Here is a 115,343-nt window from a genome sequence, read left to right on the forward strand (position 1 = left end):
TGATGAAGCACCTATTTTTAGAATAACACCAAATGTTACACAAGTATCATGCTTTGGAGAAAACGATGCCCGCATTGTACTAAATTTAGAAGGTGGTATAGACCCTGTTTCTCTTATTTGGAATGATGATGCAACCGCTGGCGTTGAACGAAATAATATTGGTCCAGGCAGCTATACCGTTACCATTACCGACGGGACGCCTTGTGAAATAATAGAAACATTTATTATAACCCAACCCGACGCTTTAACACTATCGGCAAACACTACTGATGCTTTAGATTGTGACGATGTAAATACTGGAGCCATTAACCTTATTGTTACCGGAGGCACACTACCTCTAAGCTACTCTTGGTCTAACGGAAGTACAACCGAAGACCTCACAAATATTCCTCCTGGAGACTACTCAGTAACCATTACAGACGCTAATAATTGTGAGATTTCAGGAAGTTGGCCTGTAAACAGATTTGAACCACTAATACTCGATGTTGAAACCCAAACCGATTTTAATTGCGAAACTAGTTATGTTAATCAAACTTTTGAAGCCAAAGCAAACGGAGGTGTTCCTCCTTATCAATTTAATTGGTCTAGTGGAACAGTTTCTGGCAGTAACAATCAATTTATGAATACCACACAAAACGGTTTAATCACTTTAGAGGTTACTGATAGTTTGGGATGCTCAACAAACTATTCTTTTAATGTTGGAATTCCTATTTTAGGTTACCCTGGTTTCAACAACAATTCTGAAGCCTACAGCGTTTATGGTTTTTTCTCTAAACAAGACCCTATACAATTCACAAATACAGCTACAGGAGATTATGTTTCTATCGCTTGGGATTTTGGTGATGGTAATTTTTCTTCGGAAGAAAACCCTACTCACACTTATGTAACCGAAGGTAGCTATATTGTAACCCAAAAAGTCACCTTTCCTTTAGGTTGTATTTATACACATGAAATCACACTAATTATTGAAAAAGGATACACTTTAATAATACCAAACGCTTTTACTCCCAATGAAGATGGTTTTAATGATTATTTTGCACCGGAATCTATAGCTTTAAGTGAAATGACTTTCAATATTTATGATACATGGGGAAGTTTAATTTATTCTGAAACAGGCAACGATTTAATAGGATGGGATGGCAAAATAAAAGGCAATGAAGCAGAAAACGGAAATTATCATTACACCCTTATAGCAAAAACACTTTACGGAAAAACCATTACCAAAGAAGGAGCATTTGTTTCTATTAAGTAAAAGAATTAAGATGAAATTTAAAATCGCTATCATAATAATTATCAGCTGCTTTTCAATACATGCAAAAGGACAAGACCCTGTTTTTTCGCAATATTTTTTAGTTCCTGAAACCATAAATCCTGGGTTTTCTGGCTTTGAAGACGCTTCTTATTTTGGACTAATTCACCGAACTCAATGGCCTAGTCTCGATTTAAGAGTAGATACCGAATATGCTTTTTTTAACTCTTGGATAGAAAATGTAGGAGGCATTGGTTTTAGTATTTTAAACCAACACGAAAACAACACCAATTACAACCACTTACAAGGTAATGTAAACTTTGCATATCATGTAGAACTAGGTAACGATTGGTATTTTAGACCTGCTGTTGAGCTTGGTTTTGGTACTAAATCTTTTAATTTTAGCAATATATTATTATCAGATCAAATTAATATTAATTCAGGAACCATAAGCTCAAACACGTTAGACCCATACGCTTTAAATGCTAATAGAAATATTACTTTTATCGATTTTACAACAGGCTTTGTTTTCGATAAAAAAAACACCCGAAATAACACCGATCTATGGCTAGGCGCTTCAATAAAACACTTAAACAAGCCTAATATTTCATTTGTAGAAAACGGTCACGTACCATTAGATATATTTTACTCCTTACATGCTAATTACAAATTTCCTTATTTTGATTACAACGATATGCTTCTATCTGTAAATTACATGCAACAAGGCGCATATAATAGATTAGATATAGGTACAACCATAAAACTTGACAAATTAATGCTAGGTGCGATGGCAGTTACAAATCCATCAAAAAACGATAATAACAGCCATTTATTAACTTCTATAAATGCTTTTATAGGCTTAGAACTTGAGCAATTACGTTTTGGATTTTCTTACGATTTAAACACGACAGATATAGGAAGAACAGATGGTATTTACGAACTATCCATCACTTATTTGGCTGGTTGCCTAATTTGCAGAAATCCAACAAACTTAGAACGACGAAAATAAGTTATAGATTTTTCAACATCTCTTTTGCAAATTTTGAAAATTGCCAATTATGATGTTTCGCTGCTTGTTTTAAATTTTCTTTACAATCATCCGCGCAGGAACTTATCCATAATAAATATTGAAACGCATTCCGTCTTATAGCAAAATCGTATTTAGGGCTCGTATAATCGTTTAATTCCTTAAAATAAAGCTCTTTATTCGCTGGCTCAAAATCATCGGTTAATAAAGCTAATGTAAGCCATAGTATTCTAACATTTTTATCATTAAACCCAACAATGCCTTTTGTTTTATTTAAATACTTACTCTGTTTTTCTGGAAAATTATTCCATAAATTAAATAAAGCTGTTTCAATTGTGATATATGATTTATCATTAAGAAGTGATTCGTAGTCCTCTTTTAATTCTAAAGGAATTCTATTTAAAGATTTAGCAATGGCTTGACGTACCTTAAGAGTACCGCTAAAGGTTTTTCTTGTTATATTTTTCGGATCCTGGTCAATGATTTTTATTTTAACTTCATCTAAAACATTAGAGTTTACTAAGAAACTACAGTTAGAACCAATCTGCTTACAGTCAACATCTATATATTGACCAATCTTTTTTGATTCTTTTAGACTTTTTAAAGCCAATTCATAATAAAACCTATCATTCTCCAACCAAATTTCAACAAAATCACTCAAATCCTCCCCACTCGCTTTTTCTACTTCACTAATAAAATCATCTGTCTCTACATTTTCAAATTGGTACTTTTCTAAATAGTTTTTCACTCCTACTTTAAAAGCCTTATCTCCTACTTGTTCTCGCAGCATATGCAACACCCAGGCGCCTTTTTTATAAAAGGTCGTACTACTCGATTTCGGATTTAACAATGAAGTACTCCCTCCCGCTTTATCTTGATCTAAAAGCTCTTGTGCATACTCATACAACCTCCAATAGTAATAATCCTCACCAAAAACGTCGCGTTCGGCTAACAACGCATAATATGTTGCAAAGCCTTCTTGTAACCAATGATGCGTTCCAGAAGTTTCAGTTACCAAATCGCCAAACCATTGATGCGCCAACTCGTGCGCATTTACATTCACATAATTCTTATCTACAAAAGCAATTGAATCAACAACAAAAGCATCAGAAAAAATGGTTGTACTCGTATTTTCCATACCTGCATATAAAAAATCTTTAACAGGCACTTGTTTGTAATTTTGCCAAGGATACGGAACACCAATTTCTTCTTCTAGAAAATCAAACATTTGTTTGGTGTAACGATATGTGGGTTCAAACTTTAACAAATCCTCAGGATAATAATACATTTCTAAAGGAATACCGCTTTTAGAATACTTAATCTTTTTATCGTACTTACCAATAGCTAAAGCTACTAAATAACTTGACATGGGATTTTGCATGTCGTAATGCCATGTGGTTGTTGAGTCGTTTATTTCTTTATCTGTTAATTTTCCGTTAGCTATAACTTGATAATTCTTATCAAATTCAATACTTAAATCAAATTCAATTTTATCGTTCATATCATCAATATTCGGTAGCCAGTTGCTAGTGTACTTCCCTTGACCTTGTGTCCAGATTTGCTTATTTCCTTCTTCATAATCCCAATCAATAAAGTATAAAGATTTTTTAGGTCTAGTTTCCCAAACAATATCAACTTTATGTTTACTATTAGCCTTAAAAGGGTGTTTTATAATAAGTTGTTTTCCATTATATAAGCTACCTTCAAATTGTGCATCTAACTTATATTCGATTTCTACAAAGTTTTTGGCATCAATAAAAACAGAATCTACATCTTTCAGAATTTCAAATTCATAAGAAATTATTCCAGACACTTCTTTTTGGATTAAATCACCAAAAGAAACATCTGCTTTAGCAGTTTTAAAATCAACATACTCGGTTTGCTGAGAAAACCCCAAACATGTTATAAATAAAAAGAAAAGTGTTTGCTTAAATTTCATATTTCGAATATAGCAAACTTTAGACCAAATATTACAAACTAGAAACTATGAAACTCGATTAAATTAGCTTCATAATATTGATTACCCAATTTAGATAATAAATCTCTAATTACATTACTATCACCATCTGTAGCAATAGCTGAATATCCTGTATCATTCAGTTTTCCTAATCGTAAATCTATAATATTAATATGCTTTGAAGCTAAAGCCGACAATAATATCAACAGAACCCCAGGCGCATTATGATGCTTGGTTAAAATAACTTTTTCGCTTAACGCTAAATTTAATTTTACGCCATCCATTTCTAATAAATAAACACCTTCACTGTAGTAATTTGGCATTTTAGCGTTTTCTTGATAAGTCAACTTATTAAAAAGTCCTGCATCTGTACCATTTATAAAATCAATAGCACTTGCAACATTACCATTATCGTTTTCTATAGATAAAAATGCCATAGCTGTGCCATCGTTATTTGATTTCAATCGAGCAGTTTCAACATTTATACCTTCAGACGCCAATGTATTAAATAACGAAGAAATAACACCAGGCTCATCTAAATGCTCAGAAAACAACCCGTTTACTATTTTAGTAGTAAGCTTTGGTATTTCATTTGTAATCGTAATAGACTTCCCCCATTTTCTAATTCTAATAGCATTATAATCACCCATACCTGTTGAGTTTTTATAAATATCAATAAATTCAGAAAAATCGCCTCCAAAAGAAAAATCTGGAATAATTCTTCTTTGATCACTATCTAATCGTTGATTTAACAATTCAATACCCTTATTTAAAACGGTGTATTTCACTTTTAATTGATGGTCATCATAAATAGTACGATTTTCAGGAATTAGTTTAGAGTAACTTACATAGCTTTCATATCCAGCTTCCTGAATATACTCTAAGCTTTCTTTGTAATTCAATCCGTAATAGCGCACATGATGCGTATCTGTACCCACACACACAGGTATTTGAAGCTCATTAGCACGTCTTAAAATACTCTGAACAGGATACACACCAACACCTTTAAACTTACCAGCCATATTTACATCTAAAGACAAATTACGATCTGCAATAAGCTCTAAAAGTGTTCTAAACTTATTTGCTAGCGGGTGTGAGCTTGTTTCAAAATTTACCAAAGCTTCTGGCATATCCACATTCAGTTTTGGCAAATCTATATGACCAATAATTTGAATCATATCACCAAAACACTCAATCATTTGAATCATTTCATTGAAATAGCCATCCCAATAAGCTTCAAGACTTCCTCTAATTTTTAATAACTCAAGTGCCTCTTCTTTAGAACCATCATAGGGTAAGCCTTCTGGCGCAAAATGCACAGATCCAATTACATAATCGGCATCTTCTGCTTGAAATATTTTAGATCTACTCCACTGCAAACCTAGATCTGGTCCCATCCACTCTAACTCAATACCATATTTAATATTAATCTGTCCGTCATATTTTTCACGAAGATTAGCAATACGTTTAGGATAATTTAAGTACGATTTATTTCCTCTAATAAACTTAACGTTAGTATCTCTTTCTGCTATATAACGAAAACTCGTTAACCTAGGAGAATGAATTATAAACGTAATACTTGGGTTGCCAGCCTCAATAGCTTTATCAACTATATCCTCTAACCTATCAATACCATGCTTTACATGATCTTGTTCTGTACCTGCATGAATACCATGTGTTTCCCAAATAAACTCGTTAAGCTTTCTCATCAATCAATATGCTTTTGTTAAATTTTAAAGACCAAATTTAACCATTGAAATAGAATTATTCATTAAAAAGTAATGGTTTTCAATAATTTTTAAAAAGAAATCTTTATTAGCCATAAAAATATCCAAAATCTAAGCTGATATTATGAATTCAATAAAAATAAAAAGTAAAGCTTCTTATTAAATATTAAAATTTTAATGGAATTGCTTAAATTCGCCTCTATGTCTGTTAACCTTCAAACCCCCATAGATTATTTAAAAGGCGTCGGCCCTGGTAGAGCCGATTTACTTCGTAAAGAGTTAGGTATTCACACGTATCAAGACTTATTAAACTTATTTCCAAACAGATATATAGACAGAACACGTTATTTTAAAATAAATCAGCTACAACGCAACAATGCCGATGTACAAGTAATAGGAAAAATAACAGCCTTTAAAGAAGTAGCACAAAAACGTGGTAAACGTTTAGTAGCAACCTTTCAAGATGACACAGGAACTATGGAATTAGTTTGGTTTCGTGGACAAAAATGGATTCGAGAAAACTTAAAGCTTAACACACCTTACGTTGCCTTTGGAAAAACCAATTGGTTTAGCGGAAAGTTTAACATGGCGCATCCAGATTTAGAGCTTTTAAAGGAGCATGAAAAAAATTTGAGAGCTGGCATGCAACCTATTTATCCATCTACCGAAAAATTATCAAACAGAGGAATAAGTAATCGAGTAATGAGTAAAATTATGCAACAATTATTCATTGAAAGTAATGGTAAATTTGTTGAAACATTATCTGACAATTTACTTTCAGAACTAAAATTAATCAGCAAAAAAGAAGCGCTTTTAAATATTCATTTTCCGAAGAATTCAGAGCTACTTTCTCGTGCGCAATCCAGATTAAAATTTGAAGAATTATTCTATATTCAATTGCAATTAATTTTAAAAAATCTAATTCATAAATCAAAAATAAAAGGCTTTCCATTTGAAAAAGTAGACACCTATTTCAACACCTTTTTTTCAACCTATTTACCCTTCGAATTAACCAATGCACAGAAGCGTGTTTTAAAAGAAATTCGTGCCGATTTAGGAAGCAATGCGCAAATGAATCGGCTTTTACAAGGTGATGTAGGTTCTGGTAAAACCATAGTTGCATTCATGTCAATGCTCATAGCACTTGACAACGGTTTCCAAGCTTGTTTAATGGCGCCTACTGAAATTTTGTCAGTTCAACACTATAGTGGATTTATTGAATTATGTAAGAACCTAAATATCAGTATAGAAATACTCACAGGTTCAACAAAAACTTCAAAAAGAAAAATAATTCACGAAGCTTTAGAAAATGGTGAATTACAAATATTAATTGGCACTCATGCCCTACTTGAAGACAAGGTGAAATTCAAAAATTTAGGGCTTGCAATTATAGATGAACAACACCGATTTGGAGTTGCGCAAAGAAGCAAATTATGGAAGAAAGGCCCTCCTCAATCCTCCCATTGGGAGGAAGCAAAATCTATACGCAAAAAGTATATGACAGCACGTCCATCAACCTATAAATTATTAAAAGAACTTCAAGCTGAAAACAAAAAAAACAGCACAGAATCTGAATCTATTTTATGGGAGTGTTTAAGAAACAAAAAGCTAGATTTTAAGTTTAGAAGACAACATATTATTGATGAATTTATAGTTGACTTTGTCAACCTAGAAAAGAATGTAATAATTGAAATTGATGGAGGTTATCATAATACTATTGAACAAAAAGAAGCAGATGCATTACGTACTCAAATATTAAGCGAAATTGGTTTTAAAGTCATTCGTTTTACCAACGAACAAGTTATTGGAGATATAGATAATGTTCTAAACTATATTACGAATTGCTTGGAAAGTCTCCCCTCTGGGGAGATTAGTGGGGCTCCTATCCCCCCACATGTTTTAGTTATGACTGCAACACCAATTCCGAGAACCTTAGCCATGTCTGTTTATGGCGATTTAGATATCTCAATAATTGACGAATTACCACCAGGAAGAAAGTCTATAAAAACGGTTCATAGATTCGATAATAATCGTCTAAATGTTTTTAAATTTATTCGTGATGAAATCTCAAAAGGCAGACAAATTTATATTGTATATCCGTTAATTCAAGAAAGCTCTGCTATGGATTATAAAGATTTAATGGATGGCTACGAAAGTATCTCTAGAGACTTCCCCATGCCCGAATATCAAATCTCTATTGTTCATGGAAAAATGAAACCTACAGACAAAGATTTTGAAATGCAACGTTTTATTAAAGGTGAAACACAAATCATGGTAGCTACTACGGTTATTGAAGTTGGAGTAAACGTACCAAATGCATCTGTTATGATTATTGAAAGCGCAGAACGCTTCGGGTTATCGCAACTACACCAATTACGAGGACGTGTAGGTCGTGGTGCCGAACAGAGCTATTGCATTTTAATGACAAGCCACAAACTGAGTAGCGATAGTAAAACCCGTTTAGAAACCATGGTTAGAACCAATGATGGTTTTGAAATTGCCGAAGTAGACCTACGTTTACGAGGCCCTGGAGATATAATGGGAACACAACAAAGTGGCATTTTAAACCTAAAAATAGCCGATATTATTAAAGACAATGACGTACTACAAAGCGCCAGATATTATGCTAAAAAGATATTACAACACGACCCTAGCTTATCTTTAAAAGAAAACGAAGTTATACTTAACACTTACATATCCTTAGGAAAGTATAAAAATATCTGGAATTACATAAGCTAATATATTCACTCCATTGCAAAAACATGATATAAAAAAAATAAAATATTAACATTTTAACCAAGCAACCTTTAACAAAAACTTACATCTACAAACAAAAGTCTTTATTATGAAATTACTTTCCTTCTTAACTATGCTAACTATTTCTCTTTGCGGTGGCTTATGCTGTCCTCCCGAAGATGATTACACTACAATTAACATAGAAAATAATAATATTGTTAAAATTGAAAATAATCAAGATACTTTTAATTTAGGAGAAAAAATCTATATAACCACGATAATAAAAAATCAACAAACCTCTGTAGACAATCAAACATTACTACTAACAGATTACCTTGACACCACTAATAACGAAGCATACATATACAACTCATTTACACTTTACAAAGAAACAAATTTCAACACCTTATCTATAATACCAATTAATAATGATGTTTTAGAAATTATAACTGGAAACGCAACAGTAAACAATGAATATATTCAAGTAGAAAGCCCATATAATAGTAATACATTTACAAGTAAATTTAGTATCACCCTACTAGAATCTGGCACATTTTATTTATCTGGAAACGGCTACAACAACGCTGTATACTTTGATGTAAATACAAACGGAAAAGAATACATATCCATATCTTCAGAAATCATAAATTCAAACGATAACAACTACTATAAGTTTACTGTTAATTAATAATAATTACCTTTGCTTCTAAAAAAAAAGCACATGCTTGGATTAAAATTAGCAACCGACCCACGTTGGGTAAACATTGTAGAGTCAAATATTGAAGAAATTTTAACCGACCATGCATGGTGCGAGCAAAAAGCAGCAACAAATGCCATAACTATTATTACACTAAACTCCGAACATACCGATTTAGTGACAGATTTACTAGCACTTGCCAAAGAAGAATTAGAGCATTTTCAAATGGTGCACGATATTATTAAAGCACGTGGTTACAAACTAGGCAGAGAGCGTAAAGATAGTTATGTAAACGAGCTTTATAAATTCATGAATAAAGGCGGAAACCGCGTACAATGTATGGTTGACAGACTCTTATTCTCTGCCATGATTGAAGCGAGAAGCTGTGAACGTTTTAAACTTTTATCTAAAGAGATAAATGACCCAGAACTTTCTAAATTCTATCACGATTTAATGATTAGTGAAGCTGGACATTACACAACTTTTATAGGTTTTGCTAGAAAATATGGTCAAGAAGTTGATGTAGACAGACGCTGGCAAGAACTTATTGATTTTGAAGCTGAAGTGATTCAAAACTACGGAAAATCTGAAACTATACATGGTTAAAAAAAAAAGCCCAACCAAATGATTGAGCTTTAATAACCGATTGTTGTTTGATTGATAATCATTTGATTAGCAATATATAAACAAAAACCACCCAAAGCTGTTATTGTTTTGTTAAACAAATTTGTAAAACTGTTAATTAACATTTTACAAGAAGTACCTATCAGCTTCAACACTTCTCAAAGAGAATATGTAACTTTGCGTTTCTTATTTTAAGATTTCAAACAAAAGAATGATACACATTCACGAAAAAACATTACAAGATTTAGAATTTCCTACCGTTTTACAACAGGTAAGCGACCATTGCGTAACTCCACTAGGAAACGAAAAAGCATTACAAATTTTACCTTATAAAACTAAGGATGAATTGCTTTTTGCTCTAAAACTAACCAACGAATATTTATCGTCTTTTTATAATGACAATAGAATCCCAAATCACGGATTCGACAGTATTACCAAAGAATTAAAATTACTACGCATAGAAAACACTTATTTAGAGGTTCACAGCTTAAAAAAAATAGTTTCTATTTCACTAACATGTAATGAGATAGTCACCTATTTAAAAAAGTTTAAAGAATACTATCCAGGATTAAACGATCATGCGTTTTATATAGAAGTTACCAAAGTTATTATTGATAAGGTTGACAGCATAGTCGACCGTTTTGGAGACATAAAAGACAATGCTTCAAACTTACTTTTCGATTTACGTCAAGCTATAAACCAAATAAAAGGTAAAATTAATGCCAGTTTTTCGAGTGCATTAAACCAATATCATAGCTTAGAATATTTAGATGACATTCGCGAATCTGTAGTAGAAAACAAACGCGTACTCGCTGTAAAAGCCATGTACAGACGTAAAGTAAAAGGTTCTATTATGGGAAGTAGTAAAACAGGCAGCATTGTTTATATCGAGCCCGAAGCGACGCTTCAACACTCCAGAGAACTTAATAATCTAGAATTTGAAGAAAGCGAAGAAATTAACCGCATCTTAAAAGAAGTTACTAATTTTATTCGTCAGTTTTTACCATTACTAGAAAAGTACCAAGCCTTTTTAATAGATATTGATGTGATTTCCGCGAAAGCGAAATACGCACGTTCCATGAACGCAATTCTTCCTGAAATATCAGAAAGCAAAAGCATGTTTCTTCGCGACGCCTACCACCCTTTATTGTATTTAAACAATTTAGAAAAAAAAGAAACCACCTTTCCGCAAACCATAGAACTAAAAGACGATAGCCGAATTATAGTCATTTCAGGACCTAATGCCGGCGGGAAAAGTATCACCCTAAAAACTGTTGGCTTATTACAAACCATGATTCAAAGCGGGATGCTTATACCCGTACACGAGCGCAGTAAAGTCTGCTTGTTTGATAAGGTTTTAAGCGACATTGGAGACAACCAATCCATTGAAAACCATTTAAGCACATACAGCTACCGTTTAAAACAAATGAATTATTTCTTAAAAAAGTGTAATAAAAACACGCTTTTTTTAATTGATGAATTCGGAACAGGAAGTGATCCTGAATTAGGTGGTGCATTGGCTGAAACATTTTTAGAAGAGTTTTATCATCGTGAAGCATACGGTATTATTACCACGCACTACTCCAATTTAAAAATATTAGCCAACGAGTTACCATGCATGCTAAATGCTAACATGTTGTTTGATGAGCGTACTTTAGAACCCTTATTCAAACTCGTTATCGGTCAAGCCGGAAGTAGTTTTACTTTTGAAGTTGCTCAGAAAAACGGTATTCCATACAGCTTAATAAATCGCGCTAAAAAGAAGATAGAACGCAGTAAAGTGCGTTTTGATGCAACTATTGCCAAACTTCAAAAAGAGCGTTCTAAACTTGAAAAAACAGGACAATCGTTAAGGCAAAGTGAAAAGAAAAAAGGAGAAGAAGCCGATAAACTTGAAGAAATTAACACCAAAATTCAAAAAAAACTAGAAAGCTACCAAGAATTATACGATAGCAATCAACGCCTCATTTACTTAGGACAAAAAGTAAACGACATTGCCGAAAAATACTTCGAAAACAAGAAAAAACGCGAATTAATGGGCGAACTTTTCAAATTGGTTCAAATTGAAAATTCTAAACGTAAAAAAGTTTCCGCGAAAGCAAAAAAAGCTATTAAAGCTAAAGAAAATCAAGTTAAGCAAGAGGTTGAAAAGAAAGTTGAAGTTATTAGAGTCAAGAAAAAAGAAGCCAAGAAAAAAGCTATTGAACAACCTAAACCCAAAGCTATTATTAGAATTGGAGACCGCGTTAGAATGGAAGATGGTAGAGCGATTGGCACTATTGATAAAATAGAAAAAAACAAAGCCGTTGTTAATTATGGCATGTTTACAACAAATGTAAGTATTGACCAACTAGAATTGGTTGAGGCTATGAAGAAATAAGTAAAAACACCCGAAAGAAACTATTTAAGAATCACTTTTGCTGATAGAATGACAACTTTGAGATAAAAATAACAGCCAACACCAAGTTGTTGAATCTACAACTTTAGGTGCCGACTGTTTCCACTCTATCTTAACTAACTCATAATCTATTTACATTTAAGTCGGGTGAATGTTAAATCGAGCCCCCAAATATTAGTAGATGCCCTATAGCAGCGTTCCCAGTTACCTGATTCTTGATGTACATAACCATAAATGTTATGGTGATATGAATCCTTATAACCATTTTTCTCTTTTTCTTCAACCCAAATTTCAATATCATAAGCACCTTGAGGCACAATAATTTCGGTTATAGACCCCGAGGTCTCATTAGCAATCCAACCATAAACGTAGTCATTTTTGTTAATTGGTAACAACTGAGTTGGCAGGCTATTTTTTGTCTCACGTTGAGGCGCATCTGGTAAATTATTCTTAAAAGTAATCCCCACTCTAAAGTCTTTTTTAGTATCATTAATAAACTGCAACGTTGGATGTACACGCCCTGATGTATTACAATTCGTAGCCTTATAATCTGTAGCAAACCCCATTTTGGCAATGGTATTATCTTTTAAATATCGTACTGTATACGCAATAGGAACACCTGGATTAGTTCTACTGTAAATAGCATTTTCCTCTCCTTTTATTATTTTATCTAAATCACCAAAATTCCTAGCAGATACTAACTCTGCTGTATTAGCAGCATTACCTCCTATAGCAAATGTTTTTATACTCGCTTTTTCTAATATATTTTGAACTCTTAGCTTTGTTTCTAAATCTAACGAATTTTTACCCGCAGCATAACCAAAAGCCGCCTCTAAATCACTATCTGAAGCTTCTACAGAAGTCTCCATTCTAAACATTATAATACGACCATAACTAACGTTGTGAATATAAGCTGGCGGACTACTAGAATCAAGAATACCTTCAATTTCTGATAACGATACACTTTCATGAAACACATCAGAAGGTTTTAATGGTTGATCCATAGTAATATTATAGAACACTTGCTTATAAACCATCATAGCTACTCTTTTTTCGCTAGTAGATTCATAATCAAATTCGCTTGAAACTGTATTACCAGCCCAATCGGCGTTTAAACCTAATTCTAAACTCATTTGCTTTTTAGAGTACAACGTTGTTGCGTCTGATTTTGAACTTGACGGATTAACATAACCATCCTGATAGGCATTGGCGTTCCACCATTCTAAAGCCTTATCAATTTCGCTATTTACATTTGAGTTTTCAGCATCTACAACTACAAAAGTTCCGGCATCTCCAATCCCTGGCAGATCTACTCGCAAGGTTAATGGAGCTCTTTTAACTCTCAGCGATGTTGGAAGTCCATTCCGTAAAGAGGCATCTCCTTTTACTAATGCCCCAGGCCAGATAACGCCCTTATTAGGATCTAATACGGGAATATCCTGAAAATTTGTTTTTAAGTTATATTCCGTGGTTGTACAATTGGTTGATGTGTTTTTTCCATAAACATCTACATTTTCAGAGGTTTCTTCACCTTTTGTTTTTAGTACCGCTTCCCCTTGGGTATCCAAAGCACCCAACAGTTCATCAGCGTTATAATTTAAACTCTTTAAATAAGCATCTATATTTTCAGTTTTTTGAGGAGCCCCCTCAACCGATTCATCTTTACTACATCCATAAACCAATACAAATGCAAAAAGAAAGACATAAATAATTCTTTTTAATCTTAATAGCTTTGTTTTCATAATTTCTAATTTTTTGTGATTCAACAGTTCAAAACTAGATATGAATACAAGTGAAAACTAATTTTTGGCATGGACAAAGTATGGACAACCATACAAAGAAGTATCATTAACTAACATGGACTAGAATAAAAATCAGCAAAAACAAAACCACCCTAAAACACTACATATAAGTTATTTAAATAAATCTCAGTCTTTAAACTTCTCAAAAAAGGTATAGACTAATTATAGATAAATCAATTTTTAAGCAATTAACAGAATGCTATTTTAATTAATAAAAAATCTATCTTAGTAAAGCCAAAATATCCTTAACATGAAAAATTTATTAGGAATTATTTTTATTTTATTTTTAGTAAGCAATTTTACAACTGCTCAAAATCAAAAATATATTGACAGTTTAAAAAATGACTACAATACAATGCCTGATACTTATAAAAAAGTACAAACATCAGCAAGATTATTTTACGCAGAAATATATACTAACCCGAAAAAAGGAGCAGTTCACGCAAAGAACTGTATTAACTTATCAAAAAAGATTAAATATAAATCGGGCGAAACTGTTGGTCATTTCCACTTAGGAGTATATTACGATTTAATACATAATATTGACTCATCTGAATACCATTATAACAAAACCTCTGAGTTAGCTAAAAAATATAATGATAGTGTAATGCTTCCAAAAGCACTATCTGTTTTAGCAGGAATAGCCTTAGAAAAAGGTGATTTTAAAAAAGCTTTAGAATTACGTAATGAGTCTTCCAAAAAGTTTATAGCAAATAAAGATTATTTAAGTTATGGAGTTAATCTTGGCAATAAAGCAATAATATATACTGAAAAAGGAGACTATAAATCAGCTATAAATGAAAGTCTATTTGCCTTACGAGTTTTAGACACAATTGATAAAGAAACTTATAGAAAAGCAGATATAAACTCACAAATAGGAGATATAGAAATACGAAGAAAAAATTATAATGAAGCTTTAAGGTATTACAATAAAGCGTTAAAGGTTTATTTAGAATTAAATGACAACATTTACGTAAGTAATTCATATCTGAACATTGGAGATACCTACATTAAACTTGATAATGAAATTAAAGGTAAAGATTTTTTAGAAAAAGGGCTAAAAATCGCAAGAACCCATAATATAAAAGATAATATTTATAAATCACTAACAGCATTATCAACGATATACAGTAATGAAAATAAATTTAATAAAGCACTATCCTACCTAAAGGAGAGTGAAGAACTTAGCAAAACTGAAAGTAATTCAACAGACTATTTATATGTTATTACAGAAATAGGAACTGTTTTAAGCAAAAAAGGAAATCATAATCAATCCTTAAAATATTTAAACCTAGCAGTAAAAAAAGCAGATTCATTAGATTCTAAATACCAATTAAAAAATGCATATTCAGCGAGAGCGAATGCACAGGAAAGAGCAGGCAACTTAAAAAGCGCCTTAAAAGACACAAAAAGTTTTATTTCCGTATCAGATAAAATAGACAATAATTTAATATCAAAACAAATAGAAGAATTAAAAACAAAATATGAAACCGAAAAAAAAGAAGCCGAAATTGCTTTGAAAAATGAAGAAATAAAAACCCTCAACCAAGAAGTAGAAATTAGCAATTTACGCAAAGGACTTTATGCTGGAGGCATGTTTACATTTGTTGCTATTTCTGGACTATTATTCTTTAGCTTTAAACAACGTGAAAAAAAGAATAGAATTGCTCGTGAAAAACAAGAAGCCATATATCAACAAGAATTAGCTTTCAAAAAGAAAGAATTAGCTTCACAAACCTTACACCTAGTTCAAAAAAACACGTTTATTCAAGAGCTTAAAGAAAATTTAGAAAAGATTAAAAAATCGCCAGAATTGTTTAAAGTAGAATTTAGGCGTTTAGTTATGCTCCTAAAAAAAGAAAGTGCCGAAGATAAAGATTGGGAAGTATTTAAAAGCTATTTCTCTGAAGTGCATAATAACTTCGATCACAAACTAAAAGCAATCTACGAAGACATAAGCGAAAAAGAAATACGACTGGCTTCGTTTTTACGCATGAACCTTTCTACCAAAGAAATAGCCTCCATGTTAAACGTATTACCAGATAGCGTTTTAAAGTCTAAATATCGACTTAAAAAGAAACTTAATTTGGATAAGGAAACCGATTTAAATCAGTTTTTAAGTGATTTGTAAAATCGTATCTTTACACAATGAATTTTGGAGTTCCAAACCACAAAAAATTAATCCTGTTTGATGGTGTTTGCAACCTCTGTAACAGTAGTGTGCAGTATGTAATTAAGCACGACACAAAGAACCTGTTTCTTTTTACCGCTTTACAAAGCGATATTGGACAAGAAATTATTAAGAATCACAACATAGACACTCATAAAATAGACTCTATCCTAGTATACACACCAAAAAAAGGCATTGATTATAAATCTACAGCGGCTTTAAAAATAGCACACCAATTAGGGTTTCCACATAATTTAATGTCTGTGTTTTTTATTATTCCAGCTTTTATTAGAAATTGGGTTTACGATTATATAGCTAAAAACCGATACAAATGGTATGGCAAAAAGGATGCTTGTATGATTCCTACACCTGAATTGAAGAGTAGATTTTTAGAGTGATTTTAGGGCGCATCCCTATTGGGTCAGGCTTTACACTATATCTTTTTTATACTAAACTTGTTTCAGCACCTTATCTACTGCAGTACTCTGCATTATAAATAGTTTTTCTTTTCAATCTTATTACTTGTATAAAAAAGGATGCCGTTTCAATCCCTTGCGCACTTGCTCGCTGCAACAGTAAACATAACTAAAGGCATTTGTTAAACCTATCATCTATTCATCTTTAATAATTTGTAAATTATGTAATTTCTCCCTGCGTTCGAAATGACGCATAAATTATAATTAACACACGTTAGTCATGTCGAAATGAGGTACGATTGAGACATCGCAAAACCATATAATCTTGAGCACAAGAAAACCAAACTAACTCTAAAAGCCACTTTACGTTTAAAAGAGTACACTTTACTCATTATAAGTTTTACACTTAGTATTGATACGATAGTTTTATTAAAAATTAAAACCATCTATCATGAAAAATCTATTGTTTTTATTCCTATTAGCTACAACTATTAGCTTCTCAACAAACCAAAAACCAACAGCTACTTCTATTAATGAAGTTACAGTTTATGTTAACGGCGCTCAAATTACTAGAACAGCAAACGTTAAACTTCCTATTGGGACGACCACATTTAAATTCGATAAACTCTCTCCTAATATTCAAGAAAGTAGCATTCAAATTTCAGGATTAAAATCGGCTTCGGTTTTATCAATAAATTACGGCATTAACTACCTATCAAAGCAAAACAAATCAGAAGATATTGAAGCGCTACAAAACCAAATAAAACTATTAAACGACAACATTCAATTTGAAACAGATTTAATATCTGGTTACGAAGAAGAACTAAAAGTAATTCATGATAACAGGCATATAGGTAACGACAATCAAGCAGTAACTCTAGAAAAACTACAACAATTTGCCGATTATTACCGAAAACGCATAACTAAAATCAAAAATTTAATTTACGCATCCTCAAAAAAGAAACAAGAATTTAGCAAACAAATAACAGACATACAAAAGCAATTAGCAGAATTTAATATAGACGACAAAATACAAACTGGTGAGATTACAGTAAAACTCAACACCAATCAAGCAAGCGAGTTAAACTTAATTATAAAATATAATGTAGATAATGCTGGATGGTTCCCGATATACGATATTAAAGCAAACCAAATTAATGCTCCACTACAACTTAACTATAAAGCGCATGTATACCAAAGCACAGGAAACGACTGGAACAAAATAAAACTAACACTATCAACAAACGACCCAAACACGAATAACGAAAAACCAGAAGTAAACCCGAAATATTTAAATTTTATAAGTAAATACAGTAACTATAATAGCTCGAGAGCAACAAAAAACTATAATTACAAGTACAATCCGTTTATTCAAACAGTAAGTGGTATTGTTACAGATGAGTCAGGTTCTCCTTTACCAGGTGTTAATATTGTAATTAAAGGCACTAGTAAAGGAACACAAACCGATTTTAATGGCAAATACTCTATTCAAGTTAGCGGTGGTAAAGAACTAGTATATTCTTTTTTAGGTTTTAAAACTGAATCCCTACCGATTCATTCTAGTGTTATAAATCTCAGTTTACAAGAAGATGTTGCAATGTTAGAAGAAGTTGTAGTTGTTGGATACGGAACACAGAAAAGGGATGATTACACAAGTAGCGTATCTTCTATCAAAATGGAAACTAAATCCAATAATTACGGAAGCAAAAAAGAAAACTACACCTCCAATGGCGATATTATTGAAGAAGGTATTACCAACCAAAGGTTCGAAATTAAGAAACCATATACAATTCCAACAAACGGAGATATTACGGTTATTGAAATCGACAAATACTCTATTCCTGCAAGCTTCTCTTATTTTACAGCACCTATAATTAATGAAAATGTGTTTTTAACTGCTAAAATGGGCGATTGGGAACAATACAATTTACTACCAGGAGAAGCTAACATCTACTTTGAAGGCAGCTATTCTGGTAAAACCAATATTAATCCGCAAGCCACAACAGATAGCTTAACCATTTCTTTGGGAGTTGACCCAAATGTAGTTGTAAAACGAAATACCATCAATAACTTTAAGAAAAACAACTTTACAGGAAGTAATAAAATAATAAACAAAGCTTTTGAAATTGAATTAAAAAATAACAAACAATCGACTATAAGTTTAATATTGATGGATAGAGTTCCTGTGAGCCAAAACAAAGATATTAAAGTAGATGACATTGAAACTGGCACCGCCGAATACGATTCTAAAAAAGGATTGCTAGAATGGAAATTAAACCTCAAACCTAATCAATCTAATACATTCAAAATATCTTATACTTTAAAATACCCCAAATACAAACGGGTTAATTTATAAACTATAAAAGAAACCTCTAAGTTTTATTAAACACTTAGGGGTTTTATTTGATTTAACTATTAACCTTTAACAACTCAACTAGTTAATTATGAAATTTCTCCCTGCGTTCGAAATGACTTATAAATTATAATTATCACACGTAAGTCATGTCGAAATGAGGTACGATTGAGACATCTCATAAAACACATAATCTTTATTCTAAAAAAACCAATACATACCACCTTACTAATTATAAAAAATTTATATATAAATATTGTATTACATATTGATTTATAAAATTTAAAAACTCTAAATTCGTTTATCTGTAGATATAATTAACCTGTACTGAGTGAAGTCAAAGTATTGAAACAGATTCATAACTTAATCCTTACTCTCAATTAAAAAGAATGAATACTATAAAACTACAAATAGCTTTATTTATTACTGAATTACAACAAAATGATTATAGAACAAGAGCAAAAATTTAAAGAAGTACTTTTTAAATTAGAAGGAAAAATTAATGAACAAAGTTTTTTTAATAAGTTCTTAGAATTGTACCCAGAAGTTTGGAAAAAGCATAAAATTATGTTTTCAAATTTTAAGAAAAGCAAACAATTTGGACAAACAATTCCGTTACCAAGACCTGAAGTTTCTTTACGAAAAGAGATTAGGATATGGCTACAAAAACAATAAAACGTTTAGAAATTTTATTTTGCAATAAACTATACTACTTCAGAACCTTCTTCAAATGACTATAAATCATTTGCTCCATTGGGTCATAGTCACCATCTGCAAAAGCCATCATTTTTATATCAGCAAATAAATCTGCCAGATCATTACGATAATAATCATGTGCTTTTACTGCTTCAATAATTTTTTGAATACTTTGATAGTCATTATCTTTTTCAAATTGCTCACTTACGCGTTCGTAAACATCCTTATCAACCCTACTTAAAATATACGTTGTCTCTTTTTTTGATTCATTCAAATCTGAATTTGAAACATATATTAATATATAGGCTAACAATTCATCCTTTGTCCATGTTTTTGAATTTTCCATATTTCCTGTTGTTAAAGTTCCATATTCTGTCCACGAACCATCATACACGGAAATATTATTATAACCCGAAATTTCAGCTCCTAAAGCCAACACACAGGCAGTAAGACCAGATCCGCAAGAAAAAATAATAGGTTCATCTTTAGTCGCAAGCTCTTGAAAAATTTTTTCTAAATCTTCTTTAGATTTTAAAACACCATCTTCTAACAAATTAGTAAATGGTAAATTAACCGAATTTGGTATGGTTCCCATACGCAAACCTTCACGAGGTTCTGGTATTGTACAATTAAAGCGTCCTGCTGAGCGTGCATCAATAATGGTATATGTCTTATTTTTTGAAGCTATTTTAACATCTTCAAAAAACTTCATGGTTTCTGGTTTATGATTTAAAATAAAATCACCTGTTACACCTTCATAAGTTTTCATGGGTTCAACTTCATATTCAGCTTTTAACCATGCAGGGAATCCGCCATTCAAAACAGCGACGTTGTTGTACCCAAAAGCTTTAAACAACCACCAAACACGTGCGCTAGAATAAATACCTTTATCGTCGTAAACCACAATAGCACTATCGGTATTAACACCTAGTTCTCTTGCAGATTTTTGAAATTGTTCAGCCGAAGGAAACGCACTAGGAAACGGATTTGACACATCACTAAATTTCTTTTTTATATCGAAAAGACGTGTATTGGGTATTTGTTTTAATGAAGCATCAAATATTTTATTAATCGTGCCATCTAATACAACTAAATTTTCAGCATGTATGTTTGAATACAACCACTCTACGGTGACTATTGGCGATTCAATATTTATATTAGAATTCATAAAAAACTATTTTACAGCTTCATAATTATCATCCCATTCTTTAGGCTTTGGCTCATGTAATTTTCCTAACGACTTCGCAACTATCATAGAAACTGTAGCATCTCCTGTAACATTTACAACCGTCCTACACATATCTAAAGGTCTATCTACCGCAAAAATAAGTGCTAAACCTATTGGTAATAATTCAGATGGAAAGTCAATAGATTCTAAAACAATAACCAGCATTACCATACCTGCACTTGGCACAGCAGCACTTCCTATAGACGCTAATAATGCCGTTGCAACAATTACTAATTGATTTGTAAAAGTTAAACCTTCAGGCCAAATAACCTGCATAATAAACACAGCAGCAATACCTTGATACAAACTAGTTCCATCCATATTTACGGTAGCACCAACTGGCAATACAAAACCAGACACTTCTTTATCGACTCCTAAATGCTCTTCTACACGTTCCATAGTTACAGGCAATGTTGCTGCACTAGAACTTGTTGAAAATGCCAAAAGTTGCGCTGGACTTATTTGTTTTAAAAACCACATTGGTGATTTTTTGGTATACACACTCACTAAAAGTAAATAGAACCCTATCATAATAATTAAACCACCCACCACACAAAATGCGTAATAAAGTAACTTGATTAAAATCTCTACATCATCAAAAGCAATTATAACATTGGCCAATAAAGCAAATACAGCGTATGGCGCAAAAAGCATAATTAAATCGACCATTTTCATGACGACTTCATTAAGCGAATCGAAGAAATCGACTAAAGGTTTGGCTTTCTTTTCACCTATTAGTAACAAACAAATACCAACAAAAATGGCAAAAAAGATAACCTGAAGCATAGATGCTTCGGCAAAGGATTTAAAAATATTACTTGGAAAAATATCGACCAACGCCTGTAATGGTCCTGCTTCTTTTTGAGCCGATGCTTTAGTAAGTTTATCCATTACTCCAGCATCGTTAGCATATTTTAATTTAATTTTCTCAATAGTATCTTGAGGCATCCCATCGCCTGGTTTCAAAGTATTTACAATGGTTAATCCTATAATAATTGCCACAAGTGTTGTTGAAATATAAATACCTATGGTACGTAAGCCCATCGATTTAATTTTAGAAATATCTTTTAAATCGGAAATACCTTTTATTAAAGAGGCTAGAATTAAAGGAACTGCAATAAGTTTAAGAAGATTAATAAAAATGGTACCGAAAGGTGAAATCCAATCGGATATAAAACCTTTTCCGCCATCAACGTTATTCATAATAAAACCAAAAATGATTCCGAGAACCATTCCTATAATAATCTTCCAATGTAATGCTAGTTTTTTCATAGAGTTGCTCCTAACCTCTCCAAAGAGAGGAATTAGTTAGTTTTTAAATTATGAGAACAAGATAAGTATTAAGCTATAAAGAATAAATTAAATCTCAATAAATCTAAAATGGATTCCTGCCTTCGCAGGAATGACAGAACATTCCGAAGTTAACTAATAAGAGGACGTATAGTTTAGCCCCGATTGATGTCCTTCGACTAGGCTCAGGATAAACTCCAATCAGGAAATAGCTTCTAAATATAAAGCTTATTTATTAAATAAAAATCGGCAATAACTAAGGCAGCCATCGCTTCTACAATAGGTACGGCACGTGGCACTACACATGGATCGTGACGTCCTTTACCTTGCATTTCTACTGCATTACCTTCCTTATCTATGGTTTCGTATTTTTGAATAAGCGTAGCTACAGGTTTAAAAGCAACGTTAAAATAAATATCCATCCCGTTACTTATACCACCTTGAATACCTCCTGAATAGTTTGTTTTTGTTGTACCATCACTATTAAATGAATCGTTATGATCGCTTCCGTACATGGTACTCCCATGAAATCCGCTACCATACTCAAAGCCTTTTACTGCATTTATAGACAACATGGCTTTTCCTAATTCGGCATGTAATTTATCGAAAACCGGTTCACCCAACCCAACAGGTACATTTTTAATAACACAGCTAACTATTCCGCCAACCGTATCACCTTTACCACGAACTTCTTTTATATAAGATTCCATGTTTGCTGCCATCTCTTGATCTGGGCAACGCACAATGTTAGATTCTACTTTTGTAAGGTCTAATTCGTTATATGGCTTATCCAGTTTCATAGTGCCAACACCAGAAACATAAGCGGTAATTTCAATGCCTTTAAGCATTTGTTTTGCTATAGCTCCAGCAACAACACGACATGCGGTTTCACGTGCAGAACTACGTCCGCCACCACGATAATCGCGTACACCGTATTTTTTATCATAGGTATAATCGGCATGACTTGGCCTATAACTATCTTTTATATGTGAGTAATCGTGAGATTTCTGATTGGTGTTTTCTATAACAAAACCAATAGATGTTCCTGTTGTTACACCTTCAAAAACACCAGAATGAAACTTAACTGTATCTGGCTCTTTACGTTGTGTAACGATAGCTGATTGCCCTGGCTTTCTTCGGTTTAATTCATTTTGAATCTCATCTAAATCTAACGCAATCCCTGACGGACAGCCATCTATTACGCCACCTAAAGCAGGTCCATGAGATTCTCCATAAGTTGTTAAATTAAATAGTTTTCCGAAGGAATTACCAGCCATAATTTAGAATTTTTGGCTAAAATAAAGTTTTATTTAGAAATCTGCTAAAGCAAACTAAGGAATGTTAATGGTTTTGAAGATTTCCTTTTAGCTTATTAAAACAAAAAACAATTCACTAAGCATATAACACTAATTTAACAATATTCTCATAATTAATTAATTGTAAGGTAATACCCAATTAATACAATAGGCTGTTATTTGTAATAAATCAATTTCCTCCTTCTTGAAAATAAAACGAAAAATAGAAATCGCTGTAATATCAGATGTTCATTTAGGAACATACGGTTGTCATGCAAAACATTTACTAACCTATTTAAATAGTATTGAACCTAAGAAACTTATTCTAAATGGCGACATTATTGATGTTTGGCAATTTAGCAAACGTTATTTTCCAAAATCGCATTTAAAAGTCATTAAGAAAATAATGGACATGGCGGCTGATGGTGTTGAAATTATATACATTACAGGAAATCATGATGAAATGCTTCGAAAATTCAGCAATACAACGATTGGCAATATTTCTATTGTTGATAAATTGATTTTAGATTTAGACGGAAAAAAAGGATGGTTTTTTCATGGTGATGTTTTTGATGTTTCTATACAAAATGCGAAATGGCTAGCAAAACTTGGCGGTTATGGCTACGATTTTTTAACCCTGATTAACCGCGCTTATAATTGGTATTTAGAAAAACGTGGTAAAGAACGTTATTCATTATCTAAAAAAGTAAAGAACGGCGTAAAAGGCGCGATAAAATATATAGACGATTACGAAAAAGTAATTGCCGACATAGCTATAGAAAATGGTTATGATTATGTGGTTTGCGGACATATACACCAACCTAAAATGGAGTATATTGAAAACAAGAACGGAAAAACCATGTATTTAAACTCTGGCGATTGGGTTGAAAACTTTACAGCCTTAGAATACCAATTTAAACGTTGGAAAATTTACAATTACAATAACGATAAACTAGCCCCTTTTGTACTTGATGAAGATTTTGAAGAGATGGAAGTTAAAGACTTAATTGCTGCTATTACTATTGTAAAACAGCCAGAGAAGAAACCTTAACAATTCTTTTATTTACACTAAATTTACTGCTTTAACCGTAGGTTTATGAAAGCAACAATAACGTCAATAGAATTAAACAGTCCTTTTAAGTTTTTCATTTTATCAGCTATTACTCTAAAAATTGTTAGACAGCTAAAATCTACCAATTGTAAAGAATTCAAGAGCAAAGGTTTTTGGACAAAACATTACACCATGACACTTTGGAATAACGAAAAAGAAATGAAAGAGTTTGCTACAAGCGGTGCACATTTAGAAGGCATGAAGGCTAGTAAAAAGATTTCAAAAGAAATTAGAACAGTTACAGTTGACACAACAGAATTACCCAACTGGAATGAGGCAAAAAAATTGCTTAGCAACGGAAAAGTTATAAGGTTTTAAATTAAAGCTTCTTTTAAAATAGTAATTGGGTGTAATGCTACTCTATTTGTTCCGTCCTTGATTTGATGTCTACAACTGGTACCGTTTGCAGAAATAACAGTCTCTTTTGATGCTTTTCTAACCGCAGGGAACAAAGTTTGCTCTCCAACACTCATACTCACAGCATAGTGTTCTTTTTCGTAACCAAAACTTCCTGCCATACCACAACAACCACTAGGAATAATAGTCACTTTATAATTTTTAGGTAAATTCAGTACTGCAAAACTTGAAAGTTGATTACTCATCGATTTCTGATGGCAATGTCCGTGAAACTTAATAGTTTTAGCTTCTAACGTAAATTGCTCTGGTTTTATGTGTCCTAGTTCAATTTCTTGCTGAATAAACTCTTCAATTAAAAACGTATTTTTAGCAATCGCTTTCGCGGAAGTTTTATCGTCTGCTAACTTTATATATTCATCTCTAAAAGTTAAAATTGCCGAAGGCTCTACACCTATTAAAGGTGTTTCTTCTGAAACTTTATCTATAAAAATTTCAACGTTTTTATTAGCAAATTCTTTAGCTTGTTCTAACAAACCTTTAGATAAAAAAGCGCGACCAGATTCGGCATGCTTAATCAACTTTACATCATAATTTAAAGCCGTTAAAAGCTGAATGGCATCAATACCAATTGAAGCATCTAAATGATTTAAAAACTCATCATTAAAAAAATAGATTGTCCTTATTTCGTTTTTTATATCTATTTTATTTTCAAATAATTGAAATTGTTTATTTAAACTTTTATTTGAAAGTAAAGGCAAACTTCTTTCTTTAGCAACAGACAACGATTTCTTTAAAATTGAAGACGTTATTTTGTTAGAAAACACAAAGTTTGTAAGCTTAGGAAACTGACTTCCAAAATCGTTTAATTTATTATTATAGGCGAACAATTTAGTACGTAACGATACGCCATTTTCTTTTTGATATTGATATAAAAACTCTGCTTTTAAACTTGCCACATCTACACTACTTGGGCACTCGCTTGCGCAGGCTTTACAACTTAAACATAAATCGAAAACCGTTTTTAATTCTTTATGGTTAAACTTATTTTCTTGATCTGAATTTGTTAAAAATTCACGCAATGCATTCGCTCTTGCTCGTGTAGTATCTTTTTCATTTCTGGTAGCTCGGTAACTCGGACACATAGTACCTCCAAACTCTGGTAGTTTTCTACAATCACCAGAACCATTACATTTTTCGGTTTCTCGTAAAATACCTTGAGAAACTGAAAAGTCGAGAAGTGTTTCTATTTCAGGTTCTACCCTATCTATTTCATAACGCAACGATTCATCCATTGGAAATGCATCAACAATCTTTCCTGGGTTAAATATATTGTCGACATCAAAAACAGCTTTTATACGCTTTACAATTTCATAATTAGCTTCCCCAATCATTAACGGAATAAATTCAGCACGCACAATACCATCACCATGCTCGCCACTCATAGAACCGTTATATTTCTTCACTAAATGCGCTACATCGGTAGTTATTTTTCTGAACAAAACAACATCTTCAGCCTTTTTCAAATTTAAAATAGGTCGTAAATGTAATTCACCAGCTCCTGCGTGTGCATAATAAATAGCATCTTGCTTATACGCTTTCATTAACTTAGAAAACTCTGAAATATAATTTGCCAAATCTGGTAAAGCCACAGCTGTATCTTCAATACAAGCAGCAGACTTTCTATCGCCAATCATATTTCCTAACAATCCTAAACCTGCACTTCTTAAATTATTAGCTTTATTAACATCATTTCCTATCAATTTAGGATACGCATAACTTAATCCCGAATCTTTAATAGCTTTTTCTAATGTATCAGCTAACTCCAGAACGGCCTCTTTGGTGTTTGCTCGCACTTCGCACATTAAAATAGCTTGCGGATCGCCTTCTATAAAACTCCTATTTTCTTCTTGTGTTTTATTATGTTTTGTACAATCTAAAATGGTTTTATCCATCATTTCACAATTGTACAAATCGTGTTTCATGGTTAATTCAACAGCATTCAAACAAGCTTCAATACTATCAAAATGTGCAGCTACCATAATAGATTCTTCTGGTGGCAATACATCTAATTTTAAAGTAATTTGCGTTGTAAATGCCAATGTACCTTCACTACCAGAAAGTAATTTACACATATTAAAACCTTCAGTAGTTTCAGTAAACACATCAGATTTTATCAATTCATCAATAGCATAACCTGTGTTTCTTCTATGAATTTCTGACTTTGGAAAGTTATCTATAATTTGATTTTGAACCATTTCTGAAGCTAATTCAGAATAAATAGTCTTATAAATTTGTCCTTCTAACGATGTTTCTTTTGTTTTTTGTTGAAATGCTTCCGAAGACAATTCACCAAACACAGCCTCACTCCCATCACTTAAAATGGTATGCATTTCTAAAACTTTATCTCTTGTAACTCCATATTGAATAGAGGTTGTGCCAGATGAGTTATTACCAACCATTCCTCCAATCATACATCTATTTGATGTAGACGTATTGGGTCCGAAAAACAATCCGTAAGGCTTTAAATAATTATTTAAAGCATCACGTACAACACCTGGTTGCACTGTTATTGTTTTAGCTTCTTCATTAAAGTCTAAAATATTTGTAAAATATTTAGAAACATCTACCACAATACCTTTTCCAACACATTGTCCTGCAAGCGATGTCCCTGCTGTTCTTGGAATTAACGAGGTATTATGAGTTTTAGCAAACTGGATAAGTTGCTTTATATCTTCTTTGTTTTTTGGATACGCCACAGCCAATGGTAACATTCTATAAACAGAAGCATCGGTAGCATATAAAGCTTTAATTAAGTCATCAAAAAATAATTCTCCAGATATTTTTTTTCTTAACTCCTGTAACTGTGTGTTTAATGGCATATTTTAACAAATAAGTTTATAAAACTAACAAGATGCTAAATATAAATACAATTTTGGCGTTATTTTTGCAAAATAGTTCAACGAACAAAAAAATGGTCTTTTTTAATTGAATGACCGTATATGTATTAAACTAAAATTTTAAAATTTATGAAAAAATTATTTTTATTATCGATTGCCGTATTCGGATTTGTATTTGCTTCGAATGCACAAGATATAGCAGATAACGCTATTGGATTACGATTAGGTGATAGTGATGGATTAGGAGCTGAAATCTCATATCAACGTGCTTTAGGAGATAATAATAGATTAGAATTAGATTTAGGTTGGAGAGATGGTAACAACTATGATGGTATTAAGTTAGCTGGATTATACCAATGGGTTATGCCTCTTGACGGAGCTTTTAACTGGTATGTTGGTGCTGGTGGAGGTATTGGATCTTTTAGCTTTGATAATCCTGGAGGAAAAGACATCTCTGACACCTTCGTTTTCGCTGCTGGAGATATTGGTATAGAGTATAGTTTTGATATCCCTTTATTATTATCGCTTGATTTTAGACCAGAAATAGGTTTTGGAGATGATCTATACAATAATAATGATTTAGATTTTGATATCGCTTTAGGAATTCGTTACCAATTCTAAAACAATAAAACATTACTTTAATAAACAAGAAAGCGCCTTTTTAGGCGTTTTTTTGTTTTAAACAAATTGAAGAATGAAATTAAAGAAACATTATTTCATTTCTACTTTACTATACTTCGCGTTAACAACAATCATTTTATTACTTTCTAAATTATTATTAGAAAATGAAGACACATTGTCGTTAGAAGACTTTTTAGGATGAGAAAATCGGGACCTGGTTCCTTTATATTGCAAATTATAATCAACCTTTGGAAGCATGATAATAGCATCACTATTTTGAATGATGATATTTAAATTAGTAAAAGTGTCCTCTATTTTTAAAATCTTCAAATCGCCAATACTTCCATCAATAATAGCATTACCAGACAAGTTACCTATGGTCACATTTGAAGAATTAGAATTCAAAACCATATTTTTAACATGATCTAAATCTGCTTGTTCTACATACTTTAAATTTAACTCCCCTAAATTCCAATTATTTACATGAATTGGAGAATATGAAGCATTAATGGAAGTAGAACCTCCATTAATGCTGTTTGCTGTAAATTTTGTGTGTGATAAATTTGCTTTTAAATTATCTATATTAGAAGCAAATTCTAGTTCACCATGGCGTACATTAACTTTTAATTTAGCGCCTTTAGGTATTTTAATTCTAATTGTTTTTTTTACTTTAGAATTACCAGATTCGCGGTTAACCATTTTCTCAACTAAGACACGACGTTTAGTTTCTAGCTTTTCTCTTTTTTTATCATGCTCTTTACGCACTACTTCAAAACGTTCTCTTTGTTTCTCTTCAAGTTCTCGTTGTTTTTCTGCTCGTTGAACCTGATTTTCAATTCTTTGAGCTCTTTTTTCCATTTGTTCAGCAAAACGCTCTCCCCAGGCTTCCATTTGCTTACCATATTTTTCTCCCCATTCTTTTCCAAATTTTTCTCCCCAAGCTTCCATTTTTTCAGCATAATCGTTACCAAAAGTAGATTCAAATTGCTGTGTATACTTTTCTAAATATTTCTCGCCATCTTTTTGATAAGCCTCGTAATCAAATTGAATATTATTAACACCCTCTGGTAATACTGGTAATGCTGGCATTTCTGGTACTTCAGGAAGGTCTGGCATTTCGGGCATCTCAGGTATATCTGCTATTACAAATTTTAATTCATCTAAAACAGCATGTACAGCATCATTATCATCATGACTAACACTGTAATTCCATACATGATTTGAGTTATTTGACTTAGTAGAAATTGATACATTATCTATAGAAGCATCAACATCAACATTCCAAGATTTTAAAGCTTTTTCTAACTCTTCTTTACTTAAACCTTCTCCTTCTATATAAGCTTGAATTTCAACAACTCCTTTATTCCAAGTATCAAAAATGATATTAGTGTAACTGGTATTTAAATCGATTGTTACATCTTTATTAACATTGACTGTTTGTGATACTTTAATTAACTTTTGTTGAGCAAAAACACTTGCTGCAACAAAAAAAGTTAAAATAAATAATTTGATTTTTATAATTGATTTGTTCATTTTTTGATTTTTTAACTCGTTTGTTTTACTTCTTCAAAATCTGTTTCAGAAGTATTAAATTCTTTTAATTGTGATTTTAAACGATATAGAAGATTTAAACGAAATTTTAAATTATCTATCAATGCATTAATAGTCAACTCCGTTGGTCCAGATTCGGTTAATTCGAGCGATAAACGTTTGTACTCTTCATCTAACTCATTTAACTGTTGTAAATAGCCGTCAAAAACATCTTTAGTTTCTGGTGTATATTTCATTTTAGACAATTCTAAATTGATGCTCGCTAAATAATAATCTTCCACTTTCTTCAATCCAGGAGACACATCTCCCAGTGTTTTTGTTTCAACTGTATTAGCTGATACAACTGCTGGAGGGTTTTCTATATGAGGCTGAAAATAATGATAAGCACCAAAACCTAGCCCTAAAAACAAAACAATGCTAGCTGCAATACGCATCCAGTTAAATGGTTTATTTTTAACTTCGTTTGGTAAAGCTTTATTTAACTTTTCAAGAAATCGGTCTTGATGATTTTCTGGCATAACTTCATGTGTTACTTTATCATCTTTAAATAAGTCTCTAATATCTTGTGCCATTTTTTTTAAGTGTTAAGAGTTCTTGTAATTTCGTTCTTCCTCTAGATAATTGCGTTCGCGATGCAACTGTAGAAATATTCAATATTTCTGAAATTTCTTGATGATCGTAGCCTTCAATTAAATAAAGCATCACCACATATTGATATTTTTCTGGTAATTTATCAATAGCCCTTTTTACATCATTTAATGTAATTTCATCATCTACTAACCATTTGTCATTATTATCATTATCGATTACTTTAAGGTGCACCTCTTCTAATTCAACAAGTTGTTTTTTAGTTTTTAAAAAATCGATACTTTTATTAATAACAATACGTTTTAACCAAGCTCCAAAGGTAACTTCTGCTTTATATTGATGTAATTTGGTAAAAGCTTTTATAAAGGCTTCTTGCACCACATCTTCAGCATCATGAGTATCTTTTAAAAACCGTTTAGCAACAACATACATACCGTCGCAGTACTGGTTGTATAACTGCACTTGTGCTTTTCGGTTGTTTTGTTTACATTTTTCAATAATGTCAACTTGAAACATACTCGGTTTTACTTTTGGTTATTAGTTAGTTCGTATTAAAGACGATTAAAAAAATGAAGTGTTGCAAAAAAATATTTTTTTTAATGACTTATAACAAAACTAAAGAAATGTTCGTTTCAATTTTATTAATTATTACATTTTAAAGTATCTTTATACCTTAAATTAAATCATTTACATGAACACCTTTTTAAAACGCCTTTTAATCATCTTATCTTTTATTGCGCTTGGTTTATTTTTATACTCCACTTTTGTTGAAAATATTTTCGAAAAAAGATTAAGTCCTAAGGATACCGTGAAATTTGAATTAAATGATTTAAAACTTAAAGTATTTTATAATAGACCTTATAAAAAAGGACGAAAAATATTTGGAGCCTTAGTACCTTTTGATAAAGTATGGCGTACTGGTGCTAATGAAGCAACCACTTTTGAAACCAATAAACCTTTAGAAATTGCAGGCTTACAATTGGCTCCTGGAAAATACACGCTATGGACGGTGCCTAAAGACTCTGTTTGGACTGTTATATTTAATTCTAAACAATATTCTTGGGGTGTAGATTCTGAAATGAAACCTATGTGGGATCCTAATTATGATGTTTTAAACGCCGATATACCTGTTGAAAAATTAAACCACGATGTTGAACAATTTACAATTGCATTTGACAATTCTACAGACAAATTGTTTTTAACTATGGCGTGGGATGATATTAAAGTATCTGTTCCTTTAAAGTAATTCACTAATTTACAATAATGAAACTAACTCTTTTTCCTAAACGTTTTTCACTACTAAAAACATTCATTTCAATTTTTATAACACTATCTTTTTTAGTAAGATTAGTTTTTTTAATATGGAATTTCTCTGAGATTGATACTTCAGTTTTTAAATTAATAAGTGCTTTTGCTATTGGTTTTTTATTCGATATCGGAACCGTTTCGTTTTTCGCTATACCATATATTATTTATTTATTACTCATCCCTAGCAAAATATATGGAACTTTATTTGATAGGATAATAACGTATTTTGGATTTTCCATAGGTCTAATTATATTTTTATTTTCCTTTTTTGCAGAAATAACTTTTTGGGAAGAATTTAAACGCAGATTCAACTTCATAGCTGTAGATTACTTACTTTACACTTATGAGGTAGTAAATAACATTAACGAATCTTATCCTTTGCCCTTACTCATTGGACTGATATTATTAATCCTTTTTGGAATCATTATAGCAATCAAAAAGAAAGGTGTTTTTAAAGAAACATTTACTAGTACCACTCCTTTTAAAACAAAATTAGCTCCTTCTATTCTTTTAATAATTATAGCTTCCATTTTTGCTTTATTTATTAATAATAAAGATGCTGAACTATTTAAAAATAGATACAATAATGAAATTTCTAAAACAGGTATTTATTCTTTTTTTGCCGCGTTTAGAAGTAGTGAATTCCCGTTTACAGAATTTTACAAAACTATTGATAATGACAAAGCTTTTAGAGTAGTAAAAAATAAAATTAAAACTACTAGTGATTCATACATAAATGAAACAAAGCATGAAATTATTAGAAATATAAAGAATTCTGATAGTATTAATGAAATTCAAAAACCAAACGTTATTTTTATCTGTGTTGAAAGTTTAAGTGGCGCATTTCTTAAAACCTTTGGTAGCAAACAAAACATTACACCTGTTTTAGACTCTTTAGCTAATAATAGTATATTTTTTACTAATCTTTTTGCTACTGGCACAAGAACAGTTCGTGGTATGGAAGCTATAACACTTTCTATTCCTCCAACTCCAGGAAGAAGTATTTTAAAAAGAGATAATAGTCAAAATCTTTTTACAATTGGAGAAGTTTTTAAAGAGCAAGGATATGAGCGCAACTTTTTTTATGGAGGTGACGGTTATTTTGATAACATGAACTCTTTTTTCGGCACTAGTGGATTCAATATTATTGATAGAGGACGTGGTTTTTTATTAGACTCTAATATAAAAACAAAACGCACAAATATTGAAGATAACGAAGTAACATTTGAAAATGCTTGGGGAGTTTGTGATACCGATATTTATAATAAAGTTATAAGTGAAGCAGATAAAGCATCAATTGAAGGTAAACCCTTTTTCGATTTTGTAATGACTACGTCCAATCATAGACCTTATACATACCCTGAAAACAAAATAGATGTACCGTCTGGAGCTGGAAGGCATGGTTCTGTTAAATATACAGATTATGCTATTGGTGAATTTATAAAAAAAGTAAAAAACAAACCTTGGTACAAAAACACTATTTTCATAATAATGTCAGACCATTGTGCTAGTAGTGCAGGAAGTTGGGCTTTAGATGTTCAAAATTATCATGTCCCTGCTTTCATCTTTAATGTTCCTAATACAAAACATGAAAAAATAGACAAATTATGCTCTCAAATAGATTTATTTCCTACACTATTCTCCATGTTGAATTGGAATTATTCTAGCAATTTTTTCGGAAAAAATATTTTAGAAGAAAAAAATGAAGGAAGAACTTTTATTGGAAATTACAGAAAAGTTGGTTTATTAAAAGATAACAAATTGATGGTTCTGGGAGATCAGCAAAAAACTGATTTATACACTTGGGACAAAACAGATAATAGTTTAAAAGAAATTCCTTTAGAAACAGATTTTTTAGAAGAAACCATATCATATTATCAAGTAGCAGATTATCTATACCGAAATAATGGCCTTAAACTAAAACAATAATTATTTGAAGAACATCCATTTTATTGTTAATCCCATTGCTGGTTCAGGTAATAAGAAAATAAATAAAACTTTACTCCAAAAACAATTTAACGCCAAGGATTATACATTAGTTATAAAACAATCTAAATTCAAAAAACACGCCACAACACTCACAAAAGAGTCTATTAATGAAGGCGCTAATATTGTTGTAGCTTGCGGAGGTGATGGCACCATAAACGAAGTAGCTACGTGCCTTGTAAACACAAATATAATTTTAGGCATTATTCCTATTGGCTCAGGTAACGGCTTAGCGTCTAACCTAAATATTCCTAAATGCATAAATAAAGCAATAGCGTTAATTAAAACTGAAACCATAAAAAGAGTAGATACAGGTTTTCTTAATAACTCTTATTTTTTTAGCAATTGTGGTATAGGATTCGATGCCCAAGTTATAAAACATTATGAAACCTATAAAACTAGAAATCTCTCTACTTATATAAAAGCATTCTTTAAATCATTAAAAAATGCCAACAGTTTTCATGAAATTAATATTGAAATAAACAATAAGCATTTTAATATAAAGCCATTTATGGTTTTTATCTCAAACTCAAACGAATTAGGGTATAATATTAGTTTAACACCTAAGGCGTCTTTACAAGATGGATTATTAGATGTTTTAATAATACCAAAAACAAATCTTTTTAAAATTTTATTACTTAGTTTTTTAATGCTCTTAAAAAAACAAAACTTACTTAAAGACGTTCAATATCTTCAAACTAAACAAATTAAAATATCGCAAAAAAACAATATAAAATTTCAAACACAAATAGACGGAGAATCTTATAGCATTAACAACAACACTATTAATATATCTATTTTAAATAAAGCGCTACAAGTTATTGCTTAACAAATCTGTTTAATAAATAAGTCCCCAATTTATAAAATAGAAATCCAGAAATAGCTCCAAACGTTAAGCCACAAAAAACATCTAACGGGTAATGTACTCCAAGATAAATTCTACTATAGGCAACAATACCACTCCAAAACAATAAAATAAATATTAAGTTTTTATAATACGGCTTTAACATCAAGCCTGCAAATACTGCTACTGCCATAGAGTTAGACGAATGCCCAGAAAAGAAACCATACTTTCCACATCGGATAGCTATAAAACGCATCTGATCTATTATATCTGCATTACCACAAGGTCTTGGGCGTTGAAAACCACGCTTAAAAACATTTGTAATCTGGTCTGTAAAAGTTATCATTAATGCCACTGTAATAACAAAAACTAATAATGATTTCAAACCATATTTTTTATAGAGAAGATAAAATAATGGTAATCCACATAATGTTCCAAATATCCATTTATTAGTTATCATTAACCATAAACCATCCCAAGTTTCAGATCCTAAATTATTTAAAAATAAAAAAAGTTCGGTATCGTATTTTAAAAGTTGTTCTATCATTTATTAATCTATTTTTAGGTACTCTCCTATTAACCTATTGATAATCCCTAACGCAATTTATTCATCGTATTTAGTGATTTCATTATCATAAAAATCGGTTGCCAATTTTATAGCATTTTCAGTTTCTTTTTCAAGTTCTTCTTGATCTTCATCATTAAAATCTTCAAACCATTCTACTTCATCGTCTTCAAGATTAATAATAAATCTAGGAAATTCGGTGTGAATAACAAAAATAGCATTTGGGTATTCGGTGTTATCGCCTAATATAAATTTTGGGAGTGTCATTTTTATTTTTTAATTGTTTGACAAAATTAACTTTTTAGTTAAATAATTAAATCGAATATACAATAAAATAGCGGCAGTTGTTAAACCAGAAAGCAAACCTAACCAAATACCAAAGCTACCATAAGCATCTTCTTTTCCTAAAAACCAACTTATAGGAAAACCAATAAGCCAATAAGAAACAAAAGTAATTACGGTTGGTATTTTAACATCTTGCAAACCACGTAAAGCACCTAAAACCAATACTTGTATACTATCACTTATTTGAAAAATAGCTGCTGCAATTAATAGTTTAGAAGCTATACTTACTACTTCTGTATTATCTATTAAATTTTCAGCATCATCAAAATCTACATACACTTTTGGTAGATACTCATGAAATGCAAAAAATAAAATTGCAAAACAAGTAGCTAACATGATCCCCAAAAGAAAAATAGAAAATGCAATACGCCTTAGCTCAACATAGTTTTTCAATCCTTTTTGGTTTCCTACTCTAACCATAGATGCAACACTTAGCCCCATAGCCACCATAAAAGTCATAGACGACAAGTTTAAAGCAATTTGATTTGCTGCTTGTGGGTTTTTACCAAGCAAACCACTTAACCAGATAGCAGCTGTAAAAATGGCCACTTCAAAAAACATTTGCATCGCACTAGGCGCTCCTAAATTAAGGAGTTTTTTAAGCTGCAATTTATCTAAAACAAAAAACTTAATATTGGTAACATAGGCTTTCGATTTTTCTTTACGTTTTAACAAAAACCATAAGTGCCAAACCATTATTATTCTTGATGCTAAGGTTCCATAAGCTGCTCCTACAATACCAAGTTCTGGGAATCCAAATTTTCCAAAAATCAAGACATAATTTAAGACTATATTTATAATATTCCCTAAAATTGTAGCATACATAGGATAGCGAGTCATAGACAAACCATCACTAAACTGTTTAAAACCTTGAAAAATGATTAAAGGAATTAACGAAAATGCTACCAAATCTAAATACGGAATTGCTAATTCTACAACCTCTAAAGGCTGTTTCATTAAGTACATAATAGGTTTTGCAAAAAACACTAATAAAAACAATAACACACCTAAAACAGCACATAAAAACACCCCATGTTTAAAAAACGATTTACCCTTTACAAAATCCTGAGCTCCATCTGCTTCTGCTATTAAAGGTGTTATAGCTGTTGAAAAACCAATTCCTAAAGACATGGCTATAAACATAAAACTGTTACCCAATGATACTGCTGCTAGTTCGGCTGTTCCTAATTGACCAACCATTATATTATCAATAAAACTAACAAAAGTATGCCCAAGCATACCTAACATGACAGGTGCTGCTAGTTGCCAATTGTATTTAAATTCTTTTGTATAATCAGTTAATTGCATTTGGCAAAAGTAACTTTAAAACTTTACTTTTTTATAATTTATAAATAAGCTTTTTACTCCTATTTAATCTTTTAATTGTTAATAACTTAGAATAACTTGCTGCAACAAAAACAACAGTTTTTTCTTATATTTGTTCAGCTAAAAAAAAACAGCCTTAAAAAAGGTATTTACCACATATAGAAACATTTAACTTTTCATTTATTAAGGGATTTTAAATATTAAAGTTTATCGTTTCGATATTAAAAAGGAGGAAATTAATTTCCTCCTTTTCTATTTTTATTATTTAATTTAATGAACGATTTTACAAAAAAGGAATGTTAACTTTTGCTTCTTCAAATTCTTTAATTATTTCATCAACAATTTGAGCAACAGGTTTTATATCATGTATTAAACCTGAAATTTGACCTATTTCTAACTCTCCTTCATCTAAATCGCCTTCAAACATACCTTTTTTAGCACGTGCTCTCCCTAAAAATTCTTTAAGTTGTTCTGGTGTTGCACCTGTTTTATATAATTGCTGAACATCATTATAAAACTTATTCTTAATTAAACGTACAGGCGCTAACTCTTTCAAAGTTAACTGGGTATCTCCTTCTTTTGCATCTATAACAACTTGCTTAAAAGCTTGATGCGCAGAGCTTTCTTCACTCGCAACAAATCTACTCCCTACTTGTACGCCATCGGCACCCAAAACCATACAAGCTAACATAGCTCTTCCTGTTGCAATACCTCCTGCAGCTATTAAAGGAATTGTAATTTGCTCGCTCACCATTGGAATAAGTGTCAGCGTTGTGGTTTCATCACGTCCGTTATGCCCACCAGCTTCAAAACCTTCAGCTACTATAGCGTCTACACTAGCTTCTTGTGCTTTTAATGCAAATTTCACACTACTTACCACATGAACAACAGTAACACCACGTTCTTGTAACCAAGAGGTCCAAGTTTTAGGGTTACCAGCTGATGTAAAAACAACTTTAACACCTTCTTCTATAATAATGTTCATGATTTCTTGAACATTAGGATACAACATGGGCACATTTACACCAAAAGGTTTATTGGTAGCTTTTTTACATTTTTGAATATGCTCTCTCAATACTTCAGGATACATAGAACCCGCCCCTATTAATCCTAATATTCCAGAATTACTTGCTGCCGAAGCTAGGCGCCATCCACTATTCCAAACCATACCTGCCTGAATTATAGGATACTTAATCTTGAATAACTCTGTTATTTTATTAGTCATTTAATTTTTAATAAGCTTTGTGGTTTTTGAGAAATTTTTGGATTCTATTTTTGATATATACAATCCTTTAGTTAATGATGTTAAATCTATTTGATTAGAAACAGTTGTAAGAACCACTTTCTTTACTTCCTTTCCTAAAGCATCATAAATAGTCACCGATAACACTTCTTCACTATCAGGAAATTTAAAATAAACCTTTCCTTTAGTTGGATTTGGATATACTTTTAAAACTAGGTCCCCTCTAACTTCGTCAATAACTAAAGTACTATTAAGTGCTAATTGTAAATCTGGTATTCCATAACCTAAGAAGTAATCTGGATTATTATATTGAGATGCAGATTCTCTGACTAATTGCATGACTTCTTCATTTGTCTTATTTGGCAAAGCCTGCCACAAACAGGTAATACCTCCTGCAATTATAGGCGAACTAAACGATGTCCCGTTAAGTGTCCCTATTACATCATTTGAACTAATTACATAGCTAGCTTGCCCTTGTGCAACTACATCTGGTTTTTGAGTCGGTTGTATAGCACTACCTACCGAACTAAAAGAAGCATAACCTCCAGAAGAATTTACAGCTCCAATGGACAACACATTTGGAGAATCGGCAGGAGCATTAATACCTGAACTTCCTTCATTTCCAGCAGACACAACTAATAACATGCCTTTTTCGAAGGCAATATTAGCTCCTTTTGTTATATAGGTTGTATTTCCATCATAATCTGAAACATTATAATTGTAATTAGCATTATCGTAAAAACCACCATACCCTAAAGATGTATTAATAACATCAACTCCTAAACTATCTGATCGTTCTAGGGCTTCTACCCAATAACTTTCTTCTACTGGGTTTTCATTTGGAGCATCCTCAGTTATAAACAAGTAATAGGAAGCATCTGGTGCAGTACCTACATATTGGTTTTCTATATACCCCGCCATAGTACTCAACACCAAAGTACCGTGATTATCTTTAGTACTTGCGTATACATCAACCTCTCTATTTACAAAATCATAATTTCCTAAAATATGTCCTGCATCCCGTAATCTCGTAAATGAAGTCATGGTATTTACATTAGGGAACCCTGCATCTAAAACAGCAACCGTCATCCCAGTGCCAGTGTAATCTAAAAGATGCAATTGGTCACCATTAAACATCTTAATTTGATTAGCAACATCAGCATTTCCATAATTAAAAACCGTAAAGGTTTCTTGAAATTTCGATTCTTTTTTAAGTTTAACCTGTTTTGAAGTATTTAAATTTTTATCTGCAAAATCTATAGAACTAACAAAATTTAAACTTGTAAGCGCATTTATATCTGACTCTGATCCTCTTACATGAACAGCATTAAACCACTTTGATTTTGCTAATACAGTAATACCTGTAGCATTTTTAAGTTGCGTAATATACGATTCGTTTACAGGTACATCACGAGCATCAATAACAACACCATGTACCACCTTTCTATCAATAGCCTTTTGTGTAAGAATAGAAATAGGATTTGCAATAGAAGTAGCAACATCCTGTTTATCTGTTAAATAAACCCATGCATCTTGTTGAGCAAAAAGATTTAATTGGTAACAAATAAAAAATAAAAACAGTAGGATTCTTTTCATCTTTTAAGATTTAAGTTATTGCAAGTTATGAAATTACTCCCGAACCTACTAACTCATCATCTAAATACCAAGCTGCAAATTGCCCTTCTGTTATAGCAGATTGTACATTTTCAAATTCAATATACAAACCACTTTCAACTTTGTGTAACGTTGCTTTTTCTAAAGCTTGTCTATAACGAATTCTTGACATAACCAGCATAGTTTCATTATCCTCTAATGCTAAATCTGGACGCACCCAATGCAATTCTTCATTAGTTATAAACAAGGCTTTTTTATATAAACCTGGGTGATTTTTTCCTTGACCTGTATAAATAACATTTTCTTTTACATCGGTATCAATAACAAATAATGGTTCAATCGTACCACCAACAGCCAGCCCTTTTCGTTGTCCTTTTGTAAAATAATGCGCCCCTTGATGCTTACCAACTACTTTTCCTAAATCTACTTTGTAATCAATTTTACGTGATAAGTATTTTAATTTTTCTTCTTCTGAATCAAATTGAGGTTCATCTTGATTATAAAAATCTATATCACTAGGTATTTCAACAATAACACCTTCTTTAGGTTTTAATTGCTGCTGAAGGAAATCGGGTAATTTCACCTTACCAATAAAACAAAGTCCTTGAGAATCTTTCTTTTCTGCGGTAACTAAATCTAGCTCCATAGCTATTTCTCTAACTTCTGGTTTTGTTAATTCACCAATAGGAAATAACGACTTAGCTAATTGTTCTTGTGACAACTGACATAAAAAATAAGATTGATCCTTATTATCATCAACACCTGCTAATAATTGATATGTTTCATTTCCGTCCTTTTGAATCGTTCCCTTTCTGCAATAATGTCCTGTCGCAACATAATCTGCTCCAAGCTCTAAGGCAATTTTCATAAAGACATCAAATTTTATCTCTCTATTACAAAGCACATCTGGGTTAGGTGTTCTCCCTTTTTCATACTCATTAAACATATAATCTACTATACGCTCCTTATATTGCTCACTTAAATCTACTGTTTGAAAAGGGATTCCTAATTTTTCAGCCACCAGCATAGCATCGTTACTATCATCTAACCATGGACATTCGTTTGAAATAGTTACAGAATCATCATGCCAGTTTTTCATAAACAAACCTATAACCTCATAACCTTGTTTTTGTAACAAATATGCTGCAACACTAGAATCTACACCTCCTGAAAGTCCAATTATAACTCGTTTCATTGTAAAAAATTAGGTTGCAAAGATACATATAATTGATTTGTTTATTCATGAAAAAACATCTCTTTAAAAACGTCCTAAATTTATTTTGTTTATTTTTTTAAAAAAAAAGTTAAACAATATTTATTTTTTTGTTTAATTATTTTATATTTTTGTTAGACACAATTAAAACTAAATAAAAAATGCTATGAAAAAGTTAAAAATTTTATCTGTCCTTTTACTTGTCTCAATCATGTTCACATCATGTAGTGATGATGACGATATTATGGAATTTGTACCAACTAACAACATTGTAGAATTAGCAAAAGCAACTCCACAATTATCAAAACTAGAAGCAGCCCTAACAAAATATCCTGATTTAGTAACTTTATTAAGTGGTGATGGTAACTTTACAGTTTTTGCTCCAAATAACGATGCTTTTGATGATTTACTAACAGCTCTTGGTCAAACCGACATTAATGATATTCCAGAAGATGTACTTAAAAACGTTTTACAATATCATGTTTTAGCATCTGCAGCTCTTGAAGCAAGTGCTGTAACAAGTGGCACAATAACAATGGCTAACGGAGAAAATGCTGATGTGGTTGCAGACAGTAATGGTGTTTCTATAGCTAATGCTCAAGTAATTTTGGTTGATGCCATAGGCACAAATGGTGTAGTACATATAATTGATAGTGTTATGGTTCCACCATCTATTCTGCCTATTGTTGGTACTATAGTAGCTCCTGCTTATTTTAATAAAGATTTTACAACTTTAATAGCTGCTGTACAAGCTGCTGACCCTAGTATATTAGAACTTTTATTAAGTAACGGGCCGAATGATAATGGTTTAACTTTATTTGCTCCAACTAACGATGCTTTTACTGCTGCTGGTATCACCGATTTGTCAGCGGTAGCAGATATTGTAGATGCTGTATTATCTTACCACGTAGTTGATGGAACAGTTATGCAAGATATGCTACCTGTCTCAGGTATTGCTGCTGCTGAAGTTCAAACTTTAGGTGGAAATATTTATATAACTAATGCTGGAGGTGCAGTTTCAATAAACGGAACAACAACTGTAGTAGCAACAAACATACCTGGATCAAACGGGGTTGTACATGTAATTGATAGAACATTAGTACCACCAACTCAAACTATAAATGAAATTGTTGCTGGATTTGCTTCTGGTACACCTGGAGAATTTACATTATTAGCTGCGGCTTTAGGAAGAGCAGGTTTAGCTGATTTCTTTTCTGGAGATGGTCCATACACAGTATTCGCACCAACAGATGCCGCTTTTATAGCTGCAGGTTTAACTGAAGCTGTTATAAACGATACTGACCCAACAGCAGTAGCTGGCATATTAACGCACCATGTTGTTGAGCCAAATGCATATATATTTTCAACAGATTTAACAGATGATTTACAAGCTCCCATGCTAAATGGACAAAATATAGTAATAGATTTAGATACTTTAACAATTCAAGATGCCGCTGGAACAAATCCATCAGCAGGATTAGTTGCTAGCTTATTAAATGTATTAACAACAAATGGAGTAGTACATGTAATTGATAAAGTATTATTACCTGTTAATTAATAAACTTAGTTTGTTTGGTTTTTAATAATTGTAAACAATTATTATCCCCTTTAAAAATTGTTTATGAGAAAGAAGGCTCCTTAAATTATTAAGGAGTTTTCTTTTTATATTTAGGTTTATAGGTAAAATCTTTTTCTTCTTTTAAAACACCATTTTCATAATATTTCCAAACGCCATCTTTTTTACCTCTTTTATAATTGCCTTCTACTAATAAACCTCCATCAGGACTATAATATTTAGATATACCGTGTAACTCACCATTAACATAAACAAAGGATTTTAAAACCTTGTTTTCTTCAGAATACAAAAATGATTCGCCTTCTAACTTTCCTGATTTATAAAACTGTTTTTCTGCTATTTGTCCGTTTTTATAATACACCAAACGCTCGCCATCAAGTTTGCCAAAATTATCATAATGCTCTAATATTAATAAGGTATCTGATTTTTTTTGATAATATTTCCAAGTACCAATATATATTTTACCATCCATTTGTCCTTCACTAATAAGCTTTCCTTTAGATGTATAAAACTTTGCATCAGCTATGGTATTACTTTCATTAAATTGTCTGGTAGCAGCCAAAACAGCTTTACCGTTTATGTTCTTGTAAAACTTAAATAACCCCACTTCTTTTCCATGTATAAAGACGCCTTCATATCTTAATACTTTCGTATTATCAAATGTTTTTTTCCAAATACCATCACGCTTTCCTTCAGCATCAAATTGATTAATACTTTGAGCAGTAATTATAGTAGTGAATAATAACAGAAAACTAAAAGCTATAAACTTCATAATATTAAAATAGAATTGATATAAGATAATAAAATATAAACGAAAATATTATTTTCAAATTGTATATAACAAAAAAGCTGCCATTATACTTAATGACAGCTTTTTTTATATGTATTCGTAATTATTTACGTTTATTCTGTGCTTGCTTTTGTTGTTCTGCCTGCTCCATCATTTCAGCCATTTTCTTTTGAAACTTATTCTGCTTTTTAGGCTGTTTCTTTTTCTCTTGAATTTGAGCATGAATTTTATCTTCATCAAGAATATAATTCTTAATAACTAAAATAATTCCGATACTAATTAAGTTTGAAATAAAGTAATACAAACTTAATCCTGATGCGTAGTTATTAAAGAAAAACAACATCATTATTGGAGAGAAATACATCATATACTTCATCATTTTAGCCATATCTGGCATCCCTTCTTGTTGTGGTTGTGCTTGCATATTTTGTCCTGTTGTTAAACGCATATAGAAGAAAATTGCAATAGACGCTAATAACGGGAACAAACTTACGTGGTCTCCGTAAAAAGGAATTTTAAATGGTAAATTTAATATCGTATCATATGATGATAAATCGTCTGCCCATAAGAAGCTTTTTTGTCTTAAATCAAACGCCGATGGGAAGAATTGGAATAACGCATAAAACACTGGTAGCTGTATTAAAGCTGGTAAACATCCTGCCATTGGACTTGCTCCTGCCTTAGTTTGTAACGCCATTGTTTCTTGTTGCGCTTTCATTTTATTGTTTTTATGCTTTTCGCGAATAGCATCTAATTCTGGTTTTAGAATTTTAAGTTTTGCTTGCGATAAAAACTGTTTATACTGAACGAAAGACATTAACAGTTTTATAGAAATTGTCATAACTATAATGGCAATTCCGTAAGGTAAAAAGCCTCCTAAAAATGCGAAAAACGGCATAAATAGATAGCGGTTAATAAGACCAAAAATACCCCAACCAAATGGTACAATCTCATCTAAATTTCTATTATAAGCATGTAATGTTTTATATTCATTTGGCCCATGATACAAATCCATTGATTGATTAATTTCTCCACCTTGTAATTGCAAAGGTATTGTAGCTTCAAAATTCTTAGTATAAAGCGTATCAACATCTTCATCTTTTACTAAATTCTCAGCTTTTATATTTGCTTTTTTAAATGGCGAATCAGTTAATAATACAGATGAAAAGAAATGTTGTTTAAACCCTATCCAAGATACATCTTCTAGTTCTTCATCTGCATCTCTTGCGCCTGTATAATCAGCTTTTCCATTTTCATGATCGTAATGTATATCTGTATATCTATTTTCATAAGAAATACTTTTTGCATGACGATATCCTTTAAGGTTCCAATCTAAATTAATAGCTTGAGATTGATTTATAACATCTCCTAACCCTTGAGAACGCACGGTGAATCCCATCATATAATCACCTTCTTTTAACTCATAACGGTATTCTAAGAACTTTGTTTCTGAAGCTTTTAACTTCATAGAAATCACAGTAATATCACCGTTTTTAGTAACAGATGATATAAATGGTAAATCTTTAGTGTTTAAAATTCGGCTATCCGAAGTTCCAAAATTAATATTGAAAGACGCATTATTATCTTTTATTAAATAAATTGGCACTGAATCGTAATTTACAAACTGTTTTAATTTTACTTCAGAAAGGTAACCACCTTTATTACTGAATTTTAAAGCCAATAAATCACTTTCAACTACCGTTTCTTCAATAGTTGAGTTAATTGCTGAATAAGCAAAAGCACCTAATTTATTTTGTAATTTAATTTGTTGAAGAGAATCGACTTGAGAACCAACTACAAAATCATTGGCAGTTACAACTTTTGTTTGCTCTTGAGCTTTACTTTTTTGTTCTGCCTCAACCTGTTCTTGTTTTGCTTTTTCTTGCGCCTCAAGTTCTTCTGGTGTAGGCTGATTTTGCCAAAGCATATAAGCTAAAATTCCGAAAATAAGTACAAAACCTATTATCGAATTAATGTCTAATTTCTTTTCTTCCATGTATTTTCAAATTTTAGACCTGTTAAGTTTTGTAACCTAACAGGTCTTTTTAAATATATAATATTATGCTTATGTCAAAAATGTGTCCAATGTTTCGTTTTGTGACATTCTGGCATTTGCTTATTTCTTTTTACTATCTAATGCCGCTTTAACAAAGGCTACAAATAAAGGATGTGGATTTGCCACGGTACTCTTATATTCTGGATGATATTGAACACCAACAAACCAAGGATGCTCAGGAATTTCTACAATCTCTACCAAGCCTGTCTCTGGGTTTAAACCAGTAGCCAACAAACCTGCAGCTTCCATTTGCTCTTTATATTTGCTATTAAATTCATAACGGTGTCTATGGCGTTCTTTTATGCTTTCGGCTTCATATATATCGCGTACTTTACTTCCAGCTTTTAAATCGCAATCCCAAGCTCCTAAACGCATGGTACCGCCTTTGTCTGTAATTGTTTTTTGGTCTTCCATTAAACCAATTACAGGATTGTTTGTGTCTTCATCCATTTCGGTAGAATTTGCATCATTAATGTTTAATACATTTCTAGCAAACTCTATAACTGCCATTTGCATACCTAAACAAATTCCTAAAAATGGAATATTGTTTTCACGCACAAACTTAATAGCTGTAATTTTTCCTTCTATACCACGTTCTCCAAAACCAGGAGCTACTAAAACACCATCTAAATGTCCTAGTTTAAGTTTTATATTATCATCATTTAAATACTCAGAATGTATAGATTCTATATTAACTTTAACTTCATTTTCTGCTCCCGCATGAATAAAAGCTTCTAAAATAGATTTATAAGAATCTTGTAATTCTACATATTTACCAATTAACCCAATAGTAACATCGGTTTTTGGATTTTTATAACGGTGTACAAACTTATTCCATATAGAAATATCTGGCACCGAACTATTTAAACCTAATTGTTTAAGAACCACTTTATCTAAGCCTTCTTCTAACATTAAATTAGGTACATCGTAAATAGTTGATGCATCAATAGATTGTATAACGGCTTCTTCCTTAACATTACAGAATAAAGCTAGTTTTCGACGTAAATCTTTTGGTAAATTATGCTCTGTTCTACAAACTAAAATATCGGCTTGCACCCCACTTTCCATAAGTGTTTTAACACTATGTTGCGTTGGCTTGGTTTTTAATTCGCCTGCAGCAGATAAATAAGGCACTAAAGTTAAGTGAATAACAATACCGTTATTTTCTCCTAAATCCCAACGCAATTGACGCACAGCTTCAATGTATGGTAAAGACTCAATATCACCAACAGTACCTCCTATTTCGGTAATAACAATATCATAATCGCCAGATTTCCCTAAAATTTGGATACGTTCTTTAATTTCGTCTGTAATATGAGGAACCACCTGCACTGTTTTACCTAAAAACTCTCCGCGACGTTCTTTTTGAATAACACTTTGATAAATACGACCAGTAGTTACATTGTTTGCTTGACTGGTAGGTACGTTTAAAAAACGTTCGTAGTGCCCTAAATCTAAATCGGTTTCTGCACCATCTTCCGTTACATAACACTCACCGTGTTCGTAAGGGTTTAACGTTCCTGGATCTACATTTATGTATGGATCTAATTTTTGAATAGTGACTCTATAGCCTTGAGCCTGTAATAGCTTAGCAAGTGATGCTGCTATAATACCTTTTCCTAATGAAGATGTAACTCCTCCGGTTACAAATATATATTTTGCTGTATGTGTCATGTTGCGCTTATAAACGCAGGCAAATTTACAAAATTAAAACAGTTATTCTCGAATAAGTTTTTAGTTATTTATTGTTAATTTTCAACAATGAATAACTAAGGAATATTAGTACTTTTCTACCTTCTTTTTTAATTTAATTGACTACTTTAGTTATGCTTTTATTATGAGGTTTATTAATCCATTTATACTTCACTATTGTGCATCACACCAATAAGATAAGCAATTAACAATTTTTATAAAGAAAACAAATATTATTATGCCAACACCTATTTCAGAATGCCTGTACTGTCAAAACAATGATACATTACATAGTTTAATGATTAAAATATGCGATTTAAAAGTGTCTCAACTCTTTTTATTTAAAGAACAATCTTATTTTGGTCGCTGCAATGTAGTTTATAAAGACCATGGCGTTGAATTTCATGAATTAAGTAATGAAGAACGCAATGCCTTTATGGAAGATGTAGCAACTGTAGGAAAAGCAATTACCGAAGCTTTTAACCCAACAAAGGTAAACTACGGTGCTTATTCTGATACACTTTCTCATTTACATATGCACATTGTACCAAAACACAAAGATGGTTATAAATTTGGAGGTGTTTTTGAAATGAATCCACAAAAAACAACACTTTCTGATTCTGAATATGCAGAAGTTATTGAAAAGATAAAATCTAAGTTATAATTATATAGTGTAACTTGACATGAAACGGTTTCATGTCAAGTTACTATAATTCATTTACTAATTTCTGAAAAATTTATTTAGGATATTGTTTTTTAATATTCCTAATTAAATCTTCTAAGCCATTCAACTTAAGCTCATACACTTGCTTAAGCATATCTCCTAATTTTCCTTTAGGAAAGCCTTTTTGATTGTACCAAACCACATAATACTCTGGTAAATCTATTAAGTACCTATCTTTATATTTTCCAAAGGGCATTTTAGTATGCGCCAAGGTTATAAGAAATTGTTTGTCTGGAATCACAATTATTGTTTTACCTCAACAATAGTTAAATCGTCATATTTAACTAAATACACGGTATCATTATAATACCCACCAAACATTTTCTTTTTGTAAGCAAATTTATTTTCAACGTATTCTGTAAGAGGTGCGTTGTTTACTGATGCATATAAGTCATCTGAAGACACCAAACGCAATACAACATCCATAGTTAAATCGAAACCTTTTACAGCCCACTTGTTAGGCGTAATATTATATAAACAACTGTAGTTATTTACAAAAAAATTATTCTCAGTTTCATTATAAGCCTTTGTTGTACTTGCAAAATGAAACTGTAATTTTGATAAATTTTCATTTGAAACTTCATCATCTTCAAACGCTCTATTTTTGTTAGTAGTAACTAATACAATATCAATAGCAGGTTGATTTTCTTCTGTATTTTCTTTTTGAATTAAAGACGCTAAGACACTAGTAACATTAGACACAAAACCAGCATTTTTTGTTTCTAAAAACACAATATTCTCTCCGGGTTTTAGTGCATTTTTTATAGCATCAACAGAAACATAATACTTGTCTTTTCCTGTTTCTTTATCTTTTTTAGACTCTATTAAAGTAGCAAAATTAAATTCGCGTTTAATACCATTTGCTACTTCTTTATTTTCACTATCATAAATAGCAATTACATGTTTTACCAAAGAATCTCTTCTTACGTAATTTATAATCTTACTTTTTAATAAATCATCAGAAGGTCTTGATTGAAACACATTATCATATAACTTTAAGTTTGTTCCTATAGGAGAGACAACTGGAACGTTATATTGACGTAATTTTGAAGCTGCTTTCTCAAAATTAAGAGGCGTTAAAGGCCCTATTACTGCGTTTACATCTTCAAAATTATTATCTTCTATAATTCTTGCTACTTCACTTGCTTCTCTTTTTGTATCATATACATCTACTTTTAGAGAAATTCCTAACTTTTTTAAAGAATCAATAGCAATTAATACTCCCGAATGAAAATCTAAAGATGCACTTAAATAAGGGTCTTTTTTTATACTACGTCTAGTATCTGTAACGGAATCAAAATCAACACGATTTAATCTAAAAGGTAACATAATCGCAATATGCTTAGAACTAAAATCAGAAATACTATCGGTTAAATTAATGCTTCCTGAATCTGCTTCAATAATACCATTTGCTAAGTTAGAATAGGGTATTTTTAAAATCATGCCGTTTTTTAAACCTGTTTCTTTTAACTCTGGATTTAAAGTTTCTAACTGAGATTGATTTAAACCTAATTTAAGTTTTAATCTATAAAAGCCTTCTTTAGGCAATACTTTATAATAGCTAAATTGCTCGTCTACTACTTTTTCTTGAGTTTCATCAAGGTTTGGCACATTAATTTCTTGTCCTTCTTTTAATACATCTCCCATTTCTGGGTTTAATACTTCAAGTTCTTCTAGAGTTATACCAAACTTATATGCAATACGCCACTTTCCTTCTTTGGGTAATACTGTATATGTTTTAGTTGCTTTATTTTCTTCTACAACTTCGGTTGTTTTAAATAAAGGAATTTGAAGTTTATCGCCTTTTCTAAGCGGATTTGCATATAAAAACTTATTATATTTTTTTATATCATCTTGACTTATATTATAAAGTTTAGACAAACTATATAAAGTCTCTCGTTTTTTTGTTCTATGGTTTTTAAAGCCTTGTAATTCTTTTACAATAGTAACTTTTGGCTTGTTTGCTTTAGAAATAGGAATTATTAAAACTGTATTTAGTTTTAATTCTTTTTTAGCATCTGGGTTTAGACTATAAATATCGAAAGGTGTTACATAATAACGCTTTGCGATACCTTCTATGGTTTCTCCTTTTTTAACTTGGTGGGTGCTAAAGTTTTGTGCATTTACTGTATTAAAACTAAATAACAGTACTAAACATAAAACGGAAAAAAATTTAATCATCTAATTATTTTTTTTATTGCGTTAGGGATGGCAGTGGCATCCTTTTATTTTTTTACGATATATTAAATACATATAGCATGCCAAAAAAATAAAAGATATAACGAACAGCCCGCCAATATTTTTAAGTTGACTTATTTATATACGTTCATTTTGTATAAATAAGTCAACTTAAAATTAATAAATATAGTTTGTAAATATTGGAACGCCCAAAATCCTTCAATAAAATTGATTGTTACAACTATACTTTATAAGACACAAAATAGATTAAAAAGTCACGGTATGTTTTATTCCCACTCGATGGTTGCTGGTGGTTTTGAACTGATATCGTAAACTACTCTATTAACGCCTTTTACTTTATTTATTATATCGTTTGATGTTTTTTGAAGAAACTCGTAAGGTAAGTTTACCCAATCTGCAGTCATTCCATCTGTACTTTCAACCGCTCTAAGTGCTACACATTTTTCGTAAGTACGTTCATCGCCCATAACACCAACACTATTTACGGGTAGTAACATAGCGCCTGCTTGCCAAACTTTGTCATACAAGCCCCATTCTTTTAATCCGTTAATAAAAATAGCATCAACTTCTTGAAGCATGGTTACTTTTTCGGCAGTAATATCTCCTAAAATGCGAATTCCTAATCCTGGTCCTGGAAATGGATGGCGACCTAAAAGCTCTGGATCAATCCCTAAAGTAGCTCCAACACGTCTTACTTCATCTTTAAAAATAGCACGAAGTGGTTCTACAATTTTAAGTTTCATAAAATCTGGCAACCCACCAACATTATGATGACTTTTAATAGTTGCCGAAGGCCCTCCAGTGGCAGAAACACTTTCAATAACATCTGGGTAAATGGTTCCTTGTGCTAACCATTTTACGTCTTCTAATTTATGTGCTTCATCATCAAAAACTTCAATAAAAGCATTACCAATAGCTTTACGTTTTTTCTCAGGATCTTCAATACCTTTTAATGCTGCTAGGAATCTTTCAGAAGCATCAACGCCTTTTACGTTAAGTCCCATGCCTTCGTACTGATTTAACACACTTTGAAATTCGTTTTTACGAAGCAGTCCGTTATTAACGAAAATACAATATAAATTCTTGCCAATAGCTTTATTTAAAAGTACAGCTGCTACTGTAGAATCTACTCCACCAGATAAACCTAGTACAACTTTGTCGTTTCCTACTTTTTCTTGAATGGCTTCTACGGTTTCTTCAACAAAAGAATCTGGTGTCCAATCTTGATGTAAACCTGCTATTTTAACTAAAAAGTTTTCTAATAATTGTTTTCCATCTGTTGAATGATATACTTCTGGGTGAAACTGAATAGCATAAGTGGTTTCACCTTCAATTTTATAAGCTGCATTTTCAACATCATTAGTACTTGCTATTAAAACACCATTGGTTGGTAATTGTTTAATAGTATCACTATGACTCATCCATACTTGGCTTCCTTCGTTTATATTAGAAAAGAAAGCTTCATCACTTTTTATAAACGATAAATTAGCACGCCCGTACTCTCTTGTATTAGACGGTGCTACATTACCTCCTGAAAAATGAGCTAAATACTGCGCACCGTAACATACGGCTAGCATTGGTTTTTTTCCTCGAATTTCAGATAAATCTGGATGTAAAGCGTCCTCGCCTCTTACAGAGTTTGGACTACCAGAAAGTATAATAGCTTTATAGCTTTCTATATTGGTTGGAATTTTGTTAAATGGGTGTATTTCGGAGTATATGTTGAGTTCTCTAACTCTACGGGCAATAAGTTGTGTGTATTGCGATCCGAAGTCTAAAATTAATACCTTGTCGTGTTGCATGCGCAAAAATAGTAATTGATTTTATATTGACGAATTTGGATTCGTAATTTTTTAAATAAATTTTTATTGCATTGAATCTAAAATCATTTCAATGTCTTTTTCTGTGGTGTCTGGGTTGATAAAACAAAAGCGCGATACGGTTTCAAAAGCATCGCCGTTTTTCCATTTAGTAGGTGTTACTAAAGCAAAACCATTTTTGTGGTTCTCATAAGTCCAATGTGTATAATCTTCAAGTTTCCATCCTATTCTTCTGTATAAAACACAAGATAAACTAGGTTCTCGTACTAACTCAACATGTGGGTTTTCTTCAATCATTTTACCTGCGATTTGTGCTAATTCCAGACCGCGCTCTACGGCTTCTTTGTATCTATCTGTACCATGCATGGCTAAAGAAAACCACAAAGGCAACCCTCTAACACGACGTGTTAATTGTATTTGATAATCGGTTGGATTAAACCCGTGAGCACCTTCGTCTTTAAAAATATCTAAATAAGATCCTTGTTGTGAATGCGCATTTTTAGCTAATTCTGGTTCTTTATAAATAACAGCACCACAATCGTATGGTGAAAACATCCATTTATGAGGATCTATAGTAATACTATCAGCTTTTTCAACACCGTTAAATAAATGTCTTACAGAGTCAGCTGCCAAAGCACCACCACCATAAGCTGCATCAATATGAAACCATAAATTTTCTTTTTCGCAAATAGTAGCAATACCTTCTAAATCATCAATAATACCTGCATTGGTTGTACCTCCTGTACCTACAACAGCAAATAAACGCTTGCGTTGATCTTCTGTTAGAGAATCTATAGCTTCTTGTAATTCTTTACCATGTAATACATCTTCTGTATCAACTAAAAAAACATCGACATCAATAACTTTTGCCATAGATTTAATAGACGAATGCGCTCCAATAGATGTAATAATAAGTCCTTTTTCGCCTTTAAAATTGTCATTTTCTCTCCAATGTTCACGAGCCGTAACCATAGCAGATAAATTTGCTGCCGTACCACCACTAGTAAATACTCCAAAAGCGCCTTCTGGCATACCTGTTAAAGAGACAATCCATTTCATGGCTTCGTTTTCGCAAAAAATACCACCTGCACCTTCCATCCAATACGCGCCATGTATACTAGAAGCCGATGTTACTAAATCGAACATAATAGCTGCTCTTGTTGGAGCTGCTGGTACGAAAGCTAAATTCCTAGGATGATCTACAGGAACATTGGCTTTCATTAAATGTTTTTTCCATAATTTTAATGCGTTCTCTCCGCCAATACCATCTTCGGTTATAGTCTCTCCTACTAAAGCTTTAAGCTCTGCTTCTTTTTTGGGTTTTCCAATTTTTGGATTAGTTTCAGAAATTCTGCTAATGGCATATTTCATAATATCCATAGTCATTTCAACTAATTCAATATCTATTTTGTGCATTGATTATAATGTTAATATGATAAATTCGCCTTGTAAAGGCTTTAAGGTTTCTATAAGTTTAGGGATTAATTGGTCTCCATATTCTAAGTAAAATTCAGAGAAGTTTGTATTACGCTCTTGTAAACTTTGATTAGGAAACAACTCATTTTGAATATCAGTCATTCTTAAAACTTGATCTGACAATTTCTTTTTTTGAGCTTTAAGCAAGCGTTTTTCTAGTGTTTCGAGTCCTTTTATCTGCTTAACTTCTTGAGCTTTTACAGCGCCTAAAAAAGATTTATCAGTTTGTTCGGCAAGTTTAAACAATGCTTCAAACTGATTCTCTAAGGTTTCTTTTTGTTTAGAAAAATCAATTTCTATATTCGATATTTCTCTTACTTTTTTATTAATAAAAGTATCTCGCTTTAAAAACACATCTTCATCAGAAATGTTTAGATTTTGAAGTTTTTTAGATTGACTCTCTGATTTAATTAAAACCGAATTCCGCAAAAGCAGCATTGGAAATGGCACGTTCACTTTATTAAAAAATTGCTTTAATTGAAACCAATATGCAATTTCACCGCCACCACCTACATAACAAAGGTTTGGTAAAATAACTTCTTGATATAACGGACGCATAATAACATTAGGTGAAAACCTTTCAGGGAAGTCTAACACTTCTTTTAGTATTTCACTCTTGCTCCATTGTATATCTGTATTAAGTACTTTATAAATACCATCTTCAAAAACAATGCGTTCTCTTAAATTTTCTTTTAAATAAAATAAATTTATGTCTCTAGGGTTTACCTGAATCCCATAAGATTCGTTAGGTAATGCACTAATTCGCTTATTGGTTTCAGATACTTCTTTAAAAGATGTTTGATTCAATAATTCATCTTCTATAAAAGGAATGAATTGCTTTTTTAAACCTTTATCATTAGCGTCAATAATAACTAATCCGTAGTCTTTAAATAATTCATTAGCTAAAAAACGCGTGGCATCGGCTAAGTTTTGATGTTTTAAATAAGCTTTCTCAAAAAGTTTTTTTAAATATTCGGCATTTTTGGTGGTACCTAATTCTTTTGATAATAAATTAAAAACAGCTTCTAACCCGCCTGTATTTAAATCTCCTACCGCTCCACTAGCGTCTTTATTCCAATGTACTTTCTTTCCTTTAAAATTGAAATAGTTTATTTCTTCAAAATCATGATCTTCAGTAGCCATCCAATAAATAGGCACAAAATTAGATTCAGGATATTTTTCTTTTAATTGATTTGATAAGTTTATTGTTGATACAATCTTATATAAAAAATAAAGCGGTCCTGTAAATAAATTTAGCTGATGCCCTGTAGTTACAGTAAAAGTATTTTCTAATTGTAAGCTTTTAATATGTTGAAGCGTTAATTCTGAAGCTTCTAATGTTTTGTATTGATTTGATAACGCTTCAACTAAAGCAGTACGCGATTGTAATTGAAACGACGCTTGTTTTTCTTCAATTTGAGTTTTAAAATTTTCTATTATTGGAAACCTTTCATAAAACGGCTTCAATTCTAACTTTTCTTCTAAATAATCACAAATTAAGGAAGAAAAATAGCCTGTTTTTTTAAATGAAATACAATCGGTTTGCATATTGAAAATTAGAAAAAATTAGACTACAAATATAGAGTTAATCAATTTTGAAATTCTAAAAATTTAGTTAAGAATTAAATAAAAAAAAAACAAGTATCAGTATTTTATCTTATACCTAAAAAACCCGCTTATTTAGAATCATTATTCATATTAATGTTCTTTTAACATAGATAACTTTACAATAACCCATAGTTAATTAAACCACCTTAATTGCTTAACAATAAACATCAATTCAAATTATAGTTTTGGCAAAGATTAATTAACCAAAAATTATAAAATTAAATCATGAACAAATTACTTAAACTATTTGTATTACTTTTTGTTTTAACCTCATCATCGACTATACTAGTTAGTTGTGATATTGAAGATGGTAAAGACGGTATTAACGGTGTTGACGGAAAAGATGGTGTTGACGGGGAAGATGGAGAGAATGGAGAAGATTTCACACCTTCTATAGATATGTTTTCTAATAAATCTTCATTAGATCCATTAGTAAAAATGCATTCAGATTTTAGCACTGTAGAAACCTTTTCTTTAATTAGTTCTACTGATGTGCTTTCTGACGGGTTTCGTCTTGTAGGTGCACAAGATGGTGCAGGATTTTTAAAAGACGGAGAAAATTATATTTATGTAGTAAACGCTGAAGACGATCATGCTGTATCTAGAATTCACCTTGATAAAGACTTAACTCCAGTTAACGGAGAATGGTTATTAAATAATGGTGTAGCAGATATGGCTAGACAATGTTCTGGAACCATGTGGGAAAAAGCTATTCATGGTGGAGATAAAGACTTATTTTTATCGGCTTCTGAATCTATTCATTATGTTGTAAAAGGTATTGATCCTTGGATTGAAACCCCAACACCAACTGCTGATTTTGGACTAGATGCTTTAGGGCAATTTTCATGGGAAAACGCAGTACCATTACCAAAAGATGCGTTTTCAGGAAAAACGATTATTATTGGTGGTGATGATGATTCTAGCGGATCTGAAGGCCAAGTAACCATGTACTATTCTGAAAATGGTGATGCTGATTTAGAAAATGGAAAAATTTATGTTTTAAAATTCAAACAAATTTCTGACGGTTCTGGTGGTATTATTGATGCTACTGCTAATACAACATATAACGAAGGAAGCCTTGATTTTGGCAAAACTTACGATGTCGAATTTGTAGAAATAGTTGACGGAGCTTCTTTAACAAAAGACGAAATGGAAACTGCTTGTACAAATGTAAACGCTTCTCAATTTATGCGTGTAGAAGATGTTGATTATAAAAAAGGTAGTGATACCGCCAATGGAAGACAAGTATATTTTAATGTTACTGGAAAAGGTCCTGGTGCAGGCACATACAACGATTGGGGAACTGTTTATAAATTAGTTTTAAATGAAACAAATCCTTTAGAAGCCAAATTAACTCAAGTTATAAGCGGAAATACAGACACGAATAATAAAGACGGAAACATTGCAGCGCTTCAAAGCCCTGATAATATTTGTGTTACCGAAAACTTTATTTACATTCAAGAAGATCCTAATTCTTTTAGTAGAGGACACGCTGCTCAAATTTATCAAACAGATTTAGATGGTAATAATGCTAAAGTTGTTTTAGAATTAAAAATCAATAGCAACTTATCTCCAACAGGAAGTTCTGACTTTTCTGGTGAGTTTGGTGCTTTAATAGATATTTCTGATAAGTTAGGTGTGCCAGATACATTCTTATTAAATCTACAACCTCATTACTGGAGAAGTGATGAGTTTTCAACAACTAGTTTACCTCATAATCAAGGTGGTCAAATTGTTTTATTAAAAGGTTTACCTAGATAAAACAAAAAAAATATTACACTTTAAAGAATCTTCATTTTTACAATGAAGATTCTTTTATTTATAAAAATTCTCATTCTAGTTATGTATCAAAATTTTAAAATATTTATTCTCTTCTTAGCGTTCATAACAATAAGCGCCTGTAACAAAAAAAAAGACAGCATACCTGTTGTTAATTGGTCTTTTGCTCAAAACTATTATTTAAAAAATATTGATATCGCAATAGCATATATAGATAGTTTAGAAACCGAAGGCATGAAAGGTAATAATGCTAAAAAATATTTCGCCTTATCTAGAGAAGCCTTTAAAAAAGCAGAACCATATGCTTCCTATTTAAATCCAGAAGTTGGACATCGTACAAACGGTCCAGCACTTCCTATTTATATGGACGATAGCGGCAAAGTCATAAAACCAATAGGCTATCAAAAAATTGAAGAAGGCATTTACGATCAGGAGACGCCCTTAGTCGATTTTAAGCAAGAATTATCTGTTCAAAAAGGCATGTTGCATGTGCTTAAAACTGAGGTAGAAAAAAGAGAACTAAATCCGCAACGATTTTTTATAGCCATACATCAGCAATTATTTAGAATTGTAAGCTTAGCAATTACTGGCTTCGACACCCCTATAAGCCATTTAGGGATTCATGAAACCATTGTATCATTAAAAAGCTTAAAAACCATTTATAAGAATACACTTAGACCTATTATAAAAAAGAAAAACAAAGCTTTAGATGACACCTTCGAAAACAATCTATTAAAAGCCATCGCTTTTATTAAAAAGAATGAAGACTTTAATACTTTTGACAGGTTTACGTTTACGCGAGATTACATGAATCCTATTACTAGAAATTGGATCGAAATCAGAAAAACGTGCGATATTTGGGACCCAATAAACACCACACCATTTAATTTTGACGCGCCCACTTTTTTTGAAAACAATACGTTTAATATAAATTACTTCACACCATCAATCAATAAAAATCCAACAGAAAAGCAAATAAAATTAGGCAAAAAACTGTTTTCAGATCCAAAACTGTCTACAAGCGGAAAACTAGCATGCATTACATGTCATTTGCCTAGTAAGGGCTACACAACAAATGTTGCGCTTGATTTAGATAACAAAGGCAACCATTTACAAAGAAATACGCCTACACTTATAAATTCTGTTTTTCAAAAAAACTTCTTTTTAGACGGTAGATCTAACAATCTAATAGACCAAATTTCATCTGTATTTACTAACAATAAGGAGTTTAACACCAATGTTCATAAATTCTCAAATGCTATTTTAACAGATTCTACCTATATTAAATTATTTAAAGATGCTTTTGGAAAAATTCCTAAAAAAAATACAGAAGTCATAAGAGCAATCTCCTCATATGTTTCAACACTAAATGGGTTTAATTCAAAATTTGATAAAAATATTAGAGGTGAAGAAAATACTTTTTCAGATGAAGAAAAACAAGGCTACAATCTTTTTACAGGAAAAGCATTATGCGCAACATGTCATTTTATCCCGCTAACAAATGGAACAGTACCTCCATTCTTTAACGAAACAGAAAAAGAAGTTATTGGTGTTCCCAAAACAGCTAAAAACAAACAATTAGATGACGATTTAGGTTTTTATTCATTCTACAAAGAAGATATACATAAAGGAATGTTTAAAACACCAACTATCCGAAATGTAACTTTAACTGCTCCTTACATGCACAATGGTGTATATACTACTTTAGATGAAGTTATGGACTTTTACAATCAAGGTGGCGGTGCTGGTTTAGGTTTCGATTTACCACATCAAACCTTACCTTTTGATAATTTAGATTTATCTGAAGAAGAACAGGCAAGTATTATTGCTTTTATGAAAACTTTGACAGATAGCGATTTAAATGAAACCTACTAAATAACGTTACCTTCTAACTTTTATTTAAGGCACTTGAATCATTTCTGATTTAAGCGCCTTTTTACTTTTCATAATCAATATAACACATTACAAAACAACACATTAAAGTTAAAATTAACATAATACAGTATGTTTTATGCTTGGTTTTTCGTAATTTAATAGACGTTAATTTTTTATAAAACTAAATAAGTCATGAAAAACAAGCTATTCTTAACACTTACAGTATTTAGCGCGTTCTTTTTATGTAATATTTTAAACATAAATGGACAAACTATAGATTCATTTACTGAAATTAAAGGTAAAGTAATTGACAGTAAAACAAATGACCCATTAATATTTACAGATTTAGTTATTAAAGATTCAAATATCAGTACCATTTCTAATACAGATGGTGAATTTGTTTTAAAAATACCTATTACTCTAAATAATGACATACTTACGATTTCTCGTTTAGGGTATCAAAAAGAAGAAATCTTAATTTCTACATTAAAAAGTAATCAAAAAATCAAATTAACACAAGCTGTAACAGAACTAACTCCTATTAGTATTGCTACTTATACAGATGCCAAGGCACTTTTAAAAGAGACTCTAAAAAACAAAAGCTCTAATTACAATAACAACAATGCTTTAATGACGGCCTTTTACAGAGAAACCATAAAGAAAAGAAGAAAAAATGCTTCTTTATCTGAAGCTGTTGTGCAAATACATAAGAGTCCTTATGGTAGTGTAAAAAGAGATGGAATCGAATTAATAAAATCTAGAAAAAAAACTGATTATACTAAACTAGATACACTAGCTATTAAGCTTCAAGGAGGTCCTTTTAGCAACTTATATACTGATATTATAAAATACCCAGAGTATATTTTTGATAAAGAAGATATAGATTTATATGATTTTAGTTTTGATACATCTACCCAAATAAACAAAAACATGGTTTATGTGGTAAACTTTAAACAAAAGTTGGGTGTTACTACACCTCTATATTATGGCAAACTCTATATAGATTCTGAAACCTTAGCCTTAACAAATGCTGTTTACAGTTTAAATGTGGAAAACAAAGAACTTTCTAGCCGTATGTACATTCGTAAAAAACCAAGAAAAGTTGATGTATACCCTACTCAAGCGACTTACAGAGTTAACTATAGAACACAAAATGGAAAATGGCATTATGCCTATAGTAATATTTTACTAACATTTAAAGTAAATTGGAAAGGAAAACTTTTTAATAGTATATACACCTTAAATAGCGAAATGGCTATAACAGATTGGAAAACTAATGACACCAAGTTCGCAAGAATAAGAGAAAACATTATTAGGCCAACCACGATTTTAACTGATGAAACTTCTGGTTTTTCAGACCCCGAATTTTGGGGAGAATACAATATTATTGAACCCGAAAAATCAATTGAATCTGCAATAAAAAAAATTCAAAAAAAGTTAAAGCGTACCAAAACCATATAACAACATTACTACAATACGAGGCATTTAGCTAAAGTATCCTCATAAATAGCTTCGTATTGTGGTACTATGGCGTGTAAATCGAATTTTAAAGCTTCTGTTCTAGCATTCTTTTTAAATGTTTTTAAACGCTCTGAATCACTTAAAATATGCAATGCGTTTTTAGTCATATCATCTACATCACCAACATTACTTAAGAACCCAGAAACACCATGAATGTTAACTTCTGGTATACCACCTGTATTACTTGATATAACAGGTACACCAGAAGCCATAGCTTCTAATGCTACTAAACCAAAACTTTCAGTTTCTGAAGGCAATAAAAACAAATCACTAAAACAAAGAATTTTATCAATTTCATTACTTCTTCCAAAGAAAATTACTTTATCTAAAATACCTAATTCTTGACAACGAATCTCTATTTGTTCTCGATCTGGACCTTCGCCTACCAACATTAACTTTGCAGGCATTTCTTTTTGAATATTATAAAAAATAGAAATAACATCTTGTGCCCGTTTTACAGGTCGTAAATTACTAATATGTGTAATTATTTTTTCATCATCATTTGCCATCATAGCACGCTGACAATCTGTGAAATTATGATTATACTTATCTAAATCAATAAAATTAGGCACTACAGAAATATCGTTTTTTATGTCAAACAACCGTAAAGTATCGTCTTTTAAGCTTTGAGAAACTGTAGTTACTGCATCTGATTTATTAATACTAAATGTTACAGCTGGTTTATAAAAAGGGTGACTTCCAACAAGCGTAATATCGGTACCATGCAAGGTTGTAACAATGGGTACATAAACATCTTCTTCTATTAGCATTTTTTTAGCCATATACGCCGCATAAGCGTGCGGAATTGCATAATGCACATGTAATATTTCAATTTTATGAAGCTTAACCATATCTACTAACTTACTAGATAAAGCCAACTCATAAGGCTGATAATGAAACAATGGGTACTCTGGCACATTTACTTCATGATAATGCACATTATTACTTATTAACTCTAACCGCACAGGTTGATTATAGGTGATAAAATGCACTTCATGTCCGCGTTTAGAAAGTTCTAAGCCTAACTCTGTAGCAACTACACCACTACCTCCAAATGTTGGATAACAAACAATACCTATTTTCATAAAAATTTATTCTAAATTTTCAAGACTAACTTTTTTTATTCTTCAATCGCTTCGTAAATTAAGCGTTGTATTTCTGTTCTAATATTTTCTTTTAACAATAGATTTTTACCTGCATTTGGATAGGTTCTATTTGCTAAAAACACATATACAATTTCAGCATCTGGATCTGCCCAAGCATAAGTTCCTGTAAAGCCAGAATGCCCAAAGCTGGTCATTGACACACACCCACAAGTAGGCCCTTCATCACTTAATTGAGGTTTATCAAAACCAATTCCTCTTCTATTATTGTTTTCACAATAATAACAGGTATTAAATTTATCAAAGGTTTCTGAATTAAAATATTGTTTACCTCCGTAAAAACCTTTTTGCAAATACATTTGCATAATTTTAGCTACGTCATTGGCATTACTAAATACACCTGCGTGTCCGCCTACGCCATTTTGCATAGCTGCTCCCATATCATGTACATACCCTTGTACTTTTTGATGCCTGTAATAATCATCAATTTCAGTAGGTACAATCTTTTTATTACTTATTCTTCTATAAGGATTATACATGGTGTTATTAGCTCCCAATGATTTATAAAAATGTCTTTGTACTAACTCATCTAATGTTCTGTCGTAATAATTCTCAATAAATTTCTTTAAAATGTAATAAGGAAAATCACTATAACGGTATCTTAAGGTTTCAAGTAAGTCTGAATCTTTAATTATTTTCTGAATAGAATCCTGATAATCTGAACGTAAATACAAGTTTTTATATACTTCAATATTAAATTCGGCACTTCGTTCGCTTCTATAATACTTTTTACTAGGACGCTTAGTTATGGTATCTAATGTATGGTAATAAAAAGGTTCCCAAGGTCTTAATCTAGCATAATGCGATAACATTTTTTTTATAGTAACATTGGCTTTATTAGAGCCTTTATACTCTGGTAATATTTTAGATAATTTATCATCTAAAGTAACTACGCCTTGTTCTTCTAATTCCATTAAAAGTGGCAAGGTTGCTAGTATTTTGGTTAAAGATGCGACATCATAAATATCATCAAACGACACTTTTTCTCTACCCTTATAAGTATGCTTTCCAAAATTCTTATTGTAAATAACCTTACCTTCTCTAGCAACTAAAATTTGAATCCCTGGTGTCATTTTTCTATTTACAGCCATATTGGCAATAGAATCTATTTTATTTAATTTTTTTGAATTTACTCCTACTCGTTCTGGTATAGTATATCCTAAACGTTTTATTCCAAAAGAAGGAATACCTTCTCCTTCAACAAAATTATCGCCAGCAGATACCGGTAAATGTCCTTTTGCTCCTAAGGCTCCAAAAATAAGTTGCGCCGATTTTTCTTGAGCTATTCTACTATTTTGATAGCTCATTATAATACCTTCTATATTTTCAATAGATTTTAAATCCATTAACGCATATGGTTTTGCAAAAACATCTAAAACAACCGTATGTTTTCGAGCTATTTCATATAACCATACAAGTTCTTTATCTGTAAACTTATAACTTTTCCATGGGCTTTCATTAGACTTATGGAAACCAATAACAACGGTATTGTATGTTTGTAAACGCCCCATTAAATCATCTAAGTTATCGGCTTTAATTTCGTGTACTTTCGTGTACTTTTTTAGTTCATTAAAAAATACAGAACCATCAGCATCTCCCATTTTAACATAAGCTATATTTTTTGTTTCTAACTGCCGAATTGGTAATATAGCTGTCTTGTTTTGTAAAATAGTTAAAGCATTTTCAATAAGCTCTTCATACAACATATCATCTTTTAGTCTGTTCAAATCTTGAACCAAATTATGAATACCAATAGGTTCGTAATTATTTAGACCAACTTTATATTTTGCTTGAAGTATTTTTTTAACCGAATGTGCCAAACGAGCTTCTGTGATATCGCCTTTATTATAAGCTTCTATAATTTTAGAAACGCCAATACCAACATCTTCAGACATTAACATGACATCATTTCCTGCTTTAAAGGCTGCTAAATCTATATCGCCCGTTTCACTAAAATTTGCTGCACCTTTCATGGTAAGTGCATCGGTAAATATTAATCCTTGAAAACCTAACTGCTCTTTTAATATATCTGTTACAATATGCTTTGATAAAGATGAAGGATAGCCATCGCGAGGTTCTAAACTAGGCACATTTAAGTGTGCTACCATAACACTAGAAAGCCCTTCCTTTATAAGTTTCTTATAAGGATATAACTCAATAGAATCTATACGCTTTTCATTAAAATTAATAGTTGGTAATGTTTTATGAGAATCTTGATCGGTATCGCCATGACCTGGAAAATGTTTTGCATTAGCTAACACACCTGCTCCTTGCATACCTTTCATAAAAGCCAAAGCTTTTTCAGTAACATTATCACGATCTTCACCAAAAGAACGATTTCCAATAATAGGATTTAACGGATTGGTATTAATATCAACCACAGGTGCAAAATTAAAATGAACCCCTAAACGCTTACAATGCTCGCCAATATGCTTCCCTGTTTCTTCAATAAGCTTGTTATCTTTTATGGCTCCTAATGTCATATTCCAAGGAAATGCATAGGTAGAATCTAAACGCATGCTTAAACCCCACTCGGCATCCATTCCTATTAATAAAGGAATTTTAGAAAGTACTTGTAACTCATTATTTAACTTTGCTTGTCTAACGGGGCCACCATTGGAATAAATAATACCACCTATATGATGATCATTTATTAACTTAATAACCTTGTTTTTAGTAATATTATCTTGGTTAGACATAACCTGAACCATATACAGCTGTCCTACTTTTTCCTGTAATGTCATAGACGCATAAACACTATCAACCCATTTTTTTTGAGCATCAAAATCTTTAGCCCCTAAAGGATTAGTAATTGTTTGAGCTACAACTGTAAGTGTTATGAAATAGAAAAAAAGAGTATATATGAGGCGCATATGCAAGTATTAATTAGGCATGATTATTAGTAATATAATTTATACTAATAATCATGCCAAAATAACACTTTTAACAAGAAGATAAAAAGACTTTAAGATAGAATTATAATAAGGTTGTAAACAAATTTAATCCATTACAAACTTAAATCCTGCCGAAATAATACCAGCCGTTAAACCTGTGTTTCTTTCGTAACTATTATATTTTAAATCGATACTTTTTAAACCAAACTTACCAATATGTGTTTTGGCAAAAATATCGGTATAACTCACACCAAACCCATATTGATTGGCATTAAACTTAGATAAATCATAATCTGAAGTATAAAATTCGCTAGTAGACACGTTTGCTTCATATGGCGCAAAATAATCGGCTGCGGTTTGATTATAATAACGATATGATGGATATAAAGTAAACTTACTAGAAATTTTTATAGGTAATTCAATTTCAGCAGTATGCGATGTAATCCCCCAATCGTCAGAGTAAAAACGATAATAAGTTCTAAGCGTAAAAATTTCATTTAAATAATAATTTAAACGCATACCTACAGGTATTTTAAAACGTGTACTTGGTAAGCGTTCTATATCATCAGCTAATTGAAATACATCTTTATTTATAGGTGTATCATAATTAACAATATTTATATTATTGTCTCCTGGATTCCCTATATAATAATTATCTACATCACCAAAATACACACGTTGCATCGGGTTAGATAGCCAACCATCTTGTTGAACCAAATCAAAAAACAAAGAAATTTGTGCGTTCTTACTTAGTATTTGAGAAAAACTAAATGATAACGAATACGAGTTTCTTGCTTTATCATTAATAACAGGCGATTTTACTGGAGACCAAATATTACTACCATTTTTATTTATAGCACTTCCACTCTGATCTAATATATCAACATTGCCAAAGAAACTATTATTTAAATTCTCATTAGCATCTACAAAATAAGTATCTAGTTCTGTAGGATATACCGGTTTCCAAGCATCTAAATATACTTTAGCACTTACATTTAGAGTTGTATTCTTTTCATTAAAAAGCTTAGTTATACCTCCACCAAATCCAATTGAAGTATAATCAAACTCATTAGCTAAAGACACATCGGCATTAACAATAGTATTTCTATCATCAGAACTATGACTATAATCTGCACTAATACTAGCCCAAACATCACCACTTGAAGCTCCTGAAGACGCTGCCCATGGTGTTGGAGCAACCACTCTAGTTGTGGAATTATTATTTCCAGATCCAGAACTAGATGCACTTGAAATTGCTGCTGGATTGGATGTTGTTACTTCTTTAGTTCTATCAAACGGATCTAAATTACTTGATGATGCCGATGTGTACGCAGAAAAACCTGCATCTATAGTTAAAACATCGTCATCATTTAGCGGCACACTTACTACAAATGTTGGTGTGAAATCGGTTAAATGCTCATCGCCTATTCCTCCCGTAACCGAAGCATTATTGCCGTCTTGAGAATAATAACTTGTTAAAAAATCCACCTCTGTAGTTTCTAAAACACGTTTTTTATAAGTATTTGTTTCTTCTTGTTTTTCTTGAGCAAATCCTATTGCTGCAAAAAATAAAACTGGGACTATTAATATTTTCTTCATACTAACTACTTAATTACAACCACAACCTCCACCAGATTTTCCGCCATTAGCTCCTGACGCTGCTTCTCTATATACCTGAAAGTTTGTTGTAAACCTATCAGAACCTTTTTTTGTTAGAGCCATATCTGGATCATTTATATTTACTTTTTCATACTCTTTAACAACCGTACAGGAGGTTAATGAAACTATAATTAACAATACTGTTACAAATTTTGTCATATTAATTTGTTTGATTTATGTTTATATTTTTTGATGTTTGAAGCTTATTATTCTTATCAACAAGAATACACTCCACTCCTTTTAACTGGTTTATAAAATCTAAGCCCACATCTACGCCCATTACAAAAATAGACGTAGCTAAAGCATCAGCTAACTCTGCATTTGCAGTAAAAATAGTAGCACTTAAAATACCTGTACTCGGATACCCTGTTCGAGGATCAATTATATGTGAATACAAAACATTATTAAAGGTCACATACTTTTCATAATTACCAGACGTAACAACAGCACCATTACTTACAGGTAACCATGAAAAAACTTTGCTTTTATTTAACGGATTAACTATTGCAACCATCCAATCTTTTCCATCGGGTTGTTTTCCCCAGGCATTTAAATCGCCCGAAGCATTTATAATACCTGAATTTACACCATTTTTTATCAATAGAGCTTTGGCTTTATCTGCTGCATAGCCTTTGCCAATGGCACCGAAACCAATTTTCATCCCTTCTAACTTTAAAAAGACAGAATGATTACTTTCGTCTAGCACAATGTTTTTATACCCAACTTTTGCAATTGATTTTTTTATCGCTTCCGCGGAAGGTATTTGCGTCATACTACCATCAAATTTCCAAATTTTATCCATAGATGCATACGATATATCAAATGCGCCTTTAGTTAAATCTGAAATTTTAATAGCTCGTTTTATAAGTTGAAATAACTCATCATCAACCACTACAGGTTTAATCCCTGCATTTTTAATTATTTGAGATGTTTGTGAGTTTACATCCCAAGATGATATTAATTTTTCAATTCTATAAATTTCATTAACAGCTAAATCAATATATGCTTCGCCTTCTTTTTGAGAATTGGCAACTACTGAAATATCAAAACGACTGCCCATTAATTTAAGCGTTCGCTTATAGACCTGTTGAGAAAACGCAGAAATATTTACTATAAAAACAAAGACAAGTGTAAATGTTACTCTATTTTTCAAAAGCTGTTAGTTTTTTAAAATAAGCAGATGGTGCTATTTTTTCATAACCAGTTTTTCCTAAAACCTCTCCTTTTGCGTTTAAAACAACAACCAAAGGAAAATAGCCTTGACTATTATAAGTCTCTGCCAGTTTTGCATTTTGAGTTGCTAATGCTTCTGGTAATTTGTTTGCTTTTCGTCTAGGAAAATCTGCTTGAAGCATTACAAAATGATCTTTAGCTAATTTTTGAAATTCTTGAGAACTCCAAATTTCTTTATCTAACTTAATACAAGGTCCGCACCAATCGGATCCTTGAAACACCAAAATTATATTCTGGTTTGTTGCTGAAGCTTGTTGCTTTGCTTCTTCAAAATTTGTAGTCCAATCTTGAGCAAAAGTTGATAAACTGAGTAAAAACAAGCATAAACTTGTGTAATAAATCTTTTTCATCAAAAATATTTTTAAATAAATGTAAATTGATTTTTTAAATTTACAAGTAACATTTGTTACTTATACTTAAAACAATTAACTATACAAAAAAACGCAAGTTTTTTGGTAATATTTTCTAAAAAAGAAGAATTAACAATTATTTAGCTAAAAAACGACTGTGCCAACTTTCGCTTGCAGGGACTTCCCAATTTTCATTAAATTCAGCAATATTATTCACTAAGTTATTAAAAACAATGGTGTTTTTTGAAATGGCTTTATCTTTTGCCATCTTTCTAAAATCGGTAAGGGTTTTATATGCAATGTATTCCCCTTGTTTGTAGGACACATTCATTTTATCCATTAAATCGATGTTATATTCTTTTTCTAACTCTTGAATAAAACGCACAGAAGCATCTATAGAACAACCTGTTGCCTTATTTAAATTCTGATTTAAACCAAGAACTATAAAACGCTTATATCTAATTAAATATCCAGCTTCTAAATCACCACCATGAGCGGTCCAGTTTCCAATGAAAATTTCTGTTTTACCTTGAATTTCTTCTATTTCTTGTTCGGTAAGCGAACGGTTTGCTTGATATATCCAAACACGAGATTCTTCTGGTAATGTATTAAAGTCTACTAACATATTTTTATTAAAGTAATTCTAAATATTTAACAACATTCTTTTTTACATACTTACGCACACTCAAATCAAATAAATCTATTTCTTTATAATAAATTTTAAATGACTTTTTAAAATTAGACTTCTTTAATAATTGATAACCTTCAAATTGTTCGTTTATTAAAAAAATATGAGACTTATCAAAATCATCTTTAACTTCAAAATATGATATAGCATCGTTATTAAGCCCAACTAATTGAGCTTCTAATTGAAGATCTTCTTCGTTTTTTGCTACAGGTTCAGCAGGAGAATCTTCTTCAATAATTTCACTTAATTGATCGTTACTAAATATAGACATAAACTCGACACCACAGGTAGAAACCATTTTTAAACCAACTTCCTCTCCAATAGCTTCAAAAGTATCCATACCTGCATTTGCTAGTTCTTTTGATTCGCTTTTTCTTTCATTAAAACTTTTCATTAAACATAAGCCTAATGATACTTCTTTTTGAGTTAAAGTTTTATCGGAAGTAAATGAAGTTTTATCATTCTTTATACACTCACAAGTATCTTCTGCTATTAATTGCAAAACCTCGTCTTTAGTTTTATCTTGAGAAAAAATGTTACTGGAAAAACATAAAGACATGAATAAAAGAAATGTGTACTTAAGCATATTATTGATTTTTAAATTTTTATAAATTTTGAGCATTCGCAATTAATTCGGCAACATCTAAAACAGTAATTTCTGCTTCTTTTTCTTTAAATTTTACACCATCGGTCATCATGGTGTTGCAATACGGGCAACCTGTTGCTATGATGCTTGGTTTTGTGTTAAGCGCATCTTCTGTACGTAAAACATTAATTTCTTTATCACCTTTTTCTGCATCTTTAAACATTTGTGCGCCTCCTGCTCCGCAACATAATGCTGTTTCTTTATGGCGTTTCATTTCAACCAATTCTACGCCCATAGCCTTTAATAATGTTCTTGGAGCTTCGTACACACTGTTTGCACGACCTAAATAACAAGGATCGTGAAATGTAATACGTTTGCCTTTAAAGGTATTTTCGCTTTCTATTTTTAAACGTCCTGTAGAGATTAACTCTTCTAGAAACTGTGTATGGTGTTGTACTTGGTAATTTCCTCCTAGTTGAGGATACTCGTTTTTAAGTGTATTATAAGAATGCGGACATGCAGTAACAATGCGCTTTACTTCGTAAGCATTTAAAACTTCTATATTGGTTACGGCTTGCATTTGAAACAAAAACTCGTTTCCTGCGCGTTTAGCAACATCGCCTGTACAACTTTCTTCGGTTCCTAAAACAGCAAAATCGACCTTAGCGTTGTTTAATATTTTAACAAAAGCTCTCGTTATTTTTTTAGCTCTATCGTCATAACTTCCTGCCGAACCTACCCAGAACAAAATTTCTGGTTGTCTGCCTTCTGCCATACAATCTGCCATGGTAGGCACTTTTAAAGCTTCACTCATGTTCTTAATTTGTTAGGTTGTTGTACTGCGCGTTAGGGATTGTAGCGGCATCCTTTTTTGTTTTTCACAAAAAAGATACAGCGAAAAGCCCGACCCTTTATGGGTAACGCCCAAATTATTTTACTCGTCTTTCCAGTTTAATCTGTCCATTTGATTATATGGCCAAGGTGCTCCATTATTCTCGATATTAGACATCATGTTGTTTAACTCGGTTGGTGCTGCACTTTGCTCCATAACCAAATAACGACGCATTTCTAAAATAATGGATAAAGGATCTATACTTACTGGGCAAGCCTCTGTACATGCGTTACAGGTGGTACATGCCCAAAGTTCTTCTGGCATAATATAATCGCCTAATAACTGTTTGTTATCGTCTACAAACTCGCCTTTATTAGCATCAATATTTTTACCGACTTCCTCTAAACGGTCGCGGGTATCCATCATTATTTTTCGTGGCGATAGTTTTTTACCTGTTAAGTTTGCTGGACATTCGCTTGTGCAACGTCCGCATTCTGTACAGGTATAGGCATTTAGTAATTGTACCCAACTTAAATCTTGCACATCGCTGGCTCCAAATTTAGCAGGAATTTCTTCGTCTGCTCCTTCAGCTGGTGCTGCAAACGGATCGATGTTTGGATCCATCATCATTTTTACTTCGTTGGTAACTGCTTCTAAATTATTTAGCTGCCCTTTTGGAGCTATTTTACCATAATAGGTGTTTGGAAACGCTAATAATATATGAAGGTGCTTTGAAAAATATAAGTAATTTAAGAATGTTAAAATACCAATAATATGTAACCACCATGCTCCGCGTTCTATAATATGAAGTGTACTTTCGGTTAAACCACTAAACAGAGGTGTTATAAACTGACTTATAATGTTGCCTGAATTGACTGCTTGAAAATGAATATCGGTAGCATTCATAACCAAAAACAAGGTCATTAGTACCATTTCGAAATACAGAATGTAATTACCATCATTTTTTGGCCAACTGGTCATTTCGCTTTTCCAGAAACGTTTTATTTTTATTATGTTTCTTCGAATCCAAAAAAGAGTGACAGATACTAATACTAAAACAGCTAATACCTCGAAAGCTCCTATTAAAAATCCGTAAACAGCTTGTGGTAATACGCTTAAACCTATTCTGTGCGTACCAAAGAGTCCGTCAATTATAATCTCTAAAACTTCAATGTTTATAATTATGAAACCTACATAAACAATAACATGTAAAAACCCTGAAACAGGGCGGCGTACCATTTTACTTTGCCCCAAGGCTATCATTGCCATGTTTTTCCAACGTTGCGATTTATTATCGCTTACATCTACATCTTGACCTAATTTAATATTACGAATAAGCGTCTTTACATTTTTAGTAAAATAGCCTATCCCTAAAATTAATAAGACAGCAAAAATTATATTAGGAATATATTCCATTTGGTTATTTAGTTAGTTTGTTCCTCTTGGTAAGGTATTTCTTTTTTAGATAATACTCTAAAATAGCGTTTCGGGTGTAGTTTTATATCTCTAAGAAGCTCTTCCATTTCTTTAGTTGCTCCTTCAAGATTATTATATAAACCTTCTTCGTTAATTAGTTTTCCTAAACTTCCTTTATCGCTATCTATTTTGGATAATACAGTATTTAAATTATCTAAGGTTTTATTTAATGATGTTACAGTAGTACCAACATTAGCGTCTTTCAATTCTGTTGTTAAAGCTGCTAAATTCTCACTTGATGTTTTAAATTTTTCTAACATCGCAGTAATATTTCCATTATTATCAGAAATAAAACCATTTACAGAATTGGAAGTATTTTTAAACGATTTTAAAGTTTCGTTTAATTCTGCTATCGTTTGTTTTAGGCCCTTATCAGATTCATCAGTAACAAGCTCGTTTAAGCTAGCCATAAGGGTGTCTGTAGTTTTTAAGGTTGCATTTAAATCGGTACTTAATCCTGAAAAGTTTTTTGAAAGACTTGTTACTAGACCAACTTCTATAGTCGATTTTAATTTATCTCCTGGTTTTGCTGGTTCACCATCGTTTTTAATAAGTAACGCTAGTCCGTTGCCTCCCATTAAACCGGTTTCGTACATTTTAACGACACTGTTTTTTGAAAATTTTAATTCTTCATTTACAAAAAAAGTAACAATGGTTTTTCCTGTTTTATAGTCATATTCAATGTCTTGAATTTTACCAACTTGGTTACCTCTAACAGTTACAACCGAAGCCTTTGATAAGGCGTTATAATCAAACTCTGTATAATATGAGTTGGTTGATTCTAATAAATTTTTACCATTTAAATAATTAAACCCAAAAATAACTAAGATTATTCCTGATATAACTAATAAAGCAACTTTAACTTCTTTTGATATTTTCAAACTATAATGTTTTAGATGTACAAATTTAAAATAAATTTAAAAAGAACTCACTTAATTACTTGTTGTTTTTAAAGCTTCTGTTAGTGATATTTTTTTATCATCTTTAAAAGCAACAATAAAACTAGTGGCATAGCCTTTTCTTTTAGCATCGCTTGCTAATTTTTTTGTTTCATTATAATTTGAAGTACTTCCATAAAAGTATTTATATAAGTTTCCTTCTTTAACTCTAGAGACATTGCTCAAACCTTTAAAATTATAAGGTTTTGTTTCTAGTTTTTTTGAGCTTGCTGCTATTTGAATTTTGAATGTGATATCATTGTAAACAGATTCATTTTCTATAACTGGCTCCAAATTAACATCATCACTTTCATCAACAAAATCCCCAATATTATTATCTAAAGAGGCCTTATATTCTAGGATAGACTTTACTACAGATTTTGAAATTTCTTGTTGTCCCTTTTTTGAATTTAAATAAACACCTTCTTTATTATTTGTTAAAAAACCTAGTTCAATTAAAACACTTGGCATTGCCGTTTGATGAATAACCCACAAACTTGCCTGCTTTACGCCTCTACTATATCTTTTGGGTCCTTTTGTAAAATTCTTCTCTATAATACTTGCCAGTTGAATACTTTGATCGGTATATTCTTCTTGCATTAAAGTTAAACCAATTGTAGTCTCTGGCGAATTAGGGTTAAATCCTTCATACTTTTTTTCATAATCATTTTCGAGAAGAATAACCGAGTTCTCTTTTTTTGCTATTTCAAAATTACGCTTTGTATTTGCAACTCCTAAAACAAAAGTTTCTGTTCCATGAGCTTGCGTATGATGCGAGTTACAATGTATTGACACAAACAAATCTGCTTTTGCTTTATTTGCTATTTTAGGTCGTTCTTTTAAATCTACAGCAACATCGGTTTTACGTGTATAAACAACTTTTATATTAGGGTTTTTCTCTAGTTCTTTACCTACTGCTAACACTACTTTTAAAGCAATGTTTTTTTCTTTATAACCATTTCCTAAATTACCTGGATCTCTACCTCCATGTCCTGCATCTAAAACAACAATAAATTTATCTCTATTAACATCTTGCTCATCATCAATAAATGAAGAAAATGTTAATACTATTATAAAGCATACGAAAAGTAATATTGAATTCGTTTTCATCTTGGTATAAATATTGTGCTTAATCGAACCTATGTAACATCAAGTATAATTTTACTTTTCACAAAGTATAATTAGAGATGATGTATTAGCGATTTAACGACTAAAAAATTCGGTTTATTTTAATTTTAAATTTTTAACTGAATAATAAATCAATCACAGAAAAATATATGTAATTTTGACTTTTCAAAAACCGAGCCATACTTTTACAAAAATACATTTAAAAGCGTTGCAGACAAACAACTTTAAAATACTTTTTGCATTAAGTTTTACAGTGTTTATTAACACGTTAAGCTTTTCCCAAGATATTGCAAAACCTACCGATTCTATAAAACCTAGCGTTGAGGATACTGTTTTTCTAAAAACTTCAGATAGTCTTGTTGCCCCTCTTATTTCTGAAAAAACTCAAGACTCGACTTTAACAGACTCTATAAAACCTAAAAAAGAACTATTAGAACATATTGTAGACTACCACGCAAAAGACACCACAAAGTTTAATAGAAAAAAACAGAAATTATTTCTATATAATGAAGCCTTCATTAATTATGGCGACATGAAAATTGAAGCTGGTAAGATTATTATTGACTACACAAAAAATACAGTTTACGCCAAGGGTATTATAGATTCTACTAAAGGTTACACACAAAAACCGGTATTTACTCAAGGCACTAACATAGTAGAACCAGATTCTATCATTTTTAATACCGAAACTAAAAAAGCTCTTATATATAATTCTAAAACCGAACAAGGTGAAGGGCATGTTATAGCATCTATTACTAAAAAAGAAAATGATTCGGTCTATTTTTTAAGAAATGCTAAATATACAACCGCAGAAGATCTTGAAGACCCAGAATATTATATTAGACTTCTAAAAGCTAAAATTGTACCTGGTAAAAAAATTATAACAGGTCCTGCTGGCTTATACATATATGATATACCAACCCCCATTTGGTTGCCATTTAGCTTTTTTCCGCAGTCTGAAAAACACACCTCTGGTATTTTAATGCCTAGTTTTGGTGAGCAAAACGAACGTGGTTTCTTTTTACAAAATGGCGGTTATTATTTTGCTATAAATGATTATGTAGATTTAGCTGTTGTTGGTGATTACTATACAAATGGAAGTTATGGTATTAGAACAGAAAGCACCTATTCTAAGCGTTATAAATTTAGAGGTAATTTATCCTTTAGATACGAAAGCTTAATTACAAGCGAGCGTGGTTTTCCAAATTATGCAAAAAACACCATATACAATTTACGTTGGTCTCATAGTCAAGATTCTAAGGCGAATCCTAATTCGCGTTTTTCAGCTTCAGTTAACTTAGGTAGTAGTAAGTATTATAAAAACTCTATTAATCAAATAAATTCTGGGTCTTTTTTAAATAATACCTTATCGTCTTCGGTTTCTTATTCAAAAACTTTTCAAGGTGAACCACAGGTTAATTTTAGTGTTACTGCCACACACTCTCAAAACACCAATACCAATCAAATAAACATGACGCTCCCTACATTTCAAGGAAGTGTTGGTAGAATGTATCCATTTGCATCAAAAACTGGTTCTAAAAAAGGAATCATACAAAACATAAACTTACAGTATAACCTTAGAGGTGAAAACAGAATACAAACAACTGATTCTCTTTTCTTTAAAAAAGAAATGTTTGATGATGCCAAAGCCGGTTTTCAACATACCATACCTCTAACTACAAATTTTAAATTATTTAAATATTTTAGTTTAAGTGCAAGCACTAATTTTAATGAAGTTTGGACGTTTAAAACAATTAAAAAAACATTTGACCCTATAGAAAGAAAACCTATAACTGAAACGATAAATGGTTTTGATTCTTATAGAACATATAATTTCAACACGAGTTTAGGAACTACTGTGTACGGTATGTTTAACTTCGAAAAAAGTGGTGAAGACCGAAAAATTAAAGCTATAAGACATATTATTCGCCCTTCTTTAAGTTACAATATAAACCCTGCTTTTGATAAATATTACGACTCTTATGAAGTTGTTAGCGCTGATGGATTAACTACAAGTGATGTAGATTATTCGCGTTTTGAACAAGGTGTTTTTGGTGTGCCTGGAAAAAACTTCTCAAGCTCAATAGGTATGTCTGTTTCAAACAATATAGAGGCCAAAGTACGAGATAAAGATAGCACCGCTACTGAAGCAAAAAAGATTATTCTTTTAAACAATTTAAACTTCTCAACATCTTACAACGTTGCAGGCGACTCGCTTCAATGGAGTCCTGTTAGAATGAGTGGTAGCACCCAAATTCTAAATAATAAAATGAGTATTAATTTTGGTGCTACTTTAGATCCGTATGCGTTAGATAACAATAATAAAAAAATTGATAAATTTAATATTGATAATGGTGGTAGCTTGTTTAGATTAACAAGTGCTAACCTTACAACTAGCTATTCTTTTTCAAGTAAAAAAGGCGGTAAAAAGGATTCAAAAGATTCTACAGAAAGAGGTATTCAAGAAAACTTACGTAGCGGTGGTCGTGATGATGATTTATTTGGTGTAGGCGAAGATTTTGCAAGTCAACAAATTAATAATGATAATAATGAAGACGATGATGACACTCCTAGCGAGTTTTATAATTATCAAATTCCTTGGAGTTTACGTGTTGCCTATGCTGTAAATTACTCTAACTCTAGTCGTCAAAATGAGATATCTTCTCATTCACTTATGTTTTCTGGAGATATTAGTTTAGGCGAAAAATGGAAAATAGGGGCTTCATCTGGATACGATTTAAAAAACGCAGGATTCACCTATACACAATTACGTTTTGAACGCGATTTAATGAGTTGGCGTATGAATTTTAGTTGGATACCTTTTAGTACCAGAGCATCATGGAATTTCTTTATTGGTATAAAATCTAGCCTTTTACAAGACTTAAAATACGAAAAACGCAGACAACCAGATATTAAACTTTAAGAGTTATAAAACGTAAACATCCTTTTAAAAATACAAATGTTACATGTGATAACACAAAAAACGATACATTAAACACATGAAAAAAATCATAACAACACCAAATGCCCCCGCTCCTATTGGCCCATATAATCAAGCTGTACTTAGCGGAAATACCTTATATACATCTGGACAAATTGCTTTTAATCCAGAAACAGGCGTATTAGTTTTAGATGATATAAAATCCGAAACTACACAAGTTATGAATAACTTAAAAGCTGTTTTAGCAGCTGCTGATATGACTTTTGATAATGTTATCAAATCATCTATTTTTATTAGTAATATGGATGACTTCACAAAAATAAATGATGTGTACGGAAGTTATTTTGATGATGCTACAGCTCCTGCACGTGAAACAGTACAAGTTGCTAGGTTGCCAAAAGATGTAAATGTAGAAATAAGTATGATTGCTGTTAAGTAATTTTAAGCAGAAGCATCTTTTTTATCAGCATATTTAATCAATAAACCTTTAAGCTTAGCAAGCTCTATGGGTTTTGCTAAAAACTCATCTATACCAGAACGTTTGGCGTTAACAATATCTTCTTCAAAAGCACTGGCTGATACAGCAATTATAGGTGTTTTATTTGTTTTATATTTCTGAGTTTCCTTAATAGCCTTTGTCGCCTGATAACCATCCATATCTGGCATGTAGATATCCATAAATACCATATCGAAATCTAGTATTTTATACAATTCTACAGCTTCAATACCATTTTTAACAAACGTACAATCAGCCCCCTGTTTTTCTAATAAAAACTTAATAACCTTTTGATTCATTCTGTTATCTTCTGCAACTAAAACACTAAACTTTTCTTGTAATATAGGAGCAGCTTCTTCATCTTCTGCTTTAATATTAAGTGTCTTTTTTAATTGTAAACTAAAATAAAATGTAGACCCTTCATTTTCTTTACTTTCAAGCTTTAATTCTCCTCCCATTAAACTTACCAGTTGACGAGAAATAGACAAACCTAAACCACCTCCTTTGTAATCTTTAATAACTTTAGGATTAAACGTTGTAGAATTATTTAAAAAGTGTTTCACTTCATTGGCATGCATACCAACCCCCGTGTCTTTTATATAAAAAGTAACAATTTGATCATCATCTATACCAACTGTTTGATCTACAATAATTGATATTTTTCCTGAATTTGTAAACTTAATAGCATTATTAATTAAATTAATAATAACCTGTTGAATTCTTACAGTATCTCCTAAAAGCGAAAACTTTCTATTCTTTTCTTCAAATAAAAATTTAAATTCAAATTCTAATCCCTTTTCCCAAGCTTGGTATTCAAAAACTTTAAAAAGGTGAGACAAATCTGATTTTAAATCTAATGCTAACATATTCAATTTAACATTACCTGTATCAACATCAGCATTATCGGTAACTAGGTTGACAAGTTGCAACAAATGTCTTGAAGAATATTCGGCAATTTCAGCTTGTGCTTTTTGATCATCGTCTAATTCGGTTTGCTTCAACATATTCAACATTCCTAAAACCGTATTAAGTGGCGTTCGTATTTCATAACTCATATTAGCCAAATAAATAGATTTATGATTGGCTATTTCTTTTGCTTTTTTAACTTCCTGTATAAGTTCGTCAATTCGAGCTTTAAGGTTTAAAATAATCAAGCCGTTTTTTAACTGATTTTTATAAAAATACTGCAAAGCAAAAACTTGAAGTATAGCAAGAACAAACAAAAACAAGATTATATTTTTTAAATCAATCTTCTTTTCAATAAAACTGTATCCTAAAAAAAGGATAATAGCTATTGAAACAAAAATAAAGAAAGATAAAACTTTTCTTTTCTTGATTGATTTAATTGATTTAGGAAGAAACCTCATTAATTTTGGAATGTTTTTAAACAAACTTATCTATTATTATAATAACTAACAAAACTATTATGTTTAATTAATTGTTATAGTATTTGTATTTTTACTAATTTTCAAATTCTAAAAAGAACATTTTTTAAGTAAAGATAATCTAAATTACATATGCGAATAGAATACGATATAAAACTAGGATTTAAAGATGTCATGATTAGACCAAAACGTTCTACATTAAAAAGCAGATCGGAGGTTAGTTTAGAGCGCAGTTTTAAATTTCTACATAGCCCTTTAACTTGGACAGGCATTCCAATTATTGCTGCAAACATGGATACTGTAGGAACTTTTGAAATGGCTAAAGCTTTATCTAAAAAAAATCTATTCACAGCCATACACAAACATTATTCAGAGAATGAATGGTCTGAATTTATTTCTAATACCTCAGAGAATGCCTTAAATTATATTGCAGTAAGTACCGGCATAAGTGAGCAAGATTCTATAAAATTAGCCGCTATAATTACAGCTAATCCTCAAATAAAATTTATATGTATTGATGTTGCTAATGGTTATTCTGAACATTTTTCAAACTTTGTGAAACAAACACGCGAACTTTATCCAGAGAAAGTTATAATTGCAGGTAATGTTGTTACTGGCGAAATGGTTGAAGAACTTCTTCTTTCTGGTGCCGATATTGTTAAAGTTGGTATTGGTCCTGGTTCTGTTTGTACTACGCGTGTAAAAACAGGAGTAGGCTATCCGCAACTCTCTGCTATTATTGAATGTGCCGATGCTGCTCATGGTTTAGGCGGACAAATAATTAGCGATGGAGGTTGCTCCTCTCCAGGTGATATAGCAAAAGCATTTGGTGCTGGTGCCGATTTTGTGATGCTTGGTGGCATGCTTGCTGGACATAATGAAAGTGGTGGAGACATTGTAGAACGCGATGGAAAGTCTTTCCGAAAGTTTTACGGTATGAGCTCCTCAACAGCTATGGAAAAACATGTTGGTGGAGTAGCCGATTATAGAGCTAGTGAAGGTAAAACAGTAGAAGTACCATATAAAGGTTCTGTAGAAAACACGCTCCAAGATATTTTAGGTGGGTTAAGAAGTACCTGTACTTATGTAGGGGCTGCACGTTTAAAAGAACTAACTAAACGCACCACTTTTATTAGAGTTAACGAACAAGAAAATAGAGTCTACAATACATAGTTTTAGTTTTAAACATACTTTATTATTACAGAAACGCTATTGTTAATATAAAAATACATAAGCCAAAAATCATCAAATTATCATTTTTAAGAAACAATATTTAAAATCTTATAAATATTTAAAAAGAGGGATTCTCTTTTAATAACAAAAGTCTTAAAGCTATAAAAATAGCTTATTTTTATGTTAATATATTTTGCTTAATTCATTCTAAAAAACACAATTTATGGCGTTAAAAATTGTAATTTCTCACAAAACAACATACAAATACGATAGACCTGTATCTCTATCACCACATATTTTCAGATTACGTCCTGCACCACATAGTAGAACACCAATTGAAGCTTATTCAATTAAAATAACTCCAGAAAATCAATTCTTTAATTGGCAACAAGATCCTTTTGGAAATTATTTAGCACGATTAATTTTTCCAGAAAAAACAACAGAACTATCTATTGATGTTGAAATTATAGCCGATTTAAAAACCATAAATCCATTTGATTTTTTTGTTGAAGAGTATGCTGAAGAATATCCGTTTACTTACAACGAAACCACAAAGAAAGAACTACTACCCTATTTAGAAATTACAGACAAGGGTAAGTTATTAGAAGATTTTATTAAAACTATAGATTATACGCCTAGAAAAACCATCTATTTTTTAATTGATATTAATAGAAAAATATATGAATATTTAAACTATAACATCAGGATGGATCCTGGTGTGCAAACTTGCGAAGAAACCTTAGAACAAAAAAACGGTTCTTGTAGAGATTACGCTTGGTTATTTGTACAAACACTTCGTCATTTAGGTTTTGGAGCACGCTTTGTTTCGGGATATTTAGTACAATTAAAATCTGATGAAAAATCGTTAGATGGTCCTTCTGGTCCTGAAGAAGATTTTACCGATTTACATGCTTGGGCTGAAGTATATTTACCTGGAGCTGGTTGGATAGGTTTCGATGCCACATCTGGTTTATTAGCTGGCGAAGGTCATATTCCTTTAGCCTGTACACCTTCATTTGAAAGTGCTGCTCCTGTTTCTGGAGCCACAGATATTTGTGAAACAGAATTTGAATTTGAGAATTCTGTAAAACGAATTTTTGAATCACCTAGAGTTACCAAGCCTTATACAGAACAACAATGGAACGCTATTCATAAACTAGGTTTTAAAGTTGAAAAACAACTAGAAAAAGGCGATGTACGCCTTACCATGGGTGGTGAACCTACTTTTGTTTCTATTGATGATATGGAAGCTCCTGAATGGAATACGGATGCCGATGGCCCTCATAAAAGAGCCTTAGCTAAAGATTTATCTACCAAACTATATGATGAATTTGCCAAAGGTGGTATTTTACACCAAGCGCAAGGTAAATGGTATCCTGGAGAGCCTTTACCACGTTGGTCTATCGAGTTATGCTGGCGAAAAGACGGTAGAAACATATGGCACAATAAAAACCTATTTGCTTTATTTTCTGAAAATACGGAAATCCCAAAAGATGCCGATAAAAAATTCTTAGAAACTCTTACAAAGTATCTAGGAATAACCAATAAGCATTTGGTTCCTACCTATGAAGATGCCTTTTATTTTATGTGGGAAGAAGGCAAATTGCCAGTAGATATCGATCCTACAAAAGATGACGGTGCTTTATTAGTAAAAAACAAGTTAAAAGAAATTTTAAACGATGGTAAATCTAAAACGGTTGGTTATGTTTTACCATTAAATAACTCCATGGGAACTTGGTATACTTCTGATTGGAGTTTTAGAAGAAACCACTTATTCCTAATCCCAGGTAACTCCCCTATTGGTTTACGTTTGCCATTAGATTCTTTAATTAGAAAGCCTGAACACGGTGAGTTTCCTAAATACGATCCCGATAATTTTTCAACCAAAGGAAGACTCCCTAGTTTTAAAAAAATAGCTAAAGAACGCTATCAAGATATTGAAACAAATGGAGCAAAAGACACAACGAATAATTATTTTATAAGAACGGCTTTATGTGCTGAAATTAGAGATGGAAAGCTTCACCTGTTTTTACCACCGGTAGATTCGGCTGAAATATTTTTAGATTTAATAGCTTCTATTGAAGCTACGGCGAAAGAACTTAACATCCCTGTTGTTTTAGAAGGTTACGATCCGCCTAAAGACCACAGATTAGAATCTATGAAAATAACACCAGATCCGGGTGTTATAGAAATAAATGTTCATCCAGCAAAAAACTGGGAAGAGCTTGTAAATAATACGTTAACATTATACGAACACGCTAAAAAATCGCGTTTAGGAACCGAAAAATTCATGCTTGATGGCAAGCATACAGGTACTGGTGGTGGAAACCACGTTACATTGGGAGGATTAACTCCTGCCGATAGTCCGTTGCTTCGTAAACCAAGTTTACTAAGAAGTTTACTTACCTTTTGGCAACACCACCCTGGACTTTCATACTTATTTTCTGGAGCATTCATTGGTGCTACCAGTCAAGCACCTAGAATTGATGAGGCGCGTATGGAAAATCTATACGAGTTAGAAATTGCCTTCAGTCAAATTCCTAAAAATGGTGAAGTACCGTTTTGGTTAACCGATAGATTGTTCCGTCATTTATTAACAGATTTAACAGGAAATACACACCGTGCAGAATTCTGTATCGATAAATTATACTCACCAGATTCTTCATCAGGAAGGTTAGGAATTTTAGAGCTTCGTGCGTTTGATATGCCACCGCATCCACAAATGAGTTTGATGCAAAACCTTCTAGTTAGAACATTAGTAGCATGGTTCTGGAAAAAACCATATGAACATGATTTGGTTCGTTGGGGCACAGAATTACATGATAAATTCTTAATTGAACATTATGTAAGAGAAGATATTAAAGATATTGTAGATCAACTTAACAGAGCTGGTTATCCGTTTAAAGAAGATTGGTTCGATCCTTTCTTCGAGTTTAGGTTTCCGCTTCACGGAATGGTTGAAATTAATAATATTCATTTAGAATTACGTGCAGCTATAGAACCTTGGAATGTCTTAGGTGAAGAAATGACTGGTGGTGGTACTGCCCGTTATGTAGATTCGTCTGTAGAACGCATACAAGTAAAAGTTGCTCATTTTATTGAAGATCGTTTTGTACTTACCTGTAATGGTGTTAAAGTACAATTAAATAGCACTGGCGTTAAAGGCGAATATGTTGCAGGTATACGATATAAAGCTTGGAACCCTTATTCATCATTACATCCAACTATTGATCCAGATACACCGTTAGTGTTTGATATTGTTGATACCTGGAACAAACGTTCTATTGGTGGTTGTACCTATTATGTAGCACATCCTGGAGGACGTTCGTATGATAGCTACCCGATAAACAGTTTTGAAGCAGAATCTAGAAGAATCAATCGTTTCTGGGAATTTGGTCACACACAAGGTAATATTACCGAAAAAGAAATTATAAATCAAGATAGTACAGGAGCAAAAACAGTAAAAAAACAAGGAAGTTCTAAAAAGTTCAGCTATAAAGAGCTCCCTATTAATTTTGAATTCCCATATACACTCGATTTAAGAAAAAAATAGCATACCTTTATTAATACATGATTACAGATAGTAATATATTATTTAAAAATTATTTTTCTAATGCCAAAAAATACGATGAGGTATTGAAACCTGATATGTCCATAAATTCTAATTGGGAAAAATTACTTGGTAATCTTAAACAAATTGGAAAAGACAATTTATTAGCCAAACAAAATGAAATTGATTGGCTTATGGACGAAAACGGTGTAACATACAATGTTTATAACGATCCTAAAGGCATGCAACGTACATGGGATTTAAACATTGTACCTTTTATTGTCCATCAAAAAGAATGGGAAACCATTGAAAAAGGCATCACCCAACGTGCCGAATTAATAAACTTAATTTTAAAAGATATTTACGGAGAGCGTAAGCTTATAAAAAACGGAATCATTCCTCAAGAAGTTATTTTTGCACATCGTGGTTTTTTAAGGCAATGCGACCAAATTCAATATAAAACAGCTAAAAATTTATTGGTTTATTCGGCAGATTTAGCTCGAGGACCAGACGACCGAATGTGGGTTGTAAGCGACAGAACACAAGCACCTTCTGGCATGGGTTATGCTTTAGAAAACAGATATTCATTAAGTAGAGTGGTTCCTAATATGTTTCAAGATATTAATGTGAAACAACCTTCTCAGTTTTTTTATGAGTTTAATCAAATGCTTATTGAAGCTGCGCCACAAAACAAAGAGAATCCTAATATTGTAATTTTAACACCGGGACCGCATAACGAAACTTATTTTGAACATGCTTATATGGCTTCATTTTTAGGTTATCCGCTAGTTACTGGCAACGATTTAGTAGTTAGAAACGGTAAACTTTGGATGAAAACTTTAAAAGAACTCAAACAAGTTGATGTTATTTTAAGACGTGTAGACGATGTGTTTATGGATCCGTTAGAACTTCGAGAAGATTCCTATTTAGGCGTTGCTGGTTTATTAGATGTGGTTAGAGAACAACAAGTAGCTATTGTAAACCCTGTAGGTAGTGGTATTTTAGAAAACTCTGGCCTTATTCCTTTTATGAATGTTATTTGTAAATATTTCTTTAAAGAAGATTTAATATTACCCCAAATAGCCTCTTGGTGGTGCGGACAAAAAAAAGAACGCGATTATGTGCTCACTCATTTAAAAGATTTAGTTGTTAAACGTATTGACCGTTCTAATAGAGAAAACATTTTTTTCTGCGAATTTCTAGATACCAAAGCTTTAAACGCGTTAAAAAGAGAAATTCGTTTATCTCCTTATAAATTTGTTGCTCAAGAAAAAATATCATTTTCTACAGCTCCCAACCTTGTTGAAGACACTTTAGAACCTCGAAAAATTATGTGCCGCACTTTTGCTATTGCTAAAAACGATAGTTATAGTGTTATGCCTGGTGGATTAGTTCGTGTTGCTGCCGAACGCGAAAACTTATTTGTTTCCAATCAACGTGGAGGCATTAGTAAAGATTTTTGGGTAGTTTCAGACGATACACAAACCAATATTCAAAATTATTCATGGGATAGTTCTTGTAGAATTTCCATTTCAGACATTAATGATTTACCTAGTAATACAGCCGAAAACCTGTACTGGTCTGGGCGTTATTTAGGTAGAGCACTCGTTACAGCACGTTACTTACGTATGGTGCTGAATAGAATGAATAATGTAGAATATAACGACCGAAATGAATCAGAAAGTTTGGTATTCTTGTATCAATCTATCACACATATTACATCTACATTTCCTGGTTTTGTTGGTAAAGGTTCCGAAGAGCTTTTAAAAAATCCGCTTAAAGAAATCATTTCTTTAATCATGGACGAAAACAGACCTGGAAGTTTTGCACAAACCTTTTCTAGCTTTAACAATGCCTATTATTCTTTACGAAGTTTATGGTCTAAAGATATGTGGCGTGTTTTTGATGGTATAAAAAAACAATGGCGAAAATTTAAAGAAGAAGATGATTTTACAATTGCTAATCTTTCTAAATTATTAGACCGTATTATTACACGTTTAATTGCCTTTATGGGACTTATTGAAGAAAGTATTTTGGTAAACCAAGGTTTGCTACTGTATTTCATAGGTTTACAGTCTGAACAAGCCATGATGAATGTTGCTAAATGCCGATCTTTACTTGTTTTTAACCTTGATGAACATACACAGTATGACATTTTAGAATCCTTACTTACAAGTCATGAAAGCTTAAATATTTATAGATACAGTTACCGTTCTTATTTAAATATTGAAAATGTTATTAATTTAATTTTACTAGATAAAGAGTATGCAAAATCTTTAACCTATCAAATTAGACGCATACAAAAAGATATAGACCGATTACCTAATTCTGAAAACTCTGAGCGTGTTTCTATTTGTAAAAAACATATTTCTGAAGCCTATACCAAAATTCAAAATTTAGATATCAATGCGCTTTTAGAATTAAATGACGATAAAACATTAAGACAAAACCTTGATGATACTTTAGCAGAATTAAGCGATTTATTACACGAAACCTCTTTAGCGGTTTCCGATACCTATTTCAATCATGCTTACCAACAAAAACAATTGGTAAATCAAAATTTCCCGCTTTCTTAACATGACCTTTCAAATATTTCATACAACCAGTTATAATTATGAAAGTGGCGTTACTTTTTGCCATAACATAGCGACTTTAAAACCTAAAGATATGCTTGGACAAAAGGTTTTAGACTACCGTTTAGAAATAAGCCCTACGCCTACCGAATTTTCAGAGAAATTAGATTTTTTTGGTAATACTGTTACGCGGTTTTCTATACAAAAACATCATAAAAAACTAGAAGTAACGGCTTTTAGTAAAATAGAAAGAGATGCCAGTTTAGAACCTAATATTTACGAGTCTGAAACAGGAAAAAGTATTACTTTAAAAGAAGCTTTAGCAAGCTTAAAAAAACCAGACCCTGAATTATTAGATATAAAACAATTTATATTAGAATCTATTTTGGTAGCTAAAATTACACCAGAAATTAGAGCCTATGCCGAAGTATCTTTTAAACCAGATCGTTCTATATTTGAAGCTGCTTACGAGCTTATGCAACGCATTTATACCGAATTTGAGTTTAACACCCAAGTAACCAATGTTGCAACGCCTATTCACGATGTTATAAAACAAAAAAAAGGTGTTTGTCAAGATTTTGCACAAATTGCTATTGCTTGTGTGCGTTCGGTTGGTTTGCCTGCCAGATATGTAAGTGGTTATATTGAAACCTTACCGCCTCCAGGAAAAGAAAAATTAGTTGGTACAGATGCGTCTCATGCTTGGTTTTCCTTATACATACCTAGTTTTGGCTGGGTAGATTTCGACCCTACTAACAACCAAATACCAAAAAACCAACACATAACAGTATCATACGGACGCGATTATTACGATGTACCACCACTAAAAGGTGTTATTTACAGCACCGGTAAAAACAAAATGCATGTAGCCGTAGATATTAGACCTGCTACTGATAGTTAAAAAGGTACTATTTTGTTTTATAAATAACTCCTTTATTTCCTTCAAAATCAAAGTCTCTATTATATTCAAGTCCAATTTTCTCAAGTACTCTAATAGAAGCTTTGTTTTCTGTCATTGCTCGACCTACAATTTCGTGTAATTTTAGTTTGTTAAGTCCATACTCAACACATGATTTAGCAGATTCAGTCGCATATCCTTTATTCCAATGTTTTTTAAAAAATCGGAATCCAATATCATATTCATTTAATTCTTCAGAGAATTTAAGTCCACACCAACCTAAAAACTCATTATTTTCTTTATTAATTACTGCCCATCTTCCTAATCCGAATTTTTTATAATGGTCATAATTTTCTAAAAATAATTTTGAACTATTCAAATCAACAAAAGGCTTATCTCCTGTATATTTTAAAACGTCTTTATCTAGATTTAGATGATAAAAAAATCTGCGTCGTTAACAATTAATTCCCTCAAATAGAGTCTCTCAGTTTCTATAATTTTATTCATTCTTTATTTCGAGAGTTAGTTTTTTAGCTTAAATATAAAATTTACATATAATATTAGTGACGTGTTTAAGCACTAATTTAGTAAATAGAAACTTATATGCAGGATTTTCCAAGTAGGCTAGAACTAGTCATTAATTTTTTGCTTTATTTGTAACAGTTACTTTTTATATATTCCACTTTTAAGTTCTAGTTTACCACTTTTTAAATGCGTCAAGAGATTCAATAATTTTAGTTTTGTAGTGTTACCCATAAGAACATTTAGCCCTATATTTGGTAGCCCAGATTCTTTTAATATTGCGAGAAATATGTCAAAAAAATCAATTCCTGCTTGGGTTTGATTTATAGATTCCTTTTTCGTTAATCCAAGTTCTATTAAAAGTTTATCCATTTCTTCTGCCTTAAACAAGAAACTATGGTCAGCTAAACTAGCCCAAGGCATAGGATAATTAATTTCATCATTTCCTTTTTTTAGAATCTCATAAAACAGAAAATAGCCATCCGTTTTTAAAACTCTATTAATTTCTGAATAGAATTTTTTTTTATTCGGAATATTCATTTGTACGTGTTGTGTCCATACAACATCAAAAGTGTCGTCGTCGAAAGGAAGTTCGGTAGCGTCTCCCTGAATGAAAGTTGTTTTGTTTTTTAAATTAACAAGTTCTGATAGTTTAGTAGCTGTCCGTATATATTCATTACTTAAATCTATTCCTGTAGTTTGACAATTGTATTCATCTGCAAGCATTCTGCAAGGTCCTCCTAAACCACAACCTACATCAAGAACATCTAATCCGTTAATGTTAATACTATTGGCAAGTTCTTTAGATACAGAAGCGCCTCGAACATGAAACTCATCAACACCAGAAATATCAGACCTTTTTACATTACTTAAAGCAATATTTTGTTTCTTTAGACGGTTGACTATGTCTTCATAAAGTCCTTCTTTTAAATAATGCTTTTCTATACTTTGATTTAAACTATTCATTCAATTTTATGTACATAATTGCTTTAATTATTGCCAACTGTTGTGCATATGCAAAATGTGACTTTGTGTACGAGGATTTTCCGTAGGAAAATCAGAGAGGCCAAATAAGCACTAACCTTTAGATTTAGTAATAAAATTAAGCATTATTTTTCATACTTTGTTGTCCATCGTTTTTTATTTTGATAGAACAGATTCCGCTAATGATAAGAAGAATATAAAAAAGGTAATGAAATAGATTATTCCTAATTTTTTCGCTAATGAAATTATTTTTCTGTCTTTCTTTGATAAACCATACATTTTATTTGTGTTCATTCCTTGCGAAATCCAAAACTCAAACAATTCATCGTTTCTTGATTTCAATATCAGTATTTTAATCATAATAATAGCCAAAATCAATATCAATAGTCCTCTGAATATCATTTAGTCAGTTTAATTAAATTAGTCAATTTTTTTGTCAATTGTCAGAAGTTAAAATTGTGCACAACGGTTGTGTATAAGAATAATGCGGTTTTAAGTCCGAGGGTTTTCCACAGGAAAATCAGATGCTAGCAAACAGATCAACTACCAAACTCTTGAACTAAAATAAACAATATTTTTTACATGGTGTTGCGTATATTTTTTCTTTTTGAATTCGATATCTTTCTACTATTTAACTTCAAAATCACTAAATATAATTTGTATACTTAAACCACCATAAACAGTTTCAAAATAATTTCCTCTACACTTTATTTCAGTAGGATAGTGATAAGTTTCGTCATATGTTATAGTAAATTCAGCACCTTTCATATTACTTTGATTAGAATTAATGATATCTTCATAATAAGCAGTACACCATTCTATGTAATGAAAAACATCACCAATAGTTCCATAATAAGTAAGCTCTTCTATTGGATTGTTCGTTGCATATCCAGATTGGATAAATATTGTGTCTAATACCTTATTTTTAATAACACTAGTTAATTTTGGTTGACCACCAATAGAGGTTGAAAAGTATTCTTGGGAAAATGTATAATCCAAAATTTCATTTTCTGCCCATAATTGTCGATTTTTTTCAAAAGTTTTTTGGTCAAAATATAGACCAGTAAAATCATCTGAATCGTCAGAATTGCTGCATGAAATTAATAGAAATGAGATTGATAATAATAATATTTTTTTCATAACTGTTTTTTATAAGTTCATCTATTTATTAGATGTTCAAATCATAGTTTGGTTGCGTTAAATTACACACAACTTGTTATATAATAACCACTACTACTCATATTCTGTAAATAAATTAGAACTAGTGAGTGATTAAGCGTACTTATAATGTAAAGATAAAACTTTACAATAAACCACGTATTTTATTACAAAAAAAATATTAAACAGTTATTAACTTTCCAACAGAACCTGTTTCTTCTGGCACCAATTCATATATAAAATCTGGTTTAAGAAGTTTTTCTTCGTTTCGGTGCGATACATATAAAATGGCTGTAGTACTTTCTGTAGCTATTTTATTGACTAATTCAGCGAATATTTCGGCATCGGCATCATCAAGTCCGTTAGTAGGTTCATCTAAAATAAGTAATGGCGGTTGCTTTACCATAGCTCTAGCAATTAATACCAAGCGTTTATGACCATCAGATAAAAACTGAAAACTCTTATCTTTTATATGGTACATATTTAAAATGCGCAACCATTGATGTGCTATTAAAATTTGTCTATCCGATGGAAATTTATAAAGCCCGATAGAATCTAGAAACCCTGAAATAATCATGTTTTCAATAGAATCTGAACGCATAAAGCCTCGTAACATTTCAGAAGAAAAATAACCAATGTTTCTTTTTATTTCCCAAACACTTTCTCCACTCCCCTTTTGCATACCAAACAATACCATATCTTGCATAAAGCCTTTTGGGTTATCGCCAGTAATTAAGGTTATCAAGGTGCTTTTTCCCGATCCGTTTGGCCCTATTAATTGCCAAAATTCTCTTGGTTTAATATCCCAACAAATATTATTTACAATAGCACGGTTTCCATAACTAACTGTAACATTATTGAGTTTTACTAAGCTTTCCATATTAGCATCAATAAAATTGTATGCTGGTGGTAAATCTTCAATAAATATCTTTGTATCTAAAGGTTTTTCAACCTTGTTAAGCGTTTCTAATTTACCTGCTTGCCATTTATAAATAGCATCTATAAATGGTAACAAATCGCGTTTTCTGTTGGTAATTTGTATAATTAAAACGTTTCGACTTAAATTTTCTAAAGTCTTTTGAATGGTTTGTTGTGCTTCTACATCCAGACTATCAAAAACATTATCAACTATTATGTATTCTGGATTTTGAGCAATTATATGGTTTAATAAGGCTTTTTTACGTTCGCCTTGAGACGAATTTTTTAAACTATTTTTAGTTTGCGTGGTTACATCAAAATGACCGTAACGTGTTTCGTTTAAAATAAATTTATTTAAAGCTATTTCTGAAAACAGTGCGCCTTTTAAATTTGACAAATCACTTACTAAAGCTTGTTTTTGAATGCTTTCAAGAAGCTTCTTTTTATCGTCCTTATTAGAAATGTAAATGGCTGTATGAGTATTCAAAAATTTAATCTTTTAATTGAATTTCAAATTTACAAAAACAAAAAACCTTTAAACATATTTCATGCTTAAAGGTTTTAATATTTAGATTCCCGTTTTCACGAGAATGACAAATTCAACGGAAACTCCAAGGCATAGCCTAGGAGTGTTTCTTTTAAACTATAAATCTTTTGTATGATAAGCAACTAAACCTTCAATAGGTCTGCGTTCAAAATTTCCAACTGTAAAGCCCATTTCTTCTGCAACTTCTTTAATTTCGTCTTGTGCGAAATACGCAATAGAACCAGCAAAGTGCACAGGTACTGTTTTTAATTCTTCTTTATATTGAAAAATCATAGAGTTTGTAAACAAACGAATTCCTTTTTTTATAAGCTCAATAGTATACGGTGAATCTTTATGTAAAAACATAAATTCGGCAAAATTTGCTAAATAAGCATTAGGATTAGGTTGTTTATATAAGTTATACTTTATATAGTCAGATTCCATATTAAACTTACTACCAAAAGCTATTTTAACATCTTCTGGCATATGATTAAAATAATAATCTCTAATAAGTTGCTTACCGTAATAATTACCAGAAGCATCATCCATAAGTGTATAACCTAAAGAGTTTACGCGTTGGTGTACCATTTCGCCATCATAATAACTACAATTAGAGCCTGTACCTAAAATACAAACAACAGCAGCTTCTTTAGGATGGTTAATTGTTGAATATACAGCAGCCAACGTATCTTCGTTAACTTCTACATGTGCATTAGCAAATATATCTTGTAAAACACCTTTTAATAATTCATTAGGCTTTTCTGTACCACAACCTGCTCCATAAAAAAAGACGTGTGTAACTTCTTTTCTATGACTCTTTAAATGCTTGTTGCTTTTAATTATTTTATAGAGTTTCTTTTCAGATAAAATAGCAGGGTTAAGCCCTTTTGTACGCATTTTTTCTAATAACTGGTTTCCATTATTATCTACGGCAATCCAATCGGATTTTGTTGAGCCACTATCAACAATTAAAATCATAAGCTTGAAAATAAAAAAACTCCACAAAATATACAATTAATGTATATTCTTGTGGAGTTTTAAATTAATAATATATTAAAGAGATCCGATATGTTGAGCTAAATCAATTAATTTAGTTGAGTAACCAAACTCATTATCATACCAAGAAACTAATTTTACAAAACCGTCATTTAATGCCATACTTGCGTTAGCATCAAAAGTACTTGTTTTAGGCTCAGACACGAAATCTTGAGATACAACACCTTCTTCAGTATATCCTAAAACACCAGCTAATTCTCCTTCAGAAGCCTCTTTTAAAGCAGCTTTAATTTCAGCCCAAGGAGCTGGTTTTTCTAAACGACATGTTAAATCTACAACAGATACATCAACAGTAGGAATTCTGAAAGCCATACCAGTTAATTTCCCGTTTAATTCAGGAATTACTTTTCCAACAGCTTTAGCTGCTCCAGTTGAAGCAGGTACAATATTGTTTAAAGAAGCACGACCTAATCTGTAATCTTTTCTAGAAACACCATCAACAGTAGATTGTGTAGCAGTTGCAGCGTGAACTGTAGTCATTAAACCTTCAGCAATTCCGAATTTATCGTTAATTACTTTAGCTAATGGCGCTAAACAGTTAGTAGTACAAGATGCGTTAGAAACAATAGTATCAGCAGCAGTAATATCTTTATGATTCACTCCCATTACAAACATTGGTGCATCAGCAGATGGTGCAGAAATAGCAACCTTTTTAGCTCCAGCAGTAATATGCTTTTGAGCACCTTCTAAGTTTGTGAAGATACCAGTACAATCTAAAACAACGTCTGCTCCAATAGCATCCCATTTTAAATCTTCTGGGTTACGTTCAGCAGATACACGTATTTCATTTCCGTTAACTATTAAGTTTCCGTTTTTTGTTTCGATAGTTCCATCAAATTGTCCGTGAACAGAATCATATTTTAATAAATAAGCTAAATGATCTACATCTAACAAATCGTTAATTCCTACTACTTCAATATCATTTGATCTTGAAGCTGCTACTCTAAAAGCAATTCTACCTATTCTACCAAATCCGTTAATTCCAATTTTTAATTTTGACATATTCTTGTTTATAAATGTTAAGTGCTCATGATGTCTGAGACACGCAATAATTCTAAGTTTATTTTTGTTTTCCCTTTGATAGCATTATCTAAAGGTGTTAATTCCATTTTATTATTTATAAGTCCAACCATAAAAGTGGTTTTTCCTTCTAATAAAGATTCTACAGCTTTTACGCCCATTCTACTAGCTAAAACACGATCAAAGCAAGAAGGTGCTCCACCACGTTGCATGTGTCCAAGCACTGAAACTCTAACATCATAACCTTCCATGTTTTCATCAACATATTCTTTTAGCTCAAAAATATTTTTACCTATTTTATCCCCTTCTGCAACCACTACTATACTAGACGATTTCCCTGATGTTCTACTTCTATTTAAAGAATCTACAAGTCTATCTAGACCTAAATCTTCTTCAGGAATTAGAATTTCTTCAGCACCACCAGCAATACCTACATTAAGTGCTATATGCCCTACATCGCGCCCCATAACCTCTATAAAGAATAATCTGTTGTGCGAACTTGCAGTATCACGAATTTTATCTATAGCGTCAACTACCGTATTTAAAGCGGTATCAAAACCAAGTGTATGAGAGGTTCCTACAATATCATTATCAATAGTACCTGGAATTCCCATTACAGGAAAATCAAATTCTTGGTTAAAAATCATGGCTCCTGTAAATGTTCCGTCACCACCAATAACTACCAATCCATCAATTTCTGCTGCTACTAGTTTTTCAAATGCTTGTTGTCTTCCTTCTTTGGTTCTAAAAGCTTTGGATCTAGCCGATTTTAAAATAGTACCACCTTTATTGATAATACCTCTTACGCTACGGGCATCCATAACTTTAAAATCGCCTTCCATTAAGCCTTCATAACCTCTGTAAACAGCAACGCATTCAACTTCATGATATGCACATGCTCTAACTACAGATCTTATGGCTGCATTCATACCTGGAGAATCTCCTCCAGATGTTAAAACAGCAAGTTTTTTTATTGTTCTTGGCATTAAATTCTAATATTTTAAGGTAAAATTACTAAACAAAAACTATAAAACGATAGCATTTATCATATTTTAATATGACATGCTAAACTATAACGTTTTAGTTAATAAAAAAAATGAATTGTTGAAGTATTGATATAAAATATAGGCTTAAAACAACAATTTATTTATCTGAAACGGTCTTTGTAGTAATAAATTCAGGGAATGCACTTTCACTTTCTTCGTCAGGTTTATCTTTAATAACTTCCTCTTTTTTAGATTTTTTAAAAAACCTTTGAAGTAATTCTTTAAAAGTATCAAAATCTACATTATATGAAAGTCCTATACCTTGTGTATAGCCTATAGCCTCTCCAAAATTTCTAATGCTATTTTCTCTATTGAATACTTTTGCCGTTAAGGTGCCTTCTTCATTTAATAAAAAGTCTATTTCAACATCACCTGCAACTACAGTTTCACTAGCCCCACCTACAGGAACACCTACTTTACCGTTTATAATAACACGATCGCTTATCTGAGTTTGTAACGTTACTCCAACCCTATCGTCGGTTTGATAGTCTGGCCTGTTTTGTCCTGCTTCGTAATTTAAACCTACATTAAATTTTCCATCGCTATTTGAGAAAATACCGTTTACTATACCGTTTAAACGTTCTGCAATAGTTCCTGAAAAATTCAGTTCGTTAAGTCCACCTGAAAACGAGCCTGTTGAGACTAAATAAAGCGCTTGATTTTGTCTGTCATCTGGAGATTCTAAACGATATTGAAGCTCTGATTTAATAGTTGAATTTACATTAGGAAACTCAAAACTAAATTCAGGATCAGGTTTTTCTAAATCGCCTGTTAAAGCAATATTTAACTCTACTGGAATACTCCTATTAATAGGGTTATCAAGTAATGGCGACGGATTAGCCTGAGTTTTATAAATAGCTAACATATCTATTTTTGCTTTTAAAGGATCTCCTTCCCAAGCAATAGTACCACCCGGTTGTACTATGAATTCTTTTTGTACCAAACCACCATAAGCGAAATTATAAACCCCTTCAAAAACAGAGAAATCTCCCCACATATTAAATTTACCAGTAGTATTTATTTCTACTAAAAGTCCTCCAACACCTCGACCTTTTAAAGAATGCCCTGTGTTTTTATCAATAATAATTTCAACTTCAGCATCTTGCGTTACATCTAAATCAAAATCTAATTCTAAGCCCCTTATATCATTTATTATAAAATCTGAGCCTCTTTTTCTAGCTAACTTTTGCTCCTTAGTAAGGAAGTTTATAAATGTATTATCGCCAAAAGACTCAGCATCATTTAAAGGTATTTTAAATACTGTTCCTTTTTTTGTTTCACCAGCTACACTAATTACAAGTTGATCTGTTGGTCCATATATACTGGCTCTACCACCAATAAAACCTGTACCATAATACAACGCATCTTCTGCATCTTTGGTGTCTAAAACTAACAACCTTGGTGTTATTAAATCTAGGCCTAAACTCCAGTTAGAAAAATTAACATGACTTAATGCGCCTTTTAATTCTCCCTTTGTTTTGTGCTTTGTATCTGTTAACTGTATTTTATTAAATATGAAACTTTGATTTTTAAGTGTCACTGATGCTTTATCTGCAAAATCATAATCTACATTTAAATATGGAATTCCTAATCCTGATTTATTTAAAATAAGATTACCATTAATATCTGGATGATTAAGGTTACCTATTACTTTTGCTTTTCCTGTAACAATCCCCCTAATATCAGTTAACACATCTTCTAACAAGGGGTTTAAAGGAAATAAATTAAAGTCATCAAATTCTAAATCGACATCAATACTCGCTTTTTTTCCAATAAGACCTATATCTCCTTTAGCAGAAAAAGACTTTAAAACATCGTCTTTTATATGAGCATCTACGTTATAAGTGGTTAATGTTTTATTTCCAGTTATAGTAGCATCAAATGAACCCAAAGGAAAATTATTTACCTTAAAATCATCAATAACAATTGTTGAATTGGGCAAATAATTTCCGTTTTGTTGTAATATATCTAGCTTTCCGTTAACATTTCCTGCCAAAGACAAGCTATCTATATCTGGTGTTATATTAGATAGGTTAACATTTTTAAAATTAAGCTTTAAATCTTTTTGAGTAGAATCTTTTACAAAGCCAGAAAGCTTAATTTCTTCATTGTTATGGTTTATTTTAAAACCATCAATTTTAAAAGAACTTAACGCCTTATCAAATGATATTTTATTGAATCGATCTTTATTTTCATTAATAAACCACTTATTATCTTTTAAAGTAACATCTGATTTTTTAAAACCAATTACAGATTCATTTTTCTCATTAATAGTATGATAAAAACTTAAATTAAAACTGTCATTATTTCGTTTCCCACCTTTAAATTCAGACCTCATAAACAAGGTGTCATTTACAGTTACGTTTATTAAATTAAATTTAGAAACATTATAGAATTTAGTTTTTAAACTATCAACTTCTACATAAGTGTTAAAAAGCGGGTTACTATTATCTACCTGAAGTTCGATATTGTTAGCAAAATTATTTGCTACTTTAATTTCGGGAGATTTAAACGTAAGTCTAAACTGTTTCTCGTCGCTCTCTACTCTACCACGAATAAACGTATTTTTTCCTAACTGAATTTCTGGATAAATAACTTCAATAATTTTATTATAAATTTTGAAATTAAAATCGATACTTTGATTGGTTTCAACTTTATGAGGCACATAATTTGTATAAATATGTCCCAAAGAATTTTCGAAAAGTTTCTTTAAATCTTTAAAACGAAAACGTCCTTTTAAATCGCCTTCAATAATATCTGGAGAGTTAATTTCAATATATCTTATATCCTGCGTAAATCTTGATGAAATATCAAATTCATTAAAATAATATGTATCATTTTCATTTTTATAAGATGTATTTCTAAATGATATTTTACCAAAAGCATCATCATAACTACTGGCATTCATATTCATTTTCACAGTACTTTTGAAAATAGAAATACTATCTTTTTTAACAAAATTTAATGTGTTTAAATTAGCATAATCAACTTGAGCTTCGAAATCGTATTTATTTACTTGCTCTGAAAAATCTACCAAGCCATTAAAGTTCAGTCTTAAGTTTCTGTCGTTTGCTATTAAGTTCCCATCAAATATATTGTTACGAACATTTCCAGCTACCTTAACTCCTGTATAATTATAATTATTATACTCAATTTCAAACACATCGCCTTTAACCTGTGTATTAACATTTTCTGCTAAAAACCCATTGCCTTTTACATCAAAATTTAAAGAGGCTAATCCTATATTTGGTTCATTTAAAAAGGTGCCAAAATCGAATTTTTCAAATATAACTGTACCCTTATATTTGGCATTATCTATATCGTTTATTTTATCAATTTCTAAATCAGAATCAACAAAGCCTAAATCGGTATCTATTTCAATATCTGCAATAACTTTTGATGATGTAACTTGTGAGTTACCTACAATAGTAAACCGCCCTAACCTATCAAACGTTGTTGGTATAGCTTCTCCTAAAACATTTGGTAACAAAGCTTTTAAATCGTTATATGTAGAGGTTAGATTGCTAAAATCGCCATTCATATAAAAATTATGATCTTCTTTATTAAATAAATTTTTAAAATTAATAGTCCCGTAAACCTTCGTGTTTCTACTTGTATTTAATTTTAAACTGCTTACACGTAAATTATTTAATGTGCCTGATAAATTAGCACTAAAATTAGCTTTTTGATTAACGCCAAACTCATTATAAAAAGTATTTAATTCGTCTAATTGAACACTAGAATCAATAAAATTAGCCGCCACAAAAACCTTATCGGTAAAAAACTGTAAATCTTCACGCTTATAAGAGAATTTTAAATTGCCTTTTAAAACCGATTTTGGTGTGTTAATTTCTAAATTATCAAACGTCATCCCGCTTGGTGTGTATGAAAAATCAGTCATTAAATTTTTCGTAACCAATCCTCTACTATCATTAAAAGCCAAAGTATTTATTCGGGTACTTACATCGCTTCCATTAATTAAAAAATTAGTGGCGTTAATGTTTAAATTAGTAAACTCTAATAGTTTGGTAGTTTCTCTATTTTCGTCAGTAAGTCTGAATATTCCGTTATAAATAGAAACATCGCTAGATGATAGCAGGAAACTACTTTTTCCTGTTCTAGGATTGTCATCTTCAAACCTATTAACAAAAACATCTAAATTAGTATCTCTTGAACCTTTATACGTTTTTATATTAAAAACTAAATCGATAATATCAATATCTCCAAAGGTTAATTTCCCATTTATTAAGTTTGGAATATTAATAATAGATGTATTTAATTCGGCAATACTTATAAGTGTATCTTTTTTATAATCTTCAATATATATATTCTTAAGTTCTACATCGCTATTAAATTGTAAACTAACTTTATCTATATTTATATTGGTTTTAAAATCATCGTTAAGAAGCTTTGTTGCATAATTACCTATACTAGTTTGAACAAATGGAATAGACAGTACTAGCACCAAAATGATGAAAAGCAGCAATAAAATGCCAACTATTTTTGATGCTATTTTTAAGATTTTTTTGATACTTTCTAAAATTATAATTTTATTAGGAATAAATGATAAACCCAATATTTAAAACTTTCTTCTAGGATAAACTACTTAAACGATTTATATTTCATTACAAAAATAAATGAGTAGTTTTGTAATTACGAATAAATAGCACTTACAGATGTTTATTCGTTTTCAAAATTAACAATTATTATGCCTAATTCTCATTAATGGGTTCACAAAATATTTATATCTTAGGAATTGAGTCGTCATGCGACGATACAGCCGCTTCTGTAATACATAACGGTAAAATTTTAAGCAATGTTATTGCTACTCAAAAAATACACGAAGAATATGGTGGTGTTGTACCAGAATTAGCTTCACGAGCACACCAACAAAACATTGTTCCTGTAGTGCATCAAGCACTTAAAAAAGCAAACATTACTAAAGAACAGTTACATGCTATAGCCTTTACGAGAGGCCCTGGACTAATGGGGTCTTTACTAGTTGGTACTTCTTTTGCAAAGTCATTGGCTTACGGATTAAACATTCCGCTAATTGATGTCAACCACATGCAAGGACATATTTTAGCACATTTTATAGATGAAGATGGTTTTGAAAAACCACCATTTCCGTTTTTAGCAATGACCATTTCTGGTGGACATACTCAAATTGTTAAAGTTGAAAATTATTTTAACATGACCGTTATAGGTGAAACTATTGATGATGCTGTTGGTGAAGCTTTTGATAAAAGCGGGAAAATTCTTGGTTTAGGATATCCTGCAGGCCCTGAAATTGATAAACGTGCCAAATTAGGAAACCCAAAAGCTTATCAATTTACAAAACCTAAAGTAGATGGCTTGAATTTTAGCTTTTCTGGCTTAAAAACGGCAATTCTTTATTTTATTCAACGAGAAGTTAAAACGAACCCAAATTTTATTAAAGATAACTTAAATGATATTTGTGCATCTATACAATATACTATTATTGGAATTTTAATTGATAAATTAAAACTTGCCACAAAGCAAACAGGCATTAAGCATATTGCTATTGGCGGAGGTGTTTCGGCTAATTCTGGTATTAGACAAGCGCTTAAAGATGGTGAACAAAAATTTGGATGGACAACCTATGTCCCTAAATTTGAATTCACAACTGATAATGCTGCTATGATTGCTATTGTCGGTTATTTAAAATATTTAGAAGGCGATTTTACTGAGCAAGACGTTATGGCTTCTGCTAGGTTGAAAATATAAAAATATGCAGCTATTTTACAATCCAAATATAACCGACTCTACCACTCAATTTACTTTTGATAAAGAAGAAAGTAGACATATTGTAAAAGTATTACGCAAAAGCACTGGAGACACTTTACATATTACAAACGGACAAGGTTGGTTGTTTAATGCCGAAGTTACCATTCCAGACATGAAAAAGTGTATGGTTACTATTGTTTCTAAAACATTGCAACCTAAACGCGATTATAGTTTACACCTAGCCGTAGCACCCACAAAAATGAACGATCGCTACGAATGGTTTTTAGAAAAAGCTACCGAAATTGGTATTGATAACATTACGCCTATTATTTGCGATCATAGCGAACGTAAAATTATCAAAACAGAACGTTTTGAAAAAATTTTACAATCGGCAACAAAACAATCTTTAAACTGTTACATGCCTAAATTAAACACCGCTATTTCGTTTAAAGACTTTATAAAACAAGATTTTAATGGCAATATCTTTATTGCACATTGCGAAGAAACCGATAGAAAATCTTTAAAAAACGAACTAAAACCTAAAACAGATATTACTATTTTAATTGGACCAGAAGGTGATTTTTCAACTAAAGAAATTGAATTAGCACTTCAAAACAATTTTATTCCTGTAACTTTGGGAAACACTAGATTACGCACAGAAACTGCTGCAATTGTAGCTTGCCATAGCGTAGCATTTATAAACGAATAACCATAATATGAAAGCATATTTCATTTTTATATTTTCACTTTTATCTTTAAGCATATTTTCTCAGGAAATAGCACTTTTAAAATATCATGGTGGTGGCGATTGGTATGCAAATCCAACGGCATTAAAAAATTTAATTAGCTTTTGTAACGACCATATTGATACTAAAATAAGCGCAAAACCAGAAACCGTAGAAACAGGAAGTAGCGATATTTTTCAGTATCCGTTTATCCATATGACGGGGCATGGTAATGTGTTTTTTAGCGAAACCGATGCCGAAAACCTTCGCAATTATTTAATCTCTGGTGGTTTTTTACATATTGATGATAATTATGGTTTAAAACCCTATATAACTAAAGAATTAAAAAAAGTATTTCCGAATAAAGATTTAGTAGAATTACCAGCAACTCATCCCATTTTCAACATAGCTTATAAATTCCCTAATGGTTTACCAAAAATTCATGAGCATGATGGCAAACGTCCACAAGCTTTTGGTATTTTCAATAAAGACAGACTCGTTTTACTATTTACTTTTGAAAGCGATTTAGGTGATGGATGGGAAGACCCCGAAGTACATAACGACTCTAATGACGTTAGAGAAAAAGCACTTAAAATGGGTGCTAATATTATTAAATATGTTTTTGAAAATTAAATTATGAAACTGTATTATTATTGTAGTTCGCAATCTTGTAAAAAGACTAACTCGGTTAAAGTTAAATCTAATAATAGATATGATTTAAAAGAAGAAATTGGTATTGAAATAAATGAAAGATGTAAACATTGTGGCAATCATACCAAAAGACATATAAACAGATTACATGCAGAACCTAATAATTTTATAATAATTGCAGGTGTAATTGCTGCAATCTTATTTTCTATCTTATTTTGGGAATTAGGGTTTATCACTACTCTAAGCGGCACACTACCTATAGCTATATGGATGAGTGAAAATAAAAAAGCAAGTACTTTTAACAAATTATTGATTAGAGATTAGCAGACAAATAAACGCATAAACAACTAAATTTATAAACATAACATTGCAACTCACCCACTACAACACTAATTTTAAATCAAAAAAATTCCCAATCACACTTGTTTGCGATAATGTTACTAACGCCCCTAATATTGGTAGTTTATTTAGAATTGCGGATGCTTTTGGTATTGAAAAACTAATACTTTGTGGAGAACAAATAACCATTGGACGAAAAATAACAAAAACCTCTAGGTCTACTGAAAAAGTAGTTAATTATAACATCTGTGAATCAGCTTCAAAAGTTATTCTTGATTTAAAAAAAGATGATTATCAAATCATTTCATTAGAAATAACTAGTGAAAGTATCCCCATACATACATGTCAGTTTTCAACAGAAAAACCAATTGTATTGGTTATAGGTGATGAAAATTTTGGTGTATCAGAAAGCATTTTAAAAATGTCTGATGCTATTATTCATATTAATATGTTCGGACAAAACAGCAGCATGAATGTGGTTCAAGCCACCAACATTGCTTTATATGAAATGACAAAGCAACTTATTTAGCCTCGTTGCATACAAATTATTATATTTACTAAATGAATTCTAAATCCATTTCAAACGGTATTCTAAGAGCTGTCGGCATTATTTTGGGCATTGCCTTAGTATTGTTCTTTTTATATAAAATACAATCGGTTATAGGTTATATAGCAATTGCAGCTGTTATTTCTTTAATTGGTAGACCCATTGTTCTTTTTTTAGAACGCCGATTAAAATTTAAAAACACCCTTGCTGTTATTGTTACCATGGTTGTTTTACTCGGTATTTTCTTTGGATTAGTTGGATTATTTATTCCGTTAGTAGTTAAACAAGGCCATAATTTATCGTTATTAAACATTAATGAATTACAAGGAAACATTGAGGATTTATATATTCAGATTATAGAATATTTTAATATTCATCAAATTGATATTGAGCAGTCTTTAAAAGAATCAAACTTTCTATCTAAAATAGATTACTCTTTAATTCCAGACTTTTTAAACTCTATTATTAGCGGACTTGGAAGCTTTAGTATTGGGTTATTTTCAGTGCTTTTTATCTCATTTTTCTTTTTAAAAGATAGTAGACTTTTTGAAAGTAGCATCATGACTTTTATACCCGATAATAAAGAATCGCGTTGGAAAAAATCATCAGAAAAAATTAAAGATTTATTATCAAGATACTTTGTTGGATTAATTTTTCAAATACTTATTCTCTTCATTATTTATACCATTGGTTTACTTATTATTGGCGTAGAAAATGCGATTGTTATTGCCTTTTTATGTGCATTGCTAAATCTAGTTCCTTATGTTGGTCCGTTAATTGGCGCTTTTTTAATGCTTACATTAACTATGACCAGTAACCTTGGTGAAAGTTTTAGCGATATAATTTTACCAAAAACAATATGGGTATTTGTTGTATTTATGATAGGTCAATTGGTTGATAATTTTGGTAGCCAACCTATTATATTTTCTAAAAGTGTAAAGTCGCATCCGTTAGAAATTTTTCTAGTTATTTTAATAACAGGAATTTTATTTGGCATTATTGGACTTATTCTTGCCATACCAGCTTATACTGCTATAAAAGTTATTTTAAAGGAGTTTTTATCTGAAAATAAAATTGTTCAAAAACTTACTAAAGATTTATAGTTTCACTTGAATACATCAATTTTAAATACTGAAATACAAGAGTTTATAAATAAAAACTTAAATTCAGATATATCATCTTTATTATTAAAAGGCACTAATTTCTCTTCGGTTGAAACCAAAGCTATTATTGAACAAATTGAAGCTAAAAAACGTTGCGAAAAGAAGTTATCGACTTGGTTTCAGTGTAAAAACATATACTATCCTAACAAATTAAATATTGAACAAACATCTTCTGAAATTTCAGCTAAATACAAATCTGAATTAATTCAAGGTGATTCTATAATAGACTTAACAGGAGGTTTTGGAGTCGATTGTTTTTTCTTTTCAAAACGCTTTAAAACAGTTGAACATTGCGAAATCAATGAAACACTTTCCAACATTGTTAACCATAACTACAAACAGTTAAAAGCTAAAAATATTACAACCATTCATGCTGATGGTATTGCGTATTTAAAAACCACTAGCAAGAATTTTGATTGGATTTATATTGATCCTTCAAGACGACATGATAGTAAAGGAAAAGTATTCTTTTTAAATGATTGCTTACCAAATGTACCACAACATTTAGAATTACTTTTTAAGCACTCTAAAAACATCTTAATTAAAACATCGCCCCTACTCGATTTATCGGTTGGTATTAATGAATTAAAACATGTTAAAACCATTCATATTGTTGCTATAAACAATGACGTGAAAGAATTACTTTGGGTTTTAGAAGAGGGTTTTGAAGGAGGAATTTCGATTGAAACGATAAACATTAAAAAAGATAAGAATGATGTTTTTAATTTTTCGTTAGAAAATGAAAAATTGATAGACTCTGAATACAATAAACCACTAGCCTATTTATATGAACCTAATAGTGCTATTTTAAAAGCTGGTGGATTTCATTCCATATCAAATAAGTTAAACGTTTTTAAGCTTCATAAGCATTCGCATTTATATACTAGCGATACACAAATTGATTTCCCTGGTAGAGCTTTTAAAGTTGAAACCATTATAAACTACAACAAAAAGGAAATAAAAAAACTTAACATAACGAAAGCGAATATTACAACAAGAAACTTCCCTGAAACTGTTCAGCAAATTCGTAAAAAATTCAATATTAAAGATGGAAGTGATTCTTTTATATTTTTTACAACAAATACTGATAATGAAAAAATTGTTATTATTTGTACAAAACTATAATGAACAAAAAAAGCCTCACATTTCAGTGAAGCTTTTAAGGTTATTATTTTGGTCTTTAATCTAAATTTTTAACGATATCAATCATAGCAGAAATTTTATTTTCTTCTTCTTCGATATTACCTCCATAACCCACAACTTTAAAACGAATATTTCCTTTTTTATCTATAATAAACTTAACAGGAATCCCTTTCACATTAAAAGCATTTGCTACAACATCAGTTCGTTTAGTAGTAGACTTTGTATCTATATACATATCAAAATCATAACTATTTGAACTTAGAAAGTCTTTTGTTTTTTTAATTATTTTATCTCGATCTCCATTCTCAAAAGTATTAATAAACAAAAATTTTGTATCTGAATCATCCTTATAGCTTTCTATAATACGTTTAGCTGCAGGAAACGATGCTTTACAGGGTGTACACCAATTTGCCCAAAAATCTAAAACTAAAACCTTTCCTTTTAAATCTTGTAAAGCTATTGATTTACCATTCATATGTTTTAGTCCAACATTAGGAGCTGGTTCATTTATTATTAATTTAGCTATTTCCTCGCTAAGTTTTTGCTGTGCTTCTTTTTTTAATGTTGCTTGATATACTTTAAAATCGGCTTCATTACCTTTTATTTCTAAAAACAAAGACTTAAAAAATTCATGATCATCTTTAGTCGCTTTGTTGGCTTTTACTAAATCTTCTACTTGTGCAAATGCATTTTCTTTTTCTCCTAATGCAAACAAGACTTTTGCATACTTCATAATAGCATTCGGGTTTTGTAAACCTGTAGAATCTTTATACTGTTTAAAATATTTAACAGCCTCAGTTGGGTTATTTTCTTTAACCAATAATTCTGCATTTAAAAAGAGCTGATTCAAATAAAGGTATTGTAAAACCATTTTAGATTCTTCATTAATACTACTATCTTTTAAAGATTCTGTAGAATTTTTAAAAGATGCATCTAAATAAAACCTTGACTTATCAAAAAAACTTGCTTCATAAAATGCTTTAGAAATATCTAAATAAGAACTTGCTATTATTGGGCTTTTAATAAGCTTAGCAATACATTGTTCTGCTGCAGGTATATTCTTTTCTTTAATATAGCTTTGTATGATATTATAAAGGTGGTCGTTATAAATATTACGATTATTAGCAGCATAATTACTAGGCGGAAATTTAGCCATCCATGTATCAAAACGGTTTTCTAAAACCTTTGCTGAAGGTGCTCCTTCGTATAGACCAATAACTTCAAGCATTCTTGCCTGTGTTCCTTTTGGAAAACGATTTAAAAGTACTTTTTGTAAAGAATCGTATTCAGCATTATTTTCATGCAAGGTATAATAATAGTTTATTGCACTAACTGCAAAGGATTCATTATTAGATTCAAACCTTTTTTTCAAAAGTTTCTCTAAGGTAATTTTATCTTCTTTTTTTGTAGATAATAACAAAGAATCTAACCTCGAAAGGCTAGATTCTTGTGATTTTACATTATTATCCTCTGTTTTACAAGCATAAATAAACGTAGTTAAAAAAAGTAATAGCATTAAAGGTTTTAACTGTACTTTTTTTAAGGTGTTTAAATGTGTTATGAATGATTTAATTATCATAACCAACTGTTTGCTTTAAATTAGGATTTGCTCTAATCTCATCTAAAGCTATTGGCCAATTTGCTTTATAACTAGACCAACTAGCGTCTTCACCTTTAATTACAACTTCGGCATTCATAACCTCATCAATTTTCCCTAAACGTTTTAAATCGAAGAAACGATTAGACAATTCGTTAAAAAACTCAAATCGTCGCTCTGATAAAACAGCATCTAAAACAGACGCTTTATCAAGGTTAGCTGTTGTTGCTATAAGTCCTGCTCGCTCACGTACCACATTTATATCTGCGATAGCACTTGGGTAATTATCTTGCATTGCCAATGCTTCTGCACGTGTTAAATAAATATCTGCCATTCTTAAAACAGCTAAGTTTTCAACACCAGAATCTCTTGACTTATATTTATAAGGTTCATGATATATAGTCCCATATGATGAAAACTCAAATGTCCATTCACTTAAACGTTGGTCATTTTCTTCAAATGCGCTTATAAGACTATTACTCATATAACCATGTGATGCATAAAAACTATCTTCAATAGGAAAATATTCACTATACCAATCTAAATACACATAAATATCACTTACATAAGTTCTCCATGAATATTCACTTATATCTGGTATTAAACCCCAAATAACAGCATCACTATCTGCTAAGAAAACTTGATCTAAAGACACTAAGCTTGGATTAGATACTTCAGCTAACACCTCAGTACATAAGTCTGATGCTAATTTCCAATCTTCTGTATATAAATATACTTTTGCTAAAAGCGCTTTTGCGGCTGTTTTGTTTGGTCTAGATTTTGAAAACGTCTCTTCACCACTACTTGTTGAATACGATGTTGGTAATAATTCTATAGCTTCTTTTAAATCTATAATTATTTGGTTGTAAACTTCACTTTGAGGTGCTCTTGAAAGCGTATTATTTGCTTCAAACTCTGGAGCAAGTGGTATTGCTATATCACCATATAAATTTGTTAGGTTATACAAACAATATGCACGCACAAAATAAGATTCTCCTAAATATTGATCTTTATTATTTAATTTGGCTGTTGTATTAGAAACCCCATCTATAATAAGATTTGATCTAAATATAACTTGATACAAATCTGCATATGCTTCAGGAACAGAGGTTGATGTTGGTATTTGATCTAAAAAATATTGTTCAAATCGTCGGCTATTATCAGAAGTAAATTCATCTGTATAAGCAGCAGTTTCAATATTTAATAAACTTAAAGTACCATTAAATGATAATGATTTAAAAAGGTTATTTACAGCGGCAGCAGTTGTTTTGTCTGAATCAAAAATGTCTTCAGAATAAAATTTTCCTGGTGGTAAATCGGTTTCTAAATAACTTTCACAACTCAAACAATTTATTAATAAAATGATAAGCGTAATGCTTTTTATATTTTTAAGTAATGTTTCCATTTTTATATTTTTTTATATGAAATTATAATGATAAGTCTAAACCAAAAACAAATGTTCTTAGGGGTCCTAAAGCATCAATGACTTCTGGATCTCTTCCTTTAAAATCAGAAATAACTAAAAGATTTTGACCTTGTAGATAAATTTGCATGGATTTTAAACCAACCTTTTGCAACCATTTAGATGGCAGGTTATAATTTAAGTTTACATTTTGTAATCGAGCATAACTTACATTTGTGTAAGCCCCATTACTAATCTTATAATTCTCAAAAGCAAATGTTGAAAAGAAACCTGGAGCAAACCTAGGAATATCAGTAATATCACCTGGGTTTTGCCAACGTGCATTATAAACATCTTGAGATATATTTTTGTTTGCTCCTCCTGGAGAAGAAAATGCCGAAAATTCAGATGCAAAGGCAGTACGAATATTTCGCTTTTGAAAAGAAAAGAATACCCCTAAACTAAAGTTTTTATACGAAAATGTATTTTGAATTCCTCCAAAAAATTCAGGTGCTAAATCTACAAATTCTGTGGCATCGTTATCATTAAGATCAAATGTAAATTCATCTACTTCACCATCGTCAATTTTACCATTACCATCTAAATCTTTAAAAAAGTTAAAGTTTCCTGTTTCTGGGTTAACACCTTGATAATTATAAACTTTTATTCCCGTTACTGGCTTGCCAACAACAAAATTATGATTTTCTTGTAAACCATCAACATTATTAAAAGCAACTAACTCACTCTTAGGTAATGTAATATTAAAATTTGTTGTCCAAGAAAACGCTTCATTTTTAATATTTTCTGTACTTAAAGTAATTTCATGTCCCCAATTTTTAATTTTTGCTGGAGAGTTAGTAAAATATCGTGTTACACCTGTTACAGCAGACGTAGCTAAATCTGTTAATGACTTCTCTGTAATTGTTGTATAATAACTATATCCTAATTGAATACGACTTTTAAATAGTCCTAAATTAACACCTAGCTCCGATTTTTCATTGTGCTCCCATTGTAAAAAAGCATTTGAAGGACCTTCTGGCTCTAAAGTATCCTCATTTCCATAAGCAACTGATGTATAGTATGTTGACAAATATAAATAATCGTCAATACCATCGCCTCCTACAGTTCCAAAACTACCTCTAAACTTGGCAAAATCTATAAACTTTATATTGTTTTTAAACCAGTTCTCTTCACTTAAAATCCATGATGCACCAACAGAACCAAATGTAGCAAAACGGTTTTCGGCTCCAAACTTGGTAGAACCATCTCTTCTTAAAGATAAATTAAGTAAGTATTTATTAACAAAATTATAATTTAATATTCCAAAAACACCTGTATATCTACTATTTGTGTTATCTGAACCATAACTAACTTTTTCAAAACCTGCCTGTGCGGGGTCTCTTAATTGGTTGTCACTAAAAAGATCTGTTGCTGAAACTTCAGATCTTTCAGCTTGTTTCTCTTGAAAAGTCGCTCCAAAATTAACTATAGCTGTTCCTAGATTTCCCAAATTAGCTTGATAGCTTACACTTGGTTCTATTGTTATCGTTTTAATATTAAACCTACTTATAGAAGAACTATTTTCGCTAAACGTATTTAAAGGATAATAAGTAGTAGGTTTTGCATATAAATCTCTAGAAGACAAATTACTAATTCCTGCATTTGCTTTAAACACAAGACCTTTAACCGGTGTATATCTAAAATTTATATTTCCTATTAAATTATCTACTTTGTTTTCTGCAATAACCTCATTAATTCTTGCTGGATTAATAAAATCATATTCATCAAAATCTACTTGATTAATGGTTCCATCTTCATTATAAGGATCTGGTGCATTAGGAGCTGTAAACAATCTAAATGTATCAAAAATTGAACCTGTATTTTTTGAAGCAGTATAAGTACCTGTTAATCCTAAAGTAAATTTATGATCGGATGTATTAGTACTTAAATCAAAATGAATACCTGCTAAGGTGTTTGCTCCACTATTATTAAGAATACTGTTTTCTTTGTTATAATTACCTCGAACTAAATACCTAGCATTATCTGAACCACCAGAATACGAAATACTATTAAAGTTTGAAAAAGCGCCACTTTTTAACAAAGACTCTTTCCAATCGGTATACCTAGTATCAGAAAAAGTGCCGTTTATATCTAAATCACTAAATCCTATGCCATTCCCAGAATTTTCTACAGCTTCTGTTCTATAATTTATATAATCTTCAGTATTTAATAATTTTGGAGATCTGCCTGCAAAAGAATAACCACTTCTTGTACTAAAACTTACCGTAGGCTCTCCCTTTTTAGCCTTTTTAGTAGTAATTAATATAACACCATTAGCGCCTCTTGAACCATAAATAGCTGTAGCATCACCATCTTTAAGAAAGTTAATGGTTTCAATATCATTAGGGTTAATATAACTTAATCCGTTACCAGAGGTAGAATCAAACTCAAAACTAAAAATACCTTTACTTGAATTTCCTTGTAAATTTCCTGCAGGAAAAGCAACACCGTCAACTACCAATAATGGTTGTGGTGCACTTTGATTTATAGTTTTTAATGTATTTACACCTCTTATTTGTATATCAAAAGGAGTTCCAGCTTGCCCACTTGTTTGACGAATAAAAACCCCTGGCACTTTACCTTGTACAGCTTGTAAAACGTTTGACACAGGACTTTTTCTAATTTCTTCAGATGTAATTGTGGTAATATTACCTGTTGCTAAACGCTTAGAGGTTTTGCCGTATGCAGTAACTTGAACTTCATCAAGCTCACTTAAAGCTTCTTCTAATACAACATTTATTTCTTGTTGGCTATCTACTTTTATTTCTTTTTTTTCATAACCTATATAAGTAAACTTTAAAACATCATTATTTGATACTTTTATTTTATACTTTCCTTCTTCGTTTGTAAAAACACCTATACTCTTGTTTTCTACTAAAACAGTAACACCCATAAGCGGAAACCCTTCTTTGGTTGTTATTCTACCAGTAACAACATGGTCTTCTTGTGGAAATATTTTTTTCTCTTTATAAGGAATTATAAAGATGCTATTATTTTTATCATCAAATTGATAATCATAAGCAGGTCTTAAACTTAATTGTAAAAGTTTATTTAATGTAATAACACCTTTTTTAAGTGTTACTTCTGACAGATTTTCAAATACATTAGACTGATAAGCAAATCTGTAATCTGTTTGATTTTTTATAATCTCAAAAACTTCTTCAACACTAACTTTACTATCGTTACTTATTAAAATTTTTGTGTTTTGAGAAAAGCCAGAATTACTAGTAAATGCAAAAGATACTGTAAAGCAGAAAAAAATAAGTATTTTCATTATTAGTAATAGATTTCTTTTCCTTCTAAAAGAAAGAACATCGGTAATTTTAAAATTCATACATTTGTTTTTTAATGGGTTAATTAATAATCTATTAAGCTACAGGGGTAAAAAGTTTTGTTTGGTCAGAGATTCAAACTTTTTAACCCCTTTTTTTATACTATTTTACTAGAATAGTATTGTTTTTTATTTCATATGTCATTGTTGTTGTAGTTTCCATTATTGAAAGTATATTTTCTAAACTTTGATCCTTAGACAGTATTCCTGTAAACTTTACTTGCTTTACTTGCGCATTTAAATATTCTACATCAACATTATACCACCTTCCTAAAACAGTCATTATATCTTCAAAATTCTTCTCTTTAAAACTAAATACACCATGTATCCAACTAATTTCGCTTTCAACATCATCAGCATAATGAATATTTACAGTTTGCTTTTCTATATTAAAAACAGCTTGTTGTCCTGGAAATATTTTTTGTTCGGAATGATTCGCTTTTAAATTAATACGCCCTTCTACAAGTGTGCTTCGTACAATATTATCTTTATATGTATTTATATTAAATTTTGTTCCTATTACTTCTATTTCTTGACCTTTTGATTGCACTACAAAACGATCGCCGTTATTCTCACTACTTGGGGTTACTTCAAAATAAGCTTCACCATATAGCAATACAACTTCTCTTGATTGACCAGATATAAAAGACTCTGGATATTTTATTTTAGATTCTGAATTAAGCCAAACTTTTGTACCATCTGATAGTTTTAAAGAAAACTGTCCGCCTCTTGGTATTTCTAAATAATTATAAGCAATTTCAGGTTTGTTCTTTGACGCTGCTTTTTTATACACCAACTCTTTCCCATCTGTGGTGAAGTTCTCTGAAGTTTGCGCTTTACCTTTTTCTAATGCTATTTCAGAACCGTTTTCTAAAATTAAAATGGCTTTATCTGTACCTATCTTAATTGTATTCGTATTATCTACAGTAATTATATCATTAGAACTAAATATTGAATCTTTAAAAAGGTAGCCCGTTAATAAAAACCCTACTACCAAAATAGCAGCAGCGTATTTCATCCAGAACGGATGTATTTTTTTAACTGGTACTGGTGTTGTCTTATTTAATATTTTATCTAAAACAATATTATAAGCTTCTTCAGTATTAGGCTCTACATGTAATCTATTTACACTATAAGCATCTTTTATGTAAGATTTAAATACTTCTTGATTTTCAGACTTCTTTAACCAATCTCTTAAAGCTATTAGTTCCTCATTATTAATAGTGTCTGTTAAATATTTTAAAATTATTTTTTTCAATATTTTAAGATAAAATTATTAGTAAATTAACATTTATATAACACATAACGTTCTTTAAAAGAAAAACCCTTAAAAAAAGTTTAAAATTTTTCTACCTTGCAAAAAAAATAATTCCTTCAATCTCCTTTAAGCAGATTCTATAACAACAAAGATGACTGACGAATTTTTACTAAAAGCTATAAAAAAAGACGATAACGAGGCTTTTAAAGAATTATTCGATAAATATTACCAACAGCTTGTTAGCTACACTATTACATTTACTAATGATTTAAGTTTAGCCGAAGATATTGTTCAGCAAACATTTATAATTTTATGGGAAAAACGTGCTGATTTTGAAATTAATAAATCAATTAAAAGTTATTTATATACTGTTTCTCATAATACTTACATTGATTATTACCGCAAACTTAAAAGACAAGATTCTTTTTTAGATGATTTAAAGTATGAGGCTTTAAACAGACAAACTATAGAGGATAATGACCTAACCGAAAAACGTATTAAGCAATTAAAAGCTATTATTGAAGAGCTTCCTCCTCGTTGTAAAGAAATACTGCTCCTTAACAAAACTAAAGGTTTAAAGTATAGTGAGATTGCTAAATTGTTAGACATATCAAACAAAACTGTTGAATCTCAAATGCGAATTGCATTCAAAAAAATTAGAGAAGGCTTTGAAAAAGGTAATATTCTTTTACTCCTATTTACTAAAAAAGTAAAATCTATTATTATCAAATAAAAAAGATTATATATAAACTTTTTTATTTCCTAGTAAACACTATATGCCTTAATTATTTTTAATTTCTTAAAGAATTTTAAATACCCCTCTAATGCCCTAACCAACTACATTAATTGTTGCAAAATATCTAGCAAATCTTTTCTTTTAAATGGTTTTTCAAGAAAAGCATCCATACCAATATCCATACAATTTTCAACATCTTCTTGATAGGTGTTCGCTGTTGTAGCAATTATTTTAACAGGCTCTTCAATATTTGCATCATTTTCTAATTCTCTTATTTTCAAAGTTGCTTCCATACCATCCATTACCGGCATTCTTACATCCATCAATATAACATCAAATTCATTTTTCAGAAATAGATCTACAGCTTCCTGTCCGTTTTTGGCAACTTCAATATGTTTAGACAATCCACCTAATACTATTTGAGCTACTTTAATATTTATTAAGTTATCTTCTACAATAAGAAATTTTTTATTTTTATAGCTTATTAAATGATTTTCAATTTCTTGACTTTCAAATTCTTTTTGCTCATGCGGCACTCCTAAAACTTTTAACATTATATTTAAAAGCTGGTTCATTTTAATAGGCTTATTAAGTCCAGTTTCAAAACCAATATTACTCATTTCTTCAGTTGATAATGCATCAGTTATTGAAGATAATAAAATCAATTTCAAATCACTTATTTTTTGATCTGCCTTAATTTTATGAGCTAATTCCTTTCCATCCATACCAGGCATATGAAAATCAACTAGTACTAAATCTATTGGATTGTTTGAGTCATATTCATTCTTAAAATAAGACAATGCTTCAAATCCGTCTTTGAATTCAGAGACTTTTACTTGCCAAGTTTCAAGATAATTTTTAAATATTATCCTATTAGTTTCATTATCATCAATAATAGCAACATGCTTACCTACAAGTTGTTTTTTACTTATAAATGCCCCACTGTTTTTAGATGCTCCCGACTCATTAAACTTAGCTTTGAAAAAGAATGTAGAACCAGAATCTGAAGAACTTTCAATATCTAATTCACCACCCATTAAAGTAACTAACTTATGTGAAATTGCCAGCCCTAATCCTGTACCACCATATTTTCGTGTTGTTGAAGCATCAACTTGAGAAAAAGACTTAAATAATTTTTTTTGATTTTCTTCGGTTATGCCAATACCCGAATCCTTAACTTTAAATTGTATTTCATGAACCCCATCAATTTTACCTATATAATTTACGTGAACAACAACTTCGCCTTTAGAAGTAAACTTAATAGCATTATTTACCAAATTGGTAATAATTTGTTTTAAACGAATATAATCTCCTCCTACAAATTCAGGAACCTCAGGATCAATATATGTTAATACGTCTATTGCTTTTCTTGAAGCATGTACTATATGAATATCTGCAACCTCTTCTATAACACTTCTAATATTTATTGGCACAATTTCTAATTCCATTTTACCAGATTCAATCTTAGAAAAGTCTAAAATATTATTAATAAGTGATAACAAGGTCTGTCCTGATTTTGTTATAACATCTAAATATTCATTTTGCGTAGGGTCAAGGTTAGATTTACTTAATATATCTGCCATTCCAATTATACCGTTCATTGGAGTTCTTATCTCATGAGACATATTTGCAAGAAACAAACTTTTTGCTTTATTTGCTTCTTCTGCTTTTGCCCTTGCTAACTCATAATCTCTTTTGGTAGATTCTATTAAAGTAACATCTCTAGAAACTCCTACCAAACCTATAATATTAGAAAATTCATCTTTTATTGGAACTTTGGTTGTAGAAATCCAAACGGATTTTCCTTCAGATTTTTTTAACTTTTGTACTTTGTCAATTATTTTTATATCATTCTCTAAAACCTCTTTTCCTTGCTTATGAAACTTCTCTGCTGTTTTTTTTGGAAAAAAGTCTAAATCTGTCTTTCCAATTATATCATTAACATCTGCATTATAATATTCTGATATTGATTTATTTACTCTTATATATTTTAAATCTTTATCCTTGAAATATATATAATCTGGTACATTATCAATTAACATTTGTAAAAGCTCTTTCTCTTTTTTAAGAGAAAGCTCCAATTCTTTTTGCTTAGTATAATTTCGAGAAATACCAACCAAGCCTATAACTTCATCTTGATCGTCTACAAGTGGGATTTTAGATGTTAAAACCCAAAACCGCTCTCCATTTTTTAAATAACTTTCCTGTTTATTTAAAATTGGAGTTACATTTTTCATAATTGCCTGTTCATCTTCAAAAGCTTCTTTGGCATGAATAGGATCATGAAAATCAAAATCAGTTTTGCCATACAATTCTTCTGGCGATTTAAGTCCGAACTGTTTTGCTAAAGACAAATTAGAGCGAATAAATCGAGACTCTCTATCTTTAAAATAGATCCTCTCAGGCACATTATTCATCATTAAATCCATAAGCTTCTTTTCTGCAAGAAACTCTTTTTCTATCAAATACTCACTTGTAACATCCCGTGTTATCCCCACTAAACCTATACATTCACCATCTGCATTCATTAAAGGGGCTTTTGTAGACCTAATATACTTTTCCCCTTCAAATGTATTTATAAGTTGAAATTTATTTATTAAAGGAATACCACTCTCCATCAAAGCTTGCTCCTCCATAAATGTTTTTTGACTTAAAGCAGGACCGAAAAAATCTTCATCTGTTTTACCAACGGCTTCCTCTGGATGGTTTACTTGTAAAAGAGCCGCTTCAGGTTTATTAATTTTTGTATACCTTGATTCTCTATCTTTAAAGTAAATAGCATCAGGTAAATTATCCATAAGAAGATTTAGAAGTTGTTGGTTACTCTGCTCTTTTTCTTTTGTAACCTTTTCTAAATTCTTTTTATTTTTTTGAACACCTACCTGAGAGTTAAAGTCTTTTTTAATTAATCTCAACTTTAAAAATAACTCAGATACATTTGCTTTATTTAATTGCTCTGGTAAAACATAAATATTTTCTTTGTTTTTAAATAAACCTGATAGATTTTCTGAAGTAACAACTAAAACCTCACTACCAATAGTATCAATCCAAGTTAAATTTACATCATTAAACATTATAGTATCAAACAATACAGCTTTTG

86 protein-coding genes (2 of these 86 running past the window's edge) are annotated in these 115,343 nt (G+C 31.2%); 35 read left to right on the top strand and 51 right to left on the bottom strand.

What is annotated here, in order from left to right; all coding sequences use genetic code 11:
• Window positions 1–1,252: the 3' end of a PKD domain-containing protein gene (locus ACH5TX_RS06655; RefSeq protein ID WP_439338750.1), read on the top strand. 4,844 nt of this gene lie to the left of the window's left edge; 1,252 of the gene's 6,096 nt are visible here — the last part of the coding sequence; the start codon falls outside the window, past its left edge; it ends in the stop codon at window positions 1,250–1,252.
• Window positions 1,253–1,262: 10 nt separating this feature from the next.
• Entirely contained in the window at window positions 1,263–2,258 is a 996-nt protein-coding gene (locus ACH5TX_RS06660; protein WP_439338751.1) for a PorP/SprF family type IX secretion system membrane protein, read from the top strand.
• Window position 2,259: 1 nt separating this feature from the next.
• On the opposite strand, the gene ACH5TX_RS06665 is transcribed toward ACH5TX_RS06660, so the two are convergent.
• Together ACH5TX_RS06665 and ACH5TX_RS06670 are read right to left on the bottom strand one after the other, a co-directional pair.
• Window positions 2,260–4,215 (bottom strand): M1 family metallopeptidase, encoded by a 1,956-nt coding sequence (locus tag ACH5TX_RS06665; protein ID WP_439338752.1) that lies wholly within the window; start codon window positions 4,213–4,215, stop codon window positions 2,260–2,262.
• Window positions 4,216–4,253: 38 nt separating this feature from the next.
• Complete coding sequence (locus ACH5TX_RS06670; RefSeq protein WP_439338753.1) at window positions 4,254–5,942, bottom strand: histidinol-phosphatase HisJ family protein; 1,689 nt, start codon at window positions 5,940–5,942, stop codon at window positions 4,254–4,256.
• Between the two features lie 219 nt (window positions 5,943–6,161).
• Between ACH5TX_RS06670 and ACH5TX_RS06675 the strand changes: the two genes are divergently transcribed.
• From ACH5TX_RS06675 to ACH5TX_RS06690, 4 genes are all read left to right on the top strand, one after another.
• Window positions 6,162–8,699: a DUF559 domain-containing protein gene (locus ACH5TX_RS06675; protein WP_439338754.1), complete on the top strand. Its 2,538-nt coding sequence runs from the start codon at window positions 6,162–6,164 to the stop codon at window positions 8,697–8,699.
• Between the two features lie 106 nt (window positions 8,700–8,805).
• Window positions 8,806–9,384, top strand: a complete 579-nt coding sequence (locus ACH5TX_RS06680) for a hypothetical protein (protein ID WP_439338755.1) — start codon at window positions 8,806–8,808, stop codon at window positions 9,382–9,384.
• A 33-nt stretch (window positions 9,385–9,417) separates the two neighbouring features.
• Window positions 9,418–9,999: a MiaE family protein gene (locus ACH5TX_RS06685; RefSeq protein ID WP_439338756.1), complete on the top strand. Its 582-nt coding sequence runs from the start codon at window positions 9,418–9,420 to the stop codon at window positions 9,997–9,999.
• 229 nt (window positions 10,000–10,228) lie between these two features.
• A complete protein-coding gene (locus ACH5TX_RS06690; protein WP_439338757.1) occupies window positions 10,229–12,397 on the top strand; it encodes an endonuclease MutS2 in 2,169 nt (722 codons plus the stop codon).
• Between the two features lie 146 nt (window positions 12,398–12,543).
• Here the strand turns inward: ACH5TX_RS06690 and ACH5TX_RS06695 are convergent, their stop codons facing one another.
• Window positions 12,544–14,157, bottom strand: a complete 1,614-nt coding sequence (locus ACH5TX_RS06695; protein ID WP_439338758.1) for a thiol-activated cytolysin family protein — start codon at window positions 14,155–14,157, stop codon at window positions 12,544–12,546.
• A gap of 310 nt (window positions 14,158–14,467) precedes the next feature.
• On the opposite strand from ACH5TX_RS06695, the gene ACH5TX_RS06700 reads away from it, so the two are divergent.
• From ACH5TX_RS06700 to ACH5TX_RS06715, 4 genes are all read left to right on the top strand, one after another.
• Window positions 14,468–16,348, top strand: coding sequence for a tetratricopeptide repeat protein (locus tag ACH5TX_RS06700; protein ID WP_439338759.1), 1,881 nt, complete (start codon window positions 14,468–14,470; stop codon window positions 16,346–16,348).
• Between the two features lie 17 nt (window positions 16,349–16,365).
• Window positions 16,366–16,785, top strand: coding sequence for a thiol-disulfide oxidoreductase DCC family protein (locus ACH5TX_RS06705; RefSeq protein ID WP_439338760.1), 420 nt, complete (start codon window positions 16,366–16,368; stop codon window positions 16,783–16,785).
• A gap of 469 nt (window positions 16,786–17,254) precedes the next feature.
• A complete protein-coding gene (locus ACH5TX_RS06710) occupies window positions 17,255–19,159 on the top strand; it encodes a DUF4139 domain-containing protein (protein WP_439338761.1) in 1,905 nt (634 codons plus the stop codon).
• 438 nt (window positions 19,160–19,597) lie between these two features.
• Complete coding sequence (locus ACH5TX_RS06715; RefSeq protein WP_439338762.1) at window positions 19,598–19,831, top strand: hypothetical protein; 234 nt, start codon at window positions 19,598–19,600, stop codon at window positions 19,829–19,831.
• Between the two features lie 34 nt (window positions 19,832–19,865).
• Here ACH5TX_RS06715 and ACH5TX_RS06720 read toward each other — a convergent pair whose 3' ends face one another.
• The 3 genes from ACH5TX_RS06720 to aroC form a co-directional block, all read right to left on the bottom strand.
• Window positions 19,866–21,020 (bottom strand): sulfurtransferase, encoded by a 1,155-nt coding sequence (locus tag ACH5TX_RS06720; protein WP_439338763.1) that lies wholly within the window; start codon window positions 21,018–21,020, stop codon window positions 19,866–19,868.
• 6 nt (window positions 21,021–21,026) lie between these two features.
• Window positions 21,027–22,352: a dicarboxylate/amino acid:cation symporter gene (locus tag ACH5TX_RS06725; RefSeq protein ID WP_439338764.1), complete on the bottom strand. Its 1,326-nt coding sequence runs from the start codon at window positions 22,350–22,352 to the stop codon at window positions 21,027–21,029.
• A gap of 233 nt (window positions 22,353–22,585) precedes the next feature.
• Window positions 22,586–23,647 (bottom strand): chorismate synthase, encoded by a 1,062-nt coding sequence (gene aroC, locus ACH5TX_RS06730; protein ID WP_439338765.1) that lies wholly within the window; start codon window positions 23,645–23,647, stop codon window positions 22,586–22,588.
• Between the two features lie 223 nt (window positions 23,648–23,870).
• Here aroC and ACH5TX_RS06735 point away from each other — a divergent pair, with 223 nt between their 5' ends.
• Window positions 23,871–24,716 (top strand): UDP-2,3-diacylglucosamine diphosphatase, encoded by an 846-nt coding sequence (locus ACH5TX_RS06735; protein ID WP_439338766.1) that lies wholly within the window; start codon window positions 23,871–23,873, stop codon window positions 24,714–24,716.
• A 45-nt stretch (window positions 24,717–24,761) separates the two neighbouring features.
• Entirely contained in the window at window positions 24,762–25,094 is a 333-nt protein-coding gene (locus tag ACH5TX_RS06740; protein ID WP_439338767.1) for a DUF3291 domain-containing protein, read from the top strand.
• Here the strand turns inward: ACH5TX_RS06740 and ACH5TX_RS06745 are convergent.
• On the bottom strand, window positions 25,091–28,012 hold the full coding sequence (locus ACH5TX_RS06745; RefSeq protein WP_439338768.1) for an FAD-binding and (Fe-S)-binding domain-containing protein: 2,922 nt from the start codon (window positions 28,010–28,012) through the stop codon (window positions 25,091–25,093). The genes ACH5TX_RS06740 and ACH5TX_RS06745 overlap by 4 nt on opposite strands.
• A gap of 147 nt (window positions 28,013–28,159) precedes the next feature.
• Here ACH5TX_RS06745 and ACH5TX_RS06750 point away from each other — a divergent pair, with 147 nt between their 5' ends.
• Complete coding sequence (locus tag ACH5TX_RS06750) at window positions 28,160–28,651, top strand: hypothetical protein (RefSeq protein ID WP_439338769.1); 492 nt, start codon at window positions 28,160–28,162, stop codon at window positions 28,649–28,651.
• A gap of 90 nt (window positions 28,652–28,741) precedes the next feature.
• Here the strand turns inward: ACH5TX_RS06750 and ACH5TX_RS06755 are convergent, their stop codons facing one another.
• Genes ACH5TX_RS06755 through ACH5TX_RS06765 form a run of 3 tightly spaced genes read right to left on the bottom strand, consistent with a single transcriptional unit; the run spans window position 28,742 to window position 31,306 of the window.
• Window positions 28,742–30,184, bottom strand: a complete 1,443-nt coding sequence (locus ACH5TX_RS06755; protein WP_439338770.1) for a hypothetical protein — start codon at window positions 30,182–30,184, stop codon at window positions 28,742–28,744.
• Between the two features lie 11 nt (window positions 30,185–30,195).
• Window positions 30,196–30,774 carry a hypothetical protein gene (locus ACH5TX_RS06760; RefSeq protein WP_439338771.1) on the bottom strand — a complete coding sequence of 193 codons (579 nt, stop codon included), beginning with the start codon at window positions 30,772–30,774 and terminating at the stop codon, window positions 30,196–30,198.
• A complete protein-coding gene (locus ACH5TX_RS06765) occupies window positions 30,758–31,306 on the bottom strand; it encodes an RNA polymerase sigma factor (protein ID WP_439338772.1) in 549 nt (182 codons plus the stop codon). The genes ACH5TX_RS06760 and ACH5TX_RS06765 overlap by 17 nt, the downstream gene beginning before the upstream one ends.
• Before the next feature lie 175 nt (window positions 31,307–31,481).
• Here ACH5TX_RS06765 and ACH5TX_RS06770 point away from each other — a divergent pair, with 175 nt between their 5' ends.
• Genes ACH5TX_RS06770 through ACH5TX_RS06780 form a run of 3 tightly spaced genes read left to right on the top strand, consistent with a single transcriptional unit; the run spans window position 31,482 to window position 34,913 of the window.
• A complete protein-coding gene (locus tag ACH5TX_RS06770) occupies window positions 31,482–32,036 on the top strand; it encodes a DUF2911 domain-containing protein (RefSeq protein ID WP_439338773.1) in 555 nt (184 codons plus the stop codon).
• A 17-nt stretch (window positions 32,037–32,053) separates the two neighbouring features.
• Window positions 32,054–34,027, top strand: a complete 1,974-nt coding sequence (locus tag ACH5TX_RS06775; RefSeq protein WP_439338774.1) for an LTA synthase family protein — start codon at window positions 32,054–32,056, stop codon at window positions 34,025–34,027.
• A 4-nt stretch (window positions 34,028–34,031) separates the two neighbouring features.
• Window positions 34,032–34,913, top strand: coding sequence for a diacylglycerol/lipid kinase family protein (locus ACH5TX_RS06780; RefSeq protein WP_439338775.1), 882 nt, complete (start codon window positions 34,032–34,034; stop codon window positions 34,911–34,913).
• On the opposite strand, the gene ACH5TX_RS06785 is transcribed toward ACH5TX_RS06780, so the two are convergent.
• The 6 genes from ACH5TX_RS06785 to mnmA all read right to left on the bottom strand — a co-directional run bounded on the left by ACH5TX_RS06785 (window position 34,903) and on the right by mnmA (window position 41,216).
• Window positions 34,903–35,475, bottom strand: coding sequence for a phosphatase PAP2 family protein (locus ACH5TX_RS06785; RefSeq protein WP_439338776.1), 573 nt, complete (start codon window positions 35,473–35,475; stop codon window positions 34,903–34,905). The genes ACH5TX_RS06780 and ACH5TX_RS06785 overlap by 11 nt on opposite strands.
• A gap of 57 nt (window positions 35,476–35,532) precedes the next feature.
• Complete coding sequence (locus ACH5TX_RS06790) at window positions 35,533–35,760, bottom strand: DUF8828 family protein (RefSeq protein ID WP_439338777.1); 228 nt, start codon at window positions 35,758–35,760, stop codon at window positions 35,533–35,535.
• A gap of 9 nt (window positions 35,761–35,769) precedes the next feature.
• Window positions 35,770–37,146, bottom strand: coding sequence for an MATE family efflux transporter (locus tag ACH5TX_RS06795; RefSeq protein WP_439338778.1), 1,377 nt, complete (start codon window positions 37,144–37,146; stop codon window positions 35,770–35,772).
• Window positions 37,147–37,447: 301 nt separating this feature from the next.
• The gene (locus ACH5TX_RS06800) at window positions 37,448–38,389 is read right to left on the bottom strand and encodes an NAD(P)H-dependent flavin oxidoreductase (protein WP_439338779.1); all 942 of its coding nucleotides are present in this window, start codon (window positions 38,387–38,389) and stop codon (window positions 37,448–37,450) included.
• The gene (locus ACH5TX_RS06805) at window positions 38,390–40,003 is read right to left on the bottom strand and encodes a S8 family serine peptidase (RefSeq protein ID WP_439338780.1); all 1,614 of its coding nucleotides are present in this window, start codon (window positions 40,001–40,003) and stop codon (window positions 38,390–38,392) included.
• Window positions 40,004–40,028: 25 nt separating this feature from the next.
• The gene (mnmA, locus tag ACH5TX_RS06810) at window positions 40,029–41,216 is read right to left on the bottom strand and encodes a tRNA 2-thiouridine(34) synthase MnmA (RefSeq protein ID WP_439338781.1); all 1,188 of its coding nucleotides are present in this window, start codon (window positions 41,214–41,216) and stop codon (window positions 40,029–40,031) included.
• Window positions 41,217–41,400: 184 nt separating this feature from the next.
• Here mnmA and ACH5TX_RS06815 point away from each other — a divergent pair, with 184 nt between their 5' ends.
• On the top strand, window positions 41,401–42,792 hold the full coding sequence (locus ACH5TX_RS06815) for a fasciclin domain-containing protein (RefSeq protein WP_439338782.1): 1,392 nt from the start codon (window positions 41,401–41,403) through the stop codon (window positions 42,790–42,792).
• A gap of 88 nt (window positions 42,793–42,880) precedes the next feature.
• On the opposite strand, the gene ACH5TX_RS06820 is transcribed toward ACH5TX_RS06815, so the two are convergent.
• From ACH5TX_RS06820 to pyrG, 3 genes are all read right to left on the bottom strand, one after another.
• The gene (locus ACH5TX_RS06820; protein WP_439338783.1) at window positions 42,881–43,582 is read right to left on the bottom strand and encodes a toxin-antitoxin system YwqK family antitoxin; all 702 of its coding nucleotides are present in this window, start codon (window positions 43,580–43,582) and stop codon (window positions 42,881–42,883) included.
• Window positions 43,583–43,703: 121 nt separating this feature from the next.
• Window positions 43,704–45,596: a membrane protein insertase YidC gene (yidC, locus tag ACH5TX_RS06825; RefSeq protein WP_439338784.1), complete on the bottom strand. Its 1,893-nt coding sequence runs from the start codon at window positions 45,594–45,596 to the stop codon at window positions 43,704–43,706.
• Window positions 45,597–45,716: 120 nt separating this feature from the next.
• Window positions 45,717–47,330 carry a CTP synthase gene (pyrG, locus tag ACH5TX_RS06830; protein WP_439338785.1) on the bottom strand — a complete coding sequence of 538 codons (1,614 nt, stop codon included), beginning with the start codon at window positions 47,328–47,330 and terminating at the stop codon, window positions 45,717–45,719.
• A 256-nt stretch (window positions 47,331–47,586) separates the two neighbouring features.
• Here pyrG and ACH5TX_RS06835 point away from each other — a divergent pair, with 256 nt between their 5' ends.
• Entirely contained in the window at window positions 47,587–48,012 is a 426-nt protein-coding gene (locus ACH5TX_RS06835; protein WP_439338786.1) for an HIT family protein, read from the top strand.
• A gap of 73 nt (window positions 48,013–48,085) precedes the next feature.
• On the opposite strand, the gene ACH5TX_RS06840 is transcribed toward ACH5TX_RS06835, so the two are convergent.
• The 5 genes from ACH5TX_RS06840 to bshC form a co-directional block, all read right to left on the bottom strand.
• On the bottom strand, window positions 48,086–48,313 hold the full coding sequence (locus tag ACH5TX_RS06840) for a DUF3820 family protein (RefSeq protein WP_439335385.1): 228 nt from the start codon (window positions 48,311–48,313) through the stop codon (window positions 48,086–48,088).
• Window positions 48,314–48,315: 2 nt separating this feature from the next.
• On the bottom strand, window positions 48,316–50,253 hold the full coding sequence (locus tag ACH5TX_RS06845; RefSeq protein WP_439338787.1) for a LysM peptidoglycan-binding domain-containing protein: 1,938 nt from the start codon (window positions 50,251–50,253) through the stop codon (window positions 48,316–48,318).
• A gap of 284 nt (window positions 50,254–50,537) precedes the next feature.
• Window positions 50,538–52,073: a glutamine-hydrolyzing GMP synthase gene (gene guaA, locus ACH5TX_RS06850; RefSeq protein ID WP_439338788.1), complete on the bottom strand. Its 1,536-nt coding sequence runs from the start codon at window positions 52,071–52,073 to the stop codon at window positions 50,538–50,540.
• 63 nt (window positions 52,074–52,136) lie between these two features.
• Window positions 52,137–53,507 (bottom strand): pyridoxal phosphate-dependent decarboxylase family protein, encoded by a 1,371-nt coding sequence (locus ACH5TX_RS06855; RefSeq protein WP_439338789.1) that lies wholly within the window; start codon window positions 53,505–53,507, stop codon window positions 52,137–52,139.
• A gap of 3 nt (window positions 53,508–53,510) precedes the next feature.
• Window positions 53,511–55,115, bottom strand: a complete 1,605-nt coding sequence (bshC, locus tag ACH5TX_RS06860) for a bacillithiol biosynthesis cysteine-adding enzyme BshC (RefSeq protein WP_439338790.1) — start codon at window positions 55,113–55,115, stop codon at window positions 53,511–53,513.
• Window positions 55,116–55,400: 285 nt separating this feature from the next.
• Here bshC and ACH5TX_RS06865 point away from each other — a divergent pair, with 285 nt between their 5' ends.
• The 3 genes from ACH5TX_RS06865 (at window position 55,401) to ACH5TX_RS06875 (ending at window position 60,290) form a co-directional block, all read left to right on the top strand.
• Window positions 55,401–56,936 (top strand): PhoX family protein, encoded by a 1,536-nt coding sequence (locus ACH5TX_RS06865; protein WP_439338791.1) that lies wholly within the window; start codon window positions 55,401–55,403, stop codon window positions 56,934–56,936.
• A gap of 81 nt (window positions 56,937–57,017) precedes the next feature.
• Window positions 57,018–58,829 carry a cytochrome c peroxidase gene (locus ACH5TX_RS06870; RefSeq protein WP_439338792.1) on the top strand — a complete coding sequence of 604 codons (1,812 nt, stop codon included), beginning with the start codon at window positions 57,018–57,020 and terminating at the stop codon, window positions 58,827–58,829.
• A gap of 192 nt (window positions 58,830–59,021) precedes the next feature.
• Window positions 59,022–60,290: a carboxypeptidase-like regulatory domain-containing protein gene (locus tag ACH5TX_RS06875; RefSeq protein WP_439338793.1), complete on the top strand. Its 1,269-nt coding sequence runs from the start codon at window positions 59,022–59,024 to the stop codon at window positions 60,288–60,290.
• Between the two features lie 8 nt (window positions 60,291–60,298).
• On the opposite strand, the gene bshA is transcribed toward ACH5TX_RS06875, so the two are convergent.
• The 12 genes from bshA to ACH5TX_RS06935 all read right to left on the bottom strand — a co-directional run bounded on the left by bshA (window position 60,299) and on the right by ACH5TX_RS06935 (window position 73,279).
• Window positions 60,299–61,435: an N-acetyl-alpha-D-glucosaminyl L-malate synthase BshA gene (bshA, locus tag ACH5TX_RS06880; protein WP_439338794.1), complete on the bottom strand. Its 1,137-nt coding sequence runs from the start codon at window positions 61,433–61,435 to the stop codon at window positions 60,299–60,301.
• 35 nt (window positions 61,436–61,470) lie between these two features.
• Window positions 61,471–64,386 (bottom strand): serine hydrolase domain-containing protein, encoded by a 2,916-nt coding sequence (locus tag ACH5TX_RS06885; protein ID WP_439338795.1) that lies wholly within the window; start codon window positions 64,384–64,386, stop codon window positions 61,471–61,473.
• Between the two features lie 126 nt (window positions 64,387–64,512).
• The gene (locus ACH5TX_RS06890) at window positions 64,513–66,006 is read right to left on the bottom strand and encodes a DUF3570 domain-containing protein (RefSeq protein WP_439338796.1); all 1,494 of its coding nucleotides are present in this window, start codon (window positions 66,004–66,006) and stop codon (window positions 64,513–64,515) included.
• Between the two features lie 9 nt (window positions 66,007–66,015).
• A complete protein-coding gene (locus ACH5TX_RS06895; RefSeq protein ID WP_439338797.1) occupies window positions 66,016–66,225 on the bottom strand; it encodes a DUF4266 domain-containing protein in 210 nt (69 codons plus the stop codon).
• Window position 66,226: 1 nt separating this feature from the next.
• Window positions 66,227–67,219, bottom strand: a complete 993-nt coding sequence (locus ACH5TX_RS06900) for an FAD:protein FMN transferase (RefSeq protein ID WP_439338798.1) — start codon at window positions 67,217–67,219, stop codon at window positions 66,227–66,229.
• Entirely contained in the window at window positions 67,209–67,649 is a 441-nt protein-coding gene (locus ACH5TX_RS06905) for a thioredoxin family protein (RefSeq protein WP_439338799.1), read from the bottom strand. The genes ACH5TX_RS06900 and ACH5TX_RS06905 overlap by 11 nt, the downstream gene beginning before the upstream one ends.
• A 136-nt stretch (window positions 67,650–67,785) precedes the next feature.
• Window positions 67,786–68,274 carry an ABC transporter ATPase gene (locus ACH5TX_RS06910; RefSeq protein ID WP_439338800.1) on the bottom strand — a complete coding sequence of 163 codons (489 nt, stop codon included), beginning with the start codon at window positions 68,272–68,274 and terminating at the stop codon, window positions 67,786–67,788.
• Between the two features lie 7 nt (window positions 68,275–68,281).
• Complete coding sequence (locus ACH5TX_RS06915) at window positions 68,282–68,923, bottom strand: hypothetical protein (protein ID WP_439338801.1); 642 nt, start codon at window positions 68,921–68,923, stop codon at window positions 68,282–68,284.
• Between the two features lie 19 nt (window positions 68,924–68,942).
• Window positions 68,943–69,737 carry a (Fe-S)-binding protein gene (locus ACH5TX_RS06920; protein WP_439338802.1) on the bottom strand — a complete coding sequence of 265 codons (795 nt, stop codon included), beginning with the start codon at window positions 69,735–69,737 and terminating at the stop codon, window positions 68,943–68,945.
• Window positions 69,738–69,857: 120 nt separating this feature from the next.
• Complete coding sequence (locus tag ACH5TX_RS06925) at window positions 69,858–71,171, bottom strand: 4Fe-4S dicluster domain-containing protein (protein WP_439338803.1); 1,314 nt, start codon at window positions 71,169–71,171, stop codon at window positions 69,858–69,860.
• Between the two features lie 8 nt (window positions 71,172–71,179).
• Entirely contained in the window at window positions 71,180–72,112 is a 933-nt protein-coding gene (locus tag ACH5TX_RS06930; RefSeq protein ID WP_439338804.1) for an MlaD family protein, read from the bottom strand.
• A 51-nt stretch (window positions 72,113–72,163) separates the two neighbouring features.
• The gene (locus tag ACH5TX_RS06935; RefSeq protein WP_439338805.1) at window positions 72,164–73,279 is read right to left on the bottom strand and encodes an N-acetylmuramoyl-L-alanine amidase family protein; all 1,116 of its coding nucleotides are present in this window, start codon (window positions 73,277–73,279) and stop codon (window positions 72,164–72,166) included.
• Between the two features lie 175 nt (window positions 73,280–73,454).
• Between ACH5TX_RS06935 and ACH5TX_RS06940 the strand changes: the two genes are divergently transcribed.
• Complete coding sequence (locus ACH5TX_RS06940; protein WP_439338806.1) at window positions 73,455–76,220, top strand: putative LPS assembly protein LptD; 2,766 nt, start codon at window positions 73,455–73,457, stop codon at window positions 76,218–76,220.
• 76 nt (window positions 76,221–76,296) lie between these two features.
• Window positions 76,297–76,677: a RidA family protein gene (locus tag ACH5TX_RS06945; RefSeq protein ID WP_439338807.1), complete on the top strand. Its 381-nt coding sequence runs from the start codon at window positions 76,297–76,299 to the stop codon at window positions 76,675–76,677.
• Window positions 76,678–76,679: 2 nt separating this feature from the next.
• Here ACH5TX_RS06945 and ACH5TX_RS06950 read toward each other — a convergent pair whose 3' ends face one another.
• Window positions 76,680–77,888: a response regulator gene (locus tag ACH5TX_RS06950; protein WP_439338808.1), complete on the bottom strand. Its 1,209-nt coding sequence runs from the start codon at window positions 77,886–77,888 to the stop codon at window positions 76,680–76,682.
• A 363-nt stretch (window positions 77,889–78,251) separates the two neighbouring features.
• On the opposite strand from ACH5TX_RS06950, the gene ACH5TX_RS06955 reads away from it, so the two are divergent.
• The 4 genes from ACH5TX_RS06955 to ACH5TX_RS06970 all read left to right on the top strand — a co-directional run bounded on the left by ACH5TX_RS06955 (window position 78,252) and on the right by ACH5TX_RS06970 (window position 86,316).
• Window positions 78,252–79,292, top strand: coding sequence for a GMP reductase (locus ACH5TX_RS06955; RefSeq protein WP_439338809.1), 1,041 nt, complete (start codon window positions 78,252–78,254; stop codon window positions 79,290–79,292).
• A gap of 223 nt (window positions 79,293–79,515) precedes the next feature.
• Window positions 79,516–82,845, top strand: coding sequence for a transglutaminase family protein (locus ACH5TX_RS06960; protein ID WP_439338810.1), 3,330 nt, complete (start codon window positions 79,516–79,518; stop codon window positions 82,843–82,845).
• 17 nt (window positions 82,846–82,862) lie between these two features.
• A complete protein-coding gene (locus tag ACH5TX_RS06965; RefSeq protein ID WP_439338811.1) occupies window positions 82,863–85,418 on the top strand; it encodes a circularly permuted type 2 ATP-grasp protein in 2,556 nt (851 codons plus the stop codon).
• Between the two features lies 1 nt (window position 85,419).
• Window positions 85,420–86,316, top strand: coding sequence for a transglutaminase family protein (locus tag ACH5TX_RS06970; protein WP_439338812.1), 897 nt, complete (start codon window positions 85,420–85,422; stop codon window positions 86,314–86,316).
• Window positions 86,317–86,323: 7 nt separating this feature from the next.
• Here ACH5TX_RS06970 and ACH5TX_RS06975 read toward each other — a convergent pair whose 3' ends face one another.
• The 9 genes from ACH5TX_RS06975 to ACH5TX_RS07015 all read right to left on the bottom strand — a co-directional run bounded on the left by ACH5TX_RS06975 (window position 86,324) and on the right by ACH5TX_RS07015 (window position 98,119).
• Entirely contained in the window at window positions 86,324–86,692 is a 369-nt protein-coding gene (locus ACH5TX_RS06975; protein ID WP_439338813.1) for a GNAT family N-acetyltransferase, read from the bottom strand.
• 284 nt (window positions 86,693–86,976) lie between these two features.
• Window positions 86,977–87,801, bottom strand: a complete 825-nt coding sequence (locus ACH5TX_RS06980; RefSeq protein WP_439338814.1) for a class I SAM-dependent methyltransferase — start codon at window positions 87,799–87,801, stop codon at window positions 86,977–86,979.
• 174 nt (window positions 87,802–87,975) lie between these two features.
• A complete protein-coding gene (locus ACH5TX_RS06985; RefSeq protein WP_439338815.1) occupies window positions 87,976–88,161 on the bottom strand; it encodes a hypothetical protein in 186 nt (61 codons plus the stop codon).
• 285 nt (window positions 88,162–88,446) lie between these two features.
• Window positions 88,447–88,959 carry a DUF6174 domain-containing protein gene (locus ACH5TX_RS06990; RefSeq protein ID WP_439338816.1) on the bottom strand — a complete coding sequence of 171 codons (513 nt, stop codon included), beginning with the start codon at window positions 88,957–88,959 and terminating at the stop codon, window positions 88,447–88,449.
• A 199-nt stretch (window positions 88,960–89,158) separates the two neighbouring features.
• Entirely contained in the window at window positions 89,159–90,382 is a 1,224-nt protein-coding gene (locus tag ACH5TX_RS06995) for an ATP-binding cassette domain-containing protein (RefSeq protein WP_439338817.1), read from the bottom strand.
• Between the two features lie 156 nt (window positions 90,383–90,538).
• Window positions 90,539–91,399 carry an N-acetylglucosamine kinase gene (locus ACH5TX_RS07000; RefSeq protein ID WP_439338818.1) on the bottom strand — a complete coding sequence of 287 codons (861 nt, stop codon included), beginning with the start codon at window positions 91,397–91,399 and terminating at the stop codon, window positions 90,539–90,541.
• A gap of 75 nt (window positions 91,400–91,474) precedes the next feature.
• The gene (gene gap / locus ACH5TX_RS07005) at window positions 91,475–92,479 is read right to left on the bottom strand and encodes a type I glyceraldehyde-3-phosphate dehydrogenase (RefSeq protein ID WP_439338819.1); all 1,005 of its coding nucleotides are present in this window, start codon (window positions 92,477–92,479) and stop codon (window positions 91,475–91,477) included.
• Window positions 92,480–92,496: 17 nt separating this feature from the next.
• Window positions 92,497–93,483 (bottom strand): 6-phosphofructokinase, encoded by a 987-nt coding sequence (gene pfkA / locus ACH5TX_RS07010; RefSeq protein WP_439338820.1) that lies wholly within the window; start codon window positions 93,481–93,483, stop codon window positions 92,497–92,499.
• A 157-nt stretch (window positions 93,484–93,640) separates the two neighbouring features.
• On the bottom strand, window positions 93,641–98,119 hold the full coding sequence (locus tag ACH5TX_RS07015) for a translocation/assembly module TamB domain-containing protein (protein ID WP_439338821.1): 4,479 nt from the start codon (window positions 98,117–98,119) through the stop codon (window positions 93,641–93,643).
• A gap of 149 nt (window positions 98,120–98,268) precedes the next feature.
• Between ACH5TX_RS07015 and tsaD the strand changes: the two genes are divergently transcribed.
• The 7 genes from tsaD to ACH5TX_RS07050 are packed head-to-tail and all read left to right on the top strand — an operon-like array spanning window position 98,269 to window position 103,841.
• Window positions 98,269–99,291, top strand: coding sequence for a tRNA (adenosine(37)-N6)-threonylcarbamoyltransferase complex transferase subunit TsaD (tsaD, locus tag ACH5TX_RS07020; RefSeq protein ID WP_439338822.1), 1,023 nt, complete (start codon window positions 98,269–98,271; stop codon window positions 99,289–99,291).
• Window positions 99,292–99,295: 4 nt separating this feature from the next.
• Complete coding sequence (locus ACH5TX_RS07025) at window positions 99,296–100,000, top strand: 16S rRNA (uracil(1498)-N(3))-methyltransferase (protein WP_439338823.1); 705 nt, start codon at window positions 99,296–99,298, stop codon at window positions 99,998–100,000.
• A 7-nt stretch (window positions 100,001–100,007) separates the two neighbouring features.
• Window positions 100,008–100,649, top strand: a complete 642-nt coding sequence (locus tag ACH5TX_RS07030; protein WP_439338824.1) for a DUF4159 domain-containing protein — start codon at window positions 100,008–100,010, stop codon at window positions 100,647–100,649.
• 3 nt (window positions 100,650–100,652) lie between these two features.
• Window positions 100,653–100,991: a hypothetical protein gene (locus ACH5TX_RS07035; RefSeq protein ID WP_439338825.1), complete on the top strand. Its 339-nt coding sequence runs from the start codon at window positions 100,653–100,655 to the stop codon at window positions 100,989–100,991.
• 43 nt (window positions 100,992–101,034) lie between these two features.
• Window positions 101,035–101,535, top strand: coding sequence for a TrmH family RNA methyltransferase (locus tag ACH5TX_RS07040; RefSeq protein WP_439338826.1), 501 nt, complete (start codon window positions 101,035–101,037; stop codon window positions 101,533–101,535).
• A 32-nt stretch (window positions 101,536–101,567) separates the two neighbouring features.
• On the top strand, window positions 101,568–102,656 hold the full coding sequence (locus ACH5TX_RS07045) for an AI-2E family transporter (RefSeq protein WP_439338827.1): 1,089 nt from the start codon (window positions 101,568–101,570) through the stop codon (window positions 102,654–102,656).
• A 6-nt stretch (window positions 102,657–102,662) separates the two neighbouring features.
• Window positions 102,663–103,841: a THUMP-like domain-containing protein gene (locus ACH5TX_RS07050; protein ID WP_439338828.1), complete on the top strand. Its 1,179-nt coding sequence runs from the start codon at window positions 102,663–102,665 to the stop codon at window positions 103,839–103,841.
• A gap of 55 nt (window positions 103,842–103,896) precedes the next feature.
• Here the strand turns inward: ACH5TX_RS07050 and ACH5TX_RS07055 are convergent, their stop codons facing one another.
• From ACH5TX_RS07055 to ACH5TX_RS07070, 4 genes are all read right to left on the bottom strand, one after another.
• Window positions 103,897–105,438, bottom strand: coding sequence for a redoxin domain-containing protein (locus tag ACH5TX_RS07055; protein WP_439338829.1), 1,542 nt, complete (start codon window positions 105,436–105,438; stop codon window positions 103,897–103,899).
• The gene (locus tag ACH5TX_RS07060) at window positions 105,428–106,861 is read right to left on the bottom strand and encodes a RagB/SusD family nutrient uptake outer membrane protein (RefSeq protein ID WP_439338830.1); all 1,434 of its coding nucleotides are present in this window, start codon (window positions 106,859–106,861) and stop codon (window positions 105,428–105,430) included. Before ACH5TX_RS07060 ends, ACH5TX_RS07055 begins: the two co-directional genes overlap by 11 nt.
• A 22-nt stretch (window positions 106,862–106,883) precedes the next feature.
• Window positions 106,884–110,252, bottom strand: coding sequence for a SusC/RagA family TonB-linked outer membrane protein (locus tag ACH5TX_RS07065; protein WP_439338831.1), 3,369 nt, complete (start codon window positions 110,250–110,252; stop codon window positions 106,884–106,886).
• A 100-nt stretch (window positions 110,253–110,352) separates the two neighbouring features.
• Window positions 110,353–111,507, bottom strand: coding sequence for a FecR family protein (locus ACH5TX_RS07070; RefSeq protein ID WP_439338832.1), 1,155 nt, complete (start codon window positions 111,505–111,507; stop codon window positions 110,353–110,355).
• A gap of 151 nt (window positions 111,508–111,658) precedes the next feature.
• Between ACH5TX_RS07070 and ACH5TX_RS07075 the strand changes: the two genes are divergently transcribed.
• Complete coding sequence (locus ACH5TX_RS07075) at window positions 111,659–112,240, top strand: RNA polymerase sigma factor (RefSeq protein WP_439338833.1); 582 nt, start codon at window positions 111,659–111,661, stop codon at window positions 112,238–112,240.
• Window positions 112,241–112,344: 104 nt separating this feature from the next.
• On the opposite strand, the gene ACH5TX_RS07080 is transcribed toward ACH5TX_RS07075, so the two are convergent.
• Window positions 112,345–115,343, bottom strand: the 3' portion of a protein-coding gene (locus tag ACH5TX_RS07080; protein WP_439338834.1) for a PAS domain-containing protein. 133 nt of this gene lie beyond the right edge of the window; 2,999 of the gene's 3,132 nt are visible here — the last part of the coding sequence; the start codon falls outside the window, past its right edge — the gene reads right to left on this strand; it ends in the stop codon at window positions 112,345–112,347.

The organism is Thalassobellus citreus (assembly GCF_044385915.1).
GTDB lineage: Bacteria > Bacteroidota > Bacteroidia > Flavobacteriales > Flavobacteriaceae > Thalassobellus > Thalassobellus citreus.

Coding starts and splice junctions, on each gene's coding strand:
- ACH5TX_RS06660 (WP_439338751.1), top strand. CDS start 1,263: ATGAAATTTAAAATCGCTATCATAATAATTATCAGCTGCTTTTCAATA.
- ACH5TX_RS06665 (WP_439338752.1), bottom strand. CDS start 4,215: ATGAAATTTAAGCAAACACTTTTCTTTTTATTTATAACATGTTTGGGG.
- ACH5TX_RS06670 (WP_439338753.1), bottom strand. CDS start 5,942: ATGAGAAAGCTTAACGAGTTTATTTGGGAAACACATGGTATTCATGCA.
- ACH5TX_RS06675 (WP_439338754.1), top strand. CDS start 6,162: ATGTCTGTTAACCTTCAAACCCCCATAGATTATTTAAAAGGCGTCGGC.
- ACH5TX_RS06680 (WP_439338755.1), top strand. CDS start 8,806: ATGAAATTACTTTCCTTCTTAACTATGCTAACTATTTCTCTTTGCGGT.
- ACH5TX_RS06685 (WP_439338756.1), top strand. CDS start 9,418: ATGCTTGGATTAAAATTAGCAACCGACCCACGTTGGGTAAACATTGTA.
- ACH5TX_RS06690 (WP_439338757.1), top strand. CDS start 10,229: ATGATACACATTCACGAAAAAACATTACAAGATTTAGAATTTCCTACC.
- ACH5TX_RS06695 (WP_439338758.1), bottom strand. CDS start 14,157: ATGAAAACAAAGCTATTAAGATTAAAAAGAATTATTTATGTCTTTCTT.
- ACH5TX_RS06700 (WP_439338759.1), top strand. CDS start 14,468: ATGAAAAATTTATTAGGAATTATTTTTATTTTATTTTTAGTAAGCAAT.
- ACH5TX_RS06705 (WP_439338760.1), top strand. CDS start 16,366: ATGAATTTTGGAGTTCCAAACCACAAAAAATTAATCCTGTTTGATGGT.
- ACH5TX_RS06710 (WP_439338761.1), top strand. CDS start 17,255: ATGAAAAATCTATTGTTTTTATTCCTATTAGCTACAACTATTAGCTTC.
- ACH5TX_RS06715 (WP_439338762.1), top strand. CDS start 19,598: ATGATTATAGAACAAGAGCAAAAATTTAAAGAAGTACTTTTTAAATTA.
- ACH5TX_RS06720 (WP_439338763.1), bottom strand. CDS start 21,020: ATGAATTCTAATATAAATATTGAATCGCCAATAGTCACCGTAGAGTGG.
- ACH5TX_RS06725 (WP_439338764.1), bottom strand. CDS start 22,352: ATGAAAAAACTAGCATTACATTGGAAGATTATTATAGGAATGGTTCTC.
- aroC (WP_439338765.1), bottom strand. CDS start 23,647: ATGGCTGGTAATTCCTTCGGAAAACTATTTAATTTAACAACTTATGGA.
- ACH5TX_RS06740 (WP_439338767.1), top strand. CDS start 24,762: ATGAAAGCAACAATAACGTCAATAGAATTAAACAGTCCTTTTAAGTTT.
- ACH5TX_RS06745 (WP_439338768.1), bottom strand. CDS start 28,012: ATGCCATTAAACACACAGTTACAGGAGTTAAGAAAAAAAATATCTGGA.
- ACH5TX_RS06750 (WP_439338769.1), top strand. CDS start 28,160: ATGAAAAAATTATTTTTATTATCGATTGCCGTATTCGGATTTGTATTT.
- ACH5TX_RS06755 (WP_439338770.1), bottom strand. CDS start 30,184: ATGAACAAATCAATTATAAAAATCAAATTATTTATTTTAACTTTTTTT.
- ACH5TX_RS06760 (WP_439338771.1), bottom strand. CDS start 30,774: ATGGCACAAGATATTAGAGACTTATTTAAAGATGATAAAGTAACACAT.
- ACH5TX_RS06765 (WP_439338772.1), bottom strand. CDS start 31,306: ATGTTTCAAGTTGACATTATTGAAAAATGTAAACAAAACAACCGAAAA.
- ACH5TX_RS06770 (WP_439338773.1), top strand. CDS start 31,482: ATGAACACCTTTTTAAAACGCCTTTTAATCATCTTATCTTTTATTGCG.
- ACH5TX_RS06775 (WP_439338774.1), top strand. CDS start 32,054: ATGAAACTAACTCTTTTTCCTAAACGTTTTTCACTACTAAAAACATTC.
- ACH5TX_RS06785 (WP_439338776.1), bottom strand. CDS start 35,475: ATGATAGAACAACTTTTAAAATACGATACCGAACTTTTTTTATTTTTA.
- ACH5TX_RS06790 (WP_439338777.1), bottom strand. CDS start 35,760: ATGACACTCCCAAAATTTATATTAGGCGATAACACCGAATACCCAAAT.
- ACH5TX_RS06795 (WP_439338778.1), bottom strand. CDS start 37,146: ATGCAATTAACTGATTATACAAAAGAATTTAAATACAATTGGCAACTA.
- ACH5TX_RS06800 (WP_439338779.1), bottom strand. CDS start 38,389: ATGACTAATAAAATAACAGAGTTATTCAAGATTAAGTATCCTATAATT.
- ACH5TX_RS06805 (WP_439338780.1), bottom strand. CDS start 40,003: ATGAAAAGAATCCTACTGTTTTTATTTTTTATTTGTTACCAATTAAAT.
- mnmA (WP_439338781.1), bottom strand. CDS start 41,216: ATGAAACGAGTTATAATTGGACTTTCAGGAGGTGTAGATTCTAGTGTT.
- ACH5TX_RS06815 (WP_439338782.1), top strand. CDS start 41,401: ATGAAAAAGTTAAAAATTTTATCTGTCCTTTTACTTGTCTCAATCATG.
- ACH5TX_RS06820 (WP_439338783.1), bottom strand. CDS start 43,582: ATGAAGTTTATAGCTTTTAGTTTTCTGTTATTATTCACTACTATAATT.
- yidC (WP_439338784.1), bottom strand. CDS start 45,596: ATGGAAGAAAAGAAATTAGACATTAATTCGATAATAGGTTTTGTACTT.
- pyrG (WP_439338785.1), bottom strand. CDS start 47,330: ATGACACATACAGCAAAATATATATTTGTAACCGGAGGAGTTACATCT.
- ACH5TX_RS06835 (WP_439338786.1), top strand. CDS start 47,587: ATGCCAACACCTATTTCAGAATGCCTGTACTGTCAAAACAATGATACA.
- ACH5TX_RS06845 (WP_439338787.1), bottom strand. CDS start 50,253: ATGATTAAATTTTTTTCCGTTTTATGTTTAGTACTGTTATTTAGTTTT.
- guaA (WP_439338788.1), bottom strand. CDS start 52,073: ATGCAACACGACAAGGTATTAATTTTAGACTTCGGATCGCAATACACA.
- ACH5TX_RS06855 (WP_439338789.1), bottom strand. CDS start 53,507: ATGCACAAAATAGATATTGAATTAGTTGAAATGACTATGGATATTATG.
- bshC (WP_439338790.1), bottom strand. CDS start 55,115: ATGCAAACCGATTGTATTTCATTTAAAAAAACAGGCTATTTTTCTTCC.
- ACH5TX_RS06865 (WP_439338791.1), top strand. CDS start 55,401: ATGAACAAATTACTTAAACTATTTGTATTACTTTTTGTTTTAACCTCA.
- ACH5TX_RS06870 (WP_439338792.1), top strand. CDS start 57,018: ATGTATCAAAATTTTAAAATATTTATTCTCTTCTTAGCGTTCATAACA.
- ACH5TX_RS06875 (WP_439338793.1), top strand. CDS start 59,022: ATGAAAAACAAGCTATTCTTAACACTTACAGTATTTAGCGCGTTCTTT.
- bshA (WP_439338794.1), bottom strand. CDS start 61,435: ATGAAAATAGGTATTGTTTGTTATCCAACATTTGGAGGTAGTGGTGTA.
- ACH5TX_RS06885 (WP_439338795.1), bottom strand. CDS start 64,386: ATGCGCCTCATATATACTCTTTTTTTCTATTTCATAACACTTACAGTT.
- ACH5TX_RS06890 (WP_439338796.1), bottom strand. CDS start 66,006: ATGAAGAAAATATTAATAGTCCCAGTTTTATTTTTTGCAGCAATAGGA.
- ACH5TX_RS06895 (WP_439338797.1), bottom strand. CDS start 66,225: ATGACAAAATTTGTAACAGTATTGTTAATTATAGTTTCATTAACCTCC.
- ACH5TX_RS06905 (WP_439338799.1), bottom strand. CDS start 67,649: ATGAAAAAGATTTATTACACAAGTTTATGCTTGTTTTTACTCAGTTTA.
- ACH5TX_RS06910 (WP_439338800.1), bottom strand. CDS start 68,274: ATGTTAGTAGACTTTAATACATTACCAGAAGAATCTCGTGTTTGGATA.
- ACH5TX_RS06915 (WP_439338801.1), bottom strand. CDS start 68,923: ATGCTTAAGTACACATTTCTTTTATTCATGTCTTTATGTTTTTCCAGT.
- ACH5TX_RS06920 (WP_439338802.1), bottom strand. CDS start 69,737: ATGAGTGAAGCTTTAAAAGTGCCTACCATGGCAGATTGTATGGCAGAA.
- ACH5TX_RS06925 (WP_439338803.1), bottom strand. CDS start 71,171: ATGGAATATATTCCTAATATAATTTTTGCTGTCTTATTAATTTTAGGG.
- ACH5TX_RS06935 (WP_439338805.1), bottom strand. CDS start 73,279: ATGAAAACGAATTCAATATTACTTTTCGTATGCTTTATAATAGTATTA.
- ACH5TX_RS06945 (WP_439338807.1), top strand. CDS start 76,297: ATGAAAAAAATCATAACAACACCAAATGCCCCCGCTCCTATTGGCCCA.
- ACH5TX_RS06955 (WP_439338809.1), top strand. CDS start 78,252: ATGCGAATAGAATACGATATAAAACTAGGATTTAAAGATGTCATGATT.
- ACH5TX_RS06960 (WP_439338810.1), top strand. CDS start 79,516: ATGGCGTTAAAAATTGTAATTTCTCACAAAACAACATACAAATACGAT.
- ACH5TX_RS06965 (WP_439338811.1), top strand. CDS start 82,863: ATGATTACAGATAGTAATATATTATTTAAAAATTATTTTTCTAATGCC.
- ACH5TX_RS06970 (WP_439338812.1), top strand. CDS start 85,420: ATGACCTTTCAAATATTTCATACAACCAGTTATAATTATGAAAGTGGC.
- ACH5TX_RS06980 (WP_439338814.1), bottom strand. CDS start 87,801: ATGAATAGTTTAAATCAAAGTATAGAAAAGCATTATTTAAAAGAAGGA.
- ACH5TX_RS06990 (WP_439338816.1), bottom strand. CDS start 88,959: ATGAAAAAAATATTATTATTATCAATCTCATTTCTATTAATTTCATGC.
- ACH5TX_RS07000 (WP_439338818.1), bottom strand. CDS start 91,399: ATGATTTTAATTGTTGATAGTGGCTCAACAAAATCCGATTGGATTGCC.
- gap (WP_439338819.1), bottom strand. CDS start 92,479: ATGTCAAAATTAAAAATTGGAATTAACGGATTTGGTAGAATAGGTAGA.
- pfkA (WP_439338820.1), bottom strand. CDS start 93,483: ATGCCAAGAACAATAAAAAAACTTGCTGTTTTAACATCTGGAGGAGAT.
- tsaD (WP_439338822.1), top strand. CDS start 98,269: ATGGGTTCACAAAATATTTATATCTTAGGAATTGAGTCGTCATGCGAC.
- ACH5TX_RS07025 (WP_439338823.1), top strand. CDS start 99,296: ATGCAGCTATTTTACAATCCAAATATAACCGACTCTACCACTCAATTT.
- ACH5TX_RS07030 (WP_439338824.1), top strand. CDS start 100,008: ATGAAAGCATATTTCATTTTTATATTTTCACTTTTATCTTTAAGCATA.
- ACH5TX_RS07035 (WP_439338825.1), top strand. CDS start 100,653: ATGAAACTGTATTATTATTGTAGTTCGCAATCTTGTAAAAAGACTAAC.
- ACH5TX_RS07045 (WP_439338827.1), top strand. CDS start 101,568: ATGAATTCTAAATCCATTTCAAACGGTATTCTAAGAGCTGTCGGCATT.
- ACH5TX_RS07055 (WP_439338829.1), bottom strand. CDS start 105,438: ATGATAATTAAATCATTCATAACACATTTAAACACCTTAAAAAAAGTA.
- ACH5TX_RS07060 (WP_439338830.1), bottom strand. CDS start 106,861: ATGGAAACATTACTTAAAAATATAAAAAGCATTACGCTTATCATTTTA.
- ACH5TX_RS07065 (WP_439338831.1), bottom strand. CDS start 110,252: ATGAATTTTAAAATTACCGATGTTCTTTCTTTTAGAAGGAAAAGAAAT.
- ACH5TX_RS07075 (WP_439338833.1), top strand. CDS start 111,659: ATGACTGACGAATTTTTACTAAAAGCTATAAAAAAAGACGATAACGAG.